At 52.6% G+C, this 115,343-nt stretch carries 99 protein-coding genes, 3 tRNA genes and 2 pseudogenes; 51 read left to right on the top strand and 53 right to left on the bottom strand.

Annotation, left to right across the window (positions count from 1 at the left end):
• Nucleotides 1–228: 228 nt before the first annotated feature.
• The 3 genes from ACYVBJ_RS16345 (at nt 229) to ACYVBJ_RS16335 (ending at nt 2,346) form a co-directional block, all read left to right on the top strand.
• On the top strand, nt 229–1,317 hold the full coding sequence (locus tag ACYVBJ_RS16345; RefSeq protein WP_460983378.1) for an NAD(P)-dependent alcohol dehydrogenase: 1,089 nt from the start codon (nt 229–231) through the stop codon (nt 1,315–1,317).
• A gap of 66 nt (nt 1,318–1,383) precedes the next feature.
• Nucleotides 1,384–1,878 carry a DUF4126 family protein gene (locus ACYVBJ_RS16340; protein WP_460983377.1) on the top strand — a complete coding sequence of 165 codons (495 nt, stop codon included), beginning with the start codon at nt 1,384–1,386 and terminating at the stop codon, nt 1,876–1,878.
• Nucleotides 1,879–2,028: 150 nt separating this feature from the next.
• Complete coding sequence (locus ACYVBJ_RS16335) at nt 2,029–2,346, top strand: plasmid stabilization protein (protein ID WP_460983376.1); 318 nt, start codon at nt 2,029–2,031, stop codon at nt 2,344–2,346.
• Between the two features lie 116 nt (nt 2,347–2,462).
• Here the strand turns inward: ACYVBJ_RS16335 and ACYVBJ_RS16330 are convergent, their stop codons facing one another.
• The gene (locus ACYVBJ_RS16330) at nt 2,463–2,591 is read right to left on the bottom strand and encodes a hypothetical protein (RefSeq protein WP_460983375.1); all 129 of its coding nucleotides are present in this window, start codon (nt 2,589–2,591) and stop codon (nt 2,463–2,465) included.
• On the opposite strand from ACYVBJ_RS16330, the pseudogene ACYVBJ_RS16325 reads away from it, so the two are divergent.
• From ACYVBJ_RS16325 to ACYVBJ_RS16290, 8 genes and pseudogenes are all read left to right on the top strand, one after another.
• A pseudogene (locus ACYVBJ_RS16325) lies at nt 2,539–3,060 on the top strand (SDR family oxidoreductase). The gene ACYVBJ_RS16330 and the pseudogene ACYVBJ_RS16325 sit on opposite strands and share 53 nt — an antisense overlap.
• 623 nt (nt 3,061–3,683) lie before the next feature.
• On the top strand, nt 3,684–5,543 hold the full coding sequence (locus tag ACYVBJ_RS16320) for a 3-keto-disaccharide hydrolase (protein ID WP_460983374.1): 1,860 nt from the start codon (nt 3,684–3,686) through the stop codon (nt 5,541–5,543).
• Between the two features lie 28 nt (nt 5,544–5,571).
• Nucleotides 5,572–7,737 carry a plastocyanin/azurin family copper-binding protein gene (locus ACYVBJ_RS16315; RefSeq protein WP_460983373.1) on the top strand — a complete coding sequence of 722 codons (2,166 nt, stop codon included), beginning with the start codon at nt 5,572–5,574 and terminating at the stop codon, nt 7,735–7,737.
• An 88-nt stretch (nt 7,738–7,825) separates the two neighbouring features.
• Nucleotides 7,826–9,634, top strand: a complete 1,809-nt coding sequence (locus ACYVBJ_RS16310) for a glycoside hydrolase family 9 protein (RefSeq protein ID WP_460983372.1) — start codon at nt 7,826–7,828, stop codon at nt 9,632–9,634.
• Nucleotides 9,635–9,833: 199 nt separating this feature from the next.
• Entirely contained in the window at nt 9,834–12,365 is a 2,532-nt protein-coding gene (locus ACYVBJ_RS16305) for a glutaminase family protein (RefSeq protein ID WP_460983371.1), read from the top strand.
• Between the two features lie 343 nt (nt 12,366–12,708).
• Nucleotides 12,709–13,440 carry a serine protease family protein gene (locus ACYVBJ_RS16300; protein ID WP_460983370.1) on the top strand — a complete coding sequence of 244 codons (732 nt, stop codon included), beginning with the start codon at nt 12,709–12,711 and terminating at the stop codon, nt 13,438–13,440.
• A 461-nt stretch (nt 13,441–13,901) separates the two neighbouring features.
• Nucleotides 13,902–14,333 (top strand): hypothetical protein, encoded by a 432-nt coding sequence (locus tag ACYVBJ_RS16295; RefSeq protein ID WP_460983369.1) that lies wholly within the window; start codon nt 13,902–13,904, stop codon nt 14,331–14,333.
• 23 nt (nt 14,334–14,356) lie between these two features.
• Nucleotides 14,357–14,653, top strand: coding sequence for a hypothetical protein (locus tag ACYVBJ_RS16290; RefSeq protein WP_460983368.1), 297 nt, complete (start codon nt 14,357–14,359; stop codon nt 14,651–14,653).
• Nucleotides 14,654–14,768: 115 nt separating this feature from the next.
• Here ACYVBJ_RS16290 and ACYVBJ_RS16285 read toward each other — a convergent pair whose 3' ends face one another.
• The 12 genes from ACYVBJ_RS16285 to ACYVBJ_RS16230 all read right to left on the bottom strand — a co-directional run bounded on the left by ACYVBJ_RS16285 (nt 14,769) and on the right by ACYVBJ_RS16230 (nt 33,627).
• Complete coding sequence (locus ACYVBJ_RS16285; protein ID WP_460983367.1) at nt 14,769–14,972, bottom strand: hypothetical protein; 204 nt, start codon at nt 14,970–14,972, stop codon at nt 14,769–14,771.
• 262 nt (nt 14,973–15,234) lie between these two features.
• Nucleotides 15,235–16,686, bottom strand: coding sequence for a phytoene desaturase family protein (locus ACYVBJ_RS16280; RefSeq protein ID WP_460983535.1), 1,452 nt, complete (start codon nt 16,684–16,686; stop codon nt 15,235–15,237).
• A gap of 303 nt (nt 16,687–16,989) precedes the next feature.
• Nucleotides 16,990–18,669: a hypothetical protein gene (locus ACYVBJ_RS16275; protein ID WP_460983366.1), complete on the bottom strand. Its 1,680-nt coding sequence runs from the start codon at nt 18,667–18,669 to the stop codon at nt 16,990–16,992.
• Between the two features lie 14 nt (nt 18,670–18,683).
• Entirely contained in the window at nt 18,684–20,102 is a 1,419-nt protein-coding gene (locus tag ACYVBJ_RS16270; RefSeq protein ID WP_460983365.1) for a DoxX family protein, read from the bottom strand.
• 19 nt (nt 20,103–20,121) lie between these two features.
• Complete coding sequence (locus tag ACYVBJ_RS16265) at nt 20,122–21,027, bottom strand: cyanophycinase (protein WP_460983364.1); 906 nt, start codon at nt 21,025–21,027, stop codon at nt 20,122–20,124.
• Nucleotides 21,028–21,106: 79 nt separating this feature from the next.
• Complete coding sequence (locus tag ACYVBJ_RS16260; RefSeq protein ID WP_460983363.1) at nt 21,107–22,450, bottom strand: RagB/SusD family nutrient uptake outer membrane protein; 1,344 nt, start codon at nt 22,448–22,450, stop codon at nt 21,107–21,109.
• Between the two features lie 20 nt (nt 22,451–22,470).
• Nucleotides 22,471–25,479 (bottom strand): SusC/RagA family TonB-linked outer membrane protein, encoded by a 3,009-nt coding sequence (locus ACYVBJ_RS16255; RefSeq protein ID WP_460983362.1) that lies wholly within the window; start codon nt 25,477–25,479, stop codon nt 22,471–22,473.
• 286 nt (nt 25,480–25,765) lie between these two features.
• The gene (locus ACYVBJ_RS16250; RefSeq protein WP_460983361.1) at nt 25,766–26,218 is read right to left on the bottom strand and encodes a DUF4395 domain-containing protein; all 453 of its coding nucleotides are present in this window, start codon (nt 26,216–26,218) and stop codon (nt 25,766–25,768) included.
• 5 nt (nt 26,219–26,223) lie between these two features.
• Nucleotides 26,224–26,946, bottom strand: a complete 723-nt coding sequence (locus tag ACYVBJ_RS16245) for a peroxiredoxin family protein (RefSeq protein ID WP_460983360.1) — start codon at nt 26,944–26,946, stop codon at nt 26,224–26,226.
• 823 nt (nt 26,947–27,769) lie between these two features.
• A complete protein-coding gene (locus tag ACYVBJ_RS16240) occupies nt 27,770–30,955 on the bottom strand; it encodes an efflux RND transporter permease subunit (protein ID WP_460983359.1) in 3,186 nt (1,061 codons plus the stop codon).
• 96 nt (nt 30,956–31,051) lie between these two features.
• Nucleotides 31,052–32,215 (bottom strand): efflux RND transporter periplasmic adaptor subunit, encoded by a 1,164-nt coding sequence (locus tag ACYVBJ_RS16235; RefSeq protein ID WP_460983358.1) that lies wholly within the window; start codon nt 32,213–32,215, stop codon nt 31,052–31,054.
• Nucleotides 32,216–32,277: 62 nt separating this feature from the next.
• A complete protein-coding gene (locus tag ACYVBJ_RS16230) occupies nt 32,278–33,627 on the bottom strand; it encodes a TolC family protein (RefSeq protein ID WP_460983357.1) in 1,350 nt (449 codons plus the stop codon).
• A gap of 330 nt (nt 33,628–33,957) precedes the next feature.
• On the opposite strand from ACYVBJ_RS16230, the gene ACYVBJ_RS16225 reads away from it, so the two are divergent.
• Nucleotides 33,958–35,655 (top strand): glutamine--tRNA ligase/YqeY domain fusion protein, encoded by a 1,698-nt coding sequence (locus ACYVBJ_RS16225; RefSeq protein ID WP_460983356.1) that lies wholly within the window; start codon nt 33,958–33,960, stop codon nt 35,653–35,655.
• Nucleotides 35,656–35,819: 164 nt separating this feature from the next.
• Here the strand turns inward: ACYVBJ_RS16225 and ACYVBJ_RS16220 are convergent, their stop codons facing one another.
• The 6 genes from ACYVBJ_RS16220 to ACYVBJ_RS16195 form a co-directional block, all read right to left on the bottom strand.
• On the bottom strand, nt 35,820–36,995 hold the full coding sequence (locus ACYVBJ_RS16220) for a glycosyltransferase family protein (RefSeq protein WP_460983355.1): 1,176 nt from the start codon (nt 36,993–36,995) through the stop codon (nt 35,820–35,822).
• The gene (locus ACYVBJ_RS16215) at nt 36,982–37,794 is read right to left on the bottom strand and encodes an FkbM family methyltransferase (protein WP_460983354.1); all 813 of its coding nucleotides are present in this window, start codon (nt 37,792–37,794) and stop codon (nt 36,982–36,984) included. Before ACYVBJ_RS16215 ends, ACYVBJ_RS16220 begins: the two co-directional genes overlap by 14 nt.
• A gap of 6 nt (nt 37,795–37,800) precedes the next feature.
• Nucleotides 37,801–39,120, bottom strand: a complete 1,320-nt coding sequence (locus tag ACYVBJ_RS16210; RefSeq protein WP_460983353.1) for a glycosyltransferase — start codon at nt 39,118–39,120, stop codon at nt 37,801–37,803.
• A gap of 96 nt (nt 39,121–39,216) precedes the next feature.
• Nucleotides 39,217–41,526: a lipase maturation factor family protein gene (locus tag ACYVBJ_RS16205; RefSeq protein ID WP_460983352.1), complete on the bottom strand. Its 2,310-nt coding sequence runs from the start codon at nt 41,524–41,526 to the stop codon at nt 39,217–39,219.
• A 26-nt stretch (nt 41,527–41,552) separates the two neighbouring features.
• Nucleotides 41,553–43,847, bottom strand: a complete 2,295-nt coding sequence (locus tag ACYVBJ_RS16200) for a polyprenyl synthetase family protein (RefSeq protein ID WP_460983351.1) — start codon at nt 43,845–43,847, stop codon at nt 41,553–41,555.
• A 471-nt stretch (nt 43,848–44,318) separates the two neighbouring features.
• Nucleotides 44,319–44,858 carry a hypothetical protein gene (locus ACYVBJ_RS16195; RefSeq protein ID WP_460983350.1) on the bottom strand — a complete coding sequence of 180 codons (540 nt, stop codon included), beginning with the start codon at nt 44,856–44,858 and terminating at the stop codon, nt 44,319–44,321.
• A gap of 376 nt (nt 44,859–45,234) precedes the next feature.
• On the opposite strand from ACYVBJ_RS16195, the gene ACYVBJ_RS16190 reads away from it, so the two are divergent.
• On the top strand, nt 45,235–45,489 hold the full coding sequence (locus ACYVBJ_RS16190) for a glycosyltransferase family 2 protein (RefSeq protein WP_460983349.1): 255 nt from the start codon (nt 45,235–45,237) through the stop codon (nt 45,487–45,489).
• Between the two features lie 293 nt (nt 45,490–45,782).
• A complete protein-coding gene (locus ACYVBJ_RS16185) occupies nt 45,783–46,088 on the top strand; it encodes a hypothetical protein (RefSeq protein WP_460983348.1) in 306 nt (101 codons plus the stop codon).
• Between the two features lie 110 nt (nt 46,089–46,198).
• Here ACYVBJ_RS16185 and ACYVBJ_RS16180 read toward each other — a convergent pair whose 3' ends face one another.
• A complete protein-coding gene (locus ACYVBJ_RS16180) occupies nt 46,199–46,687 on the bottom strand; it encodes a Riean_0653 family protein (protein ID WP_460983347.1) in 489 nt (162 codons plus the stop codon).
• Nucleotides 46,688–47,102: 415 nt separating this feature from the next.
• Here ACYVBJ_RS16180 and ACYVBJ_RS16175 point away from each other — a divergent pair, with 415 nt between their 5' ends.
• The 5 genes from ACYVBJ_RS16175 (at nt 47,103) to ACYVBJ_RS16155 (ending at nt 48,932) form a co-directional block, all read left to right on the top strand.
• Nucleotides 47,103–47,252, top strand: a complete 150-nt coding sequence (locus ACYVBJ_RS16175) for a hypothetical protein (protein WP_460983346.1) — start codon at nt 47,103–47,105, stop codon at nt 47,250–47,252.
• A 196-nt stretch (nt 47,253–47,448) separates the two neighbouring features.
• Nucleotides 47,449–47,844 (top strand): DKNYY domain-containing protein, encoded by a 396-nt coding sequence (locus ACYVBJ_RS16170; RefSeq protein WP_460983345.1) that lies wholly within the window; start codon nt 47,449–47,451, stop codon nt 47,842–47,844.
• Nucleotides 47,845–47,949: 105 nt separating this feature from the next.
• Entirely contained in the window at nt 47,950–48,174 is a 225-nt protein-coding gene (locus ACYVBJ_RS16165; protein ID WP_460983344.1) for a DKNYY domain-containing protein, read from the top strand.
• 57 nt (nt 48,175–48,231) lie between these two features.
• Nucleotides 48,232–48,642 carry a hypothetical protein gene (locus tag ACYVBJ_RS16160; RefSeq protein ID WP_460983343.1) on the top strand — a complete coding sequence of 137 codons (411 nt, stop codon included), beginning with the start codon at nt 48,232–48,234 and terminating at the stop codon, nt 48,640–48,642.
• 29 nt (nt 48,643–48,671) lie between these two features.
• The gene (locus ACYVBJ_RS16155; RefSeq protein WP_460983342.1) at nt 48,672–48,932 is read left to right on the top strand and encodes a leucine-rich repeat domain-containing protein; all 261 of its coding nucleotides are present in this window, start codon (nt 48,672–48,674) and stop codon (nt 48,930–48,932) included.
• Between the two features lie 19 nt (nt 48,933–48,951).
• Here the strand turns inward: ACYVBJ_RS16155 and ACYVBJ_RS16150 are convergent, their stop codons facing one another.
• The gene (locus ACYVBJ_RS16150) at nt 48,952–49,626 is read right to left on the bottom strand and encodes a tetratricopeptide repeat protein (RefSeq protein ID WP_460983341.1); all 675 of its coding nucleotides are present in this window, start codon (nt 49,624–49,626) and stop codon (nt 48,952–48,954) included.
• Between the two features lie 123 nt (nt 49,627–49,749).
• Here ACYVBJ_RS16150 and ACYVBJ_RS16145 point away from each other — a divergent pair.
• Nucleotides 49,750–49,822, top strand: a tRNA-Lys gene (locus ACYVBJ_RS16145).
• A 43-nt stretch (nt 49,823–49,865) separates the two neighbouring features.
• On the opposite strand, the gene ACYVBJ_RS16140 is transcribed toward ACYVBJ_RS16145, so the two are convergent.
• Nucleotides 49,866–50,279 carry a DUF3127 domain-containing protein gene (locus tag ACYVBJ_RS16140; RefSeq protein WP_460983340.1) on the bottom strand — a complete coding sequence of 138 codons (414 nt, stop codon included), beginning with the start codon at nt 50,277–50,279 and terminating at the stop codon, nt 49,866–49,868.
• 165 nt (nt 50,280–50,444) lie between these two features.
• On the opposite strand from ACYVBJ_RS16140, the gene ACYVBJ_RS16135 reads away from it, so the two are divergent.
• The 4 genes from ACYVBJ_RS16135 (at nt 50,445) to ACYVBJ_RS16120 (ending at nt 52,866) form a co-directional block, all read left to right on the top strand.
• Nucleotides 50,445–50,526 (top strand) — tRNA-Leu (locus ACYVBJ_RS16135).
• Nucleotides 50,527–50,595: 69 nt separating this feature from the next.
• Nucleotides 50,596–51,159 carry a hypothetical protein gene (locus ACYVBJ_RS16130; protein WP_460983339.1) on the top strand — a complete coding sequence of 188 codons (564 nt, stop codon included), beginning with the start codon at nt 50,596–50,598 and terminating at the stop codon, nt 51,157–51,159.
• A gap of 356 nt (nt 51,160–51,515) precedes the next feature.
• On the top strand, nt 51,516–51,941 hold the full coding sequence (locus ACYVBJ_RS16125; protein ID WP_460983338.1) for a response regulator: 426 nt from the start codon (nt 51,516–51,518) through the stop codon (nt 51,939–51,941).
• Between the two features lie 22 nt (nt 51,942–51,963).
• Nucleotides 51,964–52,866, top strand: coding sequence for an oxygenase MpaB family protein (locus tag ACYVBJ_RS16120; RefSeq protein ID WP_460983337.1), 903 nt, complete (start codon nt 51,964–51,966; stop codon nt 52,864–52,866).
• 40 nt (nt 52,867–52,906) lie between these two features.
• Here ACYVBJ_RS16120 and ACYVBJ_RS16115 read toward each other — a convergent pair whose 3' ends face one another.
• Complete coding sequence (locus ACYVBJ_RS16115; RefSeq protein WP_460983336.1) at nt 52,907–54,523, bottom strand: SulP family inorganic anion transporter; 1,617 nt, start codon at nt 54,521–54,523, stop codon at nt 52,907–52,909.
• Between the two features lie 149 nt (nt 54,524–54,672).
• Between ACYVBJ_RS16115 and ACYVBJ_RS16110 the strand changes: the two genes are divergently transcribed.
• Together ACYVBJ_RS16110 and ACYVBJ_RS16105 are read left to right on the top strand one after the other, a co-directional pair.
• Nucleotides 54,673–55,833, top strand: coding sequence for a THUMP-like domain-containing protein (locus ACYVBJ_RS16110; protein WP_460983335.1), 1,161 nt, complete (start codon nt 54,673–54,675; stop codon nt 55,831–55,833).
• 48 nt (nt 55,834–55,881) lie between these two features.
• A complete protein-coding gene (locus ACYVBJ_RS16105) occupies nt 55,882–56,559 on the top strand; it encodes a hypothetical protein (protein WP_460983334.1) in 678 nt (225 codons plus the stop codon).
• A 33-nt stretch (nt 56,560–56,592) separates the two neighbouring features.
• On the opposite strand, the gene ACYVBJ_RS16100 is transcribed toward ACYVBJ_RS16105, so the two are convergent.
• The gene (locus ACYVBJ_RS16100; protein WP_460983333.1) at nt 56,593–57,975 is read right to left on the bottom strand and encodes a DUF4403 family protein; all 1,383 of its coding nucleotides are present in this window, start codon (nt 57,973–57,975) and stop codon (nt 56,593–56,595) included.
• Between ACYVBJ_RS16100 and ACYVBJ_RS16095 the strand changes: the two genes are divergently transcribed.
• Complete coding sequence (locus ACYVBJ_RS16095; protein WP_460983332.1) at nt 57,974–58,102, top strand: hypothetical protein; 129 nt, start codon at nt 57,974–57,976, stop codon at nt 58,100–58,102. The two genes, ACYVBJ_RS16100 and ACYVBJ_RS16095, sit on opposite strands and share 2 nt — an antisense overlap.
• Nucleotides 58,103–58,125: 23 nt before the next feature.
• Here ACYVBJ_RS16095 and ACYVBJ_RS16090 read toward each other — a convergent pair whose 3' ends face one another.
• Together ACYVBJ_RS16090 and corA are read right to left on the bottom strand one after the other, a co-directional pair.
• Nucleotides 58,126–60,636: a bifunctional UDP-N-acetylmuramoyl-tripeptide:D-alanyl-D-alanine ligase/alanine racemase gene (locus ACYVBJ_RS16090; protein WP_460983331.1), complete on the bottom strand. Its 2,511-nt coding sequence runs from the start codon at nt 60,634–60,636 to the stop codon at nt 58,126–58,128.
• A gap of 2 nt (nt 60,637–60,638) precedes the next feature.
• Nucleotides 60,639–61,724, bottom strand: coding sequence for a magnesium/cobalt transporter CorA (corA, locus tag ACYVBJ_RS16085; RefSeq protein ID WP_460983330.1), 1,086 nt, complete (start codon nt 61,722–61,724; stop codon nt 60,639–60,641).
• Nucleotides 61,725–61,884: 160 nt separating this feature from the next.
• On the opposite strand from corA, the gene ACYVBJ_RS16080 reads away from it, so the two are divergent.
• Nucleotides 61,885–63,069, top strand: a complete 1,185-nt coding sequence (locus ACYVBJ_RS16080; RefSeq protein WP_460983329.1) for a hypothetical protein — start codon at nt 61,885–61,887, stop codon at nt 63,067–63,069.
• Between the two features lie 156 nt (nt 63,070–63,225).
• Nucleotides 63,226–63,864 (top strand): DNA-3-methyladenine glycosylase family protein, encoded by a 639-nt coding sequence (locus ACYVBJ_RS16075; protein WP_460983328.1) that lies wholly within the window; start codon nt 63,226–63,228, stop codon nt 63,862–63,864.
• On the opposite strand, the gene ACYVBJ_RS16070 is transcribed toward ACYVBJ_RS16075, so the two are convergent.
• The 7 genes from ACYVBJ_RS16070 to purL all read right to left on the bottom strand — a co-directional run bounded on the left by ACYVBJ_RS16070 (nt 63,859) and on the right by purL (nt 70,419).
• Complete coding sequence (locus ACYVBJ_RS16070; protein WP_460983327.1) at nt 63,859–65,262, bottom strand: DUF4403 family protein; 1,404 nt, start codon at nt 65,260–65,262, stop codon at nt 63,859–63,861. The genes ACYVBJ_RS16075 and ACYVBJ_RS16070 overlap by 6 nt on opposite strands.
• A gap of 36 nt (nt 65,263–65,298) precedes the next feature.
• The gene (locus tag ACYVBJ_RS16065) at nt 65,299–65,454 is read right to left on the bottom strand and encodes a FeoB-associated Cys-rich membrane protein (protein WP_460983326.1); all 156 of its coding nucleotides are present in this window, start codon (nt 65,452–65,454) and stop codon (nt 65,299–65,301) included.
• An 81-nt stretch (nt 65,455–65,535) separates the two neighbouring features.
• On the bottom strand, nt 65,536–66,084 hold the full coding sequence (locus ACYVBJ_RS16060; RefSeq protein ID WP_460983325.1) for a YfiT family bacillithiol transferase: 549 nt from the start codon (nt 66,082–66,084) through the stop codon (nt 65,536–65,538).
• Nucleotides 66,085–66,101: 17 nt separating this feature from the next.
• The gene (locus ACYVBJ_RS16055) at nt 66,102–66,416 is read right to left on the bottom strand and encodes a hypothetical protein (protein ID WP_460983324.1); all 315 of its coding nucleotides are present in this window, start codon (nt 66,414–66,416) and stop codon (nt 66,102–66,104) included.
• Between the two features lie 157 nt (nt 66,417–66,573).
• Nucleotides 66,574–67,377 (bottom strand): inositol monophosphatase family protein, encoded by an 804-nt coding sequence (locus ACYVBJ_RS16050; protein WP_460983323.1) that lies wholly within the window; start codon nt 67,375–67,377, stop codon nt 66,574–66,576.
• A gap of 136 nt (nt 67,378–67,513) precedes the next feature.
• Nucleotides 67,514–68,137, bottom strand: a complete 624-nt coding sequence (locus ACYVBJ_RS16045; protein WP_460983322.1) for a Uma2 family endonuclease — start codon at nt 68,135–68,137, stop codon at nt 67,514–67,516.
• Nucleotides 68,138–68,160: 23 nt separating this feature from the next.
• The gene (gene purL / locus ACYVBJ_RS16040; RefSeq protein WP_460983321.1) at nt 68,161–70,419 is read right to left on the bottom strand and encodes a phosphoribosylformylglycinamidine synthase subunit PurL; all 2,259 of its coding nucleotides are present in this window, start codon (nt 70,417–70,419) and stop codon (nt 68,161–68,163) included.
• 222 nt (nt 70,420–70,641) lie between these two features.
• Here purL and ACYVBJ_RS16035 point away from each other — a divergent pair.
• A tRNA-Ser gene (locus ACYVBJ_RS16035) sits at nt 70,642–70,726 on the top strand.
• A 193-nt stretch (nt 70,727–70,919) separates the two neighbouring features.
• Here ACYVBJ_RS16035 and ACYVBJ_RS16030 read toward each other — a convergent pair.
• From ACYVBJ_RS16030 to ACYVBJ_RS16015, 4 genes are all read right to left on the bottom strand, one after another.
• On the bottom strand, nt 70,920–71,432 hold the full coding sequence (locus ACYVBJ_RS16030; RefSeq protein WP_460983320.1) for a DUF1440 domain-containing protein: 513 nt from the start codon (nt 71,430–71,432) through the stop codon (nt 70,920–70,922).
• A 294-nt stretch (nt 71,433–71,726) separates the two neighbouring features.
• Nucleotides 71,727–73,433: a hypothetical protein gene (locus tag ACYVBJ_RS16025; protein ID WP_460983319.1), complete on the bottom strand. Its 1,707-nt coding sequence runs from the start codon at nt 73,431–73,433 to the stop codon at nt 71,727–71,729.
• 72 nt (nt 73,434–73,505) lie between these two features.
• Nucleotides 73,506–73,637, bottom strand: coding sequence for a hypothetical protein (locus ACYVBJ_RS16020; RefSeq protein WP_460983318.1), 132 nt, complete (start codon nt 73,635–73,637; stop codon nt 73,506–73,508).
• A gap of 71 nt (nt 73,638–73,708) precedes the next feature.
• Nucleotides 73,709–74,047 carry a hypothetical protein gene (locus ACYVBJ_RS16015; protein WP_460983317.1) on the bottom strand — a complete coding sequence of 113 codons (339 nt, stop codon included), beginning with the start codon at nt 74,045–74,047 and terminating at the stop codon, nt 73,709–73,711.
• A 1,146-nt stretch (nt 74,048–75,193) separates the two neighbouring features.
• On the opposite strand from ACYVBJ_RS16015, the gene ACYVBJ_RS16010 reads away from it, so the two are divergent.
• From ACYVBJ_RS16010 to ACYVBJ_RS16000, 3 genes are all read left to right on the top strand, one after another.
• A complete protein-coding gene (locus ACYVBJ_RS16010) occupies nt 75,194–75,466 on the top strand; it encodes a hypothetical protein (protein ID WP_460983316.1) in 273 nt (90 codons plus the stop codon).
• A 389-nt stretch (nt 75,467–75,855) separates the two neighbouring features.
• Complete coding sequence (locus ACYVBJ_RS16005) at nt 75,856–76,332, top strand: hypothetical protein (protein WP_460983315.1); 477 nt, start codon at nt 75,856–75,858, stop codon at nt 76,330–76,332.
• A gap of 149 nt (nt 76,333–76,481) precedes the next feature.
• The gene (locus ACYVBJ_RS16000; protein WP_460983314.1) at nt 76,482–77,981 is read left to right on the top strand and encodes a helix-turn-helix domain-containing protein; all 1,500 of its coding nucleotides are present in this window, start codon (nt 76,482–76,484) and stop codon (nt 77,979–77,981) included.
• A 222-nt stretch (nt 77,982–78,203) separates the two neighbouring features.
• Here the strand turns inward: ACYVBJ_RS16000 and ACYVBJ_RS15995 are convergent, their stop codons facing one another.
• Nucleotides 78,204–80,471 carry an aconitate hydratase gene (locus ACYVBJ_RS15995; protein ID WP_460983313.1) on the bottom strand — a complete coding sequence of 756 codons (2,268 nt, stop codon included), beginning with the start codon at nt 80,469–80,471 and terminating at the stop codon, nt 78,204–78,206.
• Between the two features lie 308 nt (nt 80,472–80,779).
• Between ACYVBJ_RS15995 and ACYVBJ_RS15990 the strand changes: the two genes are divergently transcribed.
• Together ACYVBJ_RS15990 and kduI are read left to right on the top strand one after the other, a co-directional pair.
• A complete protein-coding gene (locus ACYVBJ_RS15990) occupies nt 80,780–81,235 on the top strand; it encodes a CHRD domain-containing protein (protein WP_460983312.1) in 456 nt (151 codons plus the stop codon).
• A gap of 355 nt (nt 81,236–81,590) precedes the next feature.
• On the top strand, nt 81,591–82,421 hold the full coding sequence (gene kduI, locus ACYVBJ_RS15985) for a 5-dehydro-4-deoxy-D-glucuronate isomerase (RefSeq protein ID WP_460983311.1): 831 nt from the start codon (nt 81,591–81,593) through the stop codon (nt 82,419–82,421).
• A gap of 43 nt (nt 82,422–82,464) precedes the next feature.
• Here the strand turns inward: kduI and ACYVBJ_RS15980 are convergent, their stop codons facing one another.
• The gene (locus ACYVBJ_RS15980; protein WP_460983310.1) at nt 82,465–83,307 is read right to left on the bottom strand and encodes a DUF4349 domain-containing protein; all 843 of its coding nucleotides are present in this window, start codon (nt 83,305–83,307) and stop codon (nt 82,465–82,467) included.
• A gap of 276 nt (nt 83,308–83,583) precedes the next feature.
• Between ACYVBJ_RS15980 and topA the strand changes: the two genes are divergently transcribed.
• From topA to ACYVBJ_RS15960, 4 genes and pseudogenes are all read left to right on the top strand, one after another.
• On the top strand, nt 83,584–86,277 hold the full coding sequence (topA, locus tag ACYVBJ_RS15975) for a type I DNA topoisomerase (RefSeq protein WP_460983309.1): 2,694 nt from the start codon (nt 83,584–83,586) through the stop codon (nt 86,275–86,277).
• A gap of 134 nt (nt 86,278–86,411) precedes the next feature.
• Nucleotides 86,412–87,905 (top strand): annotated as a pseudogene (locus ACYVBJ_RS15970) (beta-N-acetylhexosaminidase); the annotation flags it as partial.
• Between the two features lie 6 nt (nt 87,906–87,911).
• The gene (locus tag ACYVBJ_RS15965) at nt 87,912–88,694 is read left to right on the top strand and encodes a chitobiase/beta-hexosaminidase C-terminal domain-containing protein (protein ID WP_460983534.1); all 783 of its coding nucleotides are present in this window, start codon (nt 87,912–87,914) and stop codon (nt 88,692–88,694) included.
• A gap of 157 nt (nt 88,695–88,851) precedes the next feature.
• A complete protein-coding gene (locus tag ACYVBJ_RS15960; protein ID WP_460983308.1) occupies nt 88,852–89,547 on the top strand; it encodes an SIR2 family NAD-dependent protein deacylase in 696 nt (231 codons plus the stop codon).
• Nucleotides 89,548–89,553: 6 nt separating this feature from the next.
• Here the strand turns inward: ACYVBJ_RS15960 and ACYVBJ_RS15955 are convergent, their stop codons facing one another.
• Complete coding sequence (locus ACYVBJ_RS15955; protein WP_460983307.1) at nt 89,554–90,792, bottom strand: thioredoxin family protein; 1,239 nt, start codon at nt 90,790–90,792, stop codon at nt 89,554–89,556.
• A 123-nt stretch (nt 90,793–90,915) separates the two neighbouring features.
• Between ACYVBJ_RS15955 and ACYVBJ_RS15950 the strand changes: the two genes are divergently transcribed.
• Nucleotides 90,916–91,659 (top strand): endonuclease III domain-containing protein, encoded by a 744-nt coding sequence (locus tag ACYVBJ_RS15950; RefSeq protein ID WP_460983306.1) that lies wholly within the window; start codon nt 90,916–90,918, stop codon nt 91,657–91,659.
• Between the two features lie 79 nt (nt 91,660–91,738).
• Here the strand turns inward: ACYVBJ_RS15950 and ACYVBJ_RS15945 are convergent, their stop codons facing one another.
• From ACYVBJ_RS15945 to ACYVBJ_RS15935, 3 genes are all read right to left on the bottom strand, one after another.
• A complete protein-coding gene (locus ACYVBJ_RS15945; RefSeq protein WP_460983305.1) occupies nt 91,739–92,479 on the bottom strand; it encodes a hypothetical protein in 741 nt (246 codons plus the stop codon).
• Between the two features lie 69 nt (nt 92,480–92,548).
• Nucleotides 92,549–93,043 carry a hypothetical protein gene (locus ACYVBJ_RS15940; RefSeq protein ID WP_460983304.1) on the bottom strand — a complete coding sequence of 165 codons (495 nt, stop codon included), beginning with the start codon at nt 93,041–93,043 and terminating at the stop codon, nt 92,549–92,551.
• 70 nt (nt 93,044–93,113) lie between these two features.
• Entirely contained in the window at nt 93,114–94,091 is a 978-nt protein-coding gene (locus tag ACYVBJ_RS15935) for an OmpA family protein (RefSeq protein WP_460983303.1), read from the bottom strand.
• Nucleotides 94,092–94,365: 274 nt separating this feature from the next.
• Between ACYVBJ_RS15935 and ACYVBJ_RS15930 the strand changes: the two genes are divergently transcribed.
• The 4 genes from ACYVBJ_RS15930 (at nt 94,366) to ACYVBJ_RS15915 (ending at nt 98,348) form a co-directional block, all read left to right on the top strand.
• On the top strand, nt 94,366–95,385 hold the full coding sequence (locus tag ACYVBJ_RS15930) for a threonine aldolase family protein (protein ID WP_460983302.1): 1,020 nt from the start codon (nt 94,366–94,368) through the stop codon (nt 95,383–95,385).
• 140 nt (nt 95,386–95,525) lie between these two features.
• Nucleotides 95,526–97,121, top strand: coding sequence for a GNAT family N-acetyltransferase (locus tag ACYVBJ_RS15925; RefSeq protein ID WP_460983301.1), 1,596 nt, complete (start codon nt 95,526–95,528; stop codon nt 97,119–97,121).
• 117 nt (nt 97,122–97,238) lie between these two features.
• Nucleotides 97,239–97,646 carry an RrF2 family transcriptional regulator gene (locus tag ACYVBJ_RS15920; RefSeq protein WP_460983300.1) on the top strand — a complete coding sequence of 136 codons (408 nt, stop codon included), beginning with the start codon at nt 97,239–97,241 and terminating at the stop codon, nt 97,644–97,646.
• A gap of 57 nt (nt 97,647–97,703) precedes the next feature.
• Nucleotides 97,704–98,348, top strand: coding sequence for an NAD(P)-dependent oxidoreductase (locus ACYVBJ_RS15915; RefSeq protein WP_460983299.1), 645 nt, complete (start codon nt 97,704–97,706; stop codon nt 98,346–98,348).
• On the opposite strand, the gene ACYVBJ_RS15910 is transcribed toward ACYVBJ_RS15915, so the two are convergent.
• From ACYVBJ_RS15910 to ACYVBJ_RS15875, 8 genes are all read right to left on the bottom strand, one after another.
• A complete protein-coding gene (locus ACYVBJ_RS15910; protein WP_460983298.1) occupies nt 98,345–98,626 on the bottom strand; it encodes a hypothetical protein in 282 nt (93 codons plus the stop codon). The genes ACYVBJ_RS15915 and ACYVBJ_RS15910 overlap by 4 nt on opposite strands.
• A gap of 260 nt (nt 98,627–98,886) precedes the next feature.
• The gene (locus tag ACYVBJ_RS15905; protein ID WP_460983297.1) at nt 98,887–99,264 is read right to left on the bottom strand and encodes a spore germination protein GerW family protein; all 378 of its coding nucleotides are present in this window, start codon (nt 99,262–99,264) and stop codon (nt 98,887–98,889) included.
• A gap of 170 nt (nt 99,265–99,434) precedes the next feature.
• Nucleotides 99,435–100,202, bottom strand: coding sequence for a LytR/AlgR family response regulator transcription factor (locus ACYVBJ_RS15900; RefSeq protein WP_460983296.1), 768 nt, complete (start codon nt 100,200–100,202; stop codon nt 99,435–99,437).
• Nucleotides 100,199–101,278: a sensor histidine kinase gene (locus ACYVBJ_RS15895; RefSeq protein ID WP_460983295.1), complete on the bottom strand. Its 1,080-nt coding sequence runs from the start codon at nt 101,276–101,278 to the stop codon at nt 100,199–100,201. Before ACYVBJ_RS15895 ends, ACYVBJ_RS15900 begins: the two co-directional genes overlap by 4 nt.
• Nucleotides 101,279–101,323: 45 nt before the next feature.
• Nucleotides 101,324–102,019, bottom strand: a complete 696-nt coding sequence (locus tag ACYVBJ_RS15890; RefSeq protein WP_460983294.1) for an ABC transporter ATP-binding protein — start codon at nt 102,017–102,019, stop codon at nt 101,324–101,326.
• A 116-nt stretch (nt 102,020–102,135) separates the two neighbouring features.
• Nucleotides 102,136–103,386, bottom strand: coding sequence for an ABC transporter permease (locus tag ACYVBJ_RS15885; protein WP_460983293.1), 1,251 nt, complete (start codon nt 103,384–103,386; stop codon nt 102,136–102,138).
• An 82-nt stretch (nt 103,387–103,468) separates the two neighbouring features.
• Nucleotides 103,469–104,533: an efflux RND transporter periplasmic adaptor subunit gene (locus ACYVBJ_RS15880; protein WP_460983533.1), complete on the bottom strand. Its 1,065-nt coding sequence runs from the start codon at nt 104,531–104,533 to the stop codon at nt 103,469–103,471.
• Nucleotides 104,534–104,621: 88 nt separating this feature from the next.
• On the bottom strand, nt 104,622–105,938 hold the full coding sequence (locus ACYVBJ_RS15875) for a TolC family protein (protein ID WP_460983292.1): 1,317 nt from the start codon (nt 105,936–105,938) through the stop codon (nt 104,622–104,624).
• A gap of 52 nt (nt 105,939–105,990) precedes the next feature.
• Between ACYVBJ_RS15875 and ACYVBJ_RS15870 the strand changes: the two genes are divergently transcribed.
• Nucleotides 105,991–106,116: a hypothetical protein gene (locus tag ACYVBJ_RS15870; RefSeq protein ID WP_460983291.1), complete on the top strand. Its 126-nt coding sequence runs from the start codon at nt 105,991–105,993 to the stop codon at nt 106,114–106,116.
• A 57-nt stretch (nt 106,117–106,173) separates the two neighbouring features.
• Nucleotides 106,174–107,694: a GH3 family acyl-acid amido synthetase gene (locus ACYVBJ_RS15865; protein ID WP_460983290.1), complete on the top strand. Its 1,521-nt coding sequence runs from the start codon at nt 106,174–106,176 to the stop codon at nt 107,692–107,694.
• Nucleotides 107,695–107,878: 184 nt separating this feature from the next.
• Here the strand turns inward: ACYVBJ_RS15865 and ACYVBJ_RS15860 are convergent, their stop codons facing one another.
• Complete coding sequence (locus ACYVBJ_RS15860; protein WP_460983289.1) at nt 107,879–108,514, bottom strand: hypothetical protein; 636 nt, start codon at nt 108,512–108,514, stop codon at nt 107,879–107,881.
• Nucleotides 108,515–108,688: 174 nt separating this feature from the next.
• On the opposite strand from ACYVBJ_RS15860, the gene ACYVBJ_RS15855 reads away from it, so the two are divergent.
• The 3 genes from ACYVBJ_RS15855 to ACYVBJ_RS15845 all read left to right on the top strand — a co-directional run bounded on the left by ACYVBJ_RS15855 (nt 108,689) and on the right by ACYVBJ_RS15845 (nt 112,525).
• Nucleotides 108,689–109,306 carry an RNA polymerase sigma-70 factor gene (locus ACYVBJ_RS15855; protein WP_460983288.1) on the top strand — a complete coding sequence of 206 codons (618 nt, stop codon included), beginning with the start codon at nt 108,689–108,691 and terminating at the stop codon, nt 109,304–109,306.
• Between the two features lie 26 nt (nt 109,307–109,332).
• A complete protein-coding gene (locus tag ACYVBJ_RS15850; RefSeq protein ID WP_460983287.1) occupies nt 109,333–110,448 on the top strand; it encodes a FecR family protein in 1,116 nt (371 codons plus the stop codon).
• A 64-nt stretch (nt 110,449–110,512) separates the two neighbouring features.
• Nucleotides 110,513–112,525, top strand: coding sequence for an STN and carboxypeptidase regulatory-like domain-containing protein (locus ACYVBJ_RS15845; RefSeq protein ID WP_460983286.1), 2,013 nt, complete (start codon nt 110,513–110,515; stop codon nt 112,523–112,525).
• Nucleotides 112,526–112,540: 15 nt separating this feature from the next.
• On the opposite strand, the gene ACYVBJ_RS15840 is transcribed toward ACYVBJ_RS15845, so the two are convergent.
• Nucleotides 112,541–112,786: a hypothetical protein gene (locus tag ACYVBJ_RS15840; protein ID WP_460983285.1), complete on the bottom strand. Its 246-nt coding sequence runs from the start codon at nt 112,784–112,786 to the stop codon at nt 112,541–112,543.
• A gap of 351 nt (nt 112,787–113,137) precedes the next feature.
• On the opposite strand from ACYVBJ_RS15840, the gene ACYVBJ_RS15835 reads away from it, so the two are divergent.
• Nucleotides 113,138–113,701: an NIF family HAD-type phosphatase gene (locus ACYVBJ_RS15835; RefSeq protein WP_460983284.1), complete on the top strand. Its 564-nt coding sequence runs from the start codon at nt 113,138–113,140 to the stop codon at nt 113,699–113,701.
• 314 nt (nt 113,702–114,015) lie between these two features.
• On the top strand, nt 114,016–114,834 hold the full coding sequence (locus tag ACYVBJ_RS15830; protein WP_460983283.1) for an HNH endonuclease: 819 nt from the start codon (nt 114,016–114,018) through the stop codon (nt 114,832–114,834).
• The last annotated feature ends 509 nt before the right edge of the window (nt 114,835–115,343 follow it).

Here is a 115,343-nt window from a genome sequence, read left to right as displayed (position 1 = left end):
GCGTTTGAAGCGGTTTATGACCTTAAGCGACGGACCAGGTACAGGTGCGGTGCCGGTCAATAGGGTGTGCACGTAGCATTACCCTATTAATTTCACCGGTTAACATCTTTTCTAAACTTATGGGCAAACAAGTTGTTAGGAGCGGACTGTTTGCCTGTCACGAACAGGTAGGAATTTGTCGTGATCGTTTACTCGTCCGTCGAGTCATAGCCCCTTTGTTTCAACATTATGGAAGCCATTAAAACCAAAGCCTACGGAGCCAACGCTTCGCTTATCGACTCGCTTAGTCGTCTGTCGCGGATGGATATTGAGCGGAACACGACGAAAGAAGACGAAGTCCTGATTGATATTCTGTACTGTGGGGTGTGTCATTCGGATCTGCACCAGGTCAGAAACGACTGGGCCAACACGGTTTACCCCTGCATTCCCGGTCACGAGATTGTCGGAAAAGTGGTTCAGGCGGGCAGCGCCGTCACGAAATTCAGCGTCGGCGACGTAGTAGGCGTTGGCTGCATGATCGATTCCTGCGGTCAGTGTTCATCCTGTCAGGAAGGGGAAGAAAATTACTGCGAAGGCCCCGTAAGCTGGACCGCTACGTATAACGGCTACATGAAACCCAACGGCAACGGCTTCAATACGTTCGGGGGCTATTCAACCAGCATCGTCGTGAAAGAGTCGTTTGTCCTGCGCATTCCCGATACCCTCGACATCAGCCGGGCCGCGCCAATCCTGTGCGCGGGCGTCACTACGTACTCCCCATTGCGGCACTGGAACGTAAAAGAAGGCGATTCGGTCGGCGTTGTCGGCATCGGTGGCCTGGGGCACATGGCCGTTCAACTGGCGAAAGCTATGGGCGCGCAGGTAACAGCCATAACGCGCAGTGACGAAAAAGGGGCTGCGGCCGAAGCACTGGGCGCGCACGAGGTGTTGATCGAAAGCGACAAAAAGGCGATGGAAGCTCATGAACTTGCCTTCGATTTCCTGCTGGTCACGATCCCCGACCCGTTCGATGTGAGTGCTTACGTCAATCTGCTCAAGAAAAACGGTTCGCTGGTTACGGTCGGTCTGCTGGGCAAGTACAAAAGTCCGCTCAACAATATGGATGTAGCCATGCACCGGCGCAGCGTAGCGGGTTCGATCATTGGCAGCATTGCCGAAACGCAGGAAGTGCTGGATTTCTGCGCCGAGCACGCCATTCAGCCCCAGACAGAGCTTATTGCCATGAAAGACATCAATCAGGCCTTTAGTCGGATGATGGACGACGATATTCAGTTTCGGTTCGTGATCGACATGCAATCGCTCAAAGACGAAGAATAAAAAACAACCAGGTGACCCGTCTGTCTGCGCGGGTCATCGACGCATCCCTAATCAATGAATTCCGTTATGAATCAAACGTATGTAAAGGCATTTGGCATCGGCGTCATCGCTGGCATGCGCGCTATCGTTGCCCCGGCCCTGTTAAGTCGTAAACTAGTGCGTACCATTCCCACCAAACAACCCGCTACCCCCGTTCAGTACCTGGCCCAGCCCACCACCTCGCTGGCCCTGAACGTACTGGCCGCTGGCGAACTGGTTGGCGACAAACTCCCCAATACCCCAAAGCGTACCGTACCCGCTCAGTTTAGTGGCCGGGTTGCGTCGGGGGCTACCTGCGGGGCTTTCGTGAGTCAGGTCGAAGGGGCCGGTGCGCCGGTGGGAGCCGTTCTAGGTGGCCTCGGCGCAGCAGTGGGTACGCTGGCTTTCTTTCAACTGCGGCAATGGCTCACGCACGAAGCAGGGCTACCCGATCTGGCAGTCGCCCTGGTTGAGGACGCGCTGGCAATTGGCGTGGGCTGGTCGATTGTGAACCAGATTGAAGCGGCTCCGCAGCCCTCCTGACCCGTTCAAAGCACGGCTGAAATCCCAGATACAAGCCTGGATTCAGCCGGCCAAACACAATGGCCGATTTATGGTTTTAGGTTGCATCTACGGCTTATTCAGTATCTGATGCGTTGTAGATAAAAAGTCAACATCTAACCAATCATCGTTATGCCACGAGGAGATAAATCTGCGTATACTGACAAGCAAAAACGTCAGGCTGAGCACATCGAAGAAGGCTACGAAGACCGTGGTGTGCCCGAAGAAGAAGCCGAACGACGGGCGTGGGCAACCGTCAACAAAACCTCCGGGGGCGGCAAAAAGAGCGGTTCAGGCCGTGGTCACGCCGAAAACAAAGAACCTGCTCACAAAGGAGGACAAAAAGGCGGGGCCGCTTCGGCTTCCCGAACGGCGGAGGAGCGTTCAGCCTCGGCTAAGAAAGCGACAGCCACCCGGAAGCGCAACGCCGAACACGCCAAAAGCTCGTAAACCCATTCGGCCGAGCGTACCAGACAACCCCGTTACGTATTGGAACTGTACTCAGCTACGATTCCGATACGTAACAGGGTTAATCCATTAGTCATTCCTTAACAGCCCGAAGCCGATCACGGCGAAACACCGTACCGGGGTTCGGGTAAGCTGAGCGGCCGGAAAGCGCTGATCACCGGGGGCGATTCGGGGATTGGCCGGGGCGTAGCGATCGCCTTTGCCCGCGAGAGGGTCAATGTGCTCATATCGTACCTGAACGAAGACGAGGATGCTCGTGAAACCGCCCGTTACGTAGTAGAAGAAGCGGGCCGCAAAGCCGTGCTGGTGCCGGGCAACATCAGCGAAGAAGCTCATTGCCAGTTAGACATTCTGGTCAACAACGCTGGGTTTCAGATGGCCCACGGGTTACTTCAGGAGATTTCCAGCGAGGAATGGGACCGGATATTCCGGACCAATCTCTACGCAATCTAGTACCTCTGCAAGGCTGCCGACCAACACCTGAAACCCGGCAGTACGGTAGTCAATACAACATCGGTGAACGCCTATAAACCCAGTCCGATCCTGCTGGCCTATGCAGCCACGAAAGGAGCCATTCAGAATTTTACGGCAAATCTGGCGCAGGTATGGGCCGAGAAAGGCACTCGGGTGAACTGCGTAGCGCCCGGCTCTATCTGGACATTCCTCATCCCCTCGACCAGGCCCGAAAAAAGGTAAAAACGTTTGGGCAGGATGTGCCTTTACAACGACCCGGCAACCGGTCGAGCCTGCGCCGATTTATGTTTTGCGGGCTTCGAATGATTCGAGTTACATGACTGGCAGCCCCGTGCAGGTTACCGGCGGCACACCCACCATTTAATCCGTTACGTCGGTAACAGGCAATGCGCATTGCCTGTTACCGGGAAGATTACCTCTTCGTTCTCCTCACAAACCCAGCATAATACAACCGGTCCGTTCGTTGTATAGACGATACCGTCGAGACTGCACGAGTTGTCTTGTGAACTATTCCCTGCTGAACTGGTCTGGTTAGTTAATCCTCCAACTGCGACGCGCAGTTGGAGGATTAACTGAAACGCATTTTATTTCTTTCTTCAACACCTGAAAGCCCTGATTGGTAAATCCATCCGGCTACGGCTAGTAAAATTAAATTTAAAGGCTGAGGGGTTCGTCTCCGCACGGCTATAGTGAACGATATACGCAGTATTTGTACATTTGCAGATTGTCTGAGTGCATTACGTATGACGGCTGCTCACCCTGCCCGATTTCTCCTTCTTAATGCGTTTTACTTTTTCTCACAATTCCTTATGCAACGTAATTTCCGTTGTTTCCTTTTATGCCTTGTGCTCACCGCATTCCGGGTGTCGGCGCAAACCAATGAGTTACCCTATACTACCGTTAACCTTCAGACCCTAACCGATTTTAGACCCACTGGCAGCAACTGGAAAATCGTGGGCGACGTGTTCTACGATCTCAACACCGCCGGGAAAGGAAAAACCGGATCAGGTACGGGTATTCTCGTCAATGATCTCTCCGGAAAAAGCAAAGATCATCTGTTCACCAAAATGGAACATGGCGATATTGAACTGGAGCTTGATTTCATGATGGAGAAAGGCTCGAACTCCGGTGTGTACCTACAGGGGCGTTACGAAGTTCAGCTATTCGACAGTTGGGGGGCAAAAGTGCCCCGCTCCACCGACTGTGGAGCCATCTACGAACGCTGGGATGAAAGCAAGCCCGAAGGGCAGAAAGGCTACCAGGGTCACCCGCCTACGCAGATCGTCAGCAAAGCCCCCGGCCTGTGGCAGCATATCAAGATTGTGTTTCGCGCACCCCGCTTCAACGAAAAAGGCGAAAAACTGGCTAACGCCCGGTTCATTAAAGTGATCCAGAACGGCGTAACGATTCATGAGAACATCGAAGTAACCGGCCCAACCCGCGCATCGGCATTCCAGGACGAGAAACCCACCGGCCCACTCGTAATTCAGGGGGATCATGGTCCGGTGGCTATCCGAAATATTCGCTACAAGGCGTATGGCATCGAGCCCGTTACGCTCACGAACCTCAAGCTCCGGGCCTACGACGGTAAGTTCAAATCGGTAGCCGACTTCAACGCGCTCACGCCGAAACGGGAAATGGACATCGACGTACTGGCGCACTCAGCGCCCGGCAGCCGCGATAATTTCGGAGGTAAAATCACGGGAACGCTTCACATCCCCCGGTCGGGCGAATACCTGCTGTCGCTCAATCTGCCCTGGATTCCCGCCGAAGTAAACAAATCGGTACGTAACGGAGCGGGCGAACTGACCATCGCTGGTAAGAAAGTGCTGACGATCGATACCGAAGATGGCGGGACAGCGGCTACCAAACTCAACCTACAGGCGGGTGACTTCCCCCTTGAACTCGCCTATTACAAAAACTTTGGCTTGTGGTACGCCCGCAGCAATGACATCACGCTGGCCGTCGAAGGGCCCGGTGTTCAGTATACGGTGCTCAACCCCATCATCCGGGCGGCCGATCCGGTCGGCGAGATTTCGTTAGCCGTGAAGGGCGAGCCGGTGATGCAGCGGGGCTTCATGAATCACCGCGGCAAAAAGCATACGCATACCATTTCGGTGGGCGAACCGGGATTCGTCAACTATACCGTAGACCTGGCGAACGGTGAGTTCCTTCAGATCTGGCGGGGTGATTTTCTGGAAACGACGCCTATGTGGTACGGCCGGGGTGAAACCCAGCTCTCCGTACCCATGGGAAGCGTAATCGAACTGTCGGGTAAGCCGTCGCTGACGTACCTGGCCGACAAAAACGCAGCCTGGCCCGATTCCAACGCTACATATACAAACCTGGGGTATGACGTCGATAAAAGTGGGCGCCCGGTATTCAAATACAGCGTAGGAGCCGCCAGCGTTCGGGAGTCGTTTGCGGCCGAGAACGACGGGCAGAAGCTGACTCACACGTTTCAGGTAACGCCCGGATCAGCCGCGTCGACACCCGGCGAACTCTGGTGCCGGGTAGCCGAAGGGAGCACCATCACCGAGCTTCCGAACGGATTGTACGCCATTAACGACAAGCAATACCTGATTGAATTACCCGGAAAGCAGAAACCGGTTATCCGCAGTACAGCGCAGAACACCAAAGAACTGTTGCTGCCCATCAGCGGAAAAGATAAAGCCGGGCCTGTTACGTATTCAATCATCTGGTAATCGCTCAACTTCCTGACAGTTCCCTCGTATGAAACTTACTCATTATTCTATACATCAACTGGCCAAGGCGGCATTATTAACCTCCGGCCTGGCCTGCCTGAGCATTCACCCCAGCCTGGCGCAGATCCAATCGAAAAACGGCCAGCCGGTTAGTTCAAGCAGCAAACAGCCCGCTCCGGCTCCTAAGGGCCTTACCAAAGTCGAAGCGGATCCGGAAAAAGAAGATGATTTCTATAAACTGATCTCGCTGCCGGTGCCGGAAGACATTATTCTGGAGGTGGGCGGGATGGCCACCTTACCCGATGGCAGCCTGGCCGTATGTACACGCCGGGGCGAGGTCTGGATCGTATCGAATCCATCCATCAGCGGTTCTGAACGACCTACCTACCGACGTTTTGCCTACGGGCTGCACGAACCGCTGGGGCTAGCGTATAAGGATGGCGACATCTACGTAACGCAGCGCAGTGAAGTGACGCGGCTGCGCGATACCGACCAGGACGGCCGCGCCGATTCGTACGACAAAGTCTATTCCTGGCCGTTGTCGGGCAACTACCACGAGTATTCGTACGGCCCGACTTTTCTGCCGAACGGCAATATGCTGGTAACCTTGAACGTCGGCTGGAGCAACAGCTTAGGGCATGGCGTTAGTCTGGTTCCCTGGCGGGGCTGGACGCTGGAAATCACGCCCGATGGCAAGATGACGCCGTTTGCAGCGGGTATGCGCTCACCAGCCGGGTACGGCATGAACGCAGCCGGTGATTACTTTTACACCGAAAATCAGGGCGACTGGGTGGGTTCGGGCCGGATCTCGCGGGTCGAAAAAGGCGATTTCCTGGGCAACGCCGAAAGCCTTCGCTGGACTGACCTGCCGGGCTCACCGCTAAAAATTAAGCCGCAGGACGTACCCAACACCGGTGAACCGCTCTACGACGTATCGAAACGATTCACCGCCTTGAAGGCCCCGGCCGTTTGGCTGCCGCACGGTATCCTGGGCATTTCCACGTCGGGACTAATCACGGATAATACGAAAGGGAAGTTTGGTCCGTTCGAGAATCAGTTATTTATCGGCGACCAAGGGCAGAGTATCCTTTCCCGCGTTGATTTCGAGAAGGTAAAAGGCGAATATCAGGGCGTTGTTTTCCCCTTCCGCGAAGGTTTCTCGTCGGGGGTTTTACGGATGGTATGGGGCCACGATGCCTCCATGTTCGTGGGCATGACCAGCCGGGGCTGGTCGTCGACGGGCAAAGAGCTGTTCAGTCTGCAACGCGTGGTCTGGACGGGTAAAATGCCGTTCGAGATGAAAACGATCCGGGCCAAGCCTGATGGCTTCGAGATTGAGTTTACCATGCCTGTCGATCCGGAGTTGGCGGCCGATCCGGCTTCGTACAAGGTAACCGGCTTCAACTATAAATACCACGCTACGTACGGCAGTCCAGTGATTAACCGGGCAAACTGCCCGATTCGCGGCATCGAGGTCTCGAAAGATGGCCTGAAAGCCCGGCTGGTCGTTGACAGTCTCCGGTTGGGCTATATTCACGAGATCAACACCGCTGGTATTCGGTCGAGCAATGGCCGGGCGTTGCTGCATTCCGTGGGGTACTATACGCTGAACAACATCCCCGACGGCGAAAAACTGGCTATTACCAACGTAGCCCCCAAGCACGACCATTCGGCGATGGTCACGGCCTCTACGTCGTCAGCCCCGCCGGTCAATACAAAGTCAACGACGCGCAAGCCAGCAGTTCCCGCTAAAACGGGAACAACGGCGAAAGCGGGTACAATGGCGAAACGCGTTACCGAAATGCCCGCTGGCTGGGGGGAGCCCGATTACACCATCAACATGGGTACGAAGCCGGGGCTCAAGTTTACTCCGGAGCAGTTCCAGGTGAAAGCAGGCAGTAAGGTTCGGGTGGTCTTCAACAACGAGGACGATATGCTGCACAACTTTGTGGTGGTAGCCCCCGGCTCGGCCATTCAGGTAGGTGAGTTAGCGATGAAGTTAGGCCTCGAAGGGCAGGAAAGAAACTACATTCCGCAAACCGACAAGGTGCTGCACCACACGAACCTGCTGCAGCCTAACACCAACGAAACGATCTATTTCATTGCGCCCGACAAGCCCGGCGATTACATGTACGAGTGTTCCGTTCCGGGGCACTTCTATGTCATGCAGGGCGTGATGAAAGTTGTTAAGTAAATTCATATCGATTTATCTCCATTGATCCATACGTGCCTGTAATCGAAGTTGGTTGCAGGCACGATTTGTTCCCAGCCCGTATAAGCCTATGCCTTTTCAGCGTTTATTCTTCCGTATTCGTTTACTGATTTTCCTGATTACCCTTGTTGTCAGCCGTCAACCGCTCAACGGTCAATCTCTGTCGGAAGCCATTCGGTTAAACCAGTTAGGGTATTACCCCAACGCGCCTAAACTTGCCGTTGTCATCGGCGACGCATCCGGAAAATTTGAACTGGCCACTCCCGACTTAAAAAAGACGGTATTCACGGGTACGCTGGGTGCAGCCCGGCAAAACGCCATCTCGGGCAAAACGACTCATACGGCTGACTTTTCCGCCTTTACCAAACCAGGCACCTATGTCGTGGTCATTCCCGGACTGGGCCACTCCCACCCGTTCGACATTCAGGCCAACGTTCACCGAGCCTTAGCCATTGGGGCCATCAAAGGCTTTTATTACCAACGGGTGTCGACGGATTTATCCGCTGCGTATGCCGGAAAATGGGCTCGTCCCGCTGGCCACCCCGACACGCGGGTTCTCGTTCACCCGTCGGCAGTTTCGGAGGGCCGACCTGCCGGTTCTGTTATTTCGGCCCCTAAAGGCTGGTACGATGCGGGTGATTATAACAAATACATTGTCAATTCAGGCATTACGATGGGGACGCTGCTTTCGCTCTGCGAAGAATTTCCGGACTACGTAAAAGCGCTGAATACGAATATTCCCGAAAGCAAAAACGCAGTACCCGACGTACTGGACGAGATTCTGTGGAATCTCCGCTGGATGCTGGCCATGCAGGACCCGGCCGATGGTGGTGTTTATCACAAGCTCACCAACCCCGGCTTCGACGGGATGGTGATGCCCGACAAAGCCACCAAAGACCGGTACGTTGTTCAGAAAAGCATCACTGCCACCCTCGATTTTGCCGCGGTGATGGCACAGGCCAGCCGGGTCTTGAAACCGTACAGCCGCAACCTGCCCGGTCTGGCCGATTCATGCCTGCGAGCCGCTACCAACGCCTGGACCTGGTCTAAGGCAAATCCGACGGTGATGTATAACCAACGCGCGATGAACACGTCGTTCGACCCCGACGTAACGACCGGCGGCTACGAAGACCGGAGCGCAGCCGACGAATGGATATGGGCCGCGGCCGAGCTGTACGTGACCACGAATGACGATACCTACTACCAGGCGGTAAACTTGTTTCCCGACGACAAAACGCCATTGCCTTCCTGGCCACAGGTCAGAACGCTGGCGTATTACACGCTGGCCCGCTCGGGCAAGACCCTGACAGCAGTGGGTAAAACCGATCTGACCAAAGTAAAACGGCATCTGACAGTGCTGGCCGATTCGCTGATTCAAGGGGCCGACCGGCAGGCATTCCAGACCGTGATGGGAAAAACGGCCAGGGATTTCATCTGGGGCAGCAGTTCGGAAGCCGCCAATCAGGGCATCGCTCTGCTGGAAGCGTACCGGCTAACCGATTCACCGAACCGCAGTAAATACCTGCATTACGCCCTGGGCAACCTGGATTATTTGTTGGGACGTAATGCGGTGGGTTATTCGTTCGTGACTGGCTTCGGCGACAAAACGCCCATGCATCCCCACCACCGGCCGTCGGTTGCCGACAGCATTGAAGCGCCCGTACCGGGACTCCTCTCGGGCGGCACGAATGCTAACGCGGCCCGTCAGGACAAATGTCCCGGTTACACGACCACCATTGCGGATGAGGTATTTATCGACGCAGATTGTTCGTACGCATCCAACGAAATTGCCATCAACTGGAACGCGCCCTTAGTCTACCTCGCTGCAGCTCTAGAAGCCTTACAGAGCAATCAGCAGGTTACCAGTTCAGCTAAGTAAGTTAATAGAGATCTCATATAAATGGCTGTCTATTTGACTACTTAACAGTGTTAGCTTCCAGTAAAACTATCACATAAACCCGGTATTGACTGTGCCGAAAACCAAATTAAGCTCGGTCAGCGCATTCAGCCTCTTTGGGCCGGTAAGTAGGACGATTTAGTCTGCCTGCTTCTAGATATCTAAGCCAATTATCTGTTCAATGTATCCATCAAACTGCCAACGTCTTGCTGTCTCGCTCCTTATTGTTTTCTGTGCGGGCTGGAGTTGTGCTCAATCGCTTCGCCCGCCCGCTTACCCGCTCGTTACGCATGATCCGTATTTCAGTATCTGGAGTACGACCGATAACGTAACGGATTCCCCCACCCGCCACTGGACCGGAACTCCGCAATCGCTTGAAGGAGTCGTGCGGGTAGATGGTAAAGCGTATCAGTTTTTAGGGGCTGCCCCCACTACGTATGCGCCGATCCTGCCAACGGCCGAAACCGGTTCTTACATCGCTCAGTACACGACCACCAAACCCGCCCCCGGCTGGGAGCAGCCAACCTATAAGACCACTGGCTGGTCAACCGGTCCGGGGCCCTTTGGCGACACGCCTGACGCCCGTACTCGCTGGCGGAACAGCGAGTCTGACCCCGATGGTATTTACCTCCGGCGCGAGTTTACGTACGATGGCAAAGCCGATCCTGCCAAACTGCTGCTGGCGCTTAACCATGATGATGCGGTAGACATTTACCTGAATGGGGTCCAGATCCTGAAGAAGTCGGGCTACATCCACGAATACATATACCTCCCTCTGTCGGCGGAAGGGCAGCGCGCCTTGCGCAAAGGTAAAAATGTGCTGGCTGTCCACTGCGTCAGTCCGCGGGGTGGTTCGTTTATTGACGTCGGACTGGTCCTTCCCATCCAGGCAGCACCCGTTACAGCGGCTACCCAAATCAACGTAACGGTAACGGCGACCCAAACGAAGTATGCCTTTACGGCGGGACCGCTTGCGCTGACCGTTACGTTCCTGTCGCCCCTGTTGTTAGATGAACTGGACGTAGCCGCCCGACCAGTTACCTACGTAACGTGTAGCGCAAGCGCGCAAGACGGCAAACCGCATGCGGTCCAGGTATTCTTCAGTGCTGCCGGTACCCTGGCGACAAATACAGGTAATCAGGACGTAGTGATCCAGACCGGACAGGTACCAAAGCTGGCCTACACCACTGTCGGCACGAAAGAGCAGCCGGTACTGGCCAAAAAAGGCGACAACATACGTATTGACTGGGGGTATGCGTATTTGGCCGTTCCGCAGCAATCGACAGCCAACGCTCAGCTAACCACCGGTGACCCCGCTGCTTTAAAAAAGGAGTTCGTCAGCAATGGTCAGCTCCCGACTTCTTCGAGGCAGACAATGCCAATACCGGCCCGGTCGGTAGCGATGGCCACTGTTCTGAATCTCAGCGACGGAACGAAACTGGTCCCTCAATACCTCATGCTGGCCTACGACGATCTGTACTCGGTTCAGTACTTCGGCAAAAACCTGCGGCCGTGGTGGCGACGGAACGAGCAGACAACCTTACCCGCTCTGCTCCAGACCGCGGCTGAGGACTATGACCGGCTCAATCAGAAATGCACCCTGTTTGACGAGCAGCTGAGGGCCGAAACCGAGAAAGCAGGCGGAAAAGCGTACGCGGATTTGTGCGTACTGGCATACCGGCAAACCATTGCCGCCCACAAAATCGTCTATTCGGGCGATGAAACGCAGCCCCTCTTTCTGTCCAAAGAAAACTTCAGCAACGGCTCGATCGGTACGGTCGACATCACGTACCCATCGGCTCCCATGTTTCTGCGCTACAATTCCACCTTGCTGAAAGGGATGATGGAGCCTATTTTTTACTATTCTGAAAGCGGTAAATGGCCAAAACCCTTTGCCGCCCATGATGTCGGTACGTATCCGCAGGCAAACGGGCAAACCTATGGCGAAGACATGCCCGTTGAGGAATCCGGCAACATGCTCTTACTGACAGCGGCCATCGCCGGAGCCGAAGGCAATGCCGGTTACGCCAGACAACATTGGAAAACGCTGACAACCTGGGTCGAATACCTGAGCAAGGCAGGCTTTGACCCGGAGAATCAGCTCTGCACGGACGACTTTGCCGGTCATTTAGCCCGCAACGCGAACTTATCGGTAAAAGCGATTCTGGGCATTGCCGCCTACGGCCAGTTAGCCGCCAAGCTGGGCGATAATGCAGCCGCGCAACAGTATCAGTCGATGGCGCAGGACATGGCCGCCAAATGGCAGCAACTCGCGCTCGACCGTACCGCCAGCCCCGCTACGCACTACGACCTGACGTTCGAAAACCCAGCCGATAGCTGGAGTCAGAAATACAACCTGGTGTGGGATAAACTGCTGAATCTGAATATATTCCCTAAGACCGTAGCCCAGCGCGAAATTGCGTATTACCTGACCAAACAGCAACCTTACGGATTACCGCTGGATAGCCGCAAGACGTACACCAAATCGGATTGGATCGTCTGGACCGCTACGTTAGCCGATTCAGACGCTGATTTCCGTGCCCTGATTCAGCCCATCTGGCGGTATGCCAACGAAACGCCTTCCCGCGTTCCGCTGTCCGACTGGCACGAAACGACCAACGCGAAGCAGGTTGGCTTTCAGGCCCGGTCGGTGATCGGTGGCTACTATATCAAACTGCTCGAAGGCCGACTAAGCGGTTTACGGACGAAGTAAGAAAATCGCCCGTCCGGATAATCTTCGGCCGGGTTTAGGATATACGCTGTCGAAAGCGCTTACGTTATTGGGATAGTAATGGCTGAAGATTCTCACTAACGTAAGCGCCTGCATAGAAATATGCGATTGGTCAAGCGGTATCTTCCTGCTGAAGAAGTTAACGAATTGCTCCAGGCTACGTATCCGGTCATTACCCTTCTTTTGGCTTTAAAAAACTGCCCACCGATAAGTCCACTACCCACGTATGAACGGTTTAAGTAGATTAGTCTGCAGCGTAATAATCAGTCAATGCCTGCTGTTTAAAGCCAATGCGCTGCTAGCACAGAACATGAACACCTGGGCCATGGAATCCACCTTTAAGATTGCGGGTTACGGTACTGGGAATCAAATCACTAAGGGTACCGTATTCATGCTGCTCAAGCCATCGAAGCGGGATTCCCTGTCAGGATATAAAATACTGATTACGGCCGCGCATGTTCTTGATAACATCAAGGCCGATTCGGCGGTTTTGTATCTCCGGAAAAAGCGGACTGATTCAACCTTCGTCATTTTTCCGTTTTCGATTCCGGTGCGTAAAAATGGGGTGCCTTTATGGACAAAACATCCCACAGCAGACGTAGCGGTGATGTATGTTTTTCTGCCAGCAGCGGCTTATGTTACCTGGCTGAACACAAAAGTGCTGGCCAGCGAGAAGCAATTGATCGAGAATTTTGATTTACAGCCCGGTAAAGAATCGTTGAGCCTGGGCTTTCCGAAAGGGTTTTCGGCCAACGAAGAAGGTTTCCCCATTCTCCGGACCGGACGAATCGCATCCTATCCCATTTTTCCGGTGAAGCGCTACCCGCTCGTTCTGTATGATGCCGAAATATTCGACGGTAACAGCGGAGGCCCCGTTTATAATATAAGCACGTTTACGTTGCGGAATTCCGTGTACGACAATACGAAGGGCTTTCAGCAGATCATTGGGTTAGTGAGCGTACAAGTACTTATCGGAAAAGAACGATTGGTGATTGGCGGCATAATTTTATCGCCTTATATCCTGGAAACCATTGATATACTGCCCAATCTGGATTAGCCAACTGATTGACTTTTCTCTTTTCATTACGTTTTATCATACCATAGCAACATCACGACTCCGAGGTCGGTGTGGGTTCCGACCACTTGTGCGTCAGCAATGCCCAAATCATTCGGTCTTGTGAGTATATTGATGACGCGCGCCAGCGTTACGTCGTCTGCCAATCGCATAGTTCAGCAACAGCACTCCCCTTTCCACCATTAAGCTGCTTTCCTTCTAAAATTACCTCAACCGTACGGGGCCCATTAGTGGCACGTGCCGATGAAACGAAAGCATCGACTGCCAGATTCCACCCGGATTTGGCAGTCGATGCTTTCGTTTCATCCGAGAAAAACGGTCGTTGACCTTCCATTCTGAACAGTTCGTGCAGGCTGCTGTTTCGGAACGCGCTCCGGGCTACCAACTTTGTTTCATTAAACCGGTAGAACCTTCCTCTTTTCAACTACAACAACACAAATACGATGAACTCATTAGTTGCACAGTACCGGGCCGCCCTGTTGATCTTACTGGTAGCCGTTTCATTTACAGCCTGTAAAAAAGACAATACCGATCCATCACCCGATCTGGGAAACCGCGTAGCGGGTCAGTATATGTTCTCTGAGCTATCGTTCAATGGTCAGACACGCCCCGCCAGCCAAACCAATCTGAAAGGAAGCGTACGGGTTGTGCGGCAAACGGCGACCAGCGTGTCGATGCAGTTAGACATTCGCTCAAAAACAGCAGACGAAGAATTTCTGGTTGGCTCGGTCGAAAACGTCGACCTGACCAACAGTGGCAACGACGTTGAGTTTCGGGCGCAGGGCGACAAGATTGCCTATGTATCGGGCAACAAGCTGATCATCAACGGCCGCGACGACAATGACACGGAGTTTACCATCACCGCTACCAAATAATTCATCCCACCCATTCATTACCCATGCATTCCCTGAAAAAGTATCTGCTTCTGGCGCTTACTACCCTCACCCTGTCGAGTTCACTAATGAGTTGCGTAACAGTCTTTGGCGGACGCGTTACGGACGAACAGAAACGCAGACCTGCTCCCGGTGAGTCTCGTCGCGAGATACGAGTTGGGGGCCTGATTGCCGACATTCTTCTTTTCCCCCTGATCAGTATTCCGGTCGACTTTGCCACCGGCGCGATCTACAAGCCCAAATACAGCCCAACGGCGCAGAAAGCTCCAGCGGCTACCACGCAACAGGTGAATAAGCGGTAATCCCTCAAAACAAAACCCAGGATTTACTGAAATCAGAATTAGGAGTTTATTATGTTAACAAAGGCTACCGTATCAGGAGAACGCACATCCAGCGTTTTTCTGGTACGGTATTTGTCTATTCGGGAGAGGGTAGCGAGGATGTCGTCGGAGCGGACAAAATCCAGAAACCATGCGCCAGCAATTCTTGGGCCAATGTTGTAGTTACGACCCAATAAAAATTTTCGTCGTTGGTGACTATCTGATACGTATCGGCCTGTGTTTCCCCATTCTGAGCCTGGACGTAGGTGAAAGCCTGCTGTAAACTAGCGAATGAGGCCACTGAAGAGGGAGTATCTTTAGATGATGCTTTTATAATATCTAACCAAGATAATTGTAATAATATAGACATAGTAATGACCAGTTATCTACGTGCATAAACGTAGGGTAACTAGTCACTAAAACTATGCCATTATAGACAAGCGCTGTAAAATGATCTATTTTTTTAATTAAGGTTAAAACTATTAATTTTCAACCAGTTAAAGAATTTAACGTTTCAAACACCTCTCATTCTCACCGCTAATTCATTGCCTTCGCGCCTGGCCTTATCCGTCCGACAGCGAAATAGTCGGTGTTCGCCCAAACACATCAGCCAGTGCCCGACGGGCGGCATAATACCCACACATGCCATGCACCCCGCCACCGGGTGGCGTCGATGACGAACAGATATACACGCCCTTTGCCGAGGTTGAATACGGCGAAAAGCTTATGACGGGCCGGGTGTATAGTTGACGCGCATCAATTATGCCACCGTTGATGTCGCCCCCCACGTAGTTTGGATTATACACTTCCATCTGAGCCGTATTCATCGTGTGCCGGGCTAATATTCGGTCGCGAAATCCGGGGGCAAAGCGTTCTACCTGTTTCTCGATAGCATCGGTCCGGTCCAGGGTCGATCCGTTGGGTACGTGGCAGTACGCCCAGGCGGTGTGCTGCCCTGCCGGAGCCCGTGTTGCATCGAACAGACTCGGCTGGGCCAGCAGCACAAATGGCTGATCGGGGTGTTGACCGGCGGAAGCTGCCGCTTCGCCAAGGGCGATTTCCTCAAATGTATTTCCTAAATGAATGGTACCCGCCTGTCGGCATTCGGGTGCGGTGAAGGGGATGGGCCCGTCGAGCGCCCAGTCAATTTTGAACACGCCCATGCCGTAGCGGTAGCGTTCCAGTTGCCATTTGTACAGCGACGAAAACCGGTCTCCAGCCAGCTGGAGGAGCTGTCTGGGCGTTACGTCGAGCAGAACAGCCCGCGCAGAAGGCAACTCTTCAAGCCTTTTGACAGGCGTATCCGTTTGGATTGTTCCGCCAATAGACTGAAAATAAGCGGCCAGCGCATTGGCGATACGTTGAGAACCTCCTTTCGGAATGGGCCAGCCCCGCAAATGCCCCGCCGTCATGAGCACGAGCGCAATGGCCGACGTGGTCAGGTTTGAGAGCGGCTGGATGGCGTGTGCGGCCATACCGGCCAATAATCCCTTCGCTTCTTTTGTCAGGAAGCGTTTTGCCAGAAACGTAGCGGATGGCAGGGCATCCAGCCCGAACCGCGCCATATCGAAGGGATGCTTCGGAATACGGAGCGGCCCCAGTACGTCGGCCGCCATCGTTGGCCAGTCGCGCACAAGAGGCTCCATCATGTTCCGGTACGTTTGTTCGTCGACACCCAGCGAATGCGCCGTTTCCTGCACGGACCCACGCAGGGCCGCGGCAGTACCGCCGTCGAAAGGGTGAGCCGCCGACAGCGGTGGGTAAATGAACTCCAGACCATGCTCGCCCAGGGGTAAACTTTGAAAGAAGGGCGAGCCTGCTGCCAATGGATGTACCGCCGAACAGATGTCGTGAACAAACCCTGGTACGGTTAATTCGGCGGAGCGCAGCCCCCCCCCAATGTCTGCTTTACCTTCGACAAGTAGCGCCGATACGCCAGCCTGTTGCAACGTTATGGCGGCTGCCAGGCCATTTGGCCCCGATCCTACTACAATAGCATCGTATTTGCTCAAAATAGATCGCGTTTAGTACCTATAAGTATTCTTCCGACCTTTTGTTTATAGGCTTTTTCCAACGCTCTGACCGCTGAACCACAGCCCTATCGTGCTGGACTCGCCAGGCCGTTATTGGATAGAGGTAAAATGGCCCAGGAAATACTAATAGACTATGCTCGTAACAATCTCCTCAAGGGTAGCCGACCCCCAGCTCCTATCCGCAGCGGACCAACCAGATACGCTGGAAATGAAATAGCCGAACGCGCATAATACTTTTAGCTGTGCGCACTGGCGCCGGTACGCACAGCTAAAATTACGATGCAACTAATACGTGCCTGCCCGTAACGTACTTTCTGACAACGCGTATTTGCGCTTTACCCGGTCCAGGACAACGTAAAGCGACCGTTTCTTTTCGTCAAAGCCGGTTAATTCAACCCGCGATCCATCGATCGTTTCGTAGCGTAGAACCATCCGGTCGCGTTTACCATCTTCCCGACGGGCTTCTGATTTGATGCCTTCAGCACGTCGAGTTGAGCGGGCGATGGGATCAATTTTAAGGTCCTCCGGGCCAATGTTAGCCAGTGCTTCCGCCGGAATCCAGTTATCAGCAGGTTTCTTTTCCCGCTTTTTTGGATCACCTCCTCCCGGCTCGCCCCCACCTTCGCCCCGCTCCCCGCGACCGCTGGATGGGCGATACTTATCCTGAAGGTACAGGACCTGATTGACGGGATCGGCGTCGTAATAAAACACGCGCTGCCCACCGGCTACACCCGTTAATTCGAATGTCCGGTTCAGGTCGCGCATGGGTGAACCGCCCCCATTCGACAGGTCTAACGGTACCGCCCGATTCACTTTGAAGGTCAGCGTCGACCAGCTTTCGAACGTAGCCTCCTGCCAACGTAATGAGTCGGTTGGCGAGTAAGGTATTTCGTTCCCATTGAGTTCAAATTTGGTTACGGTATAATTCCCACGCAGTTCAGGCACACCTTTCTGAGCGGGTTGTTTATAGGGGTCGTAGCGGAAATTAACGTACTGCAACCAGAACAGTAGTCCTAAGAAAATGCCGATCGCGGCCGTTTTCAGACTGATCCGGGTGATGCGTTGCCAGGGTTTGGCCAGACTGGGATAGAAATAATTGGGTACCGTAAACTGCTCTTTAATCAGCAGATTGTACAGCTCGCGGACGTAATACACCAGTAAGAAACCGGCCAGCACGACGAAATACGAACTGTAGCCGTGAACGCCCCCGTCGTAAGCCAGGTTGACATAGACGATGTCGGCCAGCGCGCCGAACAACAGTACCGCCCCCCAGAACGTCGTTGCCCGGAAGAATAACAGCGACCCGGCCAGCACCTCAACAACCCCCGTAAACACTTCGTACCAGGGCACAATCCCGATAGACAGCCAGTAGATTTTCTGGGCGGTCAGGTCGCCAAAATTGGTATTCAACAGTCCCAGTGATGGGTAGGGTAACTGCGTCGGCATAAGTTTGGTGAATCCAAAGCCGATGATGCCAATGCCCGCCCGGTAGCGAACAATAACCCGCAGCCAATAATACAGCAGGTTGTATTCCAGCCGTTTCCGGTCCAGCGTCGTCCAAACTAGTCCAATAACCGCTGAAACAAGCAGAAGAAATACCCATTCGCCGTACCCCATCCACGACGGCCACCATGTTGTAAACCCTAAAATGTTTGGCTGGAAACGGGCAATATCGTATAAATCGCGGTAGTGCAGCCGAACGCGGCCCGGGTGCAGCCAATCGAGCGAGAACAGATTCCGGTACCAGCCTGCGTTTGTCGGAATCGAGAAAATCACGAAAAAGACAAACGCGATCCGAAAAGCAATCGTTTCGCCCGTGGTCCAGGGTCGGCGTGTTAGACGGGTAACGGGTCCTAACGTCGCGGGTGTGTCCGCTACTGGTGCGGATACCGACCCAATTGATTCGGCTGGGGCAGCTACGAACTGGAAAGCAGCGGTGCTAAGGGTCCTTTTTAGAGTGGACATGGCGAAAAGCAGGATTATAGTTTCAGCGTGCCACGCCGACCGGCTTTGGCTGCTTCGTCGAGTAAATACTTCTTATTGACTTTGTCCAGTACGACATAGACCGAGTCCTGGCTTTCGTTGAGACCCGACAAAATGAGTTCGTTCGACCCTGAGCGCTCGTAATGCAGTTGCAGGGTTTCACCTACGTAGTTCGGATTCCGGTTGGTGAGCGTCAGCACATGCCGAAGCGAGTCCACCTGGTAGCTGTAGTAGTGTCGGCCCGCCGAGCCAGCAAACTCATACGAACGGGCAGCATCAGCCGCGTGAATCTGCTCAATATTGGTTTTGTCGAGCCGGACGGGACGGTTCGATTTGATACTGATGGTGTTCCAGCGTTCGAATACTACGTCCTGCCAGCGTTTCGAGTCGGTTTTAGAATAAGGCAGCACCTGATCGGCCAGTCGAAATTCGCGGACGTTGTATACCCCGGCTACCCCAGCTAAACCGGACGTCTTTGGGTATTGGTACGGGTCAGTACGATACGCGCCATACGTTCTGTAGCCGTAGAAACCTACCGCAAAGACGAGAAAAGCGCCTTTCAACAGCGGCCGGGCCACCCTCCAGCGGCCAGCCCAGACAGGTACGAACCGATTAGGCACCGTTGGCTGCTCCAGCGATAGCAAGCATACGAGCCGGATGGCATCAAAGGCAAACAGAAATAAGGCAATCGAAATCAGGTAGAAGCTGTAGACATACTCACCGCCTTCGTAGGCAAGATTCGACATAAAGACGTTTCCTGTGAACGGAATAATTACCAACGTGCCAATCGTGGCAGTTTTCCGAGTAAGCAGCAGCAAACCGCCACTGATTTCGATCAGGCCCAGAAACGATTCGTACGACGGCACAATCCCCAGGCTCAACGAAAACAATTTCCAGGCGGTGAAATCACCATAGGCCGTATTCAGATTACTGATCGACGGCAAGGGCGCCTGCATCGGAAACAGCTTGATAAACCCATAGGCAATGACGCCAATGGCGAGTCGATAACGCAGAAAGACCCGAAGCCCATAGTATAAGGCATTATATTCCAGTCGTTTTTTATCCCCGATGCTCCAGACCAGCGTACCGACCAGCGCGATAAGTGCTACGTTTGCCCAGTTGGCAAACGTATCGTCAGGGCTGAAAAAATGGGGCGCGTATCGCGACAGGTTGAACAGGTCGCGGTAGTAGTAATGTCCCCAGTCAATGGTCAGCAGATCCCGGTAAAAATGCCAATCTAACGGAACGACCTGAATTAGGAAGTACATACAGAAGAACCGGAACAACACGCGCTCGTACCCCTGCCATTCCGAGGGCTGCTGAGCGGTTTGCCAGCGAGCATCTCTCAATGCCGCTTCTTCCGAAAGGTCCCGGTCCCATTCCGCCACAAGGGCGGTGCTTGTTAGTTTGCTCATAATTGAGTTGATCTTTGGGCTATTTAGCCGGTTCGTTCGGGCGCTGTGGTTGCTGATTCAGCACTTTGCGCGTCTGTAAGTCAAACTTTTGCCCTTTACCCAGAAAGAAGAATGGCCCTCCCGTGCTGTTCTGCCCCGACGGGTATTTCGCCGGTTCGGCGGTGCGGTTATTGGCGATCTGCTCGGCGGTGTAGACTCCTACGTATGAATTGCCGATCACCTCGAACGTGTTTTGCTGGACAACAATGGCGGTACTTTCATCAATGCCCACGCCCAGCAGCTCGGGACGGGTTTTAATAACGTCGATGAGGTCGAACTGGCGGTTTCGGCGTAAGACGTGCTGGTCAATGGTTACGTTGTGGATGAAGTCAAGCCCCTGGGTATGGTCGCCCACCATGATCGAGTTTCCTTTGGTATCGCCCCGCACCATGAACGACCCAAGAATGGTAGCCCCTGCCGACGTACCGCCAATGACGCCACCCCGAGCCAGCAAGGCGTTAAACTCTCTGTGCGACAAGGTATTCAGGTAGGAATCCGCCAGTCGCCAATGTCGACCACCCACGAACCAAACGCCGGTTGCTTTTTTCAACGGAGCCACAAACGACTCCTGATTGGCCACCTTCGGATCGCGGGTGTGCAGAATCGTTATATTTTTGACGCCCAGGCTCCGCAGCTTCTCGGTTTCGCGGGGGGCCAGATTCGCCGTTGAGTCGTCGCCCGCCGTGGGAATGATGACGATATTAGCGGCTGCGGCACCACCTGCCAGCTCAATAAAGCGCCCCCAGAGTTCAGGTCCCATATTGCCACCGCCCACGATAACGAGAGCGCCTTTTTCGGGGCCAACGGTTTTCGGTGTCGTTTGCGCAAAACCAGACGTTACGATGAATAAAAGAAAGAGGAAAGATGAAATGCGTTGTGTTGGCATGAGTATTGATTTTTAGAGGTTGTAGCTTCCAGTTCCTATAGCCAGAATTTAGATCCGCGACTACAGGAACTGTAAGAAACTAATACCCTTTATTCTGCGTGAGCGCCTTGTCAGCCAGGATTTCGCTGTTCGGAATGGGCAATACGTACTTGTTTGGATCAGCGATGTTAAGTACCGTCCCGATTCGTCCTTTCCGACCCAGATCGAACCAGCGGTCGGTTTCAAAGGCGAATTCCACGCGCCGTTCGTCCTCAACAGCCTGGACTAAGGCCTCTTTGGTCGAGGCCGTTGACAGCGGCACGCCCGCCCGGTCACGAATGGCGTTCAGATCGGCCAGGGCAGAGGTTGTTTTACCCAGTTGTGCCCGTGCTTCGGCCCGGATCAGGTAGAGTTCGGCAATCCGAATCAGATAAGCCGGATCGGTGCCAATTGGATTTCGGTAATAAAGCTTACCGTACCAGAGATTGCCCGGAGGGGCCGTCTTGGCAATCAACTCTTTGCGGTTACCCCCTACTGCCGGGTCGTTGAGCAACGTAACGAGCTGGGTAGAAGGTGCCCACTCCCGCCGACCGCTCAAGGCCGGAGGCAACCACCAGTTACTGTGTCCGTTCTTGAACGAGTTCGCGTAAGCGATCTCAAATACCGACTCGGTTGTCGCAACGGCATTGCTGGCAAAAAAGGCGCTGTAGGGCTTTACCAGCTTATACGACGCGTCGTCGATTAACCTGGTGGCGTATTCTTCGGCTTTGTCCCACTCCTGCCGATACAAATGGTAACGAGCGCGTAAGGCATATATCGTTTTCTTCGTTACCCGATTGCGGTTAGTAGCATTGCCTAGCAGCGGTTCAGCCACTGTCAGGTCTTTCAGCACCTGCGCATAGGTATCGTCCAGGGAGCTGCGCGAGATACCTGTGTTATCCTGGGGCGTATGCGTCGGCTTCAAAATGAGCTGTACCCCACCCCAACCCCTGGCCAGATCGAAATACGATAAGGCACGGATGGCGTAGGCTTCGCCCAAAATCTGGTTTTTCCGGTCGGCCGTCAACAGCGGGTCATTCAAAGCAGGCACCGTTTCGAGCAGGTAGTTGGCCGCCAGAACGGTTCGGTAAATGGCAGCCCAGGCTGACCCCACGTAACCGTTGTCGGCCGTCAGTTTGCGAGAGGTGATTTCCTGTGGAGCACCCTGTGAGCCGGTCCACTGCACATCCCCCCCCGACAGGTACGACAAGGCCGGAAAGTTAGAACCGTAGTAGCCGTCATTGCCGAGTCGGTTGTACAAACCGTTTAAGGCCGCTTCAGCAGTGCTGGCGTTGGTAACGGCCTGTGATTCATCGACCTGCTGCTCGGGCTGCACGTCCAGAAACTGCTTGCAGCCCGTCAACAATAAAAAAGAAAAGAAAATGGCTATTGTTAACTTATTCATAATCAATAGTGACGTTTGCATTAAAGTGTCAGATTCAGCCCAAACTGGCCGGTACGTGGTTGGGGAGGTGTGCCCAGGTCATAGCCCTGGACAGATTGGCTGGACGTTACGTTCACCTCCGGATCAGGCCCCTGGTAGTTGCTTAGCAACAACAGGTTAGAGACGTTGTAATAAATACGAGCGGAGGCCACGCCAATCTTACGAAGAATCGATTTAGGAATCGAGTAACCCAGCACCACCGAGTTGAGTCGTATGAATGATCCATCTTCAATAAAGCGACTGATCGGGTTGAGGTTGTAGTTATTACCCTGAGTAGTCAATCGGGGCACGTCGGTAATGTCGCCCTCTTTCTGCCAGCGATTCAGCTGATTCTTGTTGATGGCTCGCCGGTCGTCGCGCGTTCCGCCCGACTCATGAAAGAACCGGTTGGCGTTGAACACGTTGTTACCGGACTGAAAATTAAAGAAGACCGACAGATCGAAGCCTTTGTATGAAAAGGTGTTATTCAGCCCACCAAAGAACTTGGGTAAAGCAGTGCCGTAGAACTGTTTGTCGGCCACGGTAATAGCCCCGTCCTTATTCACATCTTCGTACACGGCGTCACCCGTTTTCGGATCGACGTACAGTTGCTTGTAGACAAAGAACGAATGATACGGCTGGCCCTGCGCCAGGCGCTCGACGGCATAGCTGGCATCAATGGGAATCGACAGTTTTTCGACCCGGCTGACGTTGGTGGCGATGTTGAAACTGGTGTTCCACTGGAAGCCCTGCTTGTTGATATTCAACGTATTAAGCGCAAACTCAAGCCCCCGGTTACTAATTTCGCCGTCGTTCTTGTAAATGCTGGCAAAGCCTGAACTCTGGGCCAGGGGCACTTGTAACAGCAAATCGTAGGTATATTTCGAGTACGCGTTGACCTCCAAACCAATGCGGTTGTTCAGCAAACCAATGTTTACCCCAATATTGGCCTGGCGCGTTGTCTCCCACTTCAGGTCGGGGTTGGCCAGCTGTACCGGAAACGTACCGGGATTGTCCTGGTAGTTGTACCCACCGCCCCACAATCCCCGCGATGCGTAGTTGTCAATACTGTTCTGATTACCCGTCCAGCCGATGCTGGCCCGCAGTTTCAAGTCACTCAGGAAGCTGACGTCCCGCAGAAAATTTTCCTGCTTGACCTGCCAGGCTACCCCCGCCGACGGGAAATAACCCCACCGCCGATTCGCTCCGAAGCGCGACGAGGCATCCGCCCGTAAGCTGGCTTCTACGAAATATTTCCGGGCAAAGTTGTAATCAACCCGGCCGAAGAAAGACACCAGACTGGCTTGATTTCGGGTAGAAGAAGAAGTCGTAACCGACGCAGACGTAATCTGCCTGAAAGCGTCCGAGGGGAAGTTGGTCCCCTGCGCCAGCGTTTGCGTCGATCCGTTCCCCTGCACCGAATTTCCCAGCAAAGCCCCGAACGAATGATCCGAGCCAAACACACGCCGGTACGTCAACGTCTGTTCGTTAATCCAGACACTGTTTTTGCTGATACTTGAGCTTGCCAACCCCTTACTGGCGCTGCCCCGGTTCGTCAGCGTATTCCAGTATTCGTACTCGTTATAGTCGTTGTAATCCAGACTCCAGCTGCTACGTAACTTCAGTCCTTCGATAATGTCCAGCTCGCCGTATAAATTACCGATGTAGCGCGTACTAATCGAATTCATGTCCGTGTTGTTGATCAAAACATCGAGGTTGTCGAAGCCCGCCCATTTGCCATACGTACCGTCGCTGTTGAATTTGGGCAGGTAGGTCGGTGTGTGGAGCGCAGCCTGCAAAATTCCGCCCTGTGGTCCGTCGCCGACGCGGGCATTGGTCCGGGTTGACTGCGACAGGATGTTGCTCGTTCCGATGCGGATGCGATCCGTCAGGTCGTGGTCGAGGTTGAGCTTGAAACTGGCCCGCTGAAAATCGTTCGTGCGCAGGGTAGCCTGCTGGCTGGTATAACCCCCGCCGAGGTAGAATCGGGTATGCTGGTTACCGCCCGACACCGATAAATCGTAATTTTGGAGAATGCCCGTCCGGAAAATATCGCCAAGCCGATCATAGGTTTGTTGCTCTTCGGGTAACCCGCGCCCTCCTTCTGATTTTGGTCGGAATGGACGGGTTTCAGGTGACTTACCATCATTGATCCAGGCTTCGTTGGTGAGGGTCGCGTGCTCGGGTCCCGTGACCAGGTCCCAGAGCTTAGGTGCCCAGGCCTGACCGACTGCGGCATTGAGTGTCACCTTTGTTTTGGCGTTGTATGCCCCCCGCTTGGTTGTAATAACGACGACTCCATTAGCCGCCCGGGCTCCGTAAATAGCCGTGGCTTCGGCGTCTTTCAGAATCGAAATAGACTCAATATCAGCCGGATTAATATCGGCCAGCGGGTTGTTGGCCTGCCCCTGCGTCGTGATTTTCTGCAACGACTGGTTGTTGACGAAAACGCCGTCTACTACGTAGAGCGGGTCATTACTGGCGTTGATGGAGGTTGAGCCCCGAATCCGGAAATAAATGCCATCGCCCGGCACCCCTGTATTGGCACCGACCTGAACACCAGCCGCCCGACCCTGCAACTGCTGATCGAAACTGGCTACGGGGCGATTTTTGACTTCGTCGGCGTTGATCTGTGTGACCGAACCGACCAGGTTTTTACGGTCCTGGGTACCGTACCCTACCACCACAACCTCACTCAGTTGTGAGGCCGATTCCTTTACCTGTATATCGAGGGTTACTTGATTACCAACGGCGGCCTCTACGGTCTGGTAGCCAATGGCCGATATAACCAGTCTGTCGTTTGGGGAAGCGCTGATGATATAGCGCCCGTTGGCGTCGGTCGAGGTGCCCTTGGCCTGGTTTTTCAAGACCACATTAGCTCCTGGCAGCGGCTCACCCGTTTCCGTTCGGACAGTTCCCGTCAGCTGAAGTTCTTGAGGTGCGGTCGTTTGTGCCAGCAAACAACCATACGTGAGCAGCCAAACTGCCCATGCATATAAAAATTTTTGCATTACTTTGTATTGGTTTGTGATAGAATGAGGCTTGTCAGAGCCTTGTTTTAAACCAGCCAGGGTGGTTGCAGCCATCCTGGCTTTTTCTTTTTCTGGTCAGTCTGCCAGTTGCAGCCAGCCGATTCACCAAATACCTACTGCTTATTAACTCGTTCAGGTCGTGCCGTCAGCGCTGCCAACATTTTCTCTGGGATTCATGTTCAGCCGGAACCTCCAGAAGGCTCCGGCCTTATCAACCAAAAGGCCATGATGTTCAAAGAGTTGAAAGTGAATGAATGGATGAGATCTAAGAGCTAATGGTACTCCTTGAAAACAAGCGGTGGTAGTATGTGTATACGTAACAACCCGCGCAAAAGCCCGCTAATGATTCTAAAGCGGCAAACACGGCCAGTGTGCTGCTCAAAATAACGGTGTCCCAGCCGAACCAATGAAATAGCATAAGGCTTAAGGCGAACGCCAACCCAATGCGGGCGGCAAATCGTTTAGGGGCCTGGTCGGTACCTTTATACGGCAGATGAAGCCATTTAACGAACCCATCAGCCGCAATTCCGAACGGACTAAACTTACCCGCGTTGAAGGCACGTAGCCCAAAATCAAGGGTCAGTACGCCTATCAGCCAGACGGCATTCGTTACGAGGTAAACCAGGGTAGTGGCAAGTACCAGAAAGGCGACTGTACGTACTTTATTTTCATTAACTGGTATGCCATCCACCGGGCATACTATCGATTCGTTTGCCATTTACTTTAAAGGTTAATAAGTTGTAAACCGGCAATGGCCAGCATGGTGAGTGCCCAGAGCGCGAAAAAGCTTCGTGAATACGGGTTTAAAGACTCCTCGGGCTCCTTAATGAACGCGGGCGTTTCCAAACTCAGCGACTCCACCTGCTCAACGACGGTCTCCAGGTCGAACGGGGTATCAAAATTTTCGTCCAGATGGTGATACGTGATTCGGCGGTCCTGATCAATTATGTATAGAGCGGGAATAAAGGCCTCATCCGAAATACCCGACACCCGATCCCAGACGGGGCTGTCTTCGTTATACACCCCGAACTGACGCGATACCTGTAGATCCGTATCGTGCGCGAACAGAAAGTTCAGGTCTTTCCCCTGCCGCCGGAGGGCTTTGGGCGACTCATTGGACAGCACGACCAGTTCTACGCCCAGTTCCTGCAATGACTCGTTTAGTTTATTAAGTGACTCCAGGTAAGGCCCGGCGTAACGTCCCCAGCAAGGGCAATAGAAACTTACCGCTACGGGTTTTGTATTGACCAGGTCCAACAGCGACACAGCTGGTCCCGGGGTTGGGTAATTAAACAGCGAAGACCGCCAGTCACCCGAACCACCCGTCAGGTTTAAGAACGGCGCAGTGTCGCCGGTTACTAGTGGACTGACCGAAACATGAGCCTGGCGCGGCTTAGTTACTATGGATCGGATCTCACCTAATTCGTTTTCAAATTCGAGTGTCATTGTATGTGTTGTTTTGTGTGAAATTTTAATTTCTACGGCTCTCACCATATCCAAATTTTCAACTTCATTCTTTTATATAGCCCCATCATTCTATCTATTCTATCAATTTAGTAGTTTAATACTGTAAATAAAAACGTGACTATAATTGCAGGCAGTTCGGCACATTTGCCTCAACAGCACTGTCTATTGGATCAATAAGGGATTCAGTTTTTAGGGTTTCCAGCAAGACTAGCAACAGCAGCAGGCCATCTTGGAAACAGATAGGGTGACGCACATTCGTAGCCGGGAAACAGAAATTTCTAGCGAAAAAGCCGGTCGGATGGTTTGCGTATAGTTCATGAAAATGGGCTGCCTGAATCGTTAGCCGATTAAGTTCATGGGCAAAGGTGAAAATCAAAATTTTGTTTCGCAAGCTTTTCTAAAAAAACTTTGCGAAATATTAGCAAAAATTAACCTACACAACCCACTGACAATCAATCCCTAATCTCGATAGAGTATTTAATAAAAGGGATCAGCTTGGGGATACGACAGTCGTATTGAACTCATCAACACCGGCTTTGGGTGGCTTGGTTACCCCATCTCCCCCCAGGCTTATCAAGGGTGTCTGATTCTTTTTAAAGCTAGCTGACTAATAGTCCTTTCTGCGATCCGTTTCATGCCTAAGTCTCCCTATTGGAATTTGAAGTACGAGTTAACCCACATCGACTAACAAAGCGGGGCTGCTAGTCGATTAGCAGCCCCGCCTTTCCTTCATCCTTGTAGGACACTCACACCTCTTAGCCTGATCAACAAGCTATTTACCGTTGTTAACCGAATTGTCTCCTCAAGCCGGACTGTGGCTTTCCTCCTCTTCCTGCACAGGCTTTGCCTGTTTTTTGAGCGCTTCCAATCCTTTTTTGCCGTAGGCGAGCCGCGTAATACCAATGTACAATACCGGAACTACGAAGATGGCCAGCGACGTAGCGGCCAACATGCCACCCAACACGGTACGGCCAATGGTAACGCGGGCTACGCCCCCTGCTCCGCTCGCAATGGCCAGCGGTACAACCCCTAAGATAAAGGCCAGTGAGGTCATCAGGATCGGCCGCAGCCGCAGCCGAACCGCTTCGATGGTTGACTCCAGCAGGTCTTCGCCCCGGTCGACCCGCTCTTTGGCAAATTCCACAATCAGGATCGCGTTCTTGGCCGCCAGCCCGATCAGGGTAATCAGACCGATCTGCGCATAGACATTATTGCTCAGATACGGGAACAACGTCAGGGCGAGGATAGCCCCCAGCGCACCGATCGGCACGGACAACAACACCGAAAACGGAACCGACCAGCTTTCATACAGGGCTGCCAGGAACAGGAAGACGAACCCAATAGAAAGCATGAAAATATAGATCGAACTGCTGCCCGCATTGATCTCCTCGCGGCTCAATCCCGAGAAATCATAGGAGTAACCCGCCGGCAGCACTTTAGCGGCAACCTGACGTAACGCTTCGTTAGCCTGGCTACTGCTGTAACCCGGTTTTGCGCCCCCGTTTATTTCTACAGACCGGAACAGGTTAAAGTGCGAAATTAACGGTGCATTCTCAATAATTTTGGTTGTCATTAAGTTACTGATCGGAATCAGCTGCCCTGCTTCGTTGCGCACGTAAAACTTACCCAGCTCTTTGATGTCGGACCGGTACATCGTATCAGCCTGAGCCACCACCCGGAATTTGCGACCGTAAATAATAAAGTCGTTGACGTACTGACTACCCAGATACGTTTGTATCGTCCGGTAGACATTGGCCACATTTACCCCCAGCTTCTTACACTTATCCCGGTCCACTTCGACGCGGTAAGCGGGCGATTTAGCCGTGAAATACGTGAACGCACGGGCGATTTCTGGCCGCTTGTTGGCTTCGGCCAGAAAGTTCTGAACGACATTGTCGAAGGCTCGCACGTCGTCGTTCGTCTGGCGCTGCTGAATCTGAAAGGTGAACCCCGAGCTTTGGCCCAGACCTGGAATAGCCGGGGGCTGCACCACCTGAAGCCGGGCATCGTTCAAGCCAGCAAAAGCCCGTTGCAGTTTTGGCACCAGCGAATCGGCCTGCATACCCCGTTCTTTACGTTCTCCCCAGGGCTTAAGTTGAATGAATACCGTACCGCTGTTTGATTTGGAAGCAAACGTAATGGCGTTCAGACCGCCAAGCGCCGAGAAGTGAGCTACGTAGGGCTGCTTCTTGAGAATGTCCATCACCTGGTTAAGTACGGCCAGACTTCGCGTTGTCGACGCGGCTTCCGGAATTTCGTAAGTCACAATCAAACGACCTTCGTCCTCAGTCGGGATAAACCCAGTCGGCTTAGTTTTAAAGAGTAGGCCCGTGCCCACGTACAGCACGACGAGTCCAACGATAACCAGGGGCGTTGCCTTGATGAGCCGCAGTACCGCATTGGAGTAGGAATTGGTGACCCGTTCAAACCATTGGTTGAACTTGTAGAAGAACTTATTCAGGCCCGTAGACTTTTCGTCGATGTGCATCGGCCGCAGCATCAGCGTACAGAGCGCAGGCGTGAGCGACAGAGCCACAAAAGCCGAGATCAGCACGGATACCGCAATGGTAATGGCGAATTGCTGATAGAGTCGTCCGACAATACCGGGAATGAACCCGACCGGCACGAAAACGGCCGCCAGAATCAGCGCAATTGCGATTACCGGAGCCGAAATCTCCCGCATGGCCTCCACCGTAGCTTCTTTGGGCGATTTTCCTTTGTCGATGTTCGCCTGCACGGCTTCTACCACCACAATGGCATCATCGACCACAATCCCGATGGCCAGCACAAAAGCAAAGAGCGTGAGGGTGTTGATGGTAAAGCCAAGCGGCACAAACAAGGCAAACGTACCGACAATCGACACCGGAATAGCCAGGAGCGTAATAAGCGTTGCCCGCCAGCTTTGCAGAAACAGGAACACCACCAGAACCACCAGAACCAACGCTTCCATAAGCGTTTTGACGACTTCGGAAATAGATACCTGAATTACGGATACCGATTCGAACGGCACTACGTAATTAAGATCTTTGGGGAACGTCTTTTTCAACTCGTCCATCGCCTTGTACACCCCCTCGGCGGTAGCCAGGGCGTTACTACCCGGCAACTGATAGACCAGCAGATAGGCGGCCCGGTTTCCGTCAACGAACGAGTTACTCGTGTACGAAAACTTACCGAGCTGAACCCGCGCTACGTCCTTCAGATACACCAGCGATCCCCGCGACGGGTCACTGCGCACAACAATGTTATTAAACTCGTCTTCCTTACTCAGCCGACTGTTGGTAAAGACCGTATATTCGAAAGCCTGCGACGTGGGCTGAGGAGGCCCCCCCACCGACCCACCGGCAACCTGTAGGTTTTGTTCCTGCAGGGCGGCCACTACGTCCTGGGCGGTCATGCCTAACTGCGCCAGCCGATCCGGTTTGAGCCAGATCCGCATACTGAAGTCATCCGCCCGGCTGAAAATATCCCCAACCCCTTCTACCCGAAGCAGGGCATCCCGGATATAGATATTGGCGTAGTTATCGAGAAAAGAAACATTGTGCGTACCCTTGGGCGAATAAATCGCGACCAGCATGAACAGCGACGGGTTCCGTTTCCGAACCGTTACGCCCAGGCGGGTCACTTCTTCGGGTAGCTGCGGCTGGGCGATACCCACGCGGTTCTGCACGTCGAGGGCGGCAATGTTCACATCCGTACCCACGTCGAACGTAACGTTCATGCTCATCCGGCCGTCGTTGGTAGCGTTGGTTTGCACGTAACTCATCCCCGGCGTTCCGTTCACCTGCGTTTCGATGGGTGTCGCCACGGTTTGTTCGACGGTCTGGGCATCAGCTCCGGTGTATGTACTCGTGACCTGAACAACGGGGGGCGTAATGTCAGGGTACTGACTAACGGGTAAACTTAATAACGCCAACACCCCCAGCGCCACAATCACGATTGAAGCAACTATAGCCGTGACGGGTCGGTTAATGAATATTTCTGCAAACATAGTTTTGGTCATGTTGCCCACATCAGCCCCGCACAAGGGTTCGGTGTGGTTGTAGCCGACGGCTACTATGAATAATTAGCCGGTTACCGATCGCGGTTATTTTACGGCGGCCGACTGACGGTTACCTGCGTCGGGGCTGGCGGCTGCCTGCCCGGGCTGACTGACTCGCACGACTGCCCCTTCACGAATTTTCTGGGTACCTTCTGTCACCACAAGTTCCCCCTCATTCAACCCATTGCGAACGACGACCTTATCGTTGATGCGGGCACCCAGGGTCAACTTTTTCTGTACGACCTTACTGCTGTCGCCGACTACGTAGACGAAATACTCACTCATCTGCTCGGTAACCGCCTGGTACGGAATCATCAACTGAGGCTGCGGGGTGCTGTTTTTAACCCGGATGTTGCCGTTCAGACCCACTCTCAACTCTTTTTTCGGGTTAGGGAAAGCAATCCGGACGCGTAACGTACCGGTTTGCGGGTCCACGGCCCGGTCAACGATACGTACCGAACCCGGATACGGATACTGACCGCCCCCCGGCAGAACCAGCGTCAGGACCGAATCCCGCGCGATGTTCTTCTGACTCTGGAGCTGAATAAATCGCGAAATCTGCGATTCATCGACCTGCACATCGGCCGAGATCGGGTCATCGGCTGAAATGGTGTTCAAGGGCGTTGAGCCGGGCGCTACAGCGGCTCCCAGCCGCACCTGCGAAATGCCAATCGTTCCGTCGAGTGGGGCATAAATGGTGGTGTATTTCAGATTCGTGGCAACTTGCCGAATGTTAGCCTGAGCGGCTTCGACCTGCATCCTCGCCGTTTCCAGCGTGGCAACGGCATTATCGACCAACTGACGGGCCACAGCATCCTGCTGAGCCAGCGTATTATACCGATCGGCATCTTTCTGAGCCCGGTTCAGGTTCGCTTTCTGCACGTTCAGATTCGCTACCGCCTGATCATACGAAGCCCGGTATTGCTGCGGATCAATCGTGTACAGCTTTTGCCCGCGCTTCACCTGCTGACCATCCTGAAAGAAAATGCCGGTGATATTGCCCGCTACCTGCGGCTGAATTTCGACTTCCCGCAATGCAGTAATCGTCACCGGAAACTCATCGTAATACGTAGCATTTCCTTTGGTGGCCTTCACGGCTGTAACCGCCGTTGGCGGAGGAGCCTGCTGCTGTTCTTCTTTTTTGCCGCCACAAGCCGAAAGAACCAAGAGAATACTAACGACAAGAAGCGAATTAACTGACTGGTTCATAATGCCGAAGCCTTGACTGTATCGACTTCCGTTAGAGTGTAGAGTTCCCAAATTTTTTGTACTTAAAAACGAATCTCGCCCAATGCCCGCTGCACATCCAGCTTGCTGATTAAAACCGAATACAACGCATTGAACACGTTGAGCCGGGCCGTTCGCAGGTCGGCTTCCGCAACCGTTACGTCCAGGTAGGCTCGTATGCCGGACCGGTACTGCAGGTTGATCACCCGGTATACGTCCTCAGCAAGGGTCAGATTCTCGCGCAGCGCCAGATAATTCGCCAGGTTTCCTTTGTAGTTGGCCAGGGCCTGTGCATACTCTGCATCGACGGCGCTGGTCAGTGCCGCCAGATCCCAGCTGAGTCGCTGGACCTGCAGCTCCGCAATCTTTAGCTGCTGGATACGTCGCCCTCCCTGAAAAATCGGCAAATTGACCGATAAGCCAATCAACGAGTTCGGAAACGTCTGGCTGTAGAGCTGGCCAAAAAAGTTATTCTGATAGAGCAGGTTGTAGTTCGCGTTGGCGTTGATGGTTGGCAGGTATGCCCAGCGGTTGTAGCGCACATTGGCTTCGAGCAGCCGCCCCTGCGTCTGGAGTAGCTGGTACTCAATGCGATTCTGGGGGTTCACCAGCAACGTAGTGTCCAGCGCCACTTCGTTGACCAGTTGCAGCGTATCGTACGTTACGTTCAGGGTCGAAGTAGGCGGATACCCCATCAGCTGCTTCAGCGTCTGGTATTTCGCTCCCACCAGATCGTGGTACTGCTTTCGCTGCGCTACGGTATTGTTCAGAGCGATGCGCGCCCGTTGCGGGTCCGTCTTATCGACAATTCCACCCTGGTACTGGTTGGTTGCGTCCTGTAAACTCCGTTGTAGCCGGGCAATATCTTCGGTCAGAATGTCAACCTGGCGTTGGGTCAGAATTAAATCGTAGAACGCTTTACTGACGTTGACCACGATGTCGATTTTATTGCTGACCGTAGCCTGATTCGCCTGCAACCGGTACGCATCAGCCGTTCGGCTGGCCAGCAGCAGATCGCGGCTAAAAACACTCTGGGTAAGGGAGAACGATACTGTCGATGTGTTCTGCGCCCCGAGGGTAACCGGTCGTCGCTCGCCGGTAGTAGCGTCGGGAATAAGCGTAACGGGCAGCTTCAGATAATGCAGGACATTATAGCCCGCGTTCAGCTGCGGATACCAGGCGGATAAACTACTTCGGACCGTTCGGTCGGCAATCTCCTGATCGATAAGCGATTGCCGAATGAGAGGCTGGTGGTCCAGAGCGTACTGAATGCAATTGGGCAATGTAGCCTGTTGAAGTGTCGTTTGCGTACCTGCTGGACTAACCTGTGCATACGCGACCGAAAATCCTGCCAGACACGCATAAACCAGTACACCAATAAACCTACTTTTCATGATGGGGATGAATACAACCAGTTGGCAGAACCTATGCGCCAAGTGTTACCGTCGACGGGTGTTGAGAGCCGTATGTTGGAAGAAACCTGAATTGTAGTCCTTTTTGTTCAGTTCACTCGCAAAAAAAGAATGGGCCTGAGGAATCTAGTAAGCTGATACAGAGTAGTTTTTCTCATAACACGTTGCCAATAATTCATTTTTGAGCACTTCCACTTAAGTAACGGTACTTACGTTTCTCCAAACAGTATAAAGTCGGAGCTACACGGGCAAAAGTTTGTCAAACCCGGTCAAGCGCCGTAAATTCGGGCTTTTATTGCATCGACATTACGTATGACGGAAGTACCAATAGAATCCTCAGACCGGTCACTCAACTTCATCGAGCAAATTGTTGAAGATGATCTGGCTGCTGGTAAAAATGGGGGGCGTATTCACACCCGCTTTCCGCCGGAGCCTAACGGCTACCTGCACATCGGACACGCGAAATCCATTTGTCTGAATTTCGGGCTGGCCGATAAATACGGCGGACAAACCAACCTCCGTTTTGATGATACAAACCCTGTTACCGAAGATACTGAGTACGTTGATTCGATTAAAAACGACGTACGCTGGCTTGGTTTTGAGTGGGAAAACGAATTTTACGCGTCCGACTACTTTGAGCAGATTTATCAGTTTGCCGAGAAGCTGATTCAGAAAGGGCTGGCTTATGTCGATGATTCTACACCGGAAGAGATTGCCGCCCGGAAAGGGACGCCTACGGAACCAGGCCGGATGAGTATCTACCGCGACCGGGGTGTGGACGAAAACCTTGATCTGTTCCGTCGGATGAAAGCCGGTGAGTTTCCGGACGGGGCTAAAGTGCTGCGGGCTAAAGTCGATATGGCGTCGCCCAACATGCAGCTCCGCGACCCCATCATCTATCGCATCAGGCACGCGCACCACCACCGTACGGGCAATGCCTGGTGCCTTTACCCAATGTACGATTTCGCGCACGGGCAGTCGGATGCCATCGAGCACATCACCCACTCGCTCTGTACGCTGGAATTCGAGGTGCACCGGCCGCTATACGAGTGGTTCATTCAGCAGCTGGAGATTTTCCCGTCCCGCCAGATTGAGTTCGCCCGGCTGAACCTGACCTATACGGTCATGAGTAAGCGTAAGCTGAAGCAGTTGGTAGAAGACGGGCACGTCAGCGGTTGGGATGACCCCAGGATGCCAACTATTGCGGGAATTCGCCGGCGGGGCTACACGCCCGCCAGCATCCGGGAGTTCTGCGACCGTATCGGTATTGCCAAGCGCGACAACCTGATCGACGTCGGCCTCCTGGAGTTCTGCATCCGCGAGGAACTGAACAAATCGACCCACCGTGTCATGGCCGTACTAGATGAGAAGCCGCTGAAGCTGGTCATCACAAATTATCCGGAAGGCCAGGTCGAAGAATTAAACGTTGAGAACAACCCCGAAGAAGCGGAGATGACGTACCGTCAGGTGCCGTTCAGCCGGGAAGTATACATCGAGCGCGACGATTTTCTGGAGAACCCGCCCAAGAAATTTTTCCGACTCTTTCCGGGCGGCATGGTCCGTCTGAAAGGCGCGTACATCATCAAGTGCGAGGAGGTTGTGAAGGATGATGCGGGCGAGATTATTGAACTTCGGTGCACCTACATTCCGGAGAGCCGCAGTGGTTCCGATACATCGGGAATTAACGTAAAGGGCACTATTCATTGGGTCTCGGTACCGCACGCTGTGGAAGCAGAAGTACGGCTTTACGACCGGCTGTTCTCCGTCGAGAATCCGGCAGCCGACGAACGGGAGTTCCGTGAACTGTTAAACCCGAACTCGCTCCAGGTAGTGCGGGCCTTTGTTGAACCCGCCCTGGTGGAAGCGGCACGTAGCGGCTCGCAGACTAACTTCCAGTTCATGCGGAAAGGCTATTTTGTGCTCGACCCCGATTCAACGGCCGATCGTCCAATCTTTAACCGGACGGTAACCCTGAAAGACGGCTGGGCCAAAGAGCAGAAAAAGGGCTGATTGCTGAGTAATTAATACTAGCGAGTGTCGGAGCAGTTAGCCTATCCGGCACTCGTTATTTGTTTTTCATCAACCAGCCATAACCGACACGTATTGCCTTTTAATCGCACCGTAAAGGAATTGAACTACGGACAAGGCGTTCATTTGACGAAACAACGGTGTCGTCAAGCCGGTAGACTGGCCTCCGAATGGTCGGTATGCACCAATGTCCCCAGCAGGTCAGCGGCTTCAAAAACGGCCGGGTGAGCCTCCTGGGCCGCTCGCTGGGCATAGACTGGAGAGGCCAACACTTGCCGGATTGCCGGTATAATCTGCTCAACCCCATTGGCTAAAATGCCAACCCCCTGCTTAACCAGCCAGGCTTCGTTGCCCCGCTGTACCGGCCGCATCCCTCTGCTTTTCAGTGCAATAAGTGGCGTTTTGGTAATGAGCGCTTCGGTGATCGTCATCGCCCCCGGCTTACCAATGGCGAAGTCGGCCAGGTGTAAATAGTGGATCGGCGTTTGAGGAGAATAGTCCAGCACCAGCTTCGGATAAGGAGTATCGAGGCCACTAATCTGCTCGTAGACCGCTTTGTTACGTCCGCACAGGAAGATCATATTGACCTTAAGTTCTGACCGAATCAGAGCCTGGGCGACCCGGAGCCCGTAGATACTCCCCTGCCCGCCAAAGGAAAGAACCCCCGTTGGCAAACTGGGGTCAAGTCCCAGCCGGCTCAGTTCAGTTGCTCTGTCAACAGCCGGAACTTGGTAACAGCCAGGGTCAACGATCATACCCGCAATCCGGTGGTTATACCGGGCAGCTATGCCCGCGGCCTGAGCCTGCTCCACCAGCCGGTCGGTCCCGTTGAGGTAATGCTGCTCTACCTTGGGGGTAAACCAGTAGCGTGGCTTCACCTCGTCGAAATCAACGGGAATTGTAATGCATACCGCGTTGGGATTAACCAGACGGACGCTCCGGTAAATGGCGGGGTTGTACATCGGCGTGACCGATACCACTACGTCGGGCGGAGCGTCGGCCCAGAACGTCGATAACAGCTGTATTCCTTTTTTACCCAGCAGATCATGAAACAAAAGCGATAAATTAATCTGGCCGCCGAGGTCAAACACCTTATCCCGGATAAGTTGCCCGTTGAAACGATCGATACCAAGCCGGACGATACGTCCAAAACGCTCGTGACGGTCGAACAGATCGACCACATTCACCAGAGATACCAGCCAGTGCGGGTAGCGCTCGCTGAGGGCATGCTTAAGACCAGCCGCTGCCGAGCGATGCCCGGAGGCTGCGTCAAAATACATAATGACAACGCGCTTCGTAGTGGGGGTTTCAGCGTACAGCATACAATAAGTAAATGTTGGTGTTCGTCAGCACGTCCTGCTGATCGGTAATGATCTGGCTAAAGCCGTGTTTGGTCAACAATGCCTCGATCTGCGCCCGCTTTCCGTCGATGTCGTGTACCTCCATAACAACTTGTTGAATAATTGGCCAGTGCGCATCTTCGATGCCCTGTAATACGTCCAGTTCGCCGTGCTCAACATCAATTTTGAGCAGGTCGATCCGGGCAATGCTCCGCTCGCGGATGACGGCGGAAATAGTTTTCAGCGTACACGTAACCGTCTGGGTTTTGTGCATGACCCAATTCAATACGTAGTCGATCAAAGTAGACCAGACGCGGGTGGGCACAAAGCGAACCCAGCGGGGAGCTTTTTCCAGACTGCGCAGGGTAGCCTGTTTCGTTTGGCTACGCTCCTCATACGCAACATCAGGATACGCCGTAGACCACACGGTGGCTTTAGGATAGTACGTAAACGAGGCCGTGTGGCTCGAATGCGACAGGCCGTACGGCATTACGTGCAGCTGGTCAGGTGCGAACCGCTGGGCGTTTAACCGCAGTACGTTGGCGATGGCCGGAATCGGCTCGAAGGCATACACCGTAACCTGATTTTGCTGCAGGCGGCATATCCACAACGAAAAAATACCAATGTTGGCCCCGACGTCGAATACGGTATCACCCGGTCGGATCTGAATGCCGTGCGTCAAGTAATCGTTCACCTCACCAGCCAGGTAGGTCGCTTCCTTGGGTTGCAGGCAATACACGGATGAATCGCCAAACAGCTTAATTTCGGGTACAACGGCCATATAGTATTAACGAGTTGCGGTAAGCTGCTCTTCGATGAGGAGACAGGCGGTTTGAGCACCATCTTCAGTCATAACCTGCTTACGAAGCTGAGTCGCGCGAAGCTGATACGTTGGTTGCTGCAGTAAGGCCGTCAATTCGGTTACGACCCGATCGGCGGAGTAGTGATTCGCGGGTAGCATTCGTCCGACGCCCAGCCGTTGGATCCGAAGTGCGTTATCGGGCTGGTCATGCGCATGAGGTACAACCAGCATAGGCCGACCGGCACGTAACGACTGTCCGACCGTACCAATACCGCCCTGGTGAACAATAACGGAAGCCCGATCGAATATAATTCCGTGGGGTACGTAATCAACAACCAGAATAGAAGGATCCGTTTCAACGTCGTCGAGGCCCTCGTGCGAAAAGCCCCCGGTTATCAATACGGCCCGGCAACCCATCCGGCGAACCGCAGCTACGCTTTCGGCAAAAAAACGACCCGCTGTGAATATGGCTGACGATCCCAGCGTGAACACAACCGGGGCTGGCCCAGACGCCAGAAAGTCGCGCAAGGCAGGCGACAGCGGCTCCGCTGGTGCGTAGTTGTTGAAGATAAAACCGGTAGTCCGGGCCTGTTGGGGCCAGTCAGGTTGCGGAGCCACAAAGGCGGAAGAGAATAAGGCGAGAACCCGGTCTGGAGCATGTTGTCCCTCAAATAACGGGTTCGGGCGGGCTGGAAGACCTAACTCGGCTCTAAATTGCTGAATTGGCGTGGTCCATGACCGAAGCGCCCACTTGATACCTTGTATAATCAGGCCAACCAGGAACGGACTCAGCCGGTGCGGATCAGGAAATTGGTTTGCCGTCATAATGGACGGATCATAGCGGGACATAAATGAAAGGGGTGACAACACCGTCGATATCCAGCGAATGCCTGTTTTTTCGGCAGCGAGAGGAGCCGCCAATACCAGTGGATGCGTCACGAGCAGGTCAGCATCGTGGGTGACGGCGATCAAATCCGCGTAACTGTTGCGTAAGTTGGGCATCAGCAGCTCTCGATATACGTAGCTCATCCCCTTGGCCGGGTCCATTACCCGACCCGCAAACTCCTCCAGCGGTAGGCCCGAGGCTGTCAAATCGGGCCGGAGCTGAACAAACGTCAGGCCACAGGCCACAGCCTGTGCGCGGTAGAGTTCACTGCTGGCCAGGGTAACCCGATACCCCCGCTCAGTTAACGCGTTACCCAACTGGATGAATGGAAATACGTCGCCTAACGTACCATAGGACGCCAGCACAATATGTTGTGAGATACTTGAATCTGTTTGCGGGGCAGACGCCAGGGTATTCATACTTAGTAAAAATTGAGTTACAGCGGGTACCGCCACACTTGGTGACGCAACGGGCAACGAACTAAACGGCCGGTATTAACCAGTACTTGTCAGGCACTAGACCCGGAGCGGTCCGGCGTCGAGTTCATCGACGAGTTCACCGCTGGTTTGCGTCTCGCATACCAACCACTCGCCATTGGCGGGATTTCGGTGCAGGATGGGTAGGTTCTCCTCACCAATCTCGGCAAACTGCTGACTGACAAACGGTATCAACTCCAGGAATCCCGGCAGACCATTTCCCCAGATCACCGTTGAAATTTGCATAGCCAACCGGAACTTGCGGGCCTGATACACGAGCGTATCGAACCGGAACATGCCTACGTAATAGAAACTTTGCTCCACGCTGAAATCTGCCATGTGCTGAACAGCCAGGACAGAATCAGCCAGGACGGAAGCATACGTACTTGGTCCTTTACCGATGATGTGGTGCGTAAACAAACAGAGCTGAAAATACTCGCTAACGTCAATATGAGGAACGGCTTTACCTATAAAATGAGGTTCGAGTTTCGTCAACAGGGCCAGACTTAATCGGTTCAGCATGATCTCCAGTTGCTCCCGCTGCTGCCAGTTGTACCGCTCTCTGAACGTAGCGACCACCTGCGGCATCGTTTTCCAGTCTTTCCCTCCCGCTTCGATCATGGGTAAATACTCATCCCAAAAGCAGGATAAGTTCATCGACAAATCTGCCTGAATAACTGGCCAGAGCTTCTCCGCTTCCCCCTGCCGGGCTACCGATTGCAGCACCTGCATAGTTGGAGCCCGCCGTTTCCAGATTCTGGCGTCGGGGTGGAATAATTCGGGCTTGGGGTAGCGTTGCAGCCACACCCGTTTATCTATTCCCGTCGGCGGCAAATGAGTCCCGGCGAATGTTCGTATCCACCAGCGGCCCGACCGTCGGCGTTCGGCAACGGTTGTCGGCACAAAGCGATAGAGATTCATCCGGACGGCCGTAGGCGGGTTATCAGCCGGAAACGGGCAATGGCGAAACAAAGGCAGTACAGTTGGTTCTCCTTCCAGCAGTCGCTGCATCAGACATTCCACCCCGCTGACATGGGAATAATCATACGGATTTCCACTGCCAATCGTCGACCAGGCAAAATTAGAGTCGTTTGTTCCGAACGATTCATAGAAAATACCGTGATCGACCCGAGGATGATACGGAGCGATGAAACGCGGGGGCGTCATCTCCGTCGTGGTCATATACCGGTATTCATACGGAAGCCAGGTCTGACCGTCCTGCGTGCCTTCAATAACGGGTACCCAGTGAATAGGCGGGCTGCTTTTCGGTGGAAAAACTCCGTAGGAATTAACAACCCGAAACCGGTTGAGCAGCCGACAAAACGTCAGTAGCCCTTGTACTGCTTTTGACGGAATACGGGCCAGCGAGGGCCAGTGAGGCCAGGTCTGCGTACACCAGCTGTTAAACGGCAGGTTCAGCAAGCCCCCTATCGCCAGCATGAGAATGACGCCGTGGGTAAGCCAGTGCGTTTGGATCATCGCGAGCGACGTATCGAAAATCGAGGACTGCCCATCCAGCAGCATAATGCAAAGCACGATGGTCAGTAGATTGAAGAACCCGAAATTGCTGACGAGCTGAATGCCCACCATTAAACAGGCAATTGTGACGGCAACGACCAAACGGCTGGTTTCCGAGCCAAAAACGCCAAACGGCAAAATGACCTCCGAGATGAATACGAGTATAATAACGATCTGAAATACCCAGCGGGGAAGGCGGCTGGCATACCAGGCCAGATAGTTAGGCAAGGGAATATTTACCATAAAATTCCGGAAATAGCCCCTATCGCGCAGGCTCCCACCGATGAACTTGTACTTGCCAAATCCGAACATGACCCGAAAAAAAAGCCAGCGGTACGCCCAGGCCACCGCGGGGATGGGCAGGCTGGTAACTGTCAGTTCGGGAAGAGCCGCCAGCGGAGGTAGAAACAGTCCTAAAAAACCAGCTTCCAGCAGTAAACTATCCCAGGGATAAGTAAAGCCAAGGGCAATGTCGAGGGATAAGTAACTGATCCAGCAAATGAACAAGGCCACCGTCGAAAACGGGCCGCCAACCATGACCACCACAGCGGCAGTGCTCCCCAACAGAACCAGCCCTTTCAGAAACCGGTCACTCGCGTTGAGCCAGAGCAAAGTAGGGAAATACACCCAATGCCGCCAGCCCGGATAATCGGCCCTGATCCGATTTAACTTTTCGCGGACAGGCGATATCCCCCGACTACCGGCTAATGGGATTGCCTGGTGATAGAGTTGCACCAGGGCCAGGAAATATACGAATCCCAGCCCACGCAGAAAAAGGCCCCACACCAACTCAGGTGTGAGCCCTTCAAGCATCGTATCAAGTGGTATCATAACGTCAGCACGTAAAGAACGCGGGCTTAATAGTGGCGTTCAAGCACGTACCAGCTGAAGGCGCGCAGCCTGATCTTTACGTCTGAATCCGGGATTCGGGCATCCAGCTTACGCCAGGCTTCCTCAACCAGCTCTTCGGCCTGTTTCTTACACGCTTCAATGGCTCCGCAGGCTTCAAGCTGATCAATAACATGATCAATCACGGCCGGATCAGATGGTTTGGTCTGAATCGTGTCCCACAGGTCGCGACGCGCGGGCCAGCCCAACCGCCCCATGGCTTTGGCAACGGGCAGTGTAATCTTACCACACGTAATGTCTTCGCCCCGACTCTTCAGGTTATTTTCAAACCCGCGCAGGTTGAGCACATCATCAATAATTTGAAAAGCCAGCCCCATCGCTTCGAAGAAGTTGCCCAGAAGCTGAGCCTCCTCGGGCGTACCCTCGCCCATGATAACACCCAGTTGCGCAAGTGAACTGACAGGAACGGCCGATTTCAGGCGATGTACCGATAAAATGCGGTCTTCCAGCAAAGCGCCCCGGCCGTAGCCGACTACCTCGGGCATCATGGCGTCAAAGCCGTCGATGTCAATGGCCTGACCAGCATGAGCCGCCCGCAGTGTCTCGAAGTAAAGCGTATATAATTTTAATTTTTTACTATCCGAGAGTGTTGAGTCGACGAGCAGTTCTCCCAGGAAGTAACAGGCATTACCGGCATTGATCGCCGTTGCTTCGCCATAGATTGCATGACAGGACGGGCCCCCGCGCCGTATATCTGATTTATCCTGTACGTCGTCCACGATCAGTGAACCCGTGTGCAGGAGTTCAGGCCAGGCCAGCCAGTTCATGTATTTCTGCGAATCGCCACCGACCAGGTCCAGGCAGGCTAAAGCTGCGTATGAACGCCAGGATTTTCCACCCCGATCGATCATCTCACGAATAGGCTTGATCAGGGCCCGGCTGTATTGACCCGGATCAAGACCTTGCAGATAGTGCCCGTTCTCGTCACTCGCCACCAGTTTGCGTAATTGCGCATCGGATGGATTCAGCGGCAGCAGCGCTTCGATCGACTTCCGCGTTTCTTTGGTGACGGCCTTAAAAAAGTCGGTTAACTTCTCGTTCAAGCCAAAGCCACTGCGCTCAAGGTAAGCCAATCCATAAATGGGCTCCTGCGCAAACGTACCGGTAACCGACATACGGCCTTCCCAGAACGCCCGTTTGGCAATAATAGTATTGAACTCCTGTTTCGGGAAATCGGCTTCAATTACCAGACTGATATCAGCCGAGGGAATCGTTAATTGCCAGACTGTCGGATAACTGGTGAAGGTGCGTGAACTCGTCCAGTATTTGAGGGGCAGTAAGGTAAAGTCGTCATGCTGACGGGAGTTACCTTTCGGGTCGATAAGCACAAGCCAGCGACCGCAGATCTCTTCGCCTGCGTTATTATCGAACAATTCATACGCACTGATCTGATACCCGTTGACGAGCTGAACCGACGTCCAGTTCCAGGCGACTTTGTGGTCCAGGCGCGCTTCTGGTGTTTCCTCATCAGTCGACTTGCCAAATTCGTGATCATACCACCCGCTTGCCGTAGCGACGTCAACTTTTTTCCCATCTAGCGTGAGGGTACCTTCTACCCGGCATTGCGGCATGAAGTAATAAAACATATCCTCACCCGAGGTTCCCATAACAACCCCTTCATCGCCCTGCCGAACGGGTGGGGTTTGCGCATAAAAAGATAATTCCGCCCCGACCGATCCATCAACGTTTACCAGGGTCAGGCGGTAACTGCCGTCTACTTCTTTCACCAGTGTATTTCCGTCGTAGTCAAGCGACAAAGACTCCAGACTGACGAAAGCGTCTTTAGAAAGCATCCGGTCCGGAAGTGCTACGTTTCCTTTGACAAGCACCTCGCGAAGTGCCCGTTGCAGCAGCGGATCGGTTTTATCTTCTCCCTTATCAATGGTGTCGAGCCCTATTTTAGGAGCTCTTGGATCGACTAGTGAGTCTGTATAATACTGTTGTGATTTCACATCGCTTATCGCCCAGGTAAGCGTGTGTCCATACTGTATTTGCCCGGTAGTTTCATCGCGCCCAATGGCCATCCGGAAGAACGAAGCAAATAATGAACATGGCCGGTCATCTGCCAGCGTTAGGTGGCTGTTCAGATACCACCACTCAAGTGTCGACGAACTATGGGGCAGATCATGAATAGCCAGGTCGATCGGTCCCGCCACAGGCCAGTCAGCCGGAAAAGAATGAGTCGGCGGCTGAGCATTCGTTGAGTCGATTAGTAAAATGGATTCGGAAGACAGGGTTGTCATAAACGAGAAGGATGGAGTGATGTTATAGTTGAAACAGAAGGAAAAAAGCAAGAATACAAAATTATCTGCTGTAAATCAGCCAATTATTTCCCTTGATGAAGTAGAATAAGCAAATTATCATTATTTCAGCTGCCGTCCCATTTTTTTGTGTAAACGGTAACATGAAGTCTACTTTACTATAACAAATGAGCAGCCATCCGAACACTCGTTTGAATTGCTACACCCGATCAGCAGTGCGGTCATTAGTGAGTGTGGCTCGACATCCCTTCCACCATTTTTTCTGAGCTGACCTTACTCTGCGTACACTTATTTTAAAAGAGCAACTATGGCCAAGTTAAGCAATTTTCATTGAAAGTGAGTAACATGGGGAACGAACGCCAGCGGGATTCTGATGAAAGTTGAGCGAGCGACAACGGCGTTATACGAAAAAATCAGCGTTTTGCGCTGATTTCAGATATGCTCGGAGGTAGACTAATTTGTTTGCTGAAGTTCCTTTAACTCCCACATCATCGTCCACTGCTCGGAGTCGAGCCACTGCCGAATGGTCATATCAATCATGTTGTTCTCAATGGCGAAGTCCAGCGCTTCCATCACACGGTGGTGCTTCTGTTCGGAGTAGCCCACCCGGATGTAGTAATCTTTAAGCAGTTGCTGCTTATCGGTATTCAACAGGGAATAATTTTCACCTGTTTTCGCGTCCCGTAACAAGATTGGATAGGCATTCCAGAATTCCATTGCGGCCTTCTCGCGGTCGGTATCAAACAGGTCTTTCCCAACTTCGTCCGTCAGCACAAAAAAGTCCATGTAATAATACCCTTCTTTGTTGAGGTCCATAATCAGGCCCCGATCGACGAGGTTGCCGATCTCCTCCACCGAAAACCCCGGTCCTTCCTGCCCGAATTTATACATGGCAGCGTACTGACGGGTATGGGTGAGAAACAGGAATATGTATTGATTAGGTGTGATGTTATACCTCAACAGCGTATCGAGGTTGATTTTGATGGTATTCATTTTAGCCAGGCTAAGCGATTTACTTCGACAAGATACGGTTCCGATACGTAAGCACTGTATTTTGTAACAAATGGTTACTTACAGTTTGTTTGCACGCAAGTTACCATAAAATCTAAATTCTACAACACAATCTCCTGCACAGGTCGTCAAAAACAATATACATTAAAATAAAAGCAATTGTGCATTTCTTGACCGCCCTTAGTTTACTTAACCATGCGCTAACGAAGCGCAGCAACAGGTTACGAGCAGGTTGGACTGTTAGCTAATCGGCCTAAAACCTTCGTCAGTAGTGTCGGTAAACCATCATGCCAGCAGACGGCGGCTTCCTATCTGTTGGCTGCCGTACCTCATCCGGAATATACACCTCGCTGTCTGTATGCTTAGTACGCGCATTTGGGTTATACTCGTTACGCACAATCGGGTCGATACGTTGCTTGATACATTACGGCACTTACAGGCGCTGCCTCAACAACCCTCCCTCGTCGTCGACAATGGCTCAACTGACGGCACGGCCGAGCAGGTCAGGCTTTACTTTCCGGCCGTTACCATAACATGGTTACCGCCCGTATTAGGCCGCATATCCCGTAACGAAGGGTTAAACCTGCCAAAAGCCACTCGTCGCCTTTTGTGACGACGATTCGTACTGAGTCCCCGGCGCACGGACGCCAGCCGTCCAGTACTTCGATGCCTACCCGCAACTGGGAGTGCTGGCCGGGAAAGTGCTGTTGGATGACGAACAACGTCTGGAGCCCCTTTGCGAAGCCATGCGACAGTCCCTTAACCGATTCGCGGCCGCTGCCCGGTCCGGCCATTCTAGAATTTGTATGCTGCGCAGTCGCTATTCGTCGCGACGCTTTCTGGTCGACTGGCGGGTTCCATAAAGATTGTGCGATTGCGGGAGAAGAATGACTCTTCTCGGCCGATATGCGGACGAAGGGCTGGAGTCTGACGTACGCCGAAGATGTTGTGTGTTATCATTTTCCTTCCCCGGTGCGTAGCACAATCCAGCGCACCCATCTGTTAACCCGCGATACGTTACGGTACTTTTGGCTGCGACGACCACTGTATTACGCTCTGCGCCATACGCTGCATATTCACCCGAGAAGCCGCCTTGACAAAAACGTACGGGCGGGTTACCGGGAAGCTCTTCGCCAACTACATCGATTCCTGGCCGGGCGTCGGCCGGTTCCAGTTGAAGAGGAGCGGCTTAAAAAGGAAACCTTTTATTGACGTCTGGCCGTAAACTAACGCTTCGATCCTGTCGATACGCGTTTATAATACGTATCGACAGGATCGAGGCACAGCGAAATTGGCATGTATGTCAGGAGCAGGTTGCTCTCTTACCGGAAAGCCACCTGGAACGTCCCTTCCGTCAGCGTTAATTTTTTCTTACCGGTCCCTTCAAAGGCGGTGAAGCTAAACGTGCCCGATACTTCGGTAGCGGTTTTCTTCTTAATGGTCACCGTGCCCGTTCCGCCTTCCACGACGGTCGAGTATGATTCTTTCGCGTAATTAAGCATGCCAATGTTGACATTGTTCAGGGTGTAGGTTCCCTCAGCGGCCGTGTTGGGCAGCGCAATTACCACCACATCGTCGGTCTTGCTGTCCAGGCCGTAGATACCGTAGTACCCATCTTTACCGGGCATGGATGTCAGGGCGTACTGAAAATCAGGCGCGTAGCTTTTGCCATCTATCTTTACTTGGAACCCGTTCGGATTTTGCTGCTGGCCCGATGGATTGGGCGTAACATCGTCATTTTTTTTGCTGCAGGACGATACTGTAAACAGACCAAGGATAGAGAATAGAACGAGTAGGCGTACATTTTTCATGGTTGACATTGATTGGTTTGAACGTGAATACTGAGTGACTTTCAGATAATCAGCACTCCACATTGCCAGAAACCGGTGTCTTTACGAAGGCGGTGTAATTGACGTGTGTGCCGTTTGACAATTCAAAGCAAATACATTTGGGAAGCGCTCATGATTGAGACTGTATGGCTGGCAGGAATTGGTTTAAAAGCGGTGGAGATCACCGTAAAACCGGTCGGAATGGCCTATCTAGCCGGTGAACCTGTTGCTTTTCCTGGTACGTATTGAGCAGTCGTTACGTTATTTTGACCGGATATTAGCTCAGGTCCGCCGTTTTTTTGGCCGTTCTTACCACGTATCAAGTAGGTCGATATACCCTGAATGTTAAGGCCAGTTTTACGTCATTTATCAAAGGCGGGCCTAAATCAGGATGGGTATGAAACGAGGAGCGTATATGGACCGAACGGAGCCAAGGAAACTGATCAAAAAGAAAGTACGACACCTGTTCGAACGCGGATTCGACTGGATTGCCCTTGTTGCCATTGCGTTGCTGATCCTGAGCGTACTGGTGATACTTAATCTTTAACGTGAATCGATAATCACCAGCAATCCAGAATTTGCATGAATCTTTACTAACTCAGATTTTATCCATTTCCAATGAACTTATCGCAGCCCGGTGTGCCCATTGTTGTGTGTAGTATCAGCGTGTTCGTAGCCACCGTATTTCTGAACAGCTGCGGCAGCGGGACTTGCAAGGGTACCGGATTGAAGACGGGCGGGTCGTGCTACATGTAGGTTTTCCGGCTCAGGGGAGGAAATTTCCTGAATCTGATGCCCGCACCTTCCAGGCCCTTACGGCAGAATACGGCACCGATAGAACGCACGTCTATTACCAAAATCAGGCTGTTGATGGCGCGGAACCGACCACTTTCACTTACCTGGCGGGCAGCTACGCGAAAGACCACAAACGCAGCTATTGTCAGGGCCAGCCCATCAGCGACGATGGTTCGGCCTTTGTCATTGTTCCCAATCCGGAAGAGACGCTCACCCACGTAACGGCTGGGGGCACTGCCTACACGCCCGCGACAATCGCCGGGTCTATAAGGACACTCGCGTTCTTGGCGGAGTCGACCCCGCCCCGTTTACGTTCGTACCCATGTTTAATGGGATGTATCTGACACGGGATGCCAGGCACGTATACGTCAATGACGAGCCACTAGCCGGTGTAAACAGCCTGACCTTTGTACGGGTGTCGGTTTTCAATTCACCGACGGACAAAACGTATGGGGATTACACTTGGCCGGGCAACACGCTGGCGGATTATTCCGGACGAGGACGTCAAGACGTTTAAGGGTGTAGGTACGTATTATGCCCGCGATAAATGCAGGGTATATTTCGGTAGCGAAAGCATTTCCGGCGTCGATCCTGCTACGTTTGAGGAAACAGGCTACTTACAGGCGAAGGATAAAAACAGAACGTACCAGTCGGGTCAGATGGTACCCAATTAACTTATCTACGGCTGAGTTGGTAATATTCAGTCGACCGCTTATACAGCAATGATGGATATGGCATTCCGAAGTTTACTCGTATCGGCCACCGTAACCGGCTTTCTGGCTTACACGTTCACCTTTGGTATTACAGAGCCGACCTCGTTCCTGCACAAACTCCCAGACTGGTTCGCTTCCGTTTCCATCTTCGGCTGCGCATTCCTCTATATGCTGGCCGTCTGGTGGGGTATCAAAGGCTTTGCCGAACACAAACTGGCCGCGCTGGTATCGCTCGTTTTCTGCCTGATTGGCGTAGGAGTATACGCACTCGGCATTTCGCTCGAACTTGGTATAAGCCGGGCCGCTCCTGGTCAGTACAGTTACGATCTCCAGTCACTTGACCCGCCGAAAAAGAGAGGCTTACCGAGCTACTGGCGGGGACGGGTCTTCAATTGGCGGATGCCGTCTTTACCGAACACTGGCACGTAGCAGACTCGACAACTCCCTTTCGCATCTGCGTGCAAAAGGGACACATTACCGCACTCAACCTGTCGGGGCATACACTTACCAATCTGCAACCGATTAGCCAACTCCCCTACCTAAGTGATCTGTTTCTCCAAAACTGTGGACTATCCGACATGAGCAGCCTCCGCTCAGAACGCCTGGACCGATTGGATGTGTCCAACAATCGGATTACCGACGTAACAACCCTGCGGGACTGTCCAAACCTGCGATGGTTGTTCATGCAGAACAATCCTTTACGAAAAAGCCGCGGATGAAGCCGCCTGTATCCGCCCATTAGATAATCCAGACGTTATCCCGACGAATGAAGTACAACTCATTGCGCCAGAGTACGCGCAGGTAAATATCTCTGGTACCCAAGATGTTAACTTTGTTTCCACGGCCAATCACCTCCACCACGGGCGCAGCCGCTGACGGGTCTGTTCGCAATAGTACCCGATCGTGACTGGTTATTCCTGACTGTACGCCTTCGGGCAAATTCACGAAAATCAACAGCAGAAATAGGTACAACAGCGTGGTCCACTTCTGCCGCGTAGAAATGGGTTGTTTGCGAACGAGCTTAAGAATCAGTACGCTAAAGACGTAACCCGCCGGAATCAGCAGGAAGAGCAGAAAGTAAATACCGTACTTGCGGTAGAACAGGTAAAAATAGTTCAGGTCATCCGTTTCGTATCCGCTGAGGTTATTGGCCCTGGCGATGTCATTCATTTTACGAAGCACGGCATCGTCGGGATGACGATCGAAGTATACTTCCAGGTAATACAACAATTTTGGCGTGTCGCCCAGCTTTTCGTAGGCACTCGCCAGCTTCAGCAGCATCGGATCAGTCGCCGTATGTCCATTCGCCAGAGTTGTTTCATACAGACGTACCGCATTTGCCTGATCTCCAGTGGAAAACAACGAATCGGCCAAACGCAGCGAATCCGCTGAAGTGGACTGCGCCTGAGCCATAGCCGCCCAAAAACAAAAAAATAGGCTTATTTTAAGATGTAGGGCTTGCAATGAACTAAAAAAGGCTATAGTTTTGCACCACAATAAACGAAAAGGCTATCATCTATCGCCAATCGTTTGAATGATTTGGTAGCTCAGCTGGTAGAGCAATACACTTTTAATGTATGGGTCCTGGGTTCGAATCCCAGCCGAATCACGAAAAAAGCCGCTATCTAGCGGCTTTTTTGTGTTAGTGGCGTTTAGAACGGCAGATCGTTGCTTTCGTCTTCAAATGTCGTGTTGAACGGCATACCGGCAGGCTGGCTTTGCTGAGCTGGACGAGCCGTCTGGGCGGCTGCCGAACGAGAGGGAGCGCCTACTGCCGGACCACCGTCACCCTCAGCCAGTTCGATCCGAAACGCGCGAAGCTCGGTATACCAGCGATCGTTATACTCACGGGACTCAGCACTGAAGGTCGCTTTCAGCGTATCGCCATCCGCAAACTGCTTCAAATCACTCGCTTTCTCTCCCCAGGCCGTCATGCACACCTTTTTTGGGTACTGACTATCGAGCGTTTCGATTACAAACTCCTGCTTATTCCAGGGACCATTTTTGCCTTGGCCGGTTACCTCGGGCAATACTTTTATAAGTTTTCCGACTAGTTCAAGTGCCATGTTAATTGGGCTTTTATTAATAATTTAGAAAGATAAAATTACGAATTTTTGCTCACTTTTAGCCTATATAAGTCTGAAAAAGCGGAATCTTTCTGCTTCCTGTTTTGGATAAAATGACCAAACGGCTATATTTGCACCCGCATTCAACACAATGCAATTGTGACCGGCCACGTGGTGAAACTGGTAGACACGCCATCTTGAGGGGGTGGTGCTTCACGGCATGGGAGTTCGAGTCTCCCCGTGGTCACAAACACATACTTCGTTAAGCACTTACCCTAAAAGCGTAAGTGCTTTTTTAGTTTCTAAACGCACCGCTATGCATAAGCAATCGACTTCAGGATGTTCTCTGATTTTTCAGCTTGGGGTACTGCTGATCAGCATAGCCGCTATAGGTCAGGCGCAGTCAACCCCCGACTTCCGCCAGATACGCTGGGGGTACTTGCCGAAGCAAGTTCGTGAAGCTGAATTACCACTTAAGCCGAACCGGATTAAAAACGAAAAAGTAGTGTATACCGGTATCGAACTGGCTTCCCGCCGGGTTGGTCTTGAATATGATTTTACCAGCGATTCGCTGCTGTCGGCTACTTATTTCTATTACAGCACGGTATCTGTAACGGAAGCGGATGTGCGGGCAGCCGCCAGCGAGTTCGAAACTTTATTGACCGAGAAATACGGCTCCGGCAAAACGTCCTCCGTTAGCGACATCAGGCAGGTGGCCTGGCTAACCCCAAGAACCCATATTAGCCTTTCACTGGGCAATGCCGACAAAGGGTGGTCTTTGGAGATCATGTTTCTATGTCGCATCTGCTCGGGCGAAAAAGGCGCAAAACAGGCTACCAAACAGCCGTGGAAAGCCCGTAAGGAGATTAAAGATTTCTAATAGTGTCCACCGCATACAACAGATCAATCAGCCTCTTTATCGGTAAACCAGTCAAAGGAGCGTTCAGATATCGGTATGGTTCTGTAGTTAACAAAATCAATTATTAAGAAACAGTTAACAAACCGCTTACGGCCTTATCAATCCTTGCTGAATCCATTGTTCTGTTATATATTTGTTATCAGCTAACGTATATAGATCACTGTTACTTTTTCAACAGTGTATGTATACCTCATAAAGGCAGCTAAGTAGTTGATTATGGCCGCCTTTCGAGTTCAGTACTTGCTGTATTCATTATGCCGTAATCAGTCGGTATGGCTATTCACCGCTTTTTTTACCAAGACTGCTAAAGCCGCCCGATGATGACCAACCGACGTGCTCATATCCCATCTCTAAGCCCCGTACCGCCCATCTGGGTGGTTGACGATGACGAAGACGATCGGCTGTTTATCCGTTCGGCCTTTAAAAGCATTACCCCACCCATCGACGTACTGGTGCTTACCGACGGCGAAGAACTCCTGTCGACGCTGGCGGCACATGAAGAGTTGCCCCAATTGGTTTTGCTGGATATCAACATGCCCTATCAGAATGGCTTTGATACGCTCCGGCAGCTGCGCACCAGTCAGAAATACGCCGATCTGCCGGTTATTATGCTCACGACGTCGTCGAGTGAAGATGACCGCCAACGTTCCCTGGCGCTTGGTGCCGACCAATTTGTGACGAAGCCCGCCAGCTTCACGCAATTAATTGCGCTAACTCAGCAGTTGGCGCAGCAACTTGTCTGACCTTATTTTTTGTTTGTCTGTAATGCCTGCTGTGTATAATAAACGTCTGGGTCTGTTTAGAAACCCAGACGTTCAACGTGAACTTAAGCGGCTTGATCCCGTCCGCGACAATCAGCGCATCGTTCACTTACTGACGGCCTACGAATTCCCTTTCGACATCACCCGAGCGCTTGAACTGGCCTTGTTTCATACCTATGCCAGCCCCCGCGTGTCTGGCTTACTCGCCCAGACGGGTGAATTTGAGCGGCACGGTCAAAAGCGGTACGATGATACGAGCCGCCTGATCGCAGCCTTTATGGAAGCTGGTTACGAGAGTGAGCCAGGGCAGCGGGCCATTAGCCACATGAACTATATTCACGGTCACTATCGGATCGCGAACGAAGATTACCTGTTCGTGCTGTCTACGTTTATCTTCTATCCGATCGCGTGGGTGAACCGCTACGGTTGGCGTGCCCTCAGCCCGGCCGAAGAGCTGGCTCTGTTTTACTTCTTCTGTGAGGTAGGCAAACGAATGCACCTGGTCGATATTCCGGCCACCTTAGCCGACTTACGTGCGTTTACGGATGCGTACGAAGCGCGGCATTTTCGGTTCACGGACAGTAACCGTCGCATTGCCGACGCAACGGTACAGATTGTCAAGGGGTGGTTTCCAACCGTACTGCACCCGTTCGTTCGCCCAGCCGTAGCGGGTATGATCGACGAAAAACTAGCCCTGGCGTTTGGCTACAGACGACCACCGGCTTGGTTTATCTCGCTGCTCAATACGGCGTTGTGGATTCGGAAATGGCCGCTTCGCTGGCTAACGTTTAAGCCTTACCCATCGCTGGTAGCGAACACAAGCTTTCGGCACTATCCCGATGGTGTACCAGCCATTGAAGCGGTGGGCCCGGCACACCTACTGAATAAAGCAGCTGACTCGAAGTGAACCAGTACTCACTTCGAGTCAGCTGCTTTTCCGTCCAAAGTTACTTCTGTTGGTTCGTCAGTTCGCGTGTGTTCGGCTTCCGCTTATGCACGTTCAGGGCTATGTCCCGGAGTTCGTACGTAATGCCCTGCGCTACCGCGATTTCTTTGTAATCGAGCAACATATTGTAAATGTCGTGATCTATAAAAGGGGCCTTGCTGCCGTCAATCACGAGTTCATCACCCCGCTTCAGGCTCCCCAGTACTTCTTTTAACTGTGGTTTATTCAGGAAGTACAGGTCTTTTTCGAACTCAATCGTGACCTTGCTACCATTTCGGTTGATACGGAGCGAGGATTGAAAATTCGTGTACAGCACGAAAAAGATACCGACAACCGAGCCCAGGGCAATACCAATCAGCAGATCTGTGAAGACGATACCGAGCACGGTAACAATAAACGGTACAAACTGGCTCCAGCCGTCTTTGTACGTTTTCCTAAAAATAGCGGGTTTCGCCAGTTTATACCCCACCATAATCAGCACGGCGGCCAGACACGACAGCGGAATCAGATTAAGCAGCGGTCCACCCAGAAATACAGCGATCAGGAGAAATAACCCGTGCAGAATAGTTGACACGCGCGATCTGGCTCCACCGTAAACGTTGGCGGACGTCCGCACAACTACCGACGTAACGGGCAGCCCGCCGATCAACCCCGACAGCATGTTGCCTACCCCCTGAGCAATTAACTCCTGGTTCGTTGACGATACCCGCTTCTGCGAATCCAGCCGGTCGGAGGCTTCCAGATTCAGCAGGGTTTCCAAACTGGCTACAATGGCAATCGTAACGGCTACGCTGTAAATGGTATAGTTGCTGAGCGCGGAAAAGTCCGGAAAATCAAAAATTGAGAAGACACTCTTGCCCGGATCAATCGTTGGAATCTGAACCATGTGCTGATGCGCCGTATCACCCAGGTACCAGGCTGGCATTGCCACCCGAAAGAATTCATTGAGCGCTACGCCAAAAATAACCACCACCAGCGCTGCCGGAAAGTTTTTAAAGAAAGTCCGGCTGCTACGTCCCGCCGTACGCTCCCAGACGATCAGAAACAGTAACGAAATACCGCTGATAAGTACCGCACCGGGGCTAGCCGTTTCAATGGCCCGGTAGATTTCAGAGATGGTATTTTCGCCATCAGCCAGCTGCTGAAATTCAAACTCACCTTCGTAATCTTTATCCCGGCCGAGGGCGTGCGGAATCTGCTTCAGAATAATAACGAGGCCAATCGCCACCAGCATTCCTTTAATCACACTATCGGGAAACAACGAGCTGAACCGTCCCGCTTTGATAATTCCCAGCAGCAACTGGATAACGCCGGCCAGCACTACAGCCACCAGAAATGCTTCGTATGAACCTACTTTTGTGATCGCGTCTGCAACAATAACGGCTAACCCGGCCGCTGGCCCACTGACGCTGACTTCGGACCCCGACAGAAGCCCGACTATGATTCCTCCAATCATGCCCGCGACTAAACCCGAAAATAAAGGTGCTCCCGAAGCCAGCGCAATACCCAGACAAAGCGGAAGCGCTACCAGAAACACGGATAGGCCAGCGGGTATGTCTTGGCGTAACCAAGCCGATTTATATTGTTTAAGTGTTGTAACAGGGTTAACTCGTTGCATGAGTGGTTTTGGTTAGGTTGACCGGTAACGGCCATCTTACTGACAACGTTTCAGAACATTAAAAAGACATTAAAATCAAATTTATAATCATTTTGATTAACCTGTCGCAAATTGAACGTCAATTTATTCGTACCCACCTTGCAGAAGACGTGGGTGCATTGTTGCTGAAAGCGCCCGCTGCGGGGCTGGACATCAAAAAGCTAGCCAGCCAGATTGCCGCCCGGCAGAAAGCCCGGCATAAGCTACCGAACTGGTACGCCAACGATGCGGTCGTGTTTCCACCGGCCCTGTCGGTAGAGCAGGCGTCTTCCGAACGTACCGCTGCCTACAAAGCATCGCTGGTCAGCGGAGATCGGCTGCTCGATGTTACGGGCGGAATGGGCGTCGACAGTTGGGCTTTCGCCAGCCAAGTCAAGCAGGTCATCTACGTCGAGCAGCAGCCACCGCTGGCGGAACTGGCCGCATACAACCTGTCTGTGCTGGACGCGCCGACCGTTACGGTGCAGACCGGCGATGGGTTAGCCTTTGTGGATAGTCTGACCGGTGGAGTCGATTGGCTGTATCTGGACCCCCACCGACGGGACGAACGGGGTGGCAAGGTCGTTCGCCTGGCCGATTGCGAACCCGACATATCGCAAGCTGACGTGCGGGCTAGGTTACTGGCAAAATCGAAGCACCTTCTGCTTAAAACGTCACCCCTGATCGACATTGACGCTGCGTTGCGGCAACTGAACCAGGCAGCGATCAGCAGCGTAGCAGCGGTACACATTGTGGCGGTGCAGGCTGAGGTTAAAGAAGTTTTGTTTGTACTTGACAAACAAGCCCGACTGCCGGACGATGTTTCGATAACGGCCGTAAACCTGAGCTTAACGGGTGATCATTCGTTTACGTTTCGAAAAGAGCAGGAACGCGCCAGCGACGTTACGTTCAGCGATCCACTACGCTACGTATACGAGCCCAACGCAGCTGTGCTGAAAGCCGGAGCCTTTCGGCTGGTAGCGGCCCGCTACGGATTGCACAAACTGGCTCCGCACAGCCACCTGTACACGAGTGATCAGTTGCAACCTGATTTTCCGGGCCGCACGTTCGCCGTTCAGAACGTAATTAAACCCGACCGCAAGGCGTTGCAGGCGCTGGTTCCGGGCCGCAAAGCCAACCTGACGGTGCGAAACTTCCCGCAGTCCGTGGCCGAATTACGGAAGCAACTGGCCTTGCAGGAAGGCGGGAATCTGTATATACTTGCCACTACGCTGCTGAACGGCGACAAACGACTGCTATTAACGCATAAAGCTCTGTCCAGCCAGCCTTAATATTTCCGGAAACGGTACGTTATGTATCCGCAGAAACTTTATATACCTATGACTTTTATTACTCGCCTTATCGTGCTGCTTAGTTTCGTTCTTCCAGTCGCTGCCCGCGCCCAGACTGTGTACGCTGGCGAAAGCACCGTTGACCGGACCAAGCTGTCGGGTTTGTACCTGACGTTGCAGGGCGATGGGAAGCAGATTGAAAAAGACTGGGAAGACCAGCTCAAGACGTTCGGGCGGGTAACGGCCTCGCGGGGTACGTACCGGGTTACCAATGCCGACCTGCGGGACATTTCGCCGGAGCCAATCAACCTGACCAGCACCGTGAAGTCCTCGCGCACTTCGGCGACAATCTTTGCGGCCTTTGATCTGGGCAGCGGCAACTACGTAAAAGCCGGCGACTCGCATTACGCAGCCGCCGAACGCCTGCTGAAAGATTTCGCGACGAAAACGACGTTCAATCAGGAAGTAAAAACGGCCGAGCTGAATTTCGATGAAGCGCAGCGGAATCATCAGAAAATGGTACGTAACGGCGAACGACTTCAACGCGAGATAGAAGCTAATGCGAAAGAAAAGGAGCGCCTGCTTAAGCGCATCGACGAAAATGCCAAAGAGCTGGAACAATTTCAGAAAGACCTGGAAACCAACAAAACCGACCAGGAAACAGCGCTAACGGAGCTGGAGAACCGCAAGAAAAATGTAGAGGCCGTTAAAGCCAAAAAGCAATAATCAGGCTTACCATGTCTCACTTTCCAAGCTGGCTTATAGCCGGTTGACCTTCACGTGTATAGTTGAATTTACGTCAATCAGCGCCTGAATTCCATCGGCCAGAACGGCGATTCGGCGGGGCGTAAATTGAAACGAGCGGATGTCAAGATCCGTTTTTTCGCCCGCTCCGCTTTTTTCGTATGCCTGCCCGATAATTTGGGGCAGTTTGTGAATTTCTTCGCCGAGCGGGAACGTCAGCAGCTCGCCCAGAAAACGCTGTAAAGCGCCCTGTATCAGCTCATTATCGCTACCTAACAGTACATTTTCGGTATCGGCGTCGAATACCAGCTGGTCGACACGTAAGGTATTCGTTTTGGTTTCGAACGTAGGGCGTCCGCGCAAATAGATGACCCCATCGACCAGTCCGCTGACTTCGGCTTTCACAATGACGGCTCGCTGACCGCTATAGACAAACGCCTTTTTGAGCGTAATGAGGTCTTTTGCCAGTTTGACGGGCTGTCGGTTCAGCGTAAGGGCCAGCATCCGGTTGATATCATCGAACGGAATAAAGCTTGTTACGTGCAGTTCGGAGGTTTGCGGCAGTTGAGCCCGTCGCTGCAGCAACGGCAAGGGGGTTTTAACGACTTCAGGTTCGCTGGGTTTTAATTCGGTTCGGGTTTCGAAGGCCATCCGCAGCGGTATCGAAATCATCTGCTTGTCGCCGTATACCGGACCGGCGGCAATGCTGATTGGCTTCGGCAACAGCCAGAGTCCGTACTGCTTATTGAGGACGAGTGGTTGTTGAAGATCAGCCCAGATTGGCGCGACCATCCTGTCGAGCCGGAGGTTTTTGTAAACGGCCGAATCAATGGCCGTTTCGATGGAAGGCTGTAGCTTTTCCAAGACCTTTTCGACAAGGCCGGTGAGGTATATGTTTTTGCCAATGATACGTAGTTTAGGGCGACTAACCCATTGATAATCCGACAATTTTACCTTTGTATTTAATCGCCAGGTCGGCGTTACGGTCAGTGGACTCTGAAAGTTTACTTCCAGCGAACAGAATAGGCGGGGCGGTTTCCGTTTGCCAAGGTGAAACGGACTTTTCAGCCATAGGTCGATGGGCGCCGAGATGCTGACCTGCTGCGCCTTATAGTGTAGTTTTACCGGGCCGGAGCGAATAACACTTAGCTCGGGCAGGGGCTTGAAATTACCCAGGTTCGACGAGTCGCCGAGCAGAACCGGGTCAAGTGCCTGGCTGATTTTGTTTTCCAGCGCTCGAAGCTCAAAGCTGATCGGTCCGGCTACATACGATCGTTCGGGTGTAATCGGCGTATCAAAGCCTTCCGCTTTTGGCGGGTCAGGCTTTACCTTTTTGCAACCAATCAGTAGTAGTGTAGTGGAATAGATCAGCAAAGGAATTAACCGTTGCGTTCTCATGTCTATCACTAACAAACAGCAGCCCGGAAAGTTAGCGAATCTGCTGTTCTTTACCCGGTCACGAACGCCGAATCGGTTCGGTTGGCACAAACGCGTTTGTGCCAACCGAACCGATTCCCTGGTGTAATCTGAAGAACAGGATGAGCCGGGTTAGTTTTCTTCTTTGTAAAAAACTCGTTTCACCCGCTCGCTGACGCCCGTTAATAGCTCATACGGAATCGTCTTGATCTGCCGGGCCAGTTCGGTAATTGGCATCTCGTTGCCGAAGATAATGACTTCATCACCTTCCTGGGCCGACGCGTTCGTTACGTCGATCATGGTCATGTCCATACACACGTTACCCACCGTCGGGCAGTGTGTACCGTTCACCCATATATGTCCGGCTCCATTGCCCAGCCGTCGGTCATACCCATCGGCGTAGCCAATGGCCACAGTAGCAATCCGGGCGGCATGGTCAAGCACTCCGCTTCGACTGTAGCCCACCGAGTCACCAGCCGGGACGTTTTTTATCTGACTGATCACACTCCGCAACGTACCCACCGAACGTAACGCCGACTTGTCGAGCTGGCTGGCTTCGACCCCGTACAGGCCAATGCCGAGCCGAACCATGTCGAGTGTATACGCCGGAAACCGGACAATGCCCGCCGAATTGAGCAGATGACGCGTCGGGCGATAGCCCAGGCCCTCTTCCAGCCGGGCGGTACAGCGCAGAAAGGTTTCGTACTGTTGCTGCGAAAACGCGTTGAACTGTGCGTCGTCGGCTCCAACCAAGTGACTGAATACCGTTTCTACGCGCAAGTCCGGGCGGTTTTTGAGGTACATAACCACTTCGGGCAGTTCAGACTCAATAAAGCCCAACCGGTGCATACCCGTGTCGATTTTCAGGTGCACTGGGCAAGGCACCTGCGCGGTTGACGGTACGGTTACGTTCTGCGCGCTCCCGTCGGCAACGAACCGACCCCATTCCCGCAGCAGCCGCAGGCTATAGATTTCGGGTTCGAGTTCGTATTCGAGCAGAGTCACAAACGTCTCGGGGGTCGGGTTCATGACCATAATCGGCAGTTCAATCCCGTTTTGACGTAACGAAACGCCTTCGTCGGCATAGGCAACGGCCAGGTAATCGACGCGGTGAAACTGGAGCAGTTGGGCCACTTCGGCGCTGCCGCTGCCATAGGCGAAGGCCTTCACCATCACCATAATTTTGGTGGGTTTAGCCGATTCCGTACGGCTTAGCTTTTCGCGGTAATAATTCAGGTTATGCGTCAGGGCGTCGAGGTTAATTTCGAGTACGGTTCCGTGTACTTTTCGCTGTAACCGGTTCACGATACGTTCGAACGAAAATGGCCGGGCACCTTTCACCAGCACGACGCTGTCGCGTAGAACGTCAAACGGAAACTGCCCCAGAAACTGATCCGTATCCGCGTAAAACAAACTGTTATCGGCGAAATGATGCGCGTTTCGGCTCACCACCGGTCCAATGCCAATGAACTGCTCAATTTGATTGGCCCGCAGCAGATTGCTCACCCGTTCATAGAGTTCGGCTTCGCGCTGACCCGACTGCAGCACATCCGACAGAATGACCACCCGGCGGGCGCGGGTGCTCTGCTGATTCAGAAAGCGCAGGGCGAGTTGCAGGCCCGCTACGTCGTTGTTATACGAATCGTCGATCAGGACGCAGTTGTTGATACCTTCCTTCTGCTCCAGCCGCATCGACACGGGGCGCAGTCGATTCAGGCGCGTCTGCAAACCTTCGCTCGTCTGAACGCGCAGGCACTGCATCGCCATAAGGCAGTGGATCAGATTCTCAACGGAAGCGGGGTCCGTGAACGGTAATCGTACACGTAACGGCTCTCCGGCCGAACGTAACGTAAGCTCATCGCCCGTCAGCACGGCCTGATACGTAGCGTTTTTACCGGTCAGCGACCAGGTCACCAGCCGCATGTCCGGGTTCACCGCTTTCAGCAGCATGTTCACCTCATCGTCAATATCGGCGTAGTCGTTGCAATAGATAAGCGTATCGGCATGGATAAACAAGCGAAGCTTCTCGGCAATTTTCTGCTTATGACTTCGGAATCCCTCATCGTGCGCTGTACCAATATTCGTGAAAATGCCGATGGTTGGCCGGATCACGGCTTCCAGCGCCTGCATTTCGTGGGCTCGGGAAATACCAGCCTCGAAAATACCCAGCGTATGGCTTTCGTTCAGCTCGTGCACCGACAACGGCACGCCCAACTGCGAATTATAGCTCTTTGGACTCTTGGCAACCACAAAATCGTCGGCGAGTAGCTGAGCCAGCCACTCTTTTACAATGGTTTTGCCGTTGCTGCCCGTAACCCCGATGACCGGTATACGAAACTGCCGACGATGGTCGCCGGCCAGTTGCTGCAAAGTCTGGAGGCTGCTGGCTACTTCAATAACCTGCGCATCGGTATAGCGGGTTAGTTCGGCCCGTCGGTCCGGTGTCAGAGCCGCCCGTTCGACGACAAATTGCCGAACGCCCTTGGTATAGAGTTCGCCGATAAAGGCATGGCCATCGTGGTGTTCACCCCGAATGGCAAAAAAAACGGCGTCGGCCAGCCGCGAATCCAGGTCCTCACCACTTACCTGCCGGGAGTCCGTCAGCCAATGGGTGGCCGTAATCGATAAAGGTTGTGTTGTCATACTTAATTCATCCAGCCCCGTCGGCGGAAATACATAATCATCACCACGAACGTAGCAACCATAATACCCCAGACAACAAAATAACCATCACGCGTGTGCAGTTCGGGCATGTTGTCGAAATTCATCCCGTAAACGCCCACAATGAAGGTCAGGGGCATAAATATCGCGGAGAAAATAGTTAACGTTTTCATCACCGAGTTCATGCGGTTACTCACAATCGAGTAATAGACATCCATGAGCCCCGCGATTAATTCCCGGTACGAATCCAGCGTTTCAATCACCTGATTGACATGGTCCGACAGATCGCGCAAAAACGGCAGGGTGTTCCGTTGGATCAGGTCTGACTCCTCCCGCAGCAGAACGCCAACAATGTCGCGCAGGGGATACACCATCCGTCGAATAAACGCCAGCTCCCGCTTGATCTGATACAAGGCCGCCAGGGTTTGTTGATTCGCCCGTTCCTGCACGATCTGGTCTTCGAGCTGGTCCATTTTTTCGCCGACCCGTTCGGTGATCAGAAAATAATGGTCGACTACTACGTCCATGAGCGCATACAGCAAATAGTCGGCCCCGTTGCGCCGGGTTTTGCCCGATGAGGCTTTGATTCGCTGGATAACCGGCTCGAAAATATCCTGCGTCCGCTCTTCCTGAAATGAAATCAGGAAGTTCTTTCCCAACACCAGACTAACATGTTCGGCATCAATATCTGGTCGCTGGCGACCGTGGTGCAGCATCTTGAGCGTCACAAACACAATGGTGTCATCGTAGAGGTCGATCTTGGGTTTCTGCTCGGTGTTCACTACGTCTTCCAGCAGCAATGGATGCAGGTGATACTGCTGGCCCAGCATGGCTACGACTTTGGGCTCGTGAATGCCATCTACATCAATCCAGTTCACGTAGGGCGTTGCTGCGCTGGGTAATCGGCAGGCACTTAGCTTGCTGGAGTCATCGACATGGTATTCCGCTTCGTTATATTGGATGCGTTTGATCCGGGTAGCGTGTTCGATTTCCTCCCCCACGTACGTAAGCGTACCGGGCGAAGTGCCAAGGGTTTTCTCGGCGGAACGATAACGTCGGCGTCTGGACATAAAGCGGTTTTGCCTGAACAGTTGCCGAATCCGCCGTCTGAACACGACTTTCCGACAAACCTGATGATAAAAAGAGTGGCTCTTCTTTCCGCCACAAAGATAAACCAACTACTCCGGGCATTGTCGAATGTTCAGAAAAACGTATCTTTCTATCCCGACTATGTTCCGCCCGATCTTCATCCTTATTAGCCTGCTGGCTGTCTTCCTGATCGGGTGCAGCAGCGGCCATACCGCCCTCAGGCGCGGCCACTTCGATCTTGCCGTTCAGAAAGCCTCCAAACGGCTTCAGCAACGGCATGGCCTGACTGATCGCGGCTATACCCTGGCTCCGCTGGTGTTGAAACAGGCGTTTGTTCAGGCGTATGAGCAACACCAGTCCACTATCCGGCGGTTATCCGCCCCAACCAATCCGCAGCCCTTTCGGTGGGAAACGGTACACCGCGAATACGAACAGCTTCAGGCGCTGACTGATAACGCCCGGCTGGGCTTTGCCAGGCAGTGCACAAGCTGCACCGAGTGGTTATCGGCCTATCCGGCTTCGTACCAGGATCGGCAGCTCGACGCCCGCCAATTGGCCGCAGCCGACCGCTACGAAGCTGCCGAACAGGCTTTTGCCTACCGGGAAGAAAACCGGCTGGCGGCTAAAGACGCTTATCTGAACTATCGAAAAGCGAATGAGTGGGTGCCCGATTATCGGCAGTCACGTGCCAAAGCCGAAGATGCGCTGCAACTGGCCATTCTTCGGGTTGTTATCGAACCGCTCAGCCCTACCCACGAAATCAGCCTAAGTGATAACCAGGAATTGCAGGCCCGCATTCTCCGGCAGATTACGCGCAACGAAGCACCGTCAACCTTTGTGCGGCTGTATCTACCCGACGAAAGCGCCGGGGACGGCTGGGAAATTCACCAGGCCGTGCATATGCAGGTAACCGATTATTCGCCCTTTCGGGAGAACGTATCGTCGTCGAGTACTACGATATACAGCAATCAGGCGTATAAGGTTGGCGAGAAAAAAATCAACGACTCGACCAAGGTCGATGTCATGGAGAAGGTCAGCGGCACCTTAACCACGTACCGTCGGGAGATTTCGGCGGGCTTATCGTTACGTATGCGGGCCGTTGATACCCAAAGCGGTACGGTTCGCTGGGAAGACAGCATCTGGGAAAGCCGGAACTGGCAAACCGAATGGCAAACCTTCAGTGGCGACAATCGGGCCCTGAATGGGCAGAGTCTGAAAAGCGCCGATCTTTTCCCACCTTCGCGCTGGCAGCTATACGACAGCATGCGCGACGAACTCGCCGACGATGTAGTACGTCGAATCCGGCAGAAATATGCCACCGATTAATGATCTAACAGTGTTAGATCATTCGAAGATAGTTGCTGACCTGAAGAGTTAGTGATTAGTAGAAAGGCCAGGCACCAACCTAATTATCCACAACTCACCATAGATATCGCCATCCAACTAGCTGAGCCGCTTACCTTTGTGGCTGACCAATACCTTATGCAACCGAACGACTCTGCACTGGCTCACCTGGCTCAGGACCCGATCATGGCCCGGCTTATTGCCGAAACGCCCGCCCCGAAAATTTTCAACGACTACGCCGACGATGTGTATCTAGCCCTGCTGGAAAGCATTGTGTCGCAGCAGATTTCGGTCAAAGCCGCCGATGCCATCTTCGCCCGGTTCCGGGCCCTGTTTCCCAACGGGTATCCAGCGGCTGAACTCCTGCTTTCCAAGTCAGCCGAAGAGCTGCGGAGCGCGGGCTTGTCGTTTCAGAAAATTAAGTACCTGCAAAGCGTAGCGGAGTTTACACAAGCCCATCCCATCGACCGGGCGCATCTCGACTCAATGACCGATGAAGAGATTGTGCAGTATCTGATTCCGATTAAAGGCGTGGGACGCTGGACGGTGGAGATGTTGCTGATGTTTGTCCTCAACCGCCCCGATGTTTTTCCGATTGATGATCTGGTGATACGTCAGCGGATGATGCTGGCTTACCCTGAACGCACGCAGGGATTAACCAATCGACCGTTATATAAGGAACTGCACGTCATTGCCGACGCCTGGCGGCCGTATCGAACCACGGCCTGTCGCTATCTGTGGCGCTGGAAGCCAGGGGCTCAACCCACCAGTTTATAGTTTTTTCACCATGACGGCCACCTTCGATTCTACTTTAATCAGCACTTCAATGCCTTCGGGACGAACCACCAGCCGCTGCGGTACCATTCGAAAGGCGTCAATGTCAAGCGCGGTTTTACGACCTGCTTTCGCGCGGGTAAAGGCAGTTTCGATCTTGTTCGGAATCTCAGAAATTTCGTGGTGCAGCGGCACAACCATAACCGACTGAAGCGTATCGCGCAGGTGGTCGTGCAACACCCAGTCGGCGGTGGCGAACAGGTGCTCTTTCGTATCGACGTCAAAATCGAGGTTTTGAACGCGCAGCGTGTTTGTCAGGGTATCGTATTGGGGTTCGCCGTGGAAGTATAAGGTTCCGTTTACGGCCCCGCCTACGTCCATTTTCACGAACAGCGAACGTCCTCCACCGTATACCTTTATTTTGCCAACCTTTATATTTCCCCCTGCCAGATTGATTTTCTGGTTTTGTATGGTACGGTCCAGTACCCGGTTGAGGTCGGCATAGGGAATGCGTGCCAGCACCTGCAAGCGCGAAGCTTCGGGTAGTTTAGCACGCCGAAGCAGCCGGGGCAGGCGTTCCAACACTAAACTGTCTGGTTTAGAGCCAATCCGCGTATCGACTTTAAAGGCAATTTGCAGCGGTACCGTAATGCGTTGGCTGTTACCGCTCACGGGCGCAGCCGCTATGCTGAACGGGCGGGGAATAATCCAGACTTCTTCGGGCTTTTTACTGATCCGTAACGGTTTCTGAATGTCGCGCCACACCCGCCCAACGTAGCGGTCGAGCCGCAGTTCAGAATGCACCGCGTTGTCGATCGCAGCTTCAATATCAGCCCGGCGCTTATCGAGCAGGGTTTCGGCCAGTTTAGTAATGCCAACCTTAATCCCGATCAGCCGAATGGTGGGGCGTTCAATCCAGCGATAGTTTTCGAAGCGGGAACGTGTCGTCAGTCGCCAGTTCGACGCAATGGTCAGCGGACTGGCAAAGTCGACGGCCAGCGCGCATAAAGGACGCCGTTTCCGGTGTTTACGCAGACCGATTGGGTTGCTGTACCATACCTGCAAGGGGGCTGAGAACGTAACGCGCCCATTGGCGTACTGAATTCGTACCGGCCCGGTTCGTTCGACCCGTAGCCGCCAGGCTTCGCCTTTTTTTCCCTTAAATGTTTCTTCGGAAACAAGTATGGGCTTCAGTGCCCGGTTAATTTTCCGCTCCAGCTCCGGTATTTTGAACGTAATGTTGCCAGCCAGGTACGAAACCGGGTCCGGAATGGCCGGGTCGAAGTCGGCGGTAAATGGCGCTTTAGGACGCACACGGTGGCACCCCACGGAAATTACTAAAGCCGCGGCAATAAAAAGAAAACCGATGGTTCGTTGCGTATTCACTGCACAACAAACCATCGGAGTATCAAAATGTTAGACTACAAATTTTATAGTTTATATAGGTTTTTTCACATGAATTGCCTTTGTATCCGTTGCGCAGCCGCATCCTTTCCCGCAGCCCGCCTGTTTCCGGCTAAAGCTCCGGTAAGCCCGGCTACCAAGATAACCGATTGCTACTGCGAAGATTACGAAGATGATCAATTCCTGCATGGCGTACTGACAATTACGTTCGTAGGGATACCGGATCACGGTCTGTTCGGCCGGTCACTGTCGTTCAGTATCCGCTACGTATTATACATTATTTTCCAGCCATCCGTTCCGATCGGCTAACCGATACGCCTGCTGGTAGTGATGTTCGCCGTGCCAGGCATATTGACCAATCAACTGACCGATCGTGAACGTACGCTGACTGCCGGGATGGTAATACGTCCGCTGTAAATCGCTTTGCGTAAGTGACGACAGCAGCACAACCCAGCGCTGGTGCAGGTTTCGCAGAATGACCAGTGAGGGCGCTATATCCAGGGTTGCATCAGGCAGCTTCGCCCATTCGCCTTCTTCGTAAGGCTTGATGGTTGGGTTATCTTCGGTCAGGGCCAGCTTCGTGCGCACGTATGCATTGATGTGGCTGTCGGCAATGTGGTGAACTAACTGGCGGATGGTCCAGCCTTCGGGGCGGTACGGGGTATCGAGCCGATCATCGCCCCACTTGCCCGTCAGTTCGGTGAGTTTGATGGGGAACTGATCGATCTCGTTGATTTGCTGTTTAGTCTTATCGAACGGGAAGGTTTGTCCGTAATCGAAATTCCCAATGGGATACCGGAGCGCATTAAAGTCTTGCATGGCTTTATCGAACTAATTCAGGGGTTTATGTAGTCAATTGTACCCACGGTGATGTAGCTATCACTCGTGATCAAGTAGCGCCTGACCCGGTCTTTGGCATCGTATTCATAGCGGTACTTTTCCGAGTACAACCATTTTCCGTTGTCGGATGTTGTTTGGGAACTGCGAATCAGATTCTGGTTGGTAGTACCCGGAAACGTATACGGGTTCCGCAGGCCGGAGATCTGGAGGTCAAACCGGCTGGTTGTTGTTTCAAGAACCTCGGTGGACGACTCCAGTAAATTCAGGCTTTCTTTCACCTTCTGACGCCACACTACGTTGCCATTGACCACTTCTTAAACATGCTTTATGCGGTAGGATCTGACTGATTGTCAGTTGCTTTTCTGCGTTGTCTCCATATACCCCGCTGCATTATAGCGACGTAATGTATCGCTGCTGAACGGAAAGACCAAGTTCTTAAACAGTATGTTACAAATTCCAAATCAATGATTATGCCTGCCAATACGTCTTAATAACCCGGATTAACTCGGGGTGAATGCCGCTGCTGGCAATTACGTCGCCCCGGAACAGAAACTCGTCGCCCCCGTCGAAATCCGTAACGATACCGCCTGCTTCCTGCACCAGCAACACGCCAGCCGCCATGTCCCAGGAGTTGAGATTATACTCGTAGAAAGCCTCGAACCGACCAGCCGCTACGTAGGCCAGATCAATAGCCGCCGATCCCATCCGGCGCAATCCGTGCGTCTGCTGCATGAGCGTCTCCAGAATCTGAAGATACTTCTGCATCTGATCGAACCTATAGTACGGGAATCCGGTCGCAATCAGGCTTTCGCCCAGTTGGGTAGCGGGCGATACGTTCAGACGCTGCCCGTTGCAGTAGGCACCCCCACCCTGCCAGGCCGAAAAACACTCGTCGCGGTTGGGGTCATAAACGACACCGGCAACGGGCATTTTCCCCTGCGCCAGCCCGATACTCACCGAAAAGACGGGTAAGCCGTGGATGAAATTGGCCGTACCATCGAGCGGGTCGATAATCCAGTTCAGCGCCGTCGGGTCAGCCTCCTGACCGGTTGTCCCTTCTTCGGTAATAAAACCAGCTTCGGGCAGTAACGCGCTCAGGCGTTCGACCAGTTGTTTTTCGGTTTCTTTATCGACGTACGAGACGAGGTTGTTTAATCCTTTGTATTCGATGGCATCCCGCTGAAACCGGCTTCGTTCCTGAAGTAGAAACGCCCCGGCCTCAGTAGCGATGGTACAGATTTCCCCGGTAAGATCAGCTAAATCCTGAGTCATAATGAATTGATTAGTAAAAGTTTTACGTATGATACTGCTATGCGCCAGCAACTATTCGCAAATAATACACCGTACAAAAAAGTGGTGTCAGGTTCTTGGACCCAACACCACCTATACTATTTGTAACGCATTACGTTCATTCTGCTGGATTGCTATCCGTTGTCCCATCGCCAGCTTCGGGAACTAGCTCGATACCGTCGTAGATAGCGCCTACGGTCATGTCAATGCCCAGTCGGGGCAGTACGATCTGGTCTTCCAGGGCTTCGTAGATCGAGTTGATCCATTCACTGGTTTCTTCGATGCGGCTGTATAGCTCAACCGTTGTCGTATACTGATCAACCAGCATATAATACCAGAGCGAAGGAATCTTGCGGTATTTCTGCCATTTGAAACCCCGGTCCTGACTGGCCGTTGATTTCGACAACACCTCAACCAGTAACCGGGGCTGGCGAACTACCAAATTATCTCCGCGTAAATCGAACGGATGGCAGGTAAGTACCACATCGGGGTATGGCATGTACCCATCCGAAAGTACATCCACCTTCATATTCTCCGAAAAGACACGACAACTCTTTCCCTTAAGGCCAGCCTTGAGCAAGTCTTTTACGGTATCGATGAGCAGGTTATGATTGACGGTACCTCCCGCCATTGCGTACATCTCACCTCTGTAAAACTCGTGGCGTCCTTCGCTTTTTTCTTCGAGCTGAAGGTATTCCTCAACGGTGTACTGTGGACGTTGATTCGATTGAGCAGCCAGCATATCTACGTGTTGGTTAAGCGAACTTACTGCATGATGTTGCCGAGTGCGTTATCGTACAGTGCTTTCGCGTCGGCCGTGGTGAGCACGAGGTCTTCGTCGATCACGAAGTTAGCATCGGTAACAGTACCCAGGCGGGTGAAGACGTTGTAGCCTTCATCGAGGTAGCTTTCTACCAGGTGCAGCTTATCCGGCGATACCGAAATCACGACGCGGCTCTGGCCTTCGCCGAACAGGAACGCATCCCGCCGGTAGCGATCGTTCGTGTCGATCATAAAGCCTTTGTCCCCCGCCATGGCCGACTCCGCCAGGGCTACAAACAAACCGCCGTCTGATACGTCGTGGGCCGATTCGATCCAGCCGTTACGTATCATGGTCTTGATGCCTTCCTGAACGCGCCATTCGGTATCGAACTCAAAATACGGCGCGGGTGCCGCTTTGATGCCCTTGTACGAATACAGGTACTCCGACGAAGCAATGTCGTCTGTGGATGGCCCGATCAGATAAATCCAGTCGCCCGTGTTCTTAAAATTGAGCGTCATGCGGTGGGTGGGGTCTTCCATCAGGCCCAGCATCCCGATCGTTGGCGTCGGGAAAACCGGCCCGTCGTCAGAGCTTTGGTTGTAAAAGCTGACGTTACCACCCGTTACCGGCGTACTGAACCGCTGACACGCTTCGCCCATGCCCTGCACAGCCTCCACAAACTGCCAGTACACTTCCGGTACGTAGGGATTACCGAAGTTCAGGTTATTGGTAACGGCCAGCGGCTCGCCCCCTGAGCACACGATGTTGCGGGCGGCTTCGGCCACGGCAATCATAGCGCCCTGACGCGGATTCGCGTTTACGTAACGGCTGTTGCAGTCGACGGTGATTACAATGGATTTGTCGGTAGCGGGCAGACCGGGCGCTTTGACACGTACCACAGCCGCATCGGATGGCGCGTTGGTGCTGCGGTTGGCGGTGCCGACCATCGAGTCGTATTGTTCATAGACCCACCGACGCGAACAGATGTTCGGGTGCGTGAGCAGGTGTTCGGCGACTTTTTTGATCTCGTCTTTCTCCAGATCTTCGACGTCCGACGAGTCGAACTTGGCGTATTCCTGAATGTAAGCGGGTTCGCGGTATTCGCGGTGGTACTGCGGAGCGCCACCACCCAGCACAAGGTCATGGGCTGGTACGTCGGCCACCAGTTCACCGTAGCGGTAAAAATGCAGACGACCCACGCCGTTTTCGGGAGCAGCCGTTACTTCACCGATCTGCGCGCAGTTCAGATCCCACTTGTCGAAAATACGCTGGATAACATCTTCTTTGCCTTTCTCGATCACGACCAGCATCCGCTCCTGCGATTCCGACAGGAGAATCTCGAAGGGGGCCATGTTGGGCTGACGGGTCGGTACTTTATCGAGGTCGATGATCATGCCGTGCTCGCCCTTGGCGCTCATCTCCGACGTAGAGCAGATGATGCCGGCCGCGCCCATGTCCTGAATACCGATTACGTAGCCGGTAGCGATAATTTCGAGCGTAGCTTCGAGCAGGAGTTTTTCCATGAACGGGTCGCCGACCTGCACGGCAGGCAGCTTATCGGTCGAAGCGGCCGTGATATCTTCCGACGCGAACGTAGCGCCGTGGATACCGTCTTTGCCCGTTGCCGATCCGACAATAAACACCGGATTACCCACGCCGTAGCTGGTAGCCTTGGCGACCTGGCCTACCTCAACGATACCGGCCGAGAAGGCGTTAACGAGCGGGTTCGTATTGTAGCACTCATCGAAATATAGCTCTCCCCCCACGGTCGGAATACCAAAGGCATTGCCGTAATCGCCGATACCTTTGACAACACCCCGTAACAACCGCTTGGTTTTCGCCAGATTCAGGTCGCCGAAACGTAACGAGTTAAGCTGGGCGATAGGCCGGGCACCCATCGTAAAAATATCGCGGTTGATCCCGCCAACGCCCGTAGCGGCCCCCTGGTAGGGTTCCAGCGCCGACGGGTGATTGTGCGATTCGATTTTAAAGGAACAGGCCAGCCCATCGCCAATGTCGACCAGCCCGGCGTTTTCTTCCCCGGCCTTGGCCAGCATCCGATCCGAGTCACGGGGCAGCGTTTTCAGCCAGACAATCGAGTTTTTATACGAGCAGTGCTCCGACCACATCACCGAGAAGATACTCAGCTCGGTAAAGTTGGGCTGACGGCCCAGGATAGTAACAATACGGTCGAATTCGTCGGGGAGCAGGCCCAGTTTACGGGCGGTTTCGAGCGTGGGAAGAGATTCAGTAGCGTCCATGCTTAGCTTAGCGAAAGAGCGAAAGAGTGAATGAGCGAAAGAGTGAAAGCACTGGCTTTCTAGTGAATGAGTAACAGGCGATTAACTTCGCTCGTTCACCGCTCCGGCGGCCCGGTCATTCACTCTTTCACTCTTTAAATATCGCAAAACTACGGCTTTTGAGCGAAAATGGCGGGTTGGGGGTTGACAAATCTTAAAACGCTCGTATATTTGCACCCAGAAAGAGAGATGGCAGAGTGGTCGATTGCGTCGGTCTTGAAAACCGAAGACTGTAACAGGTCCGGGGGTTCGAATCCCTCTCTCTCTGCAAGACCTCCAAATTTTTCGGAATTTGGAGGTCTTTTTGCGTTGTAGTTTTACCTAGACCTGTTACATAAGTACTCAACGCAATTGTTTAGAACATCCTATAGTGACGTTTTTTGTCAGGCTGACGAACCATTTCAGTGTCTACCCGCTGACCTGCTTATTAATCCGTTACGTCCTGTTTATTACGTATCGTTCTATCGCGAATGAGTCGCCAATGGTTTGTTGGAAAAATAGCGGTGTACCAGTATCGAAATGGGCAGTCCGATGGCTACGATGAGAATACCCATGCTAATCGCTACGCGGCTCAGCGTGAACGGCCGGGTAGCGGCCTGGCTCATCGGTACGATAATTAAATTCATCACCACCCAAACGAACATCCCGTACAATACGCCCATCAGGATTGGGTCGATCCGTAAGCGCGGCAGCTTCTGATAGATCAGCACGAAAAAAGCCGCGAAGCTGAGCGCAATGCCGTAGTGGAACAGCAGTCCCCAGCCCGCCATGAGTAGTCCGCCGGTAAACGCGTCGCTGCCAAAGAAGCCACTCGCCACAAATTGCAGCAGCGTCACTACGCTCTTCCCGCCCGACAGGAGATACTGGATGCTGGCGGCCGTAATGTCGAGCGTACCGGCTATCAATCCCGCCCGCAGCATGATCGGCAGGGCGCTGTGTGTTTTTACGTCAAGATATGGGCTGGACTTTGTCATGGGAATAGGAAGGGTTGTTTATTACGTATTACGTTACCTTGGTTTGTGGGGACACAAACCGTCTGTCTGGATAGTTTTGGCCTTGCTGACGCATTTGTGGTTTGTGAGGTACACAAACCACGGAGATAGTACGTATTAAACGTTGAGGCTTAGCCCTTGAGTGACGGGGGCTAAGCCTCAGCAATCACCGATTACAAGCCATTGCGTTTTGCTAGTCAGTACATAAAAGGCAACAACTCCTATTCCCTAATACTGTTGAATGCTGATTCTCAAGCCAGTTTCTACGTAACGCCGTTAGTTCGACCAGGCCGGAACACCCCCGACCACTTTTAGCGATTGCCCGTTGGCCCCGATACCGATTCGGTGCAGTTTAGTCCCATCATAATAAAATAGGTCGCCCGTTTTCAGGCTGCCAATGGCGTCGGGCAGCAATTGCCCATTTAACGCCAGATTAGTCAGGCTGTACATGTTGGTGATATTGATCCCGGTATTGCCGCTGATGACGTTGCTGAACACCCGGCTGTCGGGCAGGTTGATGCCCAGCGCCGTGGCCTTTCCCGAAAAGAAACTGTTCCCCATTATGGTCGATCCCTGCAAGCCGCAGCCCGCGCCGGTGATGGGTGCCGTAGCGAAGCCCGACTTTGGCGAGGTCGACACCGAATTGCCGACAATGGTCCAGCCATACGCCACAGCGCCCCCAAACAGGTTGATGAACGTACCGTTTACGTTGGTGAGCGTATTGCTGACGACCGATACGGTTCTGGTCAGCGTCGGTAGCCGGATGAAGTCCGGTACGTTGTTGACGGTATTTCCCGTTATGCTCACCGCGTCGATGTCGGCCGCGTTCAGGCCATCGATACAAATCCCATTCGGTACGTTGAAACTGCCGTCGTCGTTGGTGTAGAATACGTTATTCGAGATGGTCAGCCCCCGCACGTTCACCAGCCTTATGGCTGCATTTGCTACGCGGTAGAACGTCATGCCGGTGATGCGGGCGTTGGTGACTCTGCCCTTGGCCGAACCCAGCCGAATTACATCGAACGGAGCCACGTCGGCTTTACAGTCCGTAAACTGAATATCGTCGCCCTGTGGAATATCGACGCCCAAATTTTCGGGCGATTTAAACCAGACATTGCGGAAATACAGGCTGTTGCTCGACAGGCCCGCCCGCACTTTGATCTGCGCTACGTTGGGGTTACGACTGCGAGAGCCCGACTTCAGGGCGATGTTTTCGAAAATGGTGGAGTTGCTCAGGCCATCTACATCGGGCTCCAGCATGAAAATATTGGCACCGGGGCGGCTCTGCACAAAGGTCGTTGACGCATACGTACCACCACCCTGCCCAATAATCCGGATAGACCCCGGTATTTTGATGTTGGCGACGCGGAACGTACCGACCGGGCAAATCAAGGTTCCGGGATTGCCGCTATACGTCGGCAACTCACCACTCGTGGGTCGGGCGGCCGAGCATACGTAACGGATGGCCCGTTGCACAGCCGCACTGTCGTTGGCCGAATTGTCGCCCTTGGCACCCCACCAGATCAGGTTAGCCGGTCCGTCGAACTTTCGTTTGTAGCGCCGTTTCGAGCCGTCGACCAACGTAACGGCTCCATCGTCGGGCGAAGACGAATCCAGCGAATCATGGGCAAAAATACCGCCTTTGTCGCGGTCGATGAGGTAAAACGCTTTAGGGGCCGCCCCCTTAAAGGCACGAATCGACGACAGCGAAGCATGAACGGTTCGGTTGGCCAGAGCCGCAGCGGTCGCGCGCTGGGCATTGTCAGCCTTTTGAGACGCGGTAGCCGGTTTAGGCTTAGCCGCCACGCCTTTTCGGATGTTGGTATCGAGCTGCGCAGCCAGAACCAACTGCCGGTTCGAATAAAATTTTCCAGTAGACGCAGGAGACAAACTGGCCTTACCAACACTCCCAAACGCATTAACCGGTCGGCCCATTGCCGCTACCGAACCCAGTACACTCAAAATGACAAACAGATAACGCATAGCTTAAACAATAACGAGCGTGTTTACACTTTACCAACGGTACGTTGCCCTGCCGGATTTAGCCGTGCCCGACTAGTAAACGAGTTCAATCTGCGTTTTGTCGTATAATGTCAGCCAGTCTTTCCGCAGAATGGCATAAAGATACTCGTCTTCAAACGCCCCGTGGTCGTTCAGTCCCGATTCGCGCATGACCCCTTCCAGCATAAAACCAGCTGTTTTCTCAATCGACCGTTTCGAAGCCAGGTTCGAGACGAAACAGCCCGTTTCTACCCGGTTTAACTCCAGTAGCTCGAAGGCCAGATAAAACAGGTGCGGTTTGCTGCGCGGGGCCACTCCCCTTCCCCGCATGTGCCTAAGCGTATCAGCCCCCGTTGATCCTTTCCGTGCCTGCCAACAATCAACAGGCTCAAGCTCGCAAGTTCGTCGTTAAGCGTTGTATAGAATCCGTAATTCGTTCGTTTCCCGTCCACGTAACGCGGCAGGTAGTTTTCAGCGATCTCCACCAGCAGTTCATCCGAATCAGGATAGCCCTGAAACAGCGCATATACATCCGCTACGTTATCTTGATTGATCAGATGCAGCGTAATCGAATCGGAATACAACGCTTTAAACATGGGTCATCCTGGTCGAGTCTTCCGATATCATTTCTTAAAGAATAGGTTTCCAATGATCGTTGTCTCAGATTTAACTTCCAAAAACGGTTTCTGAAACTATTCTCCTGAAATTGTCATGTTTTATTGATTCGTAATTGACCTGCCACGTGTAGTTATAAACCTCATCAGAAAAATAGTGACTTTATTTCCGGAAAAAGGCCAGGTATATTATCCAGACATCGACCATTAAATAAACATTTTCGCGCCAAAAACGGAGTTCGTCAAACCGTTAATCAGTTCAGTATACATTGAACAATACCTAAGCCAGTATGGAGCTGTTTCGGGTTCATAAAAAGAGTTTAGGATTTGGCTTTCAGAATGGGCTATGTACGAGTTAAGTCGTGGCAGCGTAGTAATGAAACATGCAAAACATAGAATCCGGATCGGATTTTTAATCGAGCAGCGGTTTTATCAATTGCCTGGTGCTGGTAGTCGTTTTCGCCAGTTCTTATTTCGGTATTCAGTACGTCTTATAAACGCTGTAATCTTCGTAAACAAGTATCGGGCCGATGGCAAACCGGTAAGCAAATTCAGGTTCGTTGGGCGAATAGGCTTGTGTTACCAAAAAAATATTTTTTAAACGAAGCAAGTGGGCAGTTCTGCACCGATTTAACCCAAACTTTTCGTACCTGCTTCAATTCCGCCCGGCTACAAATCAGGGTTCTGGCGTGTGGCAATCCACTTAACCTCTCGCTTATAGCCATTTATTACAACTAAATCCAGCCATTATTTAATTATTGTCAGAATCACGCAATTGAGCAGGCTAGCGTTCAAGTCGCTCACCCTAACGCCCATACCTTCATACTATGTTTTTACACGGGCCATCTAATCTACTACTTAGTTACCCATAAGCGACTGTGTAACAAAACATAGATCTAAATAGCACATTATATAGTTTTTTGGTAAATTATAGCTTAACCTGTATAGCCACATTTGCTTATTTTATTAATTTACATAACCTTACGTAGACTATCCCCATCTTTGATAGCGTATTCTATCAAATTAAGTTACATACAGATGTTCGATATGACCCTACTCTAGATGGACGCACAGACTTGGCACTTTAATTGCCCGAAACTACTCAACATAAATGCTCTCAAACAGCCTATGACTAACCCAACAACGGTGAAAACATACGCCGAACTAACTGAAACACAACTTATTGAACTCCACTGCCTGGCGCATGCGACAAGTGATACCTGGGAATTTGACGTTAGCTTGAGGGATGAAGGCATCCATGTCTACTCCGGTCACCTGGAAACGGTATTCCGTACCGAAACCGGTAATATTGTGAGTTTATGTGGCGGAGAGATTACCATGGTCCGTAACCTATGGGCCATTGTGAGCCGTTGCCAGGAATGGGGTTTAGAATACAAATGAGGAAGTAACCGGGCCGTCTGCCGGAAAATTTACAGTGTTCCTGCTTCGTCTGGTAGTGAGGACACCATAGAGTAGCTTTCCACCCTGTTCTAACGTCTCCTTTACCGACATCTTTCGAAAAACCCCTTCACCGAACTGCGGGCTTCCACCCAGTTTTTCGGTGAAGGGGTTTTTCATTTGTTTATATACGGTTACTAATTGCGCTTCTCTATTTTGTTTTTTAGATAAAACCGTTTTGATAAAAAACGGAATAGAAAATCAAATTGCCGACTATTTACAATGAATTCTAAAACTTTTTTTCAGTAATTAGATTTAACTAGATATTGAACTTCGTTATTGTTTGAAATCTTGGAATCTGTATGTTTGTACCAAAATTTACTTTATAAAACATGAAGGCGACAGCAATCCGGTTCTTTTCTCTCGAAGAAAACAGCGAACCTAAAAGCAAAAAAACGTCTAATCCATCGCCCGTTACGGGCTATATTTCGGGTGGCGGCAAACTCGTTTTTCCGCAAAAGTCAATTGCGCAGTTAGACATCGACCCCGACAATACCCGTTTCAGAATTGGGATTCAGGAAGGCAAACGTAAAATCAAAACCTTGTATCTGGTACCAACAAACGATGAGCAATCTGAGTCGTTTGAACTGGTAAAAGCCGCTAAAAGTTACACGATCTCTTTGTCATTAATCCTGAAGAATAACGGCCTTGATTATGCAAATACAAAGTATACGTTTACGATAAAGCCGTTTGACTATAATGCCGGCGTAACTGCTTTTGAACTTCAGCTTAGCGATGACGCGCCTAAAAGCGAGTATACCGGTAAACCCCGGGGACGTAAACCCAAGAATCAGGAAGCTGGATCTTAAGTAATCATCAGGAAGTGGATAAATTCGTTCTGAAACCGGAACGGATCCAGTTATTTTTAAGGTACTTTGTTCAGAAAGCCTTATTCAACTGCGGTTGGCAAGGCTTTTTTTATTAGTTTTCTAGTTCATTGACAACTGACCGCCCAAGCGTGAACCTTCCCGCCGATCATATTCGCCTGCTGTTTGGCCTTAAACTTCGTCAGCTACGTATCGACAAAGGCTTGTCGGTCAGCGAGCTGGCTCAGCAATCGGGCTTGTCTGTATCGTACGTAACGGAGATAGAAAAAGGGCGTAAATACCCGAAAGCCGATAAGATTTCCGCCCTGGCCAATGCCATGCAGGTCGATTACGACACGCTGGTATCGCTTCGGCTAAGCAAAAAACTAGAACCAATCTCTGACCTGCTGCGGTCTAAATTTCTGACGGAGGTTCCCCTCGAACTCTTTGGCATCGACCCGTCCGATCTCCTTGAATTACTCGCCGAGGCTCCGGCTAAGGTAAGTGCCATGATCCGCACGTTCATGGATATTGCCCTCAGCTACAACATGAGCGTTGAGCGGCTATACCTGACTATGCTGCGGTCGTATCAGGAAATGCACGACAATCATTTTCCCGACATTGAAGCAGACGCCGACCGGTTTCTGGCCGACTATTCGTCCCAGGGCGAATCGGTTAGCGAAGCGCTGCTGATGAACCTGCTGAAAACCCGTTATGCCGTCAGTATCGACTACTTCGACCCGCTCACTCAGCCCGAACTGGTGTCGCTGCGGTCGGTGTTTCGGCCGGAACAGCGTAAGCTGCATCTCAACGCCGGTCTGTCGACCGAACAGCGGTTGTTTATTCTGGCGAGGGAAGTTGGGTTTCAGTTTATGAATTTGAAAAATCGGCCTTATACGTACTCGTGGGTTGAAGCGGACTCGTTTGAGCAGATTCTCAATAATTACAAAGCGTCTTATTTTGCCGGTGCCATCCTGATCCGGCGCGACGCGCTGGTGGCCCGACTCAGCGACCTGTTCGCCCGCGACACCTGGAGCAACGATGCCTTTCTGCAACTGATTACCGACTTCGGCGCTACGCCCGAACGTTTTTTCTATCGGCTTAGCAACGTATTACCGAGCTCGTTCGGCATCGATCAGCTGTTTTTTTACCGCTTTAATCACACGACCGGGCAGACAACGTTTCAGCTCACCAAAGAGATGCATTTGTCGCGGCAACAGGGCCCGAAAGGTATGGTCGACGAGCACTACTGCCGCCGATGGATAGCCCTGACGATTCTACAGGAATTATCGTTTTTGCAGCTTAACAAAGGTCTTGATGGAACGCTCTGCCGGGCTCAGTTGTCAGACTATGCCGATTCGGGCCACCAGTACCTGATCGTCTCGGTGGCGCATCCGTTTCAGGCACGGTCGGGCGAACCGGTTACGCAGCAGAACATGAGTGTTTCGATGTGCTTTGCCGTGAACGACAATCTCAAAAGTAAGATGAAGTTTCTGAGTATGCCCGCGAACGATATTCCGTACCGCCTGGTCAATGAAGCCTGTGAGCGATGCGGGATTTTCGACTGCCGCGAACGCGTTGCCGCCCCAATCGTACTTCAGAAAAAGCGCCAGTTCAGCAGCATGAAGCAGGCGATGGAAAAACTGAATTAATCATTGAGGCACTAAGCCATGGGTTATGTAGTTAATGTAAACAGAGGACAAACATTGCGCCAAACCACTGATAGCGAGAGAAATACACCTGCTTTTTCATCCTCCCGACGCTAACCAGTCGCCCTGCTAACTCTCATCAAAAATTAACCCGGCTAACTCCTGTTCAGGTAGTTAGCCGGGTTATGTATAGAACGGGTTTACGCTAGGGTTATCCCTTAACCGTTACGCGTTCTGCTTCATCCGGATGATGTTCAGAGCGGCACCGGCTTTGAACCATTCGATCTGCCCTTCGTTGTAGGTGTGATTTACCAGGAACTCTTCCGTCGTGCCATCGGCATGGTGCAGCACAATTTCCAGCGGACGGCCCGGTGCGAACTCCGTTAAGCCCTCGATGTCAATTACGTCGTCTTCCTGAACCTTGTCGTAATCGGCAGGATTAGCGAACGTTAGGGCCAGCATACCTTGCTTTTTGAGGTTCGTTTCGTGAATCCGCGCGAATGAACGTACCAGAATAGCCCGAACGCCTAAGAAACGGGGTTCCATGGCCGCGTGCTCCCGCGATGAACCTTCCCCGTAGTTTTCGTCACCAACCACAACTGAACCAATGCCAGCGGCTTTGTAGGCCCGTTGTACAGCCGGTACTTCGCCGTACTCACCCGTCAGTTGGTTCTTCACGCTGTTGGTTTTCTCGTTGAAGTAGTTCACCGCACCAATCAGCATGTTGTTTGAGATGTTGTCGAGGTGACCGCGGTATTTCAACCACGGACCCGCCATCGAAATATGATCCGTCGTACACTTTCCTTTGGCTTTAATCAACAACTTCAGGCCGGTCAGGTCAGTGCCCTCCCAGGCTGAGAATGGAGCCAGCAGCTGTAAACGATCCGACGTTGGGCTAACGATTACCTCTACGCCCGAACCATCTTCGGCGGGTGCCTGATAGCCTGCGTCCTCAACGGCGTACCCTTTGATTGGCTGCTCGATGCCTTGCGGCTCGTCGAGTTTCACCTGCTCCCCATTTTCGTTGGTCAGCGTATCGGTCATTGGGTTAAACGTCAGGTCACCGGCAATGGCAAAGGCCGTTACGATCTCGGGCGAAGCTACGAACGCGTGCGTGCTGGCGTTACCATCGTTCCGTTTCGCAAAGTTCCGGTTAAACGATGTAATGATCGAATTCTTACGGGTTGGGTCGTCCATATGCCGCGCCCACTGACCGATGCAGGGACCGCAGGCATTGGCCAGTACGACGCCACCCATGTTTTCGAAAGTTTGCAGCAGTCCATCGCGCTCAGCCGTAAACCGCACCAGCTCCGAACCAGGCGTTACGGTGAACTCCGAACGAACTTTCAGATTTTTGGTTACGGCCTGCTCAGCTATTGATGCCGACCGGGTCAGATCTTCGTAGCTGGAGTTGGTGCAGGAGCCGATCAAACCGACTTCGAGCCGCTCGGGCCAGTTGTTTTCTTTAACGGCTTTGGCGAAGTTTGACAGCGGCCACGCCAGATCGGGCGTGAACGGACCGTTGATGTGCGGTTCCAGCTCCGACAGGTTGATTTCAATTAACTGATCGTAATACGTAGCGGGGTCAGCGTAGACTTCGTCGTCAGAACGCAGGTTCGCCTTAACCGCTTCAGCCGCTTCGGCGATGTCAGCCCGACTGGTGCTGTTCAGGTAAGCAGCCATCCGATCGTCATAAGCAAACACCGAAGTTGTAGCACCGATCTCAGCACCCATGTTACAGATGGTTGCTTTACCGGTTGCCGACAGACTTTCTGCACCTTCGCCGAAGTATTCAACGATGCAGCCGGTCCCGCCTTTTACGGTCAGGATACCCGCCACGCGCAGAATAACATCTTTCGCCGACGCCCAGCCACTCAGCTTACCAGTTAGCTTAACGCCAATGAGTTTCGGCATTTTCAGTTCCCAGGCCAGACCCGCCATGACGTCGCAGGCATCGGCCCCACCGACGCCAATGGCGATCATACCCAGACCACCCGCGTTCGGCGTGTGTGAGTCGGTACCGATCATCATTCCACCCGGAAAGGCATAGTTTTCAAGTACTACCTGGTGGATGATACCCGCTCCGGGCTTCCAGAAGCCAATGCCGTATTTATTGGAAATCGAGGACAGGAAATCATATACCTCCCGGTTCTTGTTCTTGGCAACGTCCAGATCCTGCTCAGCGCCGACTTCGGCCTGGATCAGGTGATCGCAGTGAACCGTTGATGGAACGGCCACCTGTGGCCGACCTGCCTGCATGAACTGCAACAAGGCCATTTGCGCGGTGGCATCCTGCATGGCCACGCGGTCAGGAGCGAAATCGACGTACGCTTTGCCCCGCTCAAACGATTGAGTAGGAACTCCGGCGAACAGGTGACTGTATAAAATTTTCTCCGACAGGGTCAGCGGTCTGCCCACTGCCTTCCGGGCTGCTTCGACGCGTTCGCCGAGGTTGGCGTACACACGCTGAATCATGTCCAAATCAAAAGCCATAGCTGATAGGGAATAACGGGTTACTGAACGAATACTCTATAGAACTAACCAACAAACTCGTAAAATGAATTCCGGTTGGTGGGCCAAAATTAGGAGATTCTCATCCGTTTTGGAAATATTGTTCGTATCGGAGTGGATTCGTGATTCAATAATGCGTTTGCCTGGGACGTAGTAAGCCTTTTTTCTGTTTTAAATAAGATTAGTCAACAAATACATAGACAAACTACTTAGTCATTCAATCGTTAATGATTCATACTGCGTATGTAATAAATACATACCATTAAATCGACACATAAATTTTAAAATGTATGAACACGAAAAGCCTGCTTTCGGCAACTGTTGTCATGTTAAGTTTTGCGTTCTCCGCTTGCAATACAACAGACAACGATAATCCGATCATTGCATCCCCAACGACACAGTTCACGGCTACACTGAACGGTCAGCAGGAAAAACCAACATCCACGACCTCAACGGCAACGGGTACATTCGCAGGTAATCTGAACGAATCTACCCGCGTTATGAGCTATACAGTGACGTATACTGGCTTGACCCCCACCATGGGACACTTGCACAGAATCACTAAATCGGATGGCACAGGTGGCGTAGATGTTCCATTTACAGGTACACTCACTTCTCCCTATTCGAACACAGTTTTGTTGGCTCAAAGCAAAATTGACAGTATGAAGAATGGATTTTATTACGCGAATCTCCATACGACGGCCTATCCAGCCGGTGAAATTCGCGGAGATATCAAGAAGCAATAACCTGCGTACAGCTTATCAGATCGAAAAGGCCCTGCCATCACGACAGGGCCTTTTTCGTGGGTAACAGCCATAAATTCACTCCGGCTACGCGTACGTTCAGGCTGGGCATTCACTCAATTATAGGACTATCCCCGGGTATTTGGCAATTTGTATAACACCACAATCCGCTCGAGCTGCGCGAAACAATCTGAGGTCAGTAAGTCAAGGCAGCGTTCCCGTTTACGGCAAGAGTCCTAGCCAACGTTGGCTAGGGCTCTTGCTTTTTAGGCGATGGGGGTGTGAGTAGATTTCGATTCATAACCACCTTGGCTTGTTAGTTAACCAGCTTTCACAACCTGATCATTAAGTTACCTCTATGGAAGTCCGCTACGCTGTTGGCCCCGATGCCTTACGTCAATTTACGACCGCCGAGCTTCGACAACATTTTCTGATCGAATCACTTTTTCAGCCAGACAGCATCCAGCTCTGTTATAGCCACTTTGATCGCGTCATTATTGGCGGTGTGCAACCGGCGAAGGAGTCTGTCAACCTGCCAACGTATCCGGAACTGCGGAGTGATTACTTTCTGGAACGGCGGGAACTGGGTGTTATCAACGTAGGGGGCGCAGGCACGATTGAAGTTGACGGTCAGCATTTCGAATTGAACAGACTGGATTGTTTGTATGTGGGCCGGGGTCGTCAAGACGTAACGTTTAGTAGTCAATCGGGAGATTCACCCGCTCAGTTCTATCTGCTTTCCGCCCCCGCCCATAAGGAATATCTAACCCAGAAAGCCGCACAGGCTGACGTATTTTCTGCGCCGATGGGTGCGGCTGAGACCGCAAACGAGCGCGTCATTTACCGGTACATTCATCGCGACGGCCTACAGAGCTGTCAGCTGGTGATGGGCCTGACCATGCTGAAAGCGGGAAGCGTCTGGAATACCATGCCCGCTCACGTTCACGACCGCCGGATGGAAGCTTACTTTTATTTCGATCTTGACCCGGCCCAGCGTCTAGTGCATCTGATGGGTCAGCCGACCGAAACGCGTCATGTGTTTGTGGCTAATCAACAGGCCGTTATTTCGCCCCCCTGGTCGATTCACTCGGGTTGTGGCACTGCCAACTACTCGTTCATCTGGGGTATGGCCGGCGAAAACCTGGATTATGCGGATATGGATATGACCGCTATTGCTGACCTTCGTTGATTATTCGGGCCTAGCGTCGGAATAGCTCACCGACAAGATTTACTCAGGCCGCTTTTCGCCGACTCCGGCGCCATCGGGAAACGAGCCAGACTACGCCGGCTATGACTAACCCAAGCGGCAACAAGTAAAACACGCCTACCAATACGTTGCCCAGTAGCCGAAAGCCGTCGGCGAGGTTGTTGCCAATTTGGGTGTAAAACGGTTCTTCGGGTCGCAAAGCCGCTTTCGACTCCTGATAGTACGTTAAATTGATGGTACTGAGGGCTACATCTTCTTTGAGTTGACGAAGCTCGGCTTCCTGCACTTCCCGTTCCTCCCGAAGCTGGCCCAGTTGCTCCTCTATCTTCAGTACGTCCTCAACGGAACGGGCTTTCCTGAGCAGTTGCAGATACGTTTCCTCAACGGCTTTTTTGCTCTTGATGCGCGCTTCCACATCGACGTAACGGCGCGTGACATCTTCGGCCGTAATGGTTTTGACATCGGTATAAATGGATTCTTTCAGGACAAGGTTCAGGAAGGCATCAAGACTTCTGGCGGGTACCCGAATGGTCAACGCATTCTCAATGGCGTTGTCGGACTTCGTCTCGTTTGAATTGGCAATCTGTCCACCCACCTGCTGCACGGCCTGTTCAATCGCCCGGCCCGATTGGGCGAAGTCACTCACGCGGATACGAAGCTGGGCATTCCGAACAATCTTCCGATTGGCGGTAGCTCGGGGCTGCGTCTGTGGACTGGCGGGTTCATCAGATTCTTCCTGGGGAGCCTCCTGTTCGGGAGCGGGCGATTTCATCAAAGCCATCTCCGGCTTGGCCGAATCAGCCGGGTCGGACCCCGACTGGCAGGCCACCATGGCGAGCAAAACAGCGATGCAGGCAAATTTATTCATACCCAGTAGATGCTGAACAGACCAATAATCCACACAACCTATAAAGTTTTTCGGAGTTCTGAAAACATCGACACTAAACGCTCATTTATAGGGATTTTAAGGCTGTTCTCCGAACGTTGCGCCCACACAAGTTGTTACTATCCTATAACTCCTCCTCTCCTTTCATTTCGTTACGTGTCCCCTGATTAGTTGCAGAAGTCAGGGCTTTTGCGTCTATATTTGACGCGAAACGTGCGGAGCATGGTAGCGGAGGGATCATCAACCTGAACACCGATTATGTCGAAAAACTTAGTCATTGTGGAGTCACCGGCGAAGGCGAAAACCATCGAAGGGTACCTTGGAAAAGACTTCACGGTGAAGTCCAGTTTCGGACACGTCCGGGACCTGCCTAAAGATGGATTAGCGGTAGATGTGACAAATGGCTTTCAACCCTCCTACGAAATATCGCCCGACAAAAAGAAGCTGGTCAGCGAGTTGAAGTCGCTGGCGAAGTCAGCCGATGAGGTATGGCTCGCCACGGACGATGACCGCGAGGGCGAAGCGATTTCGTGGCATTTGAAAGAAGCCCTGGGGTTGCGGGACAATACCAAGCGGATCGTTTTCCGGGAGATCACCAAGAACGCCATCCAGAACGCCATTAAATCACCCCGCACCATTGACGTCGATCTGGTAAATGCGCAGCAGGCCCGGCGTGTACTCGATCGGCTGGTCGGCTACGAATTGTCGCCGGTACTGTGGCGTAAGATTAAGGGCGGTAGCCAGGGATTATCGGCTGGCCGTGTGCAATCGGTTGCGCTTCGGCTCGTGGTCGAACGGGAGCGGGAAATCGACAAGCACCAGTCGAAATCATCGTTTAAGGTAACGGCCCAGTTCATCGTGGACGGCAGTAAAGTGCTGAATGCGGAGCTACCGAAAAACTTTGCGACCTCCGCCGAAGCCCGGGCGTTTCTGGAAGCCTGCATTGGTGCTACGTTCACCATCAAGAACTTAGAAACCAAACCCGCCAAAAAATCACCGGCTCCGCCGTTTACGACCTCTACCCTACAACAGGAATCCTCGCGTAAGCTGGGGTATTCGGTGGACCGCACCATGCGGATTGCCCAGAACCTGTACGAAGCCGGTAAGATTTCGTACATGCGAACGGACTCAACGAACCTCTCGCAGGAGGCCATTGAGAAAGCCAAGGCGGAAATCGAGACGGAATTTGGTCCGAAATACGTCCAGACCCGGCAGTTCAAAACCAAAAACGAGTCGGCGCAGGAAGCGCACGAAGCCATCCGACCCACGAACTTCAACGACCGGAACGCGGGGGGCGATCGGGACCAGAAACGGTTGTATGAACTGATCTGGAAACGGGCCATTGCCTCGCAGATGGCCGATGCGCAGCTCGAACGCACCACCGTAACGATCAGCATCCGGTTTGCGAATGGTACGCAGCTTAACACCGTAGCGATGGTCGACGACAGTCCGTTCGCCGATACGCCCAAAGCAGAACCGCAGAAACTGCCAACCGAGTTTGTTGCGCAGGGTGAAGTGATCAAGTTTGACGGGTTCCTACGGGTTTACCTCGAATCGAAAGATGACGAGGACGATGAAGACGCGAAAGGCATGCTGCCTCCGCTGACCATTGGACAGACGCTCAACCTCGGCCAGATGAAAGCGACCGAGAAGTTCACCCGTCCGCAGCCTCGTTACGCGGAAGCTTCGCTGGTGAAGAAACTCGAAGAAATGGGCATCGGCCGTCCATCGACTTATGCACCAACCATTTCGACGATCATCAACCGCGGCTACGTAGTCAAGCAGGATAAACCCGGCCAGGAACGGAAATACACGGAATTCACCCTGCAACGTGACCAGATCAGTGAAACGAGCGGTAAAGAAACGTTCGGCTCCGAGAAGGCAAAGCTGTTTCCAACCAACACGGGAATCGTGGTCAGTGACTTCCTGGTCGAATACTTCCCCGACATCGTAGATTATAAGTTCACGGCGACGGTCGAGAAAGACTTCGATGAAATTGCCAGCGGACGGCGCAACTGGCAGAAAATGCTGGAAGGCTTTTATGGCGATTTCCATAAGAACATTGAGGATATACAAGGCTCATCGGGCGTGTCGTTCAAAACCGGCGAGCGCGTGCTGGGCGCCGACCCGGTTAGCGGTAAACCCGTTTCGGCCCGTTTGGGTAAATACGGGGCTTACGTTCAGATCGGCGAAGCCAGCGACGAAGAAAAACCCCGGTATGCCAACCTCCGCGACGGGCAGTTGATCGAAACGATTTCGCTGCAGGATGCGCTCAGCCTGTTCACGCTGCCGCGCGAAGTCGGCTTCTTTGAGGAGAAACCCATGACCATCGGCATCGGCAAATTCGGGCCGTACGTGAAGCACGACGACAAATACGTATCGCTGACCCGCGAAGATGATCCGTACACGATCGATGCCGAACGCGCCGTTCAGCTCATTCAGCAGAAGCGGGCGGAATCCGTCAGCGAATCGCTGGGCGAGTTTGAAGGCAAGCTGGTCACCACGGGCAAGGGCCGTTTTGGACCCTACGTGAAGTTCGAGGATAAATACATCTCGATTCCACGTAACGAGTCGCTGACGGGCTTAACCCTCGACCGCGCCATTGAACTGATCGAAGCTAAACGGCAGGCCGAAGCCAACAAGTATATCAAAGAGTTTCCGGATAATCCGGCCGTGAAAGTGGTCAACGGGCAATATGGGCCTTATCTGGCAGTTGGCAAACGTAACGTCAGGATTCCTAAAGATGTTGACCCCGCTACGTTGACGCTGGAGGATTGTCTGCGGCTGGCGGGCGACGACCCCGCGGCAGCAAGCTCAGGCAAATCGGCCGCAACCGGTAAGGCGGCCAAAGCTGCTCCCAAGAAGGCCACAGCAACCAAGGCATCGACGGCGAAAGCGCCCGCCAAAGCCACAGCAGCAACGAAAAAACCGGCCACCTCAAAAAAGAAATAACGTAGTTCTTCTGTCATCCATCAACCGTTCAGTGAGCGACTTCTTTAGTCGTTTTGCTGAACGGTTTTTTATTGGTTTCATTTGGCAAATCGTCGCTAATTTGCCGATTCAACCTCACGCATCTGGTTTACTGCATGAAATACCTGTTATTGCTATTACTTCCTTTCACCGTAGCTGCTCAAACTGACAATCAATACAACCTGATTCCGTTTCCCGCCCGGTTTGCCGGGCAAAGCGGCCAATTCACGCTTGCTGCGGCCACTCGTATCGTAGTAAGTCCGGCCAACGACGCTGCGGCCCGGTCAGTCGGGCAAACATTTGCCAGCCAGCTTAAAGCCAACAATAAGTTATCGCTGTCCGTAGCGCCAACCAGTCCGGCGTTAGCGAAAGGAGCGCATATTTTCCTGACGGTCAACAAAAAGCTAAACCTCGGCAACGAAGGCTATAAACTTACCGTTACGCCTACCCGCGTCCTGGCCGAAGCGGCAACGCCGAAAGGCCTTTTCTACGCGACACAGACCATACGGCAACTGCTGCCCGCTGGACAATCAGCAACACCTGCCATGCCTGCCTGTCAGATTACCGACAAACCCCGCTATACGTACCGGGGCCTGCACCTTGATGTGTCGCGTCACTTCATGCCCGTGGCTTTCGTCAAGAAATACATCGACCTGATGGCCATGCACAAGCAAAACACCTTTCACTGGCATTTAACCGACAACTAGGGCTGGCGGATTGAAATCAAGAAGTACCCGAAGCTAACCCAGGTCGGCAGTCGACGTAGTGAATCGCTCGTCGGTCAGTATATGGAAAACTACCCGCAGCAGTTCGACGGGAAACCGCACGGTGGTTTCTACACACAGGCCGAAATACGGGACGTTGTGCGGTACGCTCAAGCACGATTCGTGACGATTGTGCCGGAGATTGAAATGCCCGGTCACGCGCTGGCCGCTCTGGCAGCATATCCGGAGTTAAGCTGCGATCCCTCCAAAACGTATCAGGTTGCGACGAAGTGGGGCGTTTTCGACGACGTCTTTTGCCCCTCCGAAAAGACATTTGGGTTTCTACAGGATGTATTGACCGAAGTGATGGCCTTATTCCCCGGCAAATATATTCACGTGGGCGGTGACGAATGCCCGAAAACGGCCTGGAAACAAAGCGCGTTCTGCCAGGATCTGATGAAGAAAAACGGCTTGAAAGACGAGCATGAGCTGCAAAGCTATTTCATTCGGCGCATCGAGAAATTTGTCAATAGTAAAGGTCGAGCCATTATCGGCTGGGACGAGATCCTGGAAGGCGGCTTAGCCCCGAATGCCACAGTGATGAGCTGGCGCGGAACTGAGGGCGGCATTGCCGCAGCGAAGCAGAAACACACGGTTATTATGACGCCGGGCGCTACGTGTTACCTCGATTTCTACCAGGGCAATCCCGCCACCGAACCACTGGCGATTGGTGGCTACCTGCCACTCGATAAGGTCTATAGCTATGAACCAACCCCGGCCGAGCTGACACCCGAAGAACAGCAGTACATCCTGGGTGTGCAGGGGAACGTCTGGACAGAGTATATGCCGACATCTGAACACGTTGAGTACATGGTTTGGCCCCGTGCGCTGGCGTTGGCCGAAATTGGCTGGATGCCTGCTGGTCCGCGCAATTTCGAGGATTTCGCCCAGCGCCTGAAAAATCACCTGCCTAAACTCGACGGCATGTCGGTTAATTACGCCAAACGCTTATTCGACATCTCGGCCACCACGCAGGCGAATGAACAGGGGCAGCTGCAGGTAAAATTAAGCAAGCTGGACAGCGACAGCCGTATTTTTTACACGCTCAACGGAAAAGAGCCTACCGAACGGAGTGCGGAGTATATCGGCCCTATTACGCTCACCAAAACCACGACCCTGCGCGCCATGACCCCAACGGGCGGTCGACTCACGCAGACGTTTACGCTCCACAAAGCCAAGAACAAATCGTACACCTACGCCCCTGTCGTCAACAAATCCGACGCGCAAAGCGCCAAACTGACCGACGGTGTCCGGGGCGAAACACCCCGCGACCGACGCCAGTGGGTTAACTTTTTCGGTACGGACATGGACGTAACGGTGGACTTAGGCGACGTAACGAGCGTCACGAAAGTATCGCTGAACTTCCTGAAGGTGATCCTGGAAAATAACTTCCCACCCAGCTCGGTGGAGATTGCCCTGTCGCGCGATGGTCAGGACTTTAAAGAAGCTATTGCCCAGCCGGTTACGTATGAATTGCCCGGTCCGTGGGCTATTCTTCCGGTTGTCGCCGACTTCAAAACGGCGCGGGCCCGTTACGTTCGGGTGCGGGCCAAAAATGCCGGGCCCGCTCCGGCCGGTCACCCAAACGCAGGCGCAAAAACCTGGTTCGCCACCGACGAAATTGTGGTCGAATAGTTATAGATTGGAGGAGAACAGAAAGTAATAGGAGGAAAGGGAAGAGGGGGACTAGTGGGAGGAAAAGGATTATTTAAAAAACCCCCTCCCCTCATTCCTCCCCCTCTTCCCCTAATTCCCTCTCTTCCCTTTCCTCCCCCTTACCCCCTTCTACCTTATGAAAAAAATTATCGTTTTATCGGGTGCGGGCATCAGTGCAGAAAGTGGCATTCCGACCTTTCGGGCGTCGGATGGCCTGTGGGAAAATCACCGCATTGAAGACGTAGCGACGCCGGAGGCCTGGTATCGAAACCCGGACCTGGTGCAGGACTTTTACAATCAGCGCCGGAAACAGGCGCTCAGCGTTCAGCCCAATGCCGGTCACCTCGCCCTGGTCCGGCTGGAAGCGAAATACGACGTAACGGTGATCACGCAAAACGTCGACAACCTCCACGAGAAAGCGGGTTCCTCCAAGGTCGTTCACTTACACGGTGAGCTGTTCAAGTCACGGAGTACAGTAGACGCTGACCTGGTTTACGACATTCAAGGCTGGGAGTTGAAGAAAGGCGACCTCTGCGAAAAAGGGGCACAGCTTCGCCCCCATATTGTTTGGTTTGGCGAAGCGGTACCAATGATGGACGTTGCGCAGAAGATTACCGAACTGGCGGACGTATTGATCGTTGTGGGTACGTCGCTAAATGTATATCCAGCCGCTGGATTGGTGTATTCGGTTCGGCCGGGAACGCCAATCTACGTAGTAGACCCAAACATTCCGGATATGCACCGGCGCTCGAACACGACGTTCATTGCCGAACCCGCTACCGTTGGCCTCACCCGCCTGGCCGATCAGTTGTTAGCCGAAGCTGCTGTATGAACAGCCTTACAAGGGTTTGCCTTTTTCCATGCGTTTAAGGGTTTCCAGGTAACTGTTCACGTCATCGCCCGCTTTCTGCGCCAGGGCAATGGCTTTGTTCTGAAGCTGTACGGCTTGTTCTCGGTCACCGGTTCGGTACAACAGGCAAGCGCAGACCCCCGTTCCTCGTGGCGTTTCGGCCAGCTGCCCAACCGCCTGCATCCAGGTCAGCATCGTTTTCAGCCGGGCTTCGTCTTTAAGTTCATGGTAAAAATACCAGCCTAAATCGCACAACTGAGCGTAGCTATCCCGGAATTGATCCGGAGTCTTCTCTTTTGCCTCCGACGTTAGTTTCGGGAGCAGATAAGAGCGGGCGTAGGTCTCGGCCTGCTCCGCAAATTGCTGCCACTGTTTCATCGACTGATAATACCGCATTCGATAGTTGGTGGCCATAACGGCACCCTGTTCGGCCCCTTCTATCGTTTCGATCCGCCCAGCCAGGCGACTCAGCCGTTCTTTACTCCGTTCGGCCGTAGCTTCGGCCAGTTCGTCGTCGTACAACGTAATTAACCGGTTCGGTACGCGCGGGTCCTGCCGGTTCGCCAGCAGCACATCCACTGCTTTACCATCAAGCGAATTAATGCTTTCCAGCACGAGTTTCAACGTAACGGGCGTCTTCAGCGAATCGGTGGGCAACGTTTTCAGATAGTCTTCCAGGTAAGCGGTGTTGTCCTGACCGTACCGTCGACGGATCTTCAGAAAGCTCCGCATCACATCGGGATGACGATTACCGGCCTTGATCGCTTTCTCGTATTCAGCCAGGATCGTCCCCGGTCCACTGCGACGGAACGCATCATGGCCTTCTTCCAGAAACGAGCCTGTTTCTTTAAAGCCAATGAACGAGTGAACAAGCTGGGCGTCGTCATTGATAAACAAACCCGTTGGATAGGCCCGCACGCCATAACTGGCGGCTAACGTAACGCCTTCTCCTTTTTCGGCGTCAACTTTATAGTTGATGAAATAGCCGTTGAATACCTTTCCTGCTTTCCGATCGGGAAAGACCTGCTGGGCCATCATGCGGCAGGGTCCGCACCAGGTTGTGTAAATATCGACGTAGATCAGTTTGTTTTCGGCTTTGGCTAAAGCCAGTGCATCCTCCCATTTCCCCTCAAAAAACTTGATTCCCTGCGCCCAGACCGGGGTAGAGAACAATGAAATAAGCAGGACACCGGCTGAACGGAGGCAATAGCGTGAAAAAGAAGACATAGTCAATAGCGCTTAGGATAGAAGATGAACGATTTCGTTCAAATTTATTAAACAACTGAATTGCTTCATTCAAATTAAACCGGGGAGTTCGTAAGCGGGTTATGGGAACAGGCAGCGCACGGTATGACAGCAAACTCTCTTTTAAACCAGGATTTCGCGAACAAAACGCTGGAAGCTCACGAGCGACTAAATCAGCACTATGGGGTTCAGGCTATTTACGGCCGGGCCGATCCTATGCATGAATTAATCGGCACGATTCTCTCCCACCGCACAACCCACGCCAACGAAGTAACCGCCTATCGGACCATGCGCGAACGCTTTCCTACCTGGGAGCAGGTGCGGGATGCAACCCTGCCCGATCTGATCGACGCCATCCGGACGGCGAATTACCCGGAGGTTAAAGCGCCTTACATCCAGAACTTGCTGGCTCATCTGTTTCGGGAAACCGGCGCGGCCAACATTGATTTTTTGCGTGATCTGTCGACGGAAGATGCCATGAAATGGCTGACCGATTTACCCGGCATCGGGCTAAAGACGGCGACCTTACTGCTGCTCTTTAATTTTCAGAAGCCCGTATTACCCGTCGATACGCACGTTCATCGGGTGACTCAACGCATAGGTGTCATTGGCCCGAAAGTAAGCGCCGAGAAAGCCCATGCGATATTATTGGCTTTTCTGCCGCAGGAAGCTCCTGTTCTGTTCAACTTTCACAAGCATTTTTATTGGCACGGGCAACGCATCTGTACCTGGTACTCGCCCAAGTGCCGGGAGTGTGTGCTGCGGGATATGTGCGATTTTTACCAGTCCGGGGGAACCGCTACGTTAAGCAGTACCCCTAAAAAGAAAATCCCCAACCAATCAACCTGATCAGGCTGGGTATTTCTAGCAATTACGTTTCTGCCTATGCAGGCATCCGACAACGTATCAGGGCAAATATCAGAATCCATTACGTTCTGGCACCGTACTTACGTTCGTGGAAGGCTTTCGACTGTTCCACCCAGTTGTCGCGCTCAATGCGGCCGGGAAAAAATTCGATAATCTCGTTTACCTTGTTAATGTCTTCTTTCGTAAAGTTGGCAACCTGCCGGAAGGTGTAAATTCCCAGACTATGCAGCTTCCGTTCGAGGAAGGGACCTATGCCCACAATATCTTTCAGATCATCGGCTTCGGTGGCTGTTGCCCGGCCAATCCGGTCGAAGTTGAGCTCACCAGCACGAGCCGCAATTCGACTTAGTACCGCAGCCTCTGAGTTGCTAATGGAGGTAGCTCCCGTGCTGCTGGAAGGCATCAGGATCGGCGGAGTCTGCGGAATGGAATCAGTGGCTACCCTGGCTGGGTTGTCGAGCTTATCTGGCAACTCTCCCACAATCAGATCGGGCGTATCGTCGGGGTCAAGGGCGGGCAACAGTGGATCGGCCGCTACGTACGACGATGCGTTGTCAACGCTGGCTTCCGGTCGCGCAGATTCGTGTCTGCGTCCGGCTACGACCGACGACTGACCGGCCGCTTTATCCCGGCGGCAGGCTTCCAGTTCGGTTTCTTTCTGTTCGATGGCTGACCGCAACGCATTGACACGCCCGGTACGTACCAACCGCCCCAGCACCCACCCTACCAGGGCAGCAAAAGCCAGCAAGAGGACGATTTCGCCAATAGCAACCGGACGACTAAACGGATCTAATCCAAACATGATACAAGTTAAGTTTATAGGTATGTCGCCGAGGGCACGTCTGGTTATAGATTGCCTGTCGGCCTACACTTATTTTTGTTTCACCAATCGGGCCGCCTGTCCCACCCAATCGTCGCGCTGGATTCGCCCGGGAAAGAATTCGATAACGTCATTTACCCGCTCGGTGTCCTCTTCGCTGAAATTCGCGATCTGTCGGAACGTATAGATACCCACGGCGTTCAGTTTCTTTTCCAGAAACGGGCCAACGCCGACAATGATTTTCAGATCGTCGGCTTCGGTGGCCGAGGCATGGCCAATGCGCGTAAAGTCAATTTCCCGCGCCCGGCTGCGAATTCGGTTCAAAACGGCTTCTTCATTGCTGGACACTGGCCCTCCGGAGGCTACTGGCACCCGAAGGCAATCGGTCAGCTCCCGTTCCGTGCTGGCTAAATCTCCCTCCAGCTGGCGGATCAGGCTTTGTCTGGACAAGTAACCAATGATACATCCCAGCGCACCAGCAACGAAGAGCATTATCAATTGCTGCCACTGGGCATCGGGTAGGTTAAGGGGATTCATATCAAACATAACTGACAGCAATTAATCGGTTTCTGATTACGTTTCCGGCCGTTACCAGCCGCAACGACTACACATCCGGCTATTGAACCACGACAGATACCCGCCGATTGGCTTTACGTCCTTCGCGCGTATCGTTTGAAGCTTTGGGTTCGGCTTCCCCTTTCGCTTCTACTACAATCTGGCCGGGCTCGATTCCGGACTGGCGCAACCGGTGTTTCACCTCGTTGGCCCGGTCACGGGAGAGTCGAAGGTTAACCTCATCGGGCCCCGAATTGTCGGTATAGCCCGTTACCAACAACGTTTTGTCTTTGTGTTCAGCCAGGTACTTAGCGGCTTCCGCAAGAAATTTCTGCGTTTCGGCCGTTCTGATATAATTCGCTTCGGCGAGCGGAAAGTACAGGTCAATTGGCTCAAAAACAGACTTGAACTTCTGGGCCGCAGCCAGTTCGGTCTCGGTTATGCCCGCGGCCAGGGTTAATGGAACCGCCAAAGTTGTCGTGGCTGAATCCGTTGCAGGGATCGGAGGAGCAGGTGGCGGTATGGCTCCGGAAAACGCAAACCGGATTCCGCCGTAGATCGAATCGCTGCCCGGTTTAGAGGGCAGGCTACGTTCCTGACCTGTAATCGTGATTGCCGAAGCCGGAATGCCCTGCTGGACAAAATACTGTCTGATGCCTTCGGCGCGGGCGCGCCCCAGGTCCGTGAAGGTCGTAGCGTTACGTTCGGTTGGCAGGTAATAGCCTGTAATGGCGAGCGTCCGGCCGGGATTGGCTTTGAGGTAGTTAACCACGGGTTCCAGCGAACCGCCCAACGTGTTCAGATTGGCATTCGCACCCGATCGGGCAAAGCTGAAATTGCCGGGTAAGTCCAGGCGAAACAGCGTACCGTCGGCAATGGTGTAGCCATCGGCTGCGGGAGGTGTTTCCGGCACGGAAGTTTGCGCTGGTGGGTGCACGTCATTGATGCATAACTGCTTGATTTTACAGACGTGCCACCAGGTAGAACCAATCATCCACAGTGCCAGAAGTACAATCCACGGGGTCTTATTGGCGAACATACGGAAAACGTTTAGGCCAGGGCAAAAGGGCACCTAGTTGCTGGAAAGCCAAACAAAGGTGCTCCAAAAATACAGGTAAGCGGTATAAATACAAGAGTTTCAACGTTTAAACCCGGTTTTCGTAAAAACCCGGTTTAAACCGAAGGCAATTAGGTCACATCCGCCTTCAGAAACCAGGCAGCGGCTAACGTGTAAGCCGATCAATGTCCGTAAATTGCAGTTTGAATAAAACCTGAACGTAGACACGCAGGCCACTCCCAGCCTGTTCTTTTGTATGGTAATTGACCTTCGTAGCGACACCGTTACGCAACCTACGCCCGCCATGCGCGAGGCAATGTTTTCGGCTAAGCTCGGCGATGATGTGCTGGGCGATGACCCTACTGTTAACGAACTCGAAGCGAAAGCAGCGGCCATGTTCAACACGGAGGCCGCTTTGTTCTGCGCATCGGGCACTATGACCAATCAACTCGCCATCCGTACCCATTGCCGCCCCGGCGACGATGTAATCTGCGATTATCTGTCGCACGTGTATCAATACGAAGGCGGTGGCATATCGGTTAATGCACTGGCCTCGGCCAGCCTGGCGCATGGTGAGCGGGGAAAGCTAACCCCTGATCTTATACGCGAATACATCTACAGTCCCGCCGACCCGCACAAACCGCTCTCGCGGCTGGTGGTGCTCGAGAATACGGTCAACAAAGGGGGTGGCTGTTATTATACAGTCCCTGAGATTGCGGCCATTCGGCAGGTATGCGATGAACATGGCTTACTCCTTCATCTCGACGGAGCCCGGCTCTTCAATGCCCTTGTCGAAACCGGTGAACCGACGGAATCGTACGGGCAATTATTCGACTCCATCAGCATTTGTCTTTCCAAAGGGTTAGGCTGTCCGGTGGGTTCACTGCTGCTGGGCAAAGCTGATTTCATTCGTCAGGCCCGCCGTTTCCGTAAGCTCATGGGGGGCGGCTGGCGGCAGGCGGGCTTTCTGGCCGCAGCGGGCATCTATGCCCTCGATCATCACGTCGATCGGCTGAAGATCGATCACCTCCGCGCCCGCAGAATCGGGGCCATGCTCGAACGCCTGCCGGAAGTCGAAGAGATTCTGCCCATTGACACGAATATTGTGATTTTCCGGCTCCCGACAAACCTCTTGGCCGTTGATTATGTTGCTCAGTTAGAAGCGAAGGGCATCCGCAGCGTCACATTTGGCAAGCATTTAGTGCGTTTTGTTACGCACCTTGACCTGACCGATGAGCTCATCGCGGAACTGGAGAACCGTCTGAACCGGGATTGAGAGGATTAAATGGATTTATAAGATTTTGCTCTTTGAGTAAAAGCCCTTAATGGATTTGGTCCAATAAAACGGTTGAGTTTAACTCATACCTATGTTGCTTTTATTGTATACGAAATCCCGGTCTGAACAACCAATGATTTATGCATATTCAAACACGAACTTTACAAAAAGAAGACTATCACGATCTCAAAGAGACGATGATAGAAGTATATAGTGGCATTGGCGGAGATTACTGGTCTAAAAGCTCGATCAATAAACTGCTCAACCTTTTTCCAGAAGGTCAGCTTTGCGTTGAGGTCGATGGTAAAGTTGTCGCTATTGCGCTCGCTATTCGGGTTAAATACAGTGATTTCGGCGACAATCATACCTATGAAGAGATCACGGGCAATTACACCTTCCGCACGCACAGCGACGACGGCGATTATCTCTATGGCATTGAAGTGTTTGTTCATCCCGATTTCCGCGACCTGCGGCTTGGTCGGCGTCTGTATGATGCCCGGAAAGAGTTGTGCGAGCAGTTGAACCTGAAGGGGATTCTGGCGGGTGGCCGGATTCCGAATTACAATAAATTCGCCAATGAACTGACGCCCCGCGAATACATTGCGAAGGTGAAGCAGAAGGAAATTTACGATCCGACGCTTACCTTCCAGCTTTCCAACGATTTCCACGTCCGAAAAGTCCTCCGTGGGTATCTGCCCGGCGACACGGAGTCGAAAGAATACGCGACCTTGCTCGAGTGGATCAACATCTACTACGTCGACGAGAAGGATAAAAAACCGCATACCGATTCGATTATCCGGCTGGGCGTGATTCAGTGGCAAATGCGACTGTTTAAAAATCTCGCGTCGTTTCTGGATCAGGTCGAGTTCTTCGCCAACGCCGTCAGCGACTACCGCGCTGACTTCATGGTCTTGCCGGAGTTCTTCAATACGCCCCTGATGGCGGATTTCAACGATCTGCCCGAGCCGGTCGCCATTCGGAAGTTAGCCGACTTTACGGTGCCGGTACGTGAAAAACTCTGTGAACTGGCGATTTCGTATAACGTAAATATCGTGGGCGGTTCGATGCCGCTGGTCGACGAGGAAGGAAAACTATACAACGTAGCGTACCTCTGTCGGCGCGATGGTTCGTACGAGGAGTTTCGCAAAATTCACATCACGCCCAACGAAGTACGTCACTACGGCATGGTAGGCGGCAACGAAATTCGGGCGTTCGACACCGACTGCGGCAAGATCGGTATGCTCATCTGCTACGACGTCGAATTCCCCGAACTCAGCCGGATCCTGGCCCAGCAGGGCATGCAGATTCTGTTTGTTCCGTTCCTGACCGATACCCAGAATGGGTACTCGCGGGTACGGCACTGCGCGCAGGCCCGGGCCATCGAAAACGAATGCTACGTAGCGATTTCGGGCTGTGTCGGCAACCTCCCGAAGGTTCACAACATGGACATCAACTTTGCGCAGTCTGCCGTGTTCACGCCTTCGGACTTCCAGTTTCCAACGAACGCGGTAAAAGCGGAGGCTACGCCGAACACCGAAATGGTGTTGATTGCCGATGTCGATTTGAGCTTGCTGAAAGAGCTGCATGAACACGGATCAGTGCAGGTAATGAAAGACCGCCGAACCGATCTGTACGACGTAACGCTGAAGAAAACGGCCCGAAAAGCGCTGAAAAAGAAGAAAGACTCTCCCGATAATGATCCGGAAGAAGTAGCTCCGCTGATTGTTGTCAGTTAAGTATAGTCTGCCTTTTTCCAGAGATTCCAATTAGCCCCCGGCCCGAAGAGCCTGCTCTTCGGGCTTATTTTTTACAAAGTTCGCAACCTTTTTACTGTAACGTTGGTTATTACAGTAATGAACGGCCGTTTTGCCATATCGCTGCACATCCTGACCTTGCTTGAACAAAGCAAAGGCGAATGGTTAACGTCCGATTATTTAGCGGGTAGTATAAATATCAATCCGGTGTTGGTTCGTAAGGAAATCAGCAACCTTCGTAATCACGGGCTGATAATTAGCCGGGAAGGAAAGAACGGGGGCGCGATGTTAGCCAAATCAGCTTCGCAGATTCGGTTATCTGATGTTTTCCAGGCCACCCGCCAGGGATCGTTCTTAGGAACGGCCAGGAACAGCCCAAACCCAGACTGTCCGGTCGGTAAGCAGATCAATCGTCATCTCGACGGCCTGTACAATGACGTGGAAGAAGCGTTAATCCAAAAACTTGGTACCCGTACTTTGGAAGACTTCAGTAGAAAGTTCAATTAATTTTTTTACGCATAACTGTAACATTTTTTATTACAAATTTCTTTAATCAATTCAACCATGAACGTAGCGATCATTGGAGCATCCGGATTTGTCGGCTCAACACTGCTCAGCGAAGCCTTACAGCGGGGCCATGCCGTAACGGCAATTGTCCGCCATCCCGAGAAAATCACCGCCAGCAACCCAAACCTTACGGTTAAAGCAGTCGACGTCTTTGACGAAGCAGCCTTAACCACGGCCTTATCGGGGCATGATGCCGTACTGAGCGCCTATAATGCCGGTTGGGATAATCCAAACCTGTACGATGACTTCCTGAAAGCATCCAGGCTCATCGAACAAGCGACGCAGCAAGCGGGTGTGAAGCGGTTGCTGGTGGTAGGTGGTGCCGGAAGTCTGGAAATAGCGCCGGGTGTGCAATTGGTTGATACGCCCGAGTTTCCGGCTGCCTGGAAAACCGGCGCTACCTCGGCCCGCGATTATCTGAATCTGTTACGTCAGAATACCGAATTAGACTGGACGTTCCTGAGCCCGGCTATCATGCTGCAACCCGGCGAACGTACCGGCACCTTCCGAATCGGTACCGACCAGCCCGTTTTTAACGACAAAGGCGAGTCGACGATTTCAGTCGACGATCTGGCCGTTGCTCTGGTAAATGAACTCGAAACGCCAACGTTCATCCGGCAACGCTTCACGATTGGCTATTAACGCCAGCGCGAATCAAGGGTACATGCGTAATTATCCGTCGACGTATTGTATCGACCGTACATCACCCCGGCGTAGGTTCGGGTAATGTACGGTCGATTCGAGCTGAGGTTGTAATTCGTTACGGTTTTACGGGTCAGCACCATGTCGAAGCTATTCAGGTCGAAATCGCCGGGGGCGAACCAATCCGTGACAGTGTTCCGTGACGACGTAACATGCCGACGGACTGCTTGAAAGCCGACCGCGAAACGGCCGTGATCAATAGGCCTTGTTGGTACCATAGATCGATGAGGTTAAGTTCGCGGAGCGAGTCAACCCCTTTTCAGACTGACCAATCGCACAAGGCAATATAGGCCTGGCGAACCGCGCAAGTCTTGATCTGAACCAGTACGTTCGCTAATATCTGCAAGCGAACGTACCAACCTCGTCGCTGCGTGCCGACTCTCGCGAAGCACCAACTCATTACCCTTTAACTTCTCATCGAACCGGCGCGAACCGGCCAGTTTCCAACCCGTTTGTTTACCCGGTTTTTAGTGCGGCTCTACCGCCGTCGGCTGAGCACCTTACTTAACATTAAGCCCAGCGCAACCCCAATCGCTACGTAACGGCCGGTTCGCACCGGCACGTAACGGGTACGTGCCGGTGTAATTTCGACAAAGCCCGCTGGCTCGACGATAAGGCCACCACCGACCCCACCGCCTTCGCCCTGGCCACTGTCGGCAGCATTAACTGACCCTTTTTTGGTTGCTCCTTTACCCTCTCCGTAACCACCGCCAAAGCTTAGAATTACTTTGGCCACGGGAATGACGGTTTTATCCCCCGATACGATTGGCTCGCCGTAGACCTTCTGCACGGTTGCCTGACTCGTTAGCCGATCTAATAGTGACTGAAGGAATTGCTGGGCGTTTGATTGACTCATATTAACGACAGTAACAGTTCATGGTTGATACATCAGATCCGTCAGGTTCACTGACTGCTTATCTGCATTACCTAAACGCTGATCTGAACCGATTGTCAGTCAATATTGAGTGTGTAGTACGTAGTATAGCCCTTTTTACCAACCCTGATAATGAGGTTGCGGACAACTTTTCATTCTTCAAACCACCTCTTGAACAGGGACGCTTTTTCTTTGCTGATCGTGATTTCCGGTGGATTTGTCTGACGTAACGTCAGTAACAGCTTTCCGCTGTAGTGCGGCTGATAGCCCGTGATCGCGTCGAGGTGAACCAGGTACTGCCGATTCGCCCGGAAGAACACATTAGGGTCGACCAACTCTTCCAGTTCGTCTAACGTCGCGTAATCGGTCACGAGCTTTTGCCCGATCAGGGTGTGCAGAAAAATCAGTTCATCGCGGCAAAAACAGCTTACCTGCTCCTGAGGCACCGAAATAATCTGACGTAACTGGTGGGCCGTAAATCGACGTTTGTAGGTTTTCTGCGTCTGCTGACCAACCATATCGGTCAAAAACTCCCGGAACTGCTGCTGAAAATCAGCACCGTCGGGCTGCCAGCGGTGAAACTTGCTCAACGCCACCCGCAGCTCGTCGGGATCAATCGGCTTTAACAGATAATCGAGGCTATTCAGCTTAAACGCACGAATGGCATATTCGTCGTAGGCAGTGGTGAAGATGATCGGGCAGGATATGGCCAGCTTACTGAATACATCGAAGCTCACCCCGTCAGACAACTGGATATCGGAAATGATCAGGTCAGGTGACGGATGACTACTCAGATACGCGCAAACGGTTTCAACGCTCGCCAGTGGTCCATCAATAATGGCCTGCGGCTCCAGCTGACGCACCAGCTTTTCGAGTTGTCGGCCCACCACCGGTTCATCTTCAATCAACAGGATAGTCATACGGGTTCCGCAGCAGACAATGGTTCAACAGCGTTACGTTCGGCAATCCGGGTAACCTCCAGCGATACTAAGGGGATCCGGACCGTAAACTGCTCTGTATCGGAAACAGTGACCGGCACTGGGCTCAGATACTGATACAGCATTTTCAGATTACTCAGTCCTTGTCCGTTCGAGGTCGAGACCTGCCGTTTGCGCTGGATTGGGTTCTCCACCGTCAGGTAGCCGTCGGCTGCGGAGATGCGAATCGTTAGCGGTTTTGCCTCGTTGATGGTGTTGTGCTTGATCGCGTTTTCGATCAGAATTTGCAGCGTCACGGGCACAACTGCCTGGTCCAGTGCTTCATCCGCCACGCAAAAAACAACGTCCAGCGACCCATCAAAGCGCGTTTTGAGCAGCGATACGTAGTTTCGGATAAATGTCAGCTCCGTATCCAGGGGAACCAGTTCTTTCTCCTTATGCTGTAATACGTATCGAAATACCCGGGAGAGTTGCTGCAAAAACCTGCGCGCCAAGACCGGGTCTTCGTCAATCAGCCCATCCAGCGACGACAGACTATTAAACAGAAAATGCGGATTAAGCTGGTTTTTCAGGTTGTCGTACTGCACCTGCGATTTTTCTTTCTCAAGCCGGGCCGCCCGAACCAGGTTGGCTTGCCAGCGTTGAAACAATTGGCTGGCAATGAACCCCAAACTAATGACAACGTTAGCGAAGAAGGTGCCAATACTAATTGTGATGATTGTCAGTCGGTTCACGACATCGGACAGTGCCGGGATGATGTAATCAATAACCAGCAGACCACAGCAAACCAGTGCTGTTTTTACAATCGCCCAACTCCCCACGGATTGCGCTATGATTCGCCAGCGGACGCTTCGTTCAAACGGCAAATGCCGATCCAGATAGTCATTATACCAATAATGGAATATCCAGATAACATTCAGCATCAGCATTGTTATAGCAAACAGAAGAACCTGACGTTGCCAGCTTATGCCAGGCATCACCCATTCACGCCCAAAAATTCCCAGTAAGGATATGTAGAGAAAGGCCAACTCCACTTTTTTGACAAACCGTATTTTCATGGCTGACGGGGTTTGGTAAGATTGAAGGGTATATCCAGACGTCCGTTACGCAAGATTCCTATTTTTATGCTGATTGATGATCATTCCATCGGACATTTCGATGACGCGATTCGTGCCAGCCGCAAAATCGGGGTCGTGCGTAACGGCAATTATGGTTTGCCCTTTGCTGGCCAGCTCCTGAAAGATCTCGAACACATTTTCGGTATTCGCTTTATCCAGATTACCCGTCGGTTCGTCGCCCATGATGATCGTCGGCTCATTGATAAGCGCTCGGGCAATGGCGACCCGCTGCTGCTGCCCGCCCGATAGCTTACTGGCTGGCTTACGGGCGTAATCGGCCATACCGATCAACCGCAGCTTTTCCATCGCCCGCTCTTCCACTTCTTTCTCCGGATACTTACCGAGCTTCAGGCCCGGCAGCATTACGTTCTGCAAGGTAGTGAACTCAGGCAGCAGAAAATGAAACTGGAACACAAAGCCCAGATGTTCGTTGCGAAAATGCGCCAGAAAATCCTGACTACGTCCCCGCAGCGACGTACCGGCCATTTCAATCTCTCCTTCGTAGTCGGTATCCATCGTCGAGAGCAGATACAGCAGCGTTGATTTGCCGCAGCCCGATTTGCCAACAATCGATAGAAACTCGCCTTTCTGTACGTCGAACGTAATGTCGTTCAAGACCTGGAACTTCTCCGGGTCGTAGAAGTATTTGTTGACGTGATTGGCTTTCAGAACAGCAGGCATGAGAAGTTCTAAAGTTGTATGTGTTATACAGTTGTCTAGTTAACCACTTGATGGCGTTGCAGGCGTTTGTCAGTAAACTCTATAACTGTAGGCCCCTGCAACTTCACAACTTAGATTCACCCTCTTAAAATGGCCACCGGATCAATCTGCGAGGCTTTCTTCGAGGGGAAATACCCGGCCAGTACCGTAGTGATTACACCGAACAGAAGCCCCATTACGTAGTACCTGGCCCGGAAGATGACCGGAAACGTTTTGATACTTAAAAAATCGCCCGCGTCGAAGGGAGTTACCGACAGCAGATAACTCAGCAGGAAGCCAATACCCAGCCCGATTAATCCACCCGACAGGCCGATAAACACAGCCTGCAACAGAAAAATAGCGACTACGTCTTTCCCATCAAAACCGGTCGCTTTCAGTATGGCGATGTCTTTGATTTTGTTAATGACCGTCATGTTCATGATGTTGTAGATACCGAACCCCGCTACAACCAGCAACGTAATCGACACGACGTAGGTGAGCATGTTCCGAATCTTCTCCCCCGCCAGAATTGCCTGATTGGCCGTGGCCCAGTCTTCGGTATAATAACCATACTCAGCCCGCAGCTTCCGGCTGAACGGGATCGCCTGCAAGGGGTCGATCATCTTGACGTGGATATCCGTGATGTAACTTGGGTCTTTTTGCAGGATTTCCTGCACCGTCGACAGGTTGGCGTAACTCTTGGTGTTATCGACCGTACCGACACCAAACCCGAAGGTGCCCACGATACGCAGAATGCGCGTGCCGCCCCCCGGCGTGGTCACTGTCACTTTATCGCCCGTCCGGACGTTGAGTTTACGGGCCAGCGTTGCGCCCATAATCAGGCCATCGGGATTGGTTTGCAGTGTCGTTAACGAACCCGATTTTAACCGGGATTTCAGATCGTAAAGCCGGTTCTCGCGTTCCACCTCTACCCCCGATATGGTCCCCGACAGTTGAATAGGTCCGTTATTGTAAAACACCTGCGTAGCGACCTGTGGCGACACGCCCAGCACACCGGGTTCTTTGTCAATACGCCGGGCCATGGCCAGTCCATTCTTTAACCGGGCTAGCTCGTCCTTGGGTTTCTGGTGGTAAACGACATTGAAATTACCCGGATTCAACTGCTCGATCAAACTGGGTCGCTGGGTGTTCACTTCGTTATACATCCGCACGTGCGGACTGGCATCGAGCGCCGAATCTTCCAGAAACTGATTGACGCCCTGCATGAACGAGATCATCGTAATGAACATAGCGATGCCGAACGTAACGCCGAGCATAGCCACGAGTGTCTGCCGTTTCTTGGCCAGCAGGTGCGTCTGTGCAATTTGAGTAGCGATGCGAATATTCATGGATCAAAGAGTGAATGATCGAATGAGTGAAAGAGTGAATAGCTGACGCATGTAATTAGGAGCAATTCGCTCTTTCACTCATTCACTCTTTCGCAATTAATTTAGCCCTCTCCGTAAGGCCGCCTTTTACCTCAACTAACTCGAAGTTTTCTGCTCCTTTCTGAAATTTGATCTTTTGCTCTTTTCCGTCCTGCTCAACCCAGACGCTGTCGGTGCCGACTACGTACGATTTCGGAATGGTTAACACTCGCTGGCGCTGGCTGATAATGATGTTCGCTTCAACCGTCAGGCCGTAATACGAATCGGGTTTGGACCCGACAAACTCAGCATCGACCCGAAATGACTGGTCCGTCCGGTTGAGTTTCGGATACACTTTCGTGACGCGGGCGTTGAATACCTTATCGGCGTATACATCGGTCTTGATAACCACCGACTGCCCAATCCGAATTTTACCAAAATCGCTTTCGTCGACCGCCAGCTGCGCATACAGCCGACTGCCGCTGCCCACCAGGGCCAGCTGTTCACCGGGTCGCACGACCTCACCCGGATCTTTGTAGACTTCGTACACCTTGCCGTCGACGAAGCTGCGGATTCGGGTATTTCGGCCGGCTACTTCGGTGGTTACGAGTTGGCTGCGGTTATTTTCTACATCGAGCCGGAGCTGATCGCGGGTGCGGGCCAGTGTATTGAGCTGCGCCCGCAGGTTGTTACGCGACACGGTGTAGTTCAGCTCGGCCCGTTCCAATTCGGCTCGCGACGTAGCATTTTGCTGGTACAGTTCCTTGAATCGAGCGTAGTTGACGGAGTCATTCGCCTGCCGGACACGGGCGTTACGTACCTGCACCTCCAGCTCAGTCAGCACAGGCGAGTTCCCGCGCAGATTCGCCTGCGCCTGCCGAAAAACCGTTGCCGCAGCCGCCCGACGCGCATCTTCCGAAGCGCTTTCCAGCACGAACAGAAGCTGATTCTTCCGAACTGAATCGCCTTCGTTGACCAGCCGTTGTTCCAGTACGCCATTGGCATCGGCCGTTACGGTATATTCATTACGTGGATATACATTGCCCGATGCGTAAACGGCTTCAGTTAACGCTTTGTACGTTGGTGATACGCCTTCACTGCCCCGGTTGCAGCTACCACTAATCGACATAGCCAGAAGCCATACACCATACCTAGTCCATTTACTTGCGACAGCGGCTGAATTTATCCGGCCGCTGGTGAAACGGCCGCTATAATCATTAGTTTCCATTACGTATCTGTAGAATCGTCTGGTTAATAAACGCGTTCGATAAGTTGTTGAGGTAGCGATTTTGCGCGGTCAGCGCTTCGTTGAACACGTTGAGATACTGGTCATACGCAAACAGGCCCGAGCGGTACTTGATGAGTGCGATCTGAACGTTCTGCGTACTGATTTCGTAATTCTGCCGATTCAGATCGAGCGAGCGTACCGCCTGGCTGTAGGTGTTCCGGACATCCTCATTGTCGACCTGCTGGCGATTTCGTTCGTAGGCCAGTTCCGCTTCATCTAGTTTCAACTGTAATCGGGCGCGAGCGATGTTGCTGCTCCGCAACCCGCCCGAATAAATCGGAAGGTTGAACTGCAGGCCCGTCACCCCGATTGTATACCAGGGCTGACTGACATTCAGAAAATTAAACGCATTCCGTTGCGCCTGCTGTGTATAGCGGGCATAAGCCGACAAGGTAGGCCAACGACTCAGCTTTTCCCGATTCAACTGCAGCTTCGACAGTTCGACCTGCGCCAGGCGGAGCGTTATCTGCGGCCGTTCGTTAGCCGGGATGGCGTCAACCGGGGTGAACCCCTCAACCGGACGCGTGGCCAGACTTTCCGTCAGCAACAGGCTATCGGACGGAGATAGACCCAGGAGCAGTTTTAACTGATTCAAATTTCGGGTGTAGGCCAGTTCGTTCTGATAGAGGACATCGGCCGTGGTCAGTTGCACCGAGCGGATTCGATTGTACTCCAATGGTTCGCTTTGTCCTTTGTCGAGTCGCTGCCTGGCAATCTGCGTTAAGGTATCAGCCGCCAAGAGGTTACGCCGGGTAATGTCGATAGCGGCTCGGGTCAGTAACGTAGCGTGGTATACCCGTGCCGTCTGCGTCGAAATCTCATCCTGCAATACCAGGTTCTGGTCGTCGATAAGCTGCAGATTCTGATGAACAATACCCAGGTCGGCGCGGGCGGGTCGGTTCACGATGGGGGCCGTCACCTCTCCCGTTGCCGTTACGTACCACGGCAAGCCGAACCGCAAAGACCGAAACTCGCCCGGCCGCCCGCCCAGGAACTCGGCGGGCACGAGCTGAACCGGCAGCGCATAGTTATAATCCAGATTGGCATACACCCGCGCCTGGGGTAATACGTTGGCCCGGATAGCCGTTCGCTGTTGATCCTGTACGGTACGGTTGCGACGGGCATTCACCAGCTCAGGATTGTTACGTCTGGCCAGCGCCAATGCCTCCTGCACCGTGGGGATCACCGTCTGGGCGTTGCCGACCAGTGCGTAGCCGAGCGCCCCTAGAAGTACTAACCGATTCATAGTCACGTGGAATGGACGCTCAAAACAACAGCCCCACGTATATTTCAGCGCTATGATTGTTTATGAAGCCGCCAAAAAACCGGGTGAAGCCGACAAGGTGATAACAAAGCCGTTGCTAAGCGAACCCAGGGTCGTAACCATTCGATCAGGTTGGCCGCGTCGGCACGAACAAGGCTAACAAAGGCCCGATGATCTGGTTAATTGGCTAGTATCTCTCTGCGTATCTCAACTACCTATGTCAGTTATTGGCGAATTCATCAAAAAAGCGATTGATGTCTATGGCTTTGTTACGTCGGAACCAGACCCGGCCAAGGCGCAACACGACGAATTAAAAAAACTGGTAACGAAAGCCCGGCTCACCGCTTTCGGCAAGAAGCACAACTTCACGAAAATCCTCAGCAGCGACAACGTTGTAAAAGCTTTCCAGCAGGAGGTGCCTGTCCACGATTACGATAAACTGTACAATGACTGGTGGCATTACCTCTTGGAAGGGCATCAGAATGTAACCTGGCCCGGTGGACAACGGTATTTTGCGCTCAGCAGCGGCACCACCAGTACCAGTAAATCCATTCCGGTAACGGACGATATGCTGGATTCAATTCGTCAGTCGGGCATCCAGCAGGTGGCGAGTCTAACGAACTTCGACCTTCCCTCCGACTTTTTCGGGAAGCAGATCATGATGCTGGGCAGCAGCGTCAGTCTCATTCAGAAAGATGACCACGAAGAAGGCGAAATCAGCGGCATCAGCGCGGCCAACATTCCGGCCTGGTTCCGAACGTATTATAAACCCGGCGTCGACATTGCATCCATCACCAACTGGGACGAAAAAGTCTACCGGATTGCGCAGGAAGCCCCGAAATGGGATATTGGCAGCCTGAGCGGTATTCCGTCCTGGGTTGAGATGATGCTGAAAGAGGTGATTTCGCATAACCGCCTGAATACCATCCACGACATCTGGCCGAACCTGCAGGTATACACGTCCGGTGGAGTAGCCTTCGACCCGTACCGCAAAAGCTTCGAGAAGCTGCTTGCCCGGCCCCTGACCTACATCGATACGTACCTAACCTCAGAAGGGTATCTGGCCACGCAGAAACGACCCGATACCTCGTCAATGGCCCTGATTCTCGACAATGGCATTTTCTTCGAATTTGTGCCGTTTACCGACGACAACCTGGACGAGGATGGGCGGGTTAGGCAGGATGCCAAGGTGCTGTCGCTGGAAGAAGCCGAAGAAGATGTGGATTACGTGCTGCTGATCTCGACGGTTTCCGGCACCTGGCGCTATATGATCGGCGATACGGTCATGATCACTGATAAGCCCCGTTCCGAAATTAAAATCACCGGTCGAACAAAGCACTTTCTGAACGTAGTAGGCGAGCAGCTTTCTGTGTTTCAGATGAATCAGGCGATGGAGAACATGCAGAAACAATTTGATATCGAGATCAAGGAATTTGTCGTGTCGGCCATTCGTAAAGAGGGCGAGTACATCAACAAATGGTTTCTGGGTGCCAACCGGCTCGTCGACAATCAGGGGATTGCGGCCGCGCTTGATGAGGAACTGTGTGACTTAAATAAGAACTACAAGGTAGCCCGCACGAAATCGCTAAAAGGCGTGGAAGCCGAGGTGATTCCGGTCGAAAGTTTTTATCGCTGGAGTGAGGACTACAAAAAGCTGGGGGGGCAAACGAAGATTCCCCGAGTGATGAAGGAAGACGATTTTCTGGCCTTTCAGGAGTACGTTCAGCGGCTTGTGTAGGGCGCTTTAAGGTCGAATTTTTGTAAACCCATTTTTGTCATCCCGACGCCAGAGGAATCTACTGTAGCTGGAGGTTTTCAGCCTCACCCGAAGATCCCCGCTCCGGCGGCCCGGTCCTGGCGTCGGGATGACAAAAGATAGGTTTCGTTTCCCTTTAAAAGTTAGCAATTCTTACCAAAGCGACTCACAAGCCCTCTTTCTGCCTGGCCAGCTTTTCCTCTTCCAGCTTCTTCACCTGGTCAACGATTTCCTCGGGCGATACGTAGAGCCGGGCTATTTTGTCTTTGTAAGCCTGTGGCAGTTCGGCATGGTCGAGGATAAACCGCTTCGTGGCGATCAGGTATTGCCCCAGGCCATGACTAACCGCGAAACCGTCGGCGATACGTTCGACTTTGCGGACGTAATGGGGCGAGAAAACGTAACCGAGTCCGAAACCGACCATCCCCAGGTTGCTCCGGCGTTCATAATCCATGATATGCCCCAATTCGTGGCCAATCCAGCCAATCATGATCTCATCGGGAAGCTGGTGAATCGGAATGGCCGTATGGGTTAGTTTGAACATCGCACTGATGTTGATTCGATACGTCCGGTCCGGTCGGCCCAGCAGCAGCGTTCGAAATACCGGCTGAGCCTGCATCACCGACGTCGAAATTCGCTGCTTAAACAGAAAATGGATGGTTGTATTGCTTAACTCCGGATAGAACGACAGGGCCGTTAAGACATTCTTTTTGATGACGGCCGGGATGTGCTTGTTCGTCTCGAACGGGGCTAGCTCGGGCATAATGTCCTGCGTTTGCGAATCGATTTTGGCTGGCAGCATACGGGCAATACGAATGTCCTGCTTGATTAACCCGTTCGGCTGCGGTTGGTTTAGGCCTCAGTCAGCATAGGACAGCACCCTCGTTTATTTTTATGAAAAATTATTGCCGCTTAATAGGGGGATTCGACAGTTCGGTTGTCTTACAGTCGCAGGAGTACATTCAACGGAAGAAGTATGATAGATTTGCACCGGAAACGTCATTTATACCACCCCGTGCAACTATCGGATCAGGAAATACTTGCTGCTATACAACGTGGCGACGAGCGGGTTTTTGAGGCCGTGTTCCGGCAGCATTACAACCCCTTGTGCCAGTATGGCTACTCGTTCCTGAAAGATTGGGACGACACTGAAGAGGTCGTTCAGGCTGTGTTTATGACCATTTGGGAGAAACGCGACGGCATGGAAATCAACGCATCGCTGAAGTCATACCTCTACCGGGCCGTGCACAACCGGTGTCTGAATCGCATCAAACATCTGGCGGTTCAGGCCGAACACCGGAATCAGGTCGAGGCCAACCTGGTGCAGACGTACGAGGCTCCGGTGCAGGTGCTGATGGCCAACGAGCTGTCCGACCGGCTGCAGGAAGCCATTCAGCGGTTACCTGAGCAGTGTCGGCTTATTTTTATGATGAGCCGCTTCGATGAGTTGAAATACCAAGAAATAGCCGACCGGCTGGGGCTGTCCATCAAAACGGTGGAAAACCAGATCGGAAAGGCCCTGCGTATCCTGCGAACCGATCTGGCCGAATACCTGCCAGCCTTGATTCTGTTGGGGGTGCGTTTATATGAATAGTTTTACGATTAGTTAGGGGGCAGAACATGGCGGACGATTACCCACAGCCAATAGATGATCGCTTACTCGGCAAGTATCTGGCCGGAGAAACCGACGCAGCCGAGTCGGAACGGGTACGCCTGTGGCTTAGCCAGAGCGATGCGTCTGCCGACGAAACCAACCAGCGCGAGTTTGAACGCTTCGAGCGGATCTGGGAAACGACCGCTCAATTAAAGCAACCCGCTCAGCAGCAGGCGGCTCCGGTTGATGCCGACGCGGCCTGGCGAAAGATGCGCAGCCGGATGCAGGCGGGTTCGGCTATCCCTATTGCCCCTCCCCCACCCGCCAGCCCTGAAGCACCGGTTCCAACCGTTCAGGAACCCGTCATCAAGCCACTTCACCCAACTCAGCCGACCGACAGCCGGTGGTTTCCGCGCTACTGGCAGGTGGCAGCCACCATCCTGCTGGTATCAGTTTTGGGCTGGCTATTGGTACAAAATCAATATACTGAGCCCGTCGCGCAGCTGTCGGTAGCCTCCGCCAACCAAACGCTGGTCAAGGCCCTGCCCGACGGATCTAAAGTCTGGCTGAAAAAAGGAAGTCGACTCAACTACCCGCAAACCTTTGCCGACGACAGCCGCGACGTAACGTTAACCGGCGAAGCCTTCTTCGAGGTGGTGCCTAACCCAACAAAGCCGTTCCGAATTCAGGCGGCTCAAACCACCGTGCAGGTGCTCGGTACATCGTTCAGCGTTCGGGCCTACGAAAACGACGTGCGCGTAGCCGTCCGGACGGGTAAAGTTTTGTTTACGGCTAAGAGAAAACAGGTAACCCTGGTTAAGAACGAGCTGGCGACCTTCGATAGCAAAGCCGATACGATCCGGAAAACGCTCCGCGCAGAACCCAACCTGTTCGCCTACCGAACCGGCCAACTGGTGTTCAGCAAAGCGCGGCTGGCCGATATTGTCGGAACGGTCAATGACGTATATCAAGCTGACGTGCGGCTGGCCGACGAGCGGCTGGCCAACTGCCTGTTAACCGTTCGCTTCGACAACAACGAACCCCTGGATACGGTGCTCAACGTAATCGCCGAATCGCTGGGACTTCAGGTACGCCGGGATGGTGAGCAGGTGCTACTCAACGGGGAAGGCTGCCCGGAATAATTTTACGCTTTTGATAGGGGGAGCCATTCACTGAGCTGTCTTATCGGCAAAAGCACCCACGATTATGCGTTTTCATCGATACTTTCTTCTCTTTTTTAGCTGGCTGAGTTTTCCCCTTATCGGCTCGGCCAAACCCATGCCCCCCCTTGAGCGTACCATCAGCATCAACATCAGCAACGAACGGCTGGATAAAGCGCTGACCGCTATCAGCCGCGAAGGTCAGTTTAACTTTTCGTATAGTCCAACGGTCATCAGCGAAGGTAGCCTTGTTTCGTTACGTCTTTCGAACAACACCGTGCGGGAAGCCCTCAACCAGCTCTTCAGAGGGGCCGTTACGTATAAATCACGCGGCAATCACATCATTCTGGTACGGGCCGAACTACCCGCAGTTGACGAACGCCCCAAGAACTTTTACCTCGACGGGTACATTCTGGACGAAGTAACGGGCCGCAAAATTGGCCAGGCCAGTATCTACGAGAAAACAACATTAGCTTCTACCATCAGCAATCCCTTCGGCTATTACCGCATCAAGCTGCCCACCGAACTGGCTTCCCTTCGGCTGGAGGTACGTAAAGAAAACTACATCGGGGAGACCGTACGGGTATCGTCGCGGCAGTCGCACACGCTGAACATTCGCCTGGAGCCCTCTCCACTGAGCAAAAACCTTCAACCGCTGACCATCCGCCAGTCCGTCGACACCACGCGCCGGATTGCCATTGCGGTTCAGCAGCCCATTCAGCCGGTGCTGATTGCCTCGGCCGACACGACCTATACGCCTAAGATTTCGGCCTGGGAGCGTGGCAAACGTAAGTTGACCGACTGGTTTATGTCGACCAAGTCCGAAGTTCACGAAGCGAACCTGGTTGGCGATACGCTCTACCGCGATGTTCAGATCAGCGTGCTGCCCTTTGTGGGTACGAACGGCATGCTGAGTGCCCGCGTCATTAACCGAATGTCTTTCAACGTACTGGGCGGCTATTCGCTGGGAAATACGGGTCTGGAAGTTGGCGGCTTTCTGAACGGCGTTCGCGGCAATGTCCGTGGGATTCAGGTCGCTGGCTTCGGTAACGTGGTGGGTGAGCAGGCCGACGGTGTGCAGGCTGCCGGTTTCGCCAATGCCGTCCGCTGGAACATGCAGGGCGTACAGGTGGCCGGATTCGCCAACGCCATCGGAGGGGATTTGCACGGCATACAAGCTGCCGGCTTTGCCAACGTAACGCTGGGGCACTTGAACGATGCCGTGCAGGTTGCCGGATTCGCCAATGTAGTCGAGCAGGATGCCGAAGGCGTTCAGGTGGCTGGTTTTGCCAACATCAATGCGCACCGCACCGATGGCGTCCAACTGGCGGGCTTCTTCAACCTGTCGAGCGAACGACTGAAAGGCGCGCAGGTGGCCGGATTTGGTAACGTAGCGGGCGACGAAGCGGCCGGAGTGCAAGTGGCAGGCTTTTTCAACGTAACGGGCAAAGACTTGGAAGGCTCGCAGATCAGCGGCTTCTTCAATACGGCCCATCGGGTCACCAAAGGTACTCAGATCGGCTTAATCAACATTTCCACCTACTCGCAGCACCCGCCCATTGGGTTGTTTAGCTGGGTTCAGCAAAACGGCTACCGACGCCTGGAGGTATCGACCGACGAGGTGAATCTGGTGAACCTGACGTTCAAGACCGGTCACCGCGCCTTTTACAACATCTTCACTGCCGGCTCGCGCCTGGAGAGCGATCAACGCCCATCGTGGAGCTTCGGGTATGGCCTGGGTACAGCCGCCAACCTGGGCCGTAGCTGGATGCTGAATTTCGACGTAGTGGGCAACTATCGCCTACCTGCCGAGTGGCGTTACTTCGACGAAGGCAGCCAGTTGTACCGCCTGAATATTGGTCTGGAGAAAAAGCTGTCGCGCGGTCTGGCGATATTCGTGGGCCCCACGGTCAACTGGTTCTTTAGCCAGAACGAAGTGTCGAAACCCGTTACGTCCGTTCAGGTGCCGATGTTCAGAGAAGGCTTCGACCGCTGGAACAACTACAACGCGGGCTGGATCGGCTTCCACGCCGGGCTACGTATCTGCAGCCGCAATTGATGGGGTGAACCAGTATCACCACAGAGCAGAATCAGGCTCATGTCGCCGTAATAAAGGCCGCAATTGCGCCAGACTATAAAAGCGGCTCTTAAGGGTATAGCCCTGCGTATACCGCTTGACCGTCCGACGCAGTGGTTTGACATCGCCCCTTGCGGTGAAGCGATAAAATTGCCCTTTGTCATCGAAGAAGTAATCGGGGTAGCCTTCAACATCCCACGCCCGCAGCACATTCATTTGTAGCCGCACATACCGTTTAGTCACTTCGCTCTAATTATATTTGGCCGTTATACAACCAATTGATTTCTTTGTTAAATGTAAGTTCGTTTATCTCAATATACCGTTTGCAGAAACAAATATAGTTGATTATCAAAACATTATAGTTCTGTAAATTTGCGTACAATAATATGTTGGGTGAACCGAACAGGCTGAAAAATAACGTAGCGGTCGGCGTCGTGCGACAAGGGTTACGTCCTGTGACAAGGCGGTTCTGCTCGTTGGTCGGCTTCGGTCGACACGAGAATCGTCCAGGTTGAGCAGGCAAAAAGTGCATTCGCCACGTAGCGTGTGACAAAGGGAACACCCCAATTGGGATAGCCTTTTAGCCAACGATTTATGATTGACAAATCTGACAAACTGATAATTTTCGATTTAGACGAAACCCTCATTCATGCTACGGAACATGAATTGAACAGGCCGTGTGATTTGAAATTTGAAAAGTATTTTATCTATCAGCGCCCTAACCTTAGGTCATTCCTAACCAATGTAGCCGAACATTTTACAATTGGTATCTGGAGTTCAGCAGATGATGATTACGTAACGGAGATTGTTAGAGGTATCATGCACGACAATATTAACTTGCTGATCGTTTGGGGGCGGAGTCGTTGCAGCTACCGGCGCGATTTTGAACGTGATACTTACTGTTATGAGAAACGTCTGGACAAGTTGAAAAAGCGGGGTTTCCGTTTGGAGAAAATACTAATTGTGGATGACTCACCGGAGAAGTCACGAGCTAATTATGGGAATGCTATTCACATTAGGGAGTACCTAGGAGACGAGAATGATAACGAATTAACAGCTTTATTTGATTACTTACTGACGCTGAAATCCGTAGAAAATGTTCGAAGTATTGAAAAGCGAGGCTGGCGAAACCGAGTGGAAACAACACCTATTGGTTAAGTTAAGGGCGGCTGTCTTGCGACAGGCCGCACGTCCCCAAGGAGAGTTGGCAGCCCAACCAAATGAGGGTGTAAAGGTTGGGAGTTCTTGTTGTTCAAGGGCGTAGCGTTATCATCCATCAACCCTCATGGTCGTTGGGTGTTTTTCTAGGCCACGCGCGTTTGGCGGCTCCGGTCGACACATCGCACTTGATTGACAGATAGACTCTTAAATTCGCAAGTCGGGCTTTCAGTCGACACAAGAAACTCTACGAGCGTCGGTATTTGTATAGCTCGGCAGGTCGTGAACGACAGCAAGCTTACAAGTTATTTTATATGAAAACTTACCTTTTCGTCTGGAATCCCAAGCGTTGGAATTGGGATACTTTAGAAGATGATATTACAGAGGTTAATGAAACTGGAAATTGTCCTGAAAGTTGGAGTTGTGGGGTAAATAAGTCGATTACTGAAGGGGACAGGGCTTTCCTCATCCGAGTTGGAGTTGAACCAAAAGGAATTATTGGAGCAGGTTTTGTCACATCACAACCTTTTCCTGACAGGCACTGGAATGGCGACAATAGAGAAGCATTTTATGTTGATATAGATTTTGAAACGCTACTCAATCCAGACAAAGAACCTATTTTGTCACTTGAACTTCTAAAAACAGGCAAACTTTCTTCCCAAAATTGGACACCACAAGCATCAGGTATTTCAATCAAACCCGAACTAGTTGATGAGTTGGAAGCCCTCTGGTTCGACTTCTTGGTAACGCAAGATATTAGGCACAATCCATTCATCCCTCCCTTACCCCAACAGGAGAAGGTTTTTGTAGAAGGGACGTCTAATCGGGTGATGCAGACAAAATACGAGCGTAATCCGTTCGCCCGAAAAGCTTGTATTGAACATTACGGTCTCTCTTGTTCAGTTTGTAATTTTAATTTTGAAAGCTTTTACGGTGATTTAGGCAAAGGGTTCATTCATGTCCATCATTTAACTGGCATTGCTAAAATTGGAAAGCAATATATTGTTGATCCATTAAAAGACCTAAGACCTGTTTGCCCAAACTGTCACGCAATTCTAAATAGGAGCAGAAAAGAGACTTCTATTGAAGAGTTGAAATCGACTATAATTATGAAGGAGCATAAGAGTAGGTAATCGTCCGCTCCGCGTGGGGTAACTCACAGGCGACAGGAAGCGGGCCGCAAAGTCAGCCGATGCAGCCCAACCGGCAGGGGGTGGAAAGGTCAGAGCTACGTCAGCTCAGGCAAGTGGCGTCCACTCCATCAGCCCTTGTGGTCGTTGGGTGAATCGTTCATGCTGTTACGGAGTTTTATGTCCCGGCGACAGGGTGAACGCCCCGCGTGGACAAATTTTTTATGTTGCTTTTACGCATTCGGCAACAGTACGAAAACCAGAGTTGGTTAAGTTTGGAGATTTCATTCACAGATTTTTAGGACACAATAAAGCCCTTATCGAGTAAATACCCAACTGAATTTAACAATTTAATACCAGCCGCAATGAGGATAATTCTGGCTTTTTTATTGATGCGTGAATTAACCTGTAAAGAAGCCAATCTCCTTTTTGTAGAAGAAGGCTTGTACTAATCTCCGATCTTTTCCCAAAGTGTCGATTTGCTCTAAAACAGCTTCTGTCAGGGCTTCCAA

This window comes from Spirosoma fluminis (genome assembly GCF_054778895.1).
Note: the sequence above shows the minus strand (reverse complement) of the source record. Positions and strands in the feature narration are given on the sequence as shown.

Excerpts from the sequence above, each read along its gene's own strand:
- ACYVBJ_RS16345 (WP_460983378.1), top strand. The coding sequence starts at position 229 with ATGGAAGCCATTAAAACCAAAGCCTACGGAGCCAACGCTTCGCTTATC.
- ACYVBJ_RS16340 (WP_460983377.1), top strand. The coding sequence starts at position 1,384 with ATGAATCAAACGTATGTAAAGGCATTTGGCATCGGCGTCATCGCTGGC.
- ACYVBJ_RS16335 (WP_460983376.1), top strand. The coding sequence starts at position 2,029 with ATGCCACGAGGAGATAAATCTGCGTATACTGACAAGCAAAAACGTCAG.
- ACYVBJ_RS16330 (WP_460983375.1), bottom strand. The coding sequence starts at position 2,591 with ATGAGCACATTGACCCTCTCGCGGGCAAAGGCGATCGCTACGCCCCGG.
- ACYVBJ_RS16315 (WP_460983373.1), top strand. The coding sequence starts at position 5,572 with ATGAAACTTACTCATTATTCTATACATCAACTGGCCAAGGCGGCATTA.
- ACYVBJ_RS16310 (WP_460983372.1), top strand. The coding sequence starts at position 7,826 with ATGCCTTTTCAGCGTTTATTCTTCCGTATTCGTTTACTGATTTTCCTG.
- ACYVBJ_RS16305 (WP_460983371.1), top strand. The coding sequence starts at position 9,834 with ATGTATCCATCAAACTGCCAACGTCTTGCTGTCTCGCTCCTTATTGTT.
- ACYVBJ_RS16300 (WP_460983370.1), top strand. The coding sequence starts at position 12,709 with ATGGAATCCACCTTTAAGATTGCGGGTTACGGTACTGGGAATCAAATC.
- ACYVBJ_RS16295 (WP_460983369.1), top strand. The coding sequence starts at position 13,902 with ATGAACTCATTAGTTGCACAGTACCGGGCCGCCCTGTTGATCTTACTG.
- ACYVBJ_RS16290 (WP_460983368.1), top strand. The coding sequence starts at position 14,357 with ATGCATTCCCTGAAAAAGTATCTGCTTCTGGCGCTTACTACCCTCACC.
- ACYVBJ_RS16275 (WP_460983366.1), bottom strand. The coding sequence starts at position 18,669 with ATGTCCACTCTAAAAAGGACCCTTAGCACCGCTGCTTTCCAGTTCGTA.
- ACYVBJ_RS16270 (WP_460983365.1), bottom strand. The coding sequence starts at position 20,102 with ATGAGCAAACTAACAAGCACCGCCCTTGTGGCGGAATGGGACCGGGAC.
- ACYVBJ_RS16265 (WP_460983364.1), bottom strand. The coding sequence starts at position 21,027 with ATGCCAACACAACGCATTTCATCTTTCCTCTTTCTTTTATTCATCGTA.
- ACYVBJ_RS16260 (WP_460983363.1), bottom strand. The coding sequence starts at position 22,450 with ATGAATAAGTTAACAATAGCCATTTTCTTTTCTTTTTTATTGTTGACG.
- ACYVBJ_RS16255 (WP_460983362.1), bottom strand. The coding sequence starts at position 25,479 with ATGCAAAAATTTTTATATGCATGGGCAGTTTGGCTGCTCACGTATGGT.
- ACYVBJ_RS16250 (WP_460983361.1), bottom strand. The coding sequence starts at position 26,218 with ATGGCAAACGAATCGATAGTATGCCCGGTGGATGGCATACCAGTTAAT.
- ACYVBJ_RS16245 (WP_460983360.1), bottom strand. The coding sequence starts at position 26,946 with ATGACACTCGAATTTGAAAACGAATTAGGTGAGATCCGATCCATAGTA.
- ACYVBJ_RS16240 (WP_460983359.1), bottom strand. The coding sequence starts at position 30,955 with ATGTTTGCAGAAATATTCATTAACCGACCCGTCACGGCTATAGTTGCT.
- ACYVBJ_RS16235 (WP_460983358.1), bottom strand. The coding sequence starts at position 32,215 with ATGAACCAGTCAGTTAATTCGCTTCTTGTCGTTAGTATTCTCTTGGTT.
- ACYVBJ_RS16230 (WP_460983357.1), bottom strand. The coding sequence starts at position 33,627 with ATGAAAAGTAGGTTTATTGGTGTACTGGTTTATGCGTGTCTGGCAGGA.
- ACYVBJ_RS16225 (WP_460983356.1), top strand. The coding sequence starts at position 33,958 with ATGACGGAAGTACCAATAGAATCCTCAGACCGGTCACTCAACTTCATC.
- ACYVBJ_RS16220 (WP_460983355.1), bottom strand. The coding sequence starts at position 36,995 with ATGCTGTACGCTGAAACCCCCACTACGAAGCGCGTTGTCATTATGTAT.
- ACYVBJ_RS16215 (WP_460983354.1), bottom strand. The coding sequence starts at position 37,794 with ATGGCCGTTGTACCCGAAATTAAGCTGTTTGGCGATTCATCCGTGTAT.
- ACYVBJ_RS16210 (WP_460983353.1), bottom strand. The coding sequence starts at position 39,120 with ATGAATACCCTGGCGTCTGCCCCGCAAACAGATTCAAGTATCTCACAA.
- ACYVBJ_RS16205 (WP_460983352.1), bottom strand. The coding sequence starts at position 41,526 with ATGATACCACTTGATACGATGCTTGAAGGGCTCACACCTGAGTTGGTG.
- ACYVBJ_RS16200 (WP_460983351.1), bottom strand. The coding sequence starts at position 43,847 with ATGACAACCCTGTCTTCCGAATCCATTTTACTAATCGACTCAACGAAT.
- ACYVBJ_RS16195 (WP_460983350.1), bottom strand. The coding sequence starts at position 44,858 with ATGAATACCATCAAAATCAACCTCGATACGCTGTTGAGGTATAACATC.
- ACYVBJ_RS16190 (WP_460983349.1), top strand. The coding sequence starts at position 45,235 with ATGCTTAGTACGCGCATTTGGGTTATACTCGTTACGCACAATCGGGTC.
- ACYVBJ_RS16185 (WP_460983348.1), top strand. The coding sequence starts at position 45,783 with ATGCGGACGAAGGGCTGGAGTCTGACGTACGCCGAAGATGTTGTGTGT.
- ACYVBJ_RS16180 (WP_460983347.1), bottom strand. The coding sequence starts at position 46,687 with ATGAAAAATGTACGCCTACTCGTTCTATTCTCTATCCTTGGTCTGTTT.
- ACYVBJ_RS16175 (WP_460983346.1), top strand. The coding sequence starts at position 47,103 with ATGAAACGAGGAGCGTATATGGACCGAACGGAGCCAAGGAAACTGATC.
- ACYVBJ_RS16165 (WP_460983344.1), top strand. The coding sequence starts at position 47,950 with ATGGGGATTACACTTGGCCGGGCAACACGCTGGCGGATTATTCCGGAC.
- ACYVBJ_RS16160 (WP_460983343.1), top strand. The coding sequence starts at position 48,232 with ATGGCATTCCGAAGTTTACTCGTATCGGCCACCGTAACCGGCTTTCTG.
- ACYVBJ_RS16150 (WP_460983341.1), bottom strand. The coding sequence starts at position 49,626 with ATGGCTCAGGCGCAGTCCACTTCAGCGGATTCGCTGCGTTTGGCCGAT.
- ACYVBJ_RS16140 (WP_460983340.1), bottom strand. The coding sequence starts at position 50,279 with ATGGCACTTGAACTAGTCGGAAAACTTATAAAAGTATTGCCCGAGGTA.
- ACYVBJ_RS16130 (WP_460983339.1), top strand. The coding sequence starts at position 50,596 with ATGCATAAGCAATCGACTTCAGGATGTTCTCTGATTTTTCAGCTTGGG.
- ACYVBJ_RS16125 (WP_460983338.1), top strand. The coding sequence starts at position 51,516 with ATGATGACCAACCGACGTGCTCATATCCCATCTCTAAGCCCCGTACCG.
- ACYVBJ_RS16120 (WP_460983337.1), top strand. The coding sequence starts at position 51,964 with ATGCCTGCTGTGTATAATAAACGTCTGGGTCTGTTTAGAAACCCAGAC.
- ACYVBJ_RS16115 (WP_460983336.1), bottom strand. The coding sequence starts at position 54,523 with ATGCAACGAGTTAACCCTGTTACAACACTTAAACAATATAAATCGGCT.
- ACYVBJ_RS16105 (WP_460983334.1), top strand. The coding sequence starts at position 55,882 with ATGACTTTTATTACTCGCCTTATCGTGCTGCTTAGTTTCGTTCTTCCA.
- ACYVBJ_RS16095 (WP_460983332.1), top strand. The coding sequence starts at position 57,974 with ATGTCTATCACTAACAAACAGCAGCCCGGAAAGTTAGCGAATCTGCTG.
- ACYVBJ_RS16100 (WP_460983333.1), bottom strand. The coding sequence starts at position 57,975 with ATGAGAACGCAACGGTTAATTCCTTTGCTGATCTATTCCACTACACTA.
- ACYVBJ_RS16090 (WP_460983331.1), bottom strand. The coding sequence starts at position 60,636 with ATGACAACACAACCTTTATCGATTACGGCCACCCATTGGCTGACGGAC.
- corA (WP_460983330.1), bottom strand. The coding sequence starts at position 61,724 with ATGTCCAGACGCCGACGTTATCGTTCCGCCGAGAAAACCCTTGGCACT.
- ACYVBJ_RS16080 (WP_460983329.1), top strand. The coding sequence starts at position 61,885 with ATGTTCCGCCCGATCTTCATCCTTATTAGCCTGCTGGCTGTCTTCCTG.
- ACYVBJ_RS16075 (WP_460983328.1), top strand. The coding sequence starts at position 63,226 with ATGCAACCGAACGACTCTGCACTGGCTCACCTGGCTCAGGACCCGATC.
- ACYVBJ_RS16070 (WP_460983327.1), bottom strand. The coding sequence starts at position 65,262 with ATGGTTTGTTGTGCAGTGAATACGCAACGAACCATCGGTTTTCTTTTT.
- ACYVBJ_RS16065 (WP_460983326.1), bottom strand. The coding sequence starts at position 65,454 with ATGCAGGAATTGATCATCTTCGTAATCTTCGCAGTAGCAATCGGTTAT.
- ACYVBJ_RS16060 (WP_460983325.1), bottom strand. The coding sequence starts at position 66,084 with ATGCAAGACTTTAATGCGCTCCGGTATCCCATTGGGAATTTCGATTAC.
- ACYVBJ_RS16050 (WP_460983323.1), bottom strand. The coding sequence starts at position 67,377 with ATGACTCAGGATTTAGCTGATCTTACCGGGGAAATCTGTACCATCGCT.
- ACYVBJ_RS16045 (WP_460983322.1), bottom strand. The coding sequence starts at position 68,137 with ATGCTGGCTGCTCAATCGAATCAACGTCCACAGTACACCGTTGAGGAA.
- purL (WP_460983321.1), bottom strand. The coding sequence starts at position 70,419 with ATGGACGCTACTGAATCTCTTCCCACGCTCGAAACCGCCCGTAAACTG.
- ACYVBJ_RS16030 (WP_460983320.1), bottom strand. The coding sequence starts at position 71,432 with ATGACAAAGTCCAGCCCATATCTTGACGTAAAAACACACAGCGCCCTG.
- ACYVBJ_RS16025 (WP_460983319.1), bottom strand. The coding sequence starts at position 73,433 with ATGCGTTATCTGTTTGTCATTTTGAGTGTACTGGGTTCGGTAGCGGCA.
- ACYVBJ_RS16020 (WP_460983318.1), bottom strand. The coding sequence starts at position 73,637 with ATGCTGGAAGGGGTCATGCGCGAATCGGGACTGAACGACCACGGGGCG.
- ACYVBJ_RS16015 (WP_460983317.1), bottom strand. The coding sequence starts at position 74,047 with ATGTTTAAAGCGTTGTATTCCGATTCGATTACGCTGCATCTGATCAAT.
- ACYVBJ_RS16010 (WP_460983316.1), top strand. The coding sequence starts at position 75,194 with ATGACTAACCCAACAACGGTGAAAACATACGCCGAACTAACTGAAACA.
- ACYVBJ_RS16005 (WP_460983315.1), top strand. The coding sequence starts at position 75,856 with ATGAAGGCGACAGCAATCCGGTTCTTTTCTCTCGAAGAAAACAGCGAA.
- ACYVBJ_RS15995 (WP_460983313.1), bottom strand. The coding sequence starts at position 80,471 with ATGGCTTTTGATTTGGACATGATTCAGCGTGTGTACGCCAACCTCGGC.
- ACYVBJ_RS15990 (WP_460983312.1), top strand. The coding sequence starts at position 80,780 with ATGAACACGAAAAGCCTGCTTTCGGCAACTGTTGTCATGTTAAGTTTT.
- kduI (WP_460983311.1), top strand. The coding sequence starts at position 81,591 with ATGGAAGTCCGCTACGCTGTTGGCCCCGATGCCTTACGTCAATTTACG.
- ACYVBJ_RS15980 (WP_460983310.1), bottom strand. The coding sequence starts at position 83,307 with ATGAATAAATTTGCCTGCATCGCTGTTTTGCTCGCCATGGTGGCCTGC.
- topA (WP_460983309.1), top strand. The coding sequence starts at position 83,584 with ATGTCGAAAAACTTAGTCATTGTGGAGTCACCGGCGAAGGCGAAAACC.
- ACYVBJ_RS15965 (WP_460983534.1), top strand. The coding sequence starts at position 87,912 with ATGCCTGCTGGTCCGCGCAATTTCGAGGATTTCGCCCAGCGCCTGAAA.
- ACYVBJ_RS15960 (WP_460983308.1), top strand. The coding sequence starts at position 88,852 with ATGAAAAAAATTATCGTTTTATCGGGTGCGGGCATCAGTGCAGAAAGT.
- ACYVBJ_RS15955 (WP_460983307.1), bottom strand. The coding sequence starts at position 90,792 with ATGTCTTCTTTTTCACGCTATTGCCTCCGTTCAGCCGGTGTCCTGCTT.
- ACYVBJ_RS15950 (WP_460983306.1), top strand. The coding sequence starts at position 90,916 with ATGACAGCAAACTCTCTTTTAAACCAGGATTTCGCGAACAAAACGCTG.
- ACYVBJ_RS15945 (WP_460983305.1), bottom strand. The coding sequence starts at position 92,479 with ATGTTTGGATTAGATCCGTTTAGTCGTCCGGTTGCTATTGGCGAAATC.
- ACYVBJ_RS15940 (WP_460983304.1), bottom strand. The coding sequence starts at position 93,043 with ATGTTTGATATGAATCCCCTTAACCTACCCGATGCCCAGTGGCAGCAA.
- ACYVBJ_RS15935 (WP_460983303.1), bottom strand. The coding sequence starts at position 94,091 with ATGTTCGCCAATAAGACCCCGTGGATTGTACTTCTGGCACTGTGGATG.
- ACYVBJ_RS15930 (WP_460983302.1), top strand. The coding sequence starts at position 94,366 with ATGGTAATTGACCTTCGTAGCGACACCGTTACGCAACCTACGCCCGCC.
- ACYVBJ_RS15925 (WP_460983301.1), top strand. The coding sequence starts at position 95,526 with ATGCATATTCAAACACGAACTTTACAAAAAGAAGACTATCACGATCTC.
- ACYVBJ_RS15920 (WP_460983300.1), top strand. The coding sequence starts at position 97,239 with ATGAACGGCCGTTTTGCCATATCGCTGCACATCCTGACCTTGCTTGAA.
- ACYVBJ_RS15915 (WP_460983299.1), top strand. The coding sequence starts at position 97,704 with ATGAACGTAGCGATCATTGGAGCATCCGGATTTGTCGGCTCAACACTG.
- ACYVBJ_RS15910 (WP_460983298.1), bottom strand. The coding sequence starts at position 98,626 with ATGGTACCAACAAGGCCTATTGATCACGGCCGTTTCGCGGTCGGCTTT.
- ACYVBJ_RS15905 (WP_460983297.1), bottom strand. The coding sequence starts at position 99,264 with ATGAGTCAATCAAACGCCCAGCAATTCCTTCAGTCACTATTAGATCGG.
- ACYVBJ_RS15900 (WP_460983296.1), bottom strand. The coding sequence starts at position 100,202 with ATGACTATCCTGTTGATTGAAGATGAACCGGTGGTGGGCCGACAACTC.
- ACYVBJ_RS15895 (WP_460983295.1), bottom strand. The coding sequence starts at position 101,278 with ATGAAAATACGGTTTGTCAAAAAAGTGGAGTTGGCCTTTCTCTACATA.
- ACYVBJ_RS15890 (WP_460983294.1), bottom strand. The coding sequence starts at position 102,019 with ATGCCTGCTGTTCTGAAAGCCAATCACGTCAACAAATACTTCTACGAC.
- ACYVBJ_RS15885 (WP_460983293.1), bottom strand. The coding sequence starts at position 103,386 with ATGAATATTCGCATCGCTACTCAAATTGCACAGACGCACCTGCTGGCC.
- ACYVBJ_RS15880 (WP_460983533.1), bottom strand. The coding sequence starts at position 104,533 with ATGTCGATTAGTGGTAGCTGCAACCGGGGCAGTGAAGGCGTATCACCA.
- ACYVBJ_RS15875 (WP_460983292.1), bottom strand. The coding sequence starts at position 105,938 with ATGAATCGGTTAGTACTTCTAGGGGCGCTCGGCTACGCACTGGTCGGC.
- ACYVBJ_RS15870 (WP_460983291.1), top strand. The coding sequence starts at position 105,991 with ATGATTGTTTATGAAGCCGCCAAAAAACCGGGTGAAGCCGACAAGGTG.
- ACYVBJ_RS15865 (WP_460983290.1), top strand. The coding sequence starts at position 106,174 with ATGTCAGTTATTGGCGAATTCATCAAAAAAGCGATTGATGTCTATGGC.
- ACYVBJ_RS15860 (WP_460983289.1), bottom strand. The coding sequence starts at position 108,514 with ATGCTGCCAGCCAAAATCGATTCGCAAACGCAGGACATTATGCCCGAG.
- ACYVBJ_RS15855 (WP_460983288.1), top strand. The coding sequence starts at position 108,689 with ATGATAGATTTGCACCGGAAACGTCATTTATACCACCCCGTGCAACTA.
- ACYVBJ_RS15850 (WP_460983287.1), top strand. The coding sequence starts at position 109,333 with ATGGCGGACGATTACCCACAGCCAATAGATGATCGCTTACTCGGCAAG.
- ACYVBJ_RS15845 (WP_460983286.1), top strand. The coding sequence starts at position 110,513 with ATGCGTTTTCATCGATACTTTCTTCTCTTTTTTAGCTGGCTGAGTTTT.
- ACYVBJ_RS15835 (WP_460983284.1), top strand. The coding sequence starts at position 113,138 with ATGATTGACAAATCTGACAAACTGATAATTTTCGATTTAGACGAAACC.
- ACYVBJ_RS15830 (WP_460983283.1), top strand. The coding sequence starts at position 114,016 with ATGAAAACTTACCTTTTCGTCTGGAATCCCAAGCGTTGGAATTGGGAT.